This window comes from Sanguibacteroides sp. AM78-02pH3A (assembly GCF_027666085.1).
Classification (GTDB): domain Bacteria; phylum Bacteroidota; class Bacteroidia; order Bacteroidales; family Marinifilaceae; genus Gabonibacter; species Gabonibacter massiliensis.
This window is the reverse complement of the sequence record NZ_JAQEHX010000010.1, coordinates 1-105,138: the sequence shown is the minus strand read 5'-3', so window position 1 is coordinate 105,138 and position 105,138 is coordinate 1. Positions and strand designations below refer to the sequence as shown.

82 protein-coding genes and 1 rRNA gene are annotated in these 105,138 nt (G+C 43.4%); 50 read left to right on the top strand and 33 right to left on the bottom strand.

Annotated elements, in window-relative coordinates:
- Nucleotides 1-116: 116 nt before the first annotated feature.
- The 6 genes from rrf to PGR74_RS12605 all read left to right on the top strand — a co-directional run bounded on the left by rrf (nt 117) and on the right by PGR74_RS12605 (nt 4,991).
- A 5S ribosomal RNA gene (gene rrf, locus PGR74_RS12630) occupies nt 117-227 on the top strand.
- 295 nt (nt 228-522) lie between these two features.
- Nucleotides 523-1,026: a hypothetical protein gene (locus PGR74_RS12625; protein ID WP_041504602.1), complete on the top strand. Its 504-nt coding sequence runs from the start codon at nt 523-525 to the stop codon at nt 1,024-1,026.
- Nucleotides 1,027-1,029: 3 nt separating this feature from the next.
- On the top strand, nt 1,030-2,466 hold the full coding sequence (locus PGR74_RS12620) for a glycosyltransferase family 39 protein (RefSeq protein ID WP_041504601.1): 1,437 nt from the start codon (nt 1,030-1,032) through the stop codon (nt 2,464-2,466).
- Nucleotide 2,467: 1 nt separating this feature from the next.
- Complete coding sequence (locus tag PGR74_RS12615) at nt 2,468-3,379, top strand: glycosyltransferase family 2 protein (RefSeq protein WP_200889864.1); 912 nt, start codon at nt 2,468-2,470, stop codon at nt 3,377-3,379.
- 63 nt (nt 3,380-3,442) lie between these two features.
- On the top strand, nt 3,443-4,393 hold the full coding sequence (gene ftsY, locus PGR74_RS12610; RefSeq protein WP_041504600.1) for a signal recognition particle-docking protein FtsY: 951 nt from the start codon (nt 3,443-3,445) through the stop codon (nt 4,391-4,393).
- A gap of 130 nt (nt 4,394-4,523) precedes the next feature.
- Nucleotides 4,524-4,991 (top strand): low molecular weight protein-tyrosine-phosphatase, encoded by a 468-nt coding sequence (locus tag PGR74_RS12605; RefSeq protein ID WP_041504599.1) that lies wholly within the window; start codon nt 4,524-4,526, stop codon nt 4,989-4,991.
- Between the two features lie 223 nt (nt 4,992-5,214).
- Here the strand turns inward: PGR74_RS12605 and PGR74_RS12600 are convergent, their stop codons facing one another.
- Both PGR74_RS12600 and PGR74_RS12595 read right to left on the bottom strand, forming a co-directional pair.
- Complete coding sequence (locus tag PGR74_RS12600; protein WP_041504598.1) at nt 5,215-6,165, bottom strand: phosphoribosylaminoimidazolesuccinocarboxamide synthase; 951 nt, start codon at nt 6,163-6,165, stop codon at nt 5,215-5,217.
- Between the two features lie 21 nt (nt 6,166-6,186).
- Nucleotides 6,187-7,131, bottom strand: coding sequence for a PhoH family protein (locus tag PGR74_RS12595; RefSeq protein WP_041504597.1), 945 nt, complete (start codon nt 7,129-7,131; stop codon nt 6,187-6,189).
- Nucleotides 7,132-7,290: 159 nt separating this feature from the next.
- Here PGR74_RS12595 and mazG point away from each other — a divergent pair, with 159 nt between their 5' ends.
- From mazG to menA, 5 genes are all read left to right on the top strand, one after another.
- Nucleotides 7,291-8,088: a nucleoside triphosphate pyrophosphohydrolase gene (mazG, locus tag PGR74_RS12590; protein ID WP_041504596.1), complete on the top strand. Its 798-nt coding sequence runs from the start codon at nt 7,291-7,293 to the stop codon at nt 8,086-8,088.
- Between the two features lie 16 nt (nt 8,089-8,104).
- Complete coding sequence (locus tag PGR74_RS12585) at nt 8,105-8,461, top strand: hypothetical protein (protein WP_235375116.1); 357 nt, start codon at nt 8,105-8,107, stop codon at nt 8,459-8,461.
- 163 nt (nt 8,462-8,624) lie between these two features.
- Nucleotides 8,625-11,855, top strand: coding sequence for an FAD-dependent oxidoreductase (locus tag PGR74_RS12580; RefSeq protein WP_041504595.1), 3,231 nt, complete (start codon nt 8,625-8,627; stop codon nt 11,853-11,855).
- Nucleotides 11,856-12,014: 159 nt separating this feature from the next.
- Nucleotides 12,015-12,857, top strand: a complete 843-nt coding sequence (locus PGR74_RS12575) for a CvfB family protein (RefSeq protein WP_041504594.1) — start codon at nt 12,015-12,017, stop codon at nt 12,855-12,857.
- A gap of 25 nt (nt 12,858-12,882) precedes the next feature.
- Entirely contained in the window at nt 12,883-13,788 is a 906-nt protein-coding gene (gene menA, locus PGR74_RS12570; protein WP_041504593.1) for a 1,4-dihydroxy-2-naphthoate octaprenyltransferase, read from the top strand.
- Nucleotides 13,789-13,931: 143 nt separating this feature from the next.
- Here menA and PGR74_RS12565 read toward each other — a convergent pair whose 3' ends face one another.
- From PGR74_RS12565 to PGR74_RS12550, 4 genes are all read right to left on the bottom strand, one after another.
- On the bottom strand, nt 13,932-14,309 hold the full coding sequence (locus PGR74_RS12565) for a DUF3127 domain-containing protein (RefSeq protein WP_041504619.1): 378 nt from the start codon (nt 14,307-14,309) through the stop codon (nt 13,932-13,934).
- 70 nt (nt 14,310-14,379) lie between these two features.
- Nucleotides 14,380-15,084, bottom strand: a complete 705-nt coding sequence (locus PGR74_RS12560) for an FKBP-type peptidyl-prolyl cis-trans isomerase (RefSeq protein ID WP_041504592.1) — start codon at nt 15,082-15,084, stop codon at nt 14,380-14,382.
- Between the two features lie 17 nt (nt 15,085-15,101).
- Nucleotides 15,102-15,704: an FKBP-type peptidyl-prolyl cis-trans isomerase gene (locus PGR74_RS12555; RefSeq protein WP_041504591.1), complete on the bottom strand. Its 603-nt coding sequence runs from the start codon at nt 15,702-15,704 to the stop codon at nt 15,102-15,104.
- 118 nt (nt 15,705-15,822) lie between these two features.
- Nucleotides 15,823-16,479: an ABC transporter ATP-binding protein gene (locus PGR74_RS12550; protein ID WP_041504590.1), complete on the bottom strand. Its 657-nt coding sequence runs from the start codon at nt 16,477-16,479 to the stop codon at nt 15,823-15,825.
- A gap of 81 nt (nt 16,480-16,560) precedes the next feature.
- On the opposite strand from PGR74_RS12550, the gene PGR74_RS12545 reads away from it, so the two are divergent.
- Complete coding sequence (locus PGR74_RS12545; protein WP_041504618.1) at nt 16,561-18,693, top strand: Tex family protein; 2,133 nt, start codon at nt 16,561-16,563, stop codon at nt 18,691-18,693.
- Nucleotides 18,694-18,713: 20 nt separating this feature from the next.
- Here PGR74_RS12545 and PGR74_RS12540 read toward each other — a convergent pair whose 3' ends face one another.
- From PGR74_RS12540 to PGR74_RS12525, 4 genes are read right to left on the bottom strand one after another with little or no spacing between them, the layout of a single operon-like run.
- Nucleotides 18,714-21,059, bottom strand: coding sequence for an ABC transporter permease (locus PGR74_RS12540; RefSeq protein WP_041504589.1), 2,346 nt, complete (start codon nt 21,057-21,059; stop codon nt 18,714-18,716).
- A 16-nt stretch (nt 21,060-21,075) separates the two neighbouring features.
- The gene (locus PGR74_RS12535; protein ID WP_041504588.1) at nt 21,076-23,451 is read right to left on the bottom strand and encodes an ABC transporter permease; all 2,376 of its coding nucleotides are present in this window, start codon (nt 23,449-23,451) and stop codon (nt 21,076-21,078) included.
- A gap of 56 nt (nt 23,452-23,507) precedes the next feature.
- Entirely contained in the window at nt 23,508-24,758 is a 1,251-nt protein-coding gene (locus PGR74_RS12530) for an efflux RND transporter periplasmic adaptor subunit (RefSeq protein WP_041504587.1), read from the bottom strand.
- Nucleotides 24,759-24,775: 17 nt separating this feature from the next.
- Nucleotides 24,776-26,158, bottom strand: a complete 1,383-nt coding sequence (locus PGR74_RS12525; RefSeq protein ID WP_041504586.1) for a TolC family protein — start codon at nt 26,156-26,158, stop codon at nt 24,776-24,778.
- Between the two features lie 243 nt (nt 26,159-26,401).
- On the opposite strand from PGR74_RS12525, the gene PGR74_RS12520 reads away from it, so the two are divergent.
- Genes PGR74_RS12520 through PGR74_RS12510 form a run of 3 tightly spaced genes read left to right on the top strand, consistent with a single transcriptional unit; the run spans nt 26,402 to nt 29,815 of the window.
- Nucleotides 26,402-27,097 carry an ABC transporter ATP-binding protein gene (locus PGR74_RS12520; protein ID WP_041504585.1) on the top strand — a complete coding sequence of 232 codons (696 nt, stop codon included), beginning with the start codon at nt 26,402-26,404 and terminating at the stop codon, nt 27,095-27,097.
- A gap of 20 nt (nt 27,098-27,117) precedes the next feature.
- Nucleotides 27,118-28,482, top strand: coding sequence for a sigma-54-dependent transcriptional regulator (locus tag PGR74_RS12515; protein WP_041504617.1), 1,365 nt, complete (start codon nt 27,118-27,120; stop codon nt 28,480-28,482).
- 4 nt (nt 28,483-28,486) lie between these two features.
- Nucleotides 28,487-29,815, top strand: coding sequence for a sensor histidine kinase (locus PGR74_RS12510; RefSeq protein WP_270517284.1), 1,329 nt, complete (start codon nt 28,487-28,489; stop codon nt 29,813-29,815).
- Between the two features lie 125 nt (nt 29,816-29,940).
- On the opposite strand, the gene PGR74_RS12505 is transcribed toward PGR74_RS12510, so the two are convergent.
- The 3 genes from PGR74_RS12505 to PGR74_RS12495 form a co-directional block, all read right to left on the bottom strand.
- Nucleotides 29,941-31,068: a mechanosensitive ion channel family protein gene (locus tag PGR74_RS12505; protein ID WP_235375115.1), complete on the bottom strand. Its 1,128-nt coding sequence runs from the start codon at nt 31,066-31,068 to the stop codon at nt 29,941-29,943.
- 234 nt (nt 31,069-31,302) lie between these two features.
- Entirely contained in the window at nt 31,303-33,174 is a 1,872-nt protein-coding gene (locus tag PGR74_RS12500; RefSeq protein ID WP_041504582.1) for an ABC-F family ATP-binding cassette domain-containing protein, read from the bottom strand.
- A gap of 53 nt (nt 33,175-33,227) precedes the next feature.
- Nucleotides 33,228-33,941 (bottom strand): DNA alkylation repair protein, encoded by a 714-nt coding sequence (locus PGR74_RS12495; RefSeq protein WP_052634896.1) that lies wholly within the window; start codon nt 33,939-33,941, stop codon nt 33,228-33,230.
- 141 nt (nt 33,942-34,082) lie between these two features.
- On the opposite strand from PGR74_RS12495, the gene PGR74_RS12490 reads away from it, so the two are divergent.
- The 4 genes from PGR74_RS12490 (at nt 34,083) to PGR74_RS12475 (ending at nt 38,105) form a co-directional block, all read left to right on the top strand.
- Nucleotides 34,083-34,853: a ParA family protein gene (locus PGR74_RS12490; RefSeq protein ID WP_041504581.1), complete on the top strand. Its 771-nt coding sequence runs from the start codon at nt 34,083-34,085 to the stop codon at nt 34,851-34,853.
- 62 nt (nt 34,854-34,915) lie between these two features.
- The gene (locus tag PGR74_RS12485) at nt 34,916-35,812 is read left to right on the top strand and encodes a ParB/RepB/Spo0J family partition protein (protein WP_041504580.1); all 897 of its coding nucleotides are present in this window, start codon (nt 34,916-34,918) and stop codon (nt 35,810-35,812) included.
- Nucleotides 35,813-35,821: 9 nt separating this feature from the next.
- Complete coding sequence (locus tag PGR74_RS12480; protein WP_052634894.1) at nt 35,822-36,535, top strand: DUF5683 domain-containing protein; 714 nt, start codon at nt 35,822-35,824, stop codon at nt 36,533-36,535.
- A gap of 4 nt (nt 36,536-36,539) precedes the next feature.
- A complete protein-coding gene (locus tag PGR74_RS12475) occupies nt 36,540-38,105 on the top strand; it encodes a lytic transglycosylase domain-containing protein (RefSeq protein WP_041504579.1) in 1,566 nt (521 codons plus the stop codon).
- 85 nt (nt 38,106-38,190) lie between these two features.
- Here the strand turns inward: PGR74_RS12475 and PGR74_RS12470 are convergent, their stop codons facing one another.
- Nucleotides 38,191-38,979 carry a C40 family peptidase gene (locus PGR74_RS12470; protein WP_041504578.1) on the bottom strand — a complete coding sequence of 263 codons (789 nt, stop codon included), beginning with the start codon at nt 38,977-38,979 and terminating at the stop codon, nt 38,191-38,193.
- A 142-nt stretch (nt 38,980-39,121) separates the two neighbouring features.
- On the opposite strand from PGR74_RS12470, the gene PGR74_RS12465 reads away from it, so the two are divergent.
- Together PGR74_RS12465 and rlmD are read left to right on the top strand one after the other, a co-directional pair.
- On the top strand, nt 39,122-39,805 hold the full coding sequence (locus tag PGR74_RS12465; RefSeq protein WP_041505611.1) for an SIR2 family NAD-dependent protein deacylase: 684 nt from the start codon (nt 39,122-39,124) through the stop codon (nt 39,803-39,805).
- A 107-nt stretch (nt 39,806-39,912) separates the two neighbouring features.
- Nucleotides 39,913-41,316 carry a 23S rRNA (uracil(1939)-C(5))-methyltransferase RlmD gene (gene rlmD / locus PGR74_RS12460; protein WP_041504577.1) on the top strand — a complete coding sequence of 468 codons (1,404 nt, stop codon included), beginning with the start codon at nt 39,913-39,915 and terminating at the stop codon, nt 41,314-41,316.
- Between the two features lie 64 nt (nt 41,317-41,380).
- Here rlmD and PGR74_RS12455 read toward each other — a convergent pair whose 3' ends face one another.
- Nucleotides 41,381-41,998 carry a WbqC family protein gene (locus tag PGR74_RS12455; RefSeq protein ID WP_041504576.1) on the bottom strand — a complete coding sequence of 206 codons (618 nt, stop codon included), beginning with the start codon at nt 41,996-41,998 and terminating at the stop codon, nt 41,381-41,383.
- 390 nt (nt 41,999-42,388) lie between these two features.
- Here PGR74_RS12455 and PGR74_RS12450 point away from each other — a divergent pair, with 390 nt between their 5' ends.
- The 5 genes from PGR74_RS12450 to glgP all read left to right on the top strand — a co-directional run bounded on the left by PGR74_RS12450 (nt 42,389) and on the right by glgP (nt 53,513).
- Nucleotides 42,389-44,371: an alpha amylase C-terminal domain-containing protein gene (locus tag PGR74_RS12450; protein WP_041504575.1), complete on the top strand. Its 1,983-nt coding sequence runs from the start codon at nt 42,389-42,391 to the stop codon at nt 44,369-44,371.
- Between the two features lie 45 nt (nt 44,372-44,416).
- Nucleotides 44,417-46,372, top strand: a complete 1,956-nt coding sequence (locus PGR74_RS12445; RefSeq protein WP_041504574.1) for an amylo-alpha-1,6-glucosidase — start codon at nt 44,417-44,419, stop codon at nt 46,370-46,372.
- 50 nt (nt 46,373-46,422) lie between these two features.
- Nucleotides 46,423-47,727 (top strand): glycosyltransferase family 4 protein, encoded by a 1,305-nt coding sequence (locus tag PGR74_RS12440; protein ID WP_041504573.1) that lies wholly within the window; start codon nt 46,423-46,425, stop codon nt 47,725-47,727.
- A gap of 58 nt (nt 47,728-47,785) precedes the next feature.
- Nucleotides 47,786-49,189 (top strand): glycoside hydrolase family 57 protein, encoded by a 1,404-nt coding sequence (locus PGR74_RS12435; RefSeq protein WP_041504572.1) that lies wholly within the window; start codon nt 47,786-47,788, stop codon nt 49,187-49,189.
- 79 nt (nt 49,190-49,268) lie between these two features.
- Nucleotides 49,269-53,513 carry an alpha-glucan family phosphorylase gene (gene glgP, locus PGR74_RS12430; RefSeq protein ID WP_041504571.1) on the top strand — a complete coding sequence of 1,415 codons (4,245 nt, stop codon included), beginning with the start codon at nt 49,269-49,271 and terminating at the stop codon, nt 53,511-53,513.
- Nucleotides 53,514-53,549: 36 nt separating this feature from the next.
- Here glgP and PGR74_RS12425 read toward each other — a convergent pair whose 3' ends face one another.
- Nucleotides 53,550-53,888 carry a translation initiation factor gene (locus PGR74_RS12425; protein WP_041504567.1) on the bottom strand — a complete coding sequence of 113 codons (339 nt, stop codon included), beginning with the start codon at nt 53,886-53,888 and terminating at the stop codon, nt 53,550-53,552.
- Nucleotides 53,889-54,045: 157 nt separating this feature from the next.
- On the opposite strand from PGR74_RS12425, the gene PGR74_RS12420 reads away from it, so the two are divergent.
- Both PGR74_RS12420 and gltA read left to right on the top strand, forming a co-directional pair.
- Nucleotides 54,046-54,864: a sulfide/dihydroorotate dehydrogenase-like FAD/NAD-binding protein gene (locus tag PGR74_RS12420; protein WP_270517283.1), complete on the top strand. Its 819-nt coding sequence runs from the start codon at nt 54,046-54,048 to the stop codon at nt 54,862-54,864.
- A 4-nt stretch (nt 54,865-54,868) separates the two neighbouring features.
- Nucleotides 54,869-56,338, top strand: coding sequence for an NADPH-dependent glutamate synthase (gene gltA / locus PGR74_RS12415; protein ID WP_270517282.1), 1,470 nt, complete (start codon nt 54,869-54,871; stop codon nt 56,336-56,338).
- A gap of 140 nt (nt 56,339-56,478) precedes the next feature.
- Here gltA and ybaK read toward each other — a convergent pair whose 3' ends face one another.
- Nucleotides 56,479-56,967, bottom strand: a complete 489-nt coding sequence (gene ybaK, locus PGR74_RS12410; RefSeq protein WP_041504565.1) for a Cys-tRNA(Pro) deacylase — start codon at nt 56,965-56,967, stop codon at nt 56,479-56,481.
- 175 nt (nt 56,968-57,142) lie between these two features.
- Here ybaK and PGR74_RS12405 point away from each other — a divergent pair, with 175 nt between their 5' ends.
- The 8 genes from PGR74_RS12405 (at nt 57,143) to PGR74_RS12370 (ending at nt 64,627) form a co-directional block, all read left to right on the top strand.
- Nucleotides 57,143-57,940, top strand: a complete 798-nt coding sequence (locus PGR74_RS12405; protein ID WP_041504564.1) for a metallophosphoesterase family protein — start codon at nt 57,143-57,145, stop codon at nt 57,938-57,940.
- Nucleotides 57,921-58,619 (top strand): hypothetical protein, encoded by a 699-nt coding sequence (locus tag PGR74_RS12400; RefSeq protein WP_041505608.1) that lies wholly within the window; start codon nt 57,921-57,923, stop codon nt 58,617-58,619. The genes PGR74_RS12405 and PGR74_RS12400 overlap by 20 nt, the downstream gene beginning before the upstream one ends.
- Before the next feature lie 27 nt (nt 58,620-58,646).
- Nucleotides 58,647-60,038, top strand: coding sequence for an alpha/beta hydrolase family protein (locus tag PGR74_RS12395; protein WP_270517281.1), 1,392 nt, complete (start codon nt 58,647-58,649; stop codon nt 60,036-60,038).
- Between the two features lie 19 nt (nt 60,039-60,057).
- Complete coding sequence (locus PGR74_RS12390) at nt 60,058-62,250, top strand: patatin-like phospholipase family protein (RefSeq protein WP_041504562.1); 2,193 nt, start codon at nt 60,058-60,060, stop codon at nt 62,248-62,250.
- Nucleotides 62,251-62,458: 208 nt separating this feature from the next.
- Nucleotides 62,459-62,620, top strand: a complete 162-nt coding sequence (locus tag PGR74_RS12385; protein ID WP_160289163.1) for a hypothetical protein — start codon at nt 62,459-62,461, stop codon at nt 62,618-62,620.
- 12 nt (nt 62,621-62,632) lie between these two features.
- Nucleotides 62,633-62,815, top strand: a complete 183-nt coding sequence (locus PGR74_RS12380; RefSeq protein WP_041504561.1) for a hypothetical protein — start codon at nt 62,633-62,635, stop codon at nt 62,813-62,815.
- A 65-nt stretch (nt 62,816-62,880) separates the two neighbouring features.
- On the top strand, nt 62,881-63,210 hold the full coding sequence (locus PGR74_RS12375; RefSeq protein WP_052634890.1) for a M57 family metalloprotease: 330 nt from the start codon (nt 62,881-62,883) through the stop codon (nt 63,208-63,210).
- Between the two features lie 118 nt (nt 63,211-63,328).
- Nucleotides 63,329-64,627, top strand: coding sequence for a hypothetical protein (locus PGR74_RS12370; RefSeq protein WP_270517280.1), 1,299 nt, complete (start codon nt 63,329-63,331; stop codon nt 64,625-64,627).
- A gap of 84 nt (nt 64,628-64,711) precedes the next feature.
- Here PGR74_RS12370 and PGR74_RS12365 read toward each other — a convergent pair whose 3' ends face one another.
- The 14 genes from PGR74_RS12365 to PGR74_RS12300 all read right to left on the bottom strand — a co-directional run bounded on the left by PGR74_RS12365 (nt 64,712) and on the right by PGR74_RS12300 (nt 81,058).
- Nucleotides 64,712-66,130: an NADH-quinone oxidoreductase subunit N gene (locus tag PGR74_RS12365; RefSeq protein WP_270517279.1), complete on the bottom strand. Its 1,419-nt coding sequence runs from the start codon at nt 66,128-66,130 to the stop codon at nt 64,712-64,714.
- 23 nt (nt 66,131-66,153) lie between these two features.
- Nucleotides 66,154-67,647, bottom strand: a complete 1,494-nt coding sequence (locus tag PGR74_RS12360; protein ID WP_041504558.1) for a complex I subunit 4 family protein — start codon at nt 67,645-67,647, stop codon at nt 66,154-66,156.
- Nucleotides 67,648-67,664: 17 nt separating this feature from the next.
- The gene (nuoL, locus tag PGR74_RS12355; protein ID WP_041504557.1) at nt 67,665-69,566 is read right to left on the bottom strand and encodes an NADH-quinone oxidoreductase subunit L; all 1,902 of its coding nucleotides are present in this window, start codon (nt 69,564-69,566) and stop codon (nt 67,665-67,667) included.
- 50 nt (nt 69,567-69,616) lie between these two features.
- A complete protein-coding gene (nuoK, locus tag PGR74_RS12350; protein WP_041504607.1) occupies nt 69,617-69,916 on the bottom strand; it encodes an NADH-quinone oxidoreductase subunit NuoK in 300 nt (99 codons plus the stop codon).
- A gap of 56 nt (nt 69,917-69,972) precedes the next feature.
- A complete protein-coding gene (locus PGR74_RS12345; protein WP_041504556.1) occupies nt 69,973-70,482 on the bottom strand; it encodes an NADH-quinone oxidoreductase subunit J family protein in 510 nt (169 codons plus the stop codon).
- A 46-nt stretch (nt 70,483-70,528) separates the two neighbouring features.
- The gene (locus tag PGR74_RS12340) at nt 70,529-71,017 is read right to left on the bottom strand and encodes a 4Fe-4S binding protein (protein WP_041504555.1); all 489 of its coding nucleotides are present in this window, start codon (nt 71,015-71,017) and stop codon (nt 70,529-70,531) included.
- A 10-nt stretch (nt 71,018-71,027) separates the two neighbouring features.
- A complete protein-coding gene (gene nuoH, locus PGR74_RS12335; protein ID WP_041504554.1) occupies nt 71,028-72,104 on the bottom strand; it encodes an NADH-quinone oxidoreductase subunit NuoH in 1,077 nt (358 codons plus the stop codon).
- An 87-nt stretch (nt 72,105-72,191) separates the two neighbouring features.
- A complete protein-coding gene (locus PGR74_RS12330) occupies nt 72,192-73,814 on the bottom strand; it encodes an NADH-quinone oxidoreductase subunit C (protein ID WP_041504606.1) in 1,623 nt (540 codons plus the stop codon).
- A gap of 11 nt (nt 73,815-73,825) precedes the next feature.
- The gene (locus PGR74_RS12325; RefSeq protein ID WP_082027585.1) at nt 73,826-74,383 is read right to left on the bottom strand and encodes an NADH-quinone oxidoreductase subunit B; all 558 of its coding nucleotides are present in this window, start codon (nt 74,381-74,383) and stop codon (nt 73,826-73,828) included.
- Nucleotides 74,374-74,724: an NADH-quinone oxidoreductase subunit A gene (locus tag PGR74_RS12320; protein WP_041504553.1), complete on the bottom strand. Its 351-nt coding sequence runs from the start codon at nt 74,722-74,724 to the stop codon at nt 74,374-74,376. Before PGR74_RS12320 ends, PGR74_RS12325 begins: the two co-directional genes overlap by 10 nt.
- Nucleotides 74,725-74,825: 101 nt before the next feature.
- Nucleotides 74,826-75,197, bottom strand: a complete 372-nt coding sequence (locus PGR74_RS12315; protein ID WP_146216447.1) for a hypothetical protein — start codon at nt 75,195-75,197, stop codon at nt 74,826-74,828.
- A 103-nt stretch (nt 75,198-75,300) separates the two neighbouring features.
- Nucleotides 75,301-77,928, bottom strand: coding sequence for a hypothetical protein (locus PGR74_RS12310; RefSeq protein ID WP_041504551.1), 2,628 nt, complete (start codon nt 77,926-77,928; stop codon nt 75,301-75,303).
- A 7-nt stretch (nt 77,929-77,935) separates the two neighbouring features.
- Nucleotides 77,936-80,542, bottom strand: coding sequence for a hypothetical protein (locus PGR74_RS12305; RefSeq protein ID WP_041504550.1), 2,607 nt, complete (start codon nt 80,540-80,542; stop codon nt 77,936-77,938).
- 105 nt (nt 80,543-80,647) lie between these two features.
- Nucleotides 80,648-81,058, bottom strand: a complete 411-nt coding sequence (locus PGR74_RS12300) for a DUF1573 domain-containing protein (RefSeq protein ID WP_041504549.1) — start codon at nt 81,056-81,058, stop codon at nt 80,648-80,650.
- A 187-nt stretch (nt 81,059-81,245) separates the two neighbouring features.
- Here PGR74_RS12300 and PGR74_RS12295 point away from each other — a divergent pair, with 187 nt between their 5' ends.
- Nucleotides 81,246-83,132, top strand: coding sequence for a hypothetical protein (locus PGR74_RS12295; protein ID WP_041504548.1), 1,887 nt, complete (start codon nt 81,246-81,248; stop codon nt 83,130-83,132).
- 488 nt (nt 83,133-83,620) lie between these two features.
- Here PGR74_RS12295 and smpB read toward each other — a convergent pair whose 3' ends face one another.
- The gene (gene smpB, locus PGR74_RS12290) at nt 83,621-84,067 is read right to left on the bottom strand and encodes an SsrA-binding protein SmpB (RefSeq protein ID WP_041504546.1); all 447 of its coding nucleotides are present in this window, start codon (nt 84,065-84,067) and stop codon (nt 83,621-83,623) included.
- Between the two features lie 10 nt (nt 84,068-84,077).
- Complete coding sequence (locus PGR74_RS12285) at nt 84,078-84,656, bottom strand: YIP1 family protein (RefSeq protein ID WP_041504545.1); 579 nt, start codon at nt 84,654-84,656, stop codon at nt 84,078-84,080.
- A gap of 239 nt (nt 84,657-84,895) precedes the next feature.
- Here PGR74_RS12285 and PGR74_RS12280 point away from each other — a divergent pair, with 239 nt between their 5' ends.
- The 13 genes from PGR74_RS12280 to PGR74_RS12220 all read left to right on the top strand — a co-directional run.
- On the top strand, nt 84,896-86,395 hold the full coding sequence (locus PGR74_RS12280; RefSeq protein WP_041504605.1) for an L-lactate permease: 1,500 nt from the start codon (nt 84,896-84,898) through the stop codon (nt 86,393-86,395).
- Nucleotides 86,396-86,492: 97 nt separating this feature from the next.
- Nucleotides 86,493-87,230: a (Fe-S)-binding protein gene (locus PGR74_RS12275; RefSeq protein ID WP_041505587.1), complete on the top strand. Its 738-nt coding sequence runs from the start codon at nt 86,493-86,495 to the stop codon at nt 87,228-87,230.
- Complete coding sequence (locus tag PGR74_RS12270; RefSeq protein ID WP_110688821.1) at nt 87,227-88,597, top strand: lactate utilization protein B; 1,371 nt, start codon at nt 87,227-87,229, stop codon at nt 88,595-88,597. Before PGR74_RS12275 ends, PGR74_RS12270 begins: the two co-directional genes overlap by 4 nt.
- Nucleotides 88,590-89,171: a LutC/YkgG family protein gene (locus PGR74_RS12265; RefSeq protein WP_041504542.1), complete on the top strand. Its 582-nt coding sequence runs from the start codon at nt 88,590-88,592 to the stop codon at nt 89,169-89,171. Before PGR74_RS12270 ends, PGR74_RS12265 begins: the two co-directional genes overlap by 8 nt.
- Before the next feature lie 581 nt (nt 89,172-89,752).
- On the top strand, nt 89,753-90,334 hold the full coding sequence (locus tag PGR74_RS12260) for an RNA polymerase sigma-70 factor (RefSeq protein ID WP_052649443.1): 582 nt from the start codon (nt 89,753-89,755) through the stop codon (nt 90,332-90,334).
- Nucleotides 90,335-90,421: 87 nt separating this feature from the next.
- Complete coding sequence (locus PGR74_RS12255; RefSeq protein WP_270517278.1) at nt 90,422-91,618, top strand: FecR family protein; 1,197 nt, start codon at nt 90,422-90,424, stop codon at nt 91,616-91,618.
- A 66-nt stretch (nt 91,619-91,684) separates the two neighbouring features.
- Nucleotides 91,685-95,101 carry a SusC/RagA family TonB-linked outer membrane protein gene (locus PGR74_RS12250; RefSeq protein WP_052634885.1) on the top strand — a complete coding sequence of 1,139 codons (3,417 nt, stop codon included), beginning with the start codon at nt 91,685-91,687 and terminating at the stop codon, nt 95,099-95,101.
- Between the two features lie 17 nt (nt 95,102-95,118).
- Nucleotides 95,119-96,684 carry a RagB/SusD family nutrient uptake outer membrane protein gene (locus tag PGR74_RS12245; protein WP_041504540.1) on the top strand — a complete coding sequence of 522 codons (1,566 nt, stop codon included), beginning with the start codon at nt 95,119-95,121 and terminating at the stop codon, nt 96,682-96,684.
- Nucleotides 96,685-96,707: 23 nt separating this feature from the next.
- Nucleotides 96,708-97,457, top strand: a complete 750-nt coding sequence (locus PGR74_RS12240) for a DUF4843 domain-containing protein (protein WP_041504539.1) — start codon at nt 96,708-96,710, stop codon at nt 97,455-97,457.
- Nucleotides 97,458-97,474: 17 nt separating this feature from the next.
- Nucleotides 97,475-99,067 carry a PKD-like family lipoprotein gene (locus tag PGR74_RS12235; protein ID WP_041504538.1) on the top strand — a complete coding sequence of 531 codons (1,593 nt, stop codon included), beginning with the start codon at nt 97,475-97,477 and terminating at the stop codon, nt 99,065-99,067.
- A 169-nt stretch (nt 99,068-99,236) separates the two neighbouring features.
- Nucleotides 99,237-101,891 carry a zinc-dependent metalloprotease gene (locus PGR74_RS12230; RefSeq protein WP_041504537.1) on the top strand — a complete coding sequence of 885 codons (2,655 nt, stop codon included), beginning with the start codon at nt 99,237-99,239 and terminating at the stop codon, nt 101,889-101,891.
- A 15-nt stretch (nt 101,892-101,906) separates the two neighbouring features.
- On the top strand, nt 101,907-104,504 hold the full coding sequence (locus tag PGR74_RS12225) for a zinc-dependent metalloprotease (protein WP_160289161.1): 2,598 nt from the start codon (nt 101,907-101,909) through the stop codon (nt 104,502-104,504).
- 74 nt (nt 104,505-104,578) lie between these two features.
- The coding region (locus PGR74_RS12220) for an ABC transporter ATP-binding protein (RefSeq protein WP_270517277.1) at nt 104,579-105,138 on the top strand (560 nt) is incomplete at its 3' end.

The following is a 105,138-nucleotide window of genomic DNA, read 5'->3' as shown; positions in this document are numbered from 1 at the left end:
GGTACTAATAACCCGATAAACTCTGTCGGTTGTTTCATTTCCACGTTCGATGTCCCTCTCCATTCAACTAGCTTAAGGTTTGACGTTGAAGACGTTGAATTTTTTTAAAGGTATTAAAAGGTATCTACAGCGACGGTGATCCACCTCTTCCCATGCCGAACAGAGAAGTTAAGCCCGTTAGCGCCGATGGTACTGCCGCGAGGTGGGAGAGTAGGTCGATGCCGAATTTAGGGAGAAGCCACGAGAGATCGTGGCTTTTTTTATTGTAAATTAAAATGATTAAGTGATTAAATGATTTGGTGATCGAGTGATTGGCTGATTCGAATTTAGTCCCGCGATCGTCCTTTTTTTAATTTTAGATTGTAAATTGAATCCCGTTTTTAATTTACAATCTACAATCTAAAATTTACAATCGTCAATCCTTTAATCTCTCAATCTCTTATCATTTTGTCTCCAATCGTTAATCTATAATTCTCAATTGTCAATTTTTTTTAATATTTTTGTCAAAAATAGGACGATATAATGAATAATACGACTTCTTTTATAGTTAAAAATATAGCGGCTTTGTTTTTGATGGTTTTTGTCGTACAGACTGCGATTCGCGATAACGGCGGGTATAATTGGGTTTTTTCTATGCTGGAGGGAAATCTGGAGATGATAAAACGCTACCCCCGGATGAGTACAGAGCAGAAGAACGAGATTAAACATGGAGCGAATTTTAATTATTTACATTTTCTAAAGACCAATACTCCGCCGGATGCGGTTATTCTGTTTCCTCCGAAGGATACGCTCTTGCATGTTAAGCTTTTTAAAGATAAGCCCTCCAATAGTGCTTCTTTGAGAAATAGAATATGGGCGTCTTATTTTGTATATCCTCGTAAGATTATATATGCCGATAGTTTGAAAGGGTGTCCGGCAGAAGTGACTCATATTGCCGTTATCGACAAACATGGGTACGAATATGTAAAAGATAGCGTCGATTTGGCTACCGCTCCTGCTTTTTCGGTTATACCCATAAAAAGATAATTTATGATAGCTTTATTTTCAATCGTATCGGTGTACTTGATAGGGATGATTGTTTTGAGATTGATCAGCCGGGAATGGTCGTTATCGGAAACATTAGGTTTCGGTTTTCCTATCGGTATGGGATGTGTGACGGTATGGATGTTTCTTATGGATGTTTTGGGGATCTCTTTGATACGCGGGACTGTTTTGTCTGGTACTTTTTTATTGGTGGCGTTTTTATATTTTCTTTTGTATTATTTCAAAAAAGATCAGGATATTTTTGCACCTATAAAACGGTACGTCCGTAAGGGAGAGATCAGTAGACTTTTACACAAACAAAATGCCGGAGTTTTATTTTTGTCGGGAGTATTGATCTATTTGATTTATCTGGTAACGGTAAAGGCTTTATACTGGCCTGCTATTCATTACGATACGATTGCCGGGTATGATTTTTTAGCCCGGGCGATTGCCCACGAGGGAACGCTCCATAATTCTCTTTTCGATCCGGCCCATCGTTTGGTTTCTTACCGTAGTATTTATCCTCCTCTTTTTCCTTTAAGTTTTGCCTACGCATATATTTGCGGGGAAATGTCGGTAAAGATTATTCCCATCTTGTATTATGTCTCGATTGCCTTTTCTTTTTATGGTTTATTACGTCGTTATGTGAATCCGTTATCATCGATGTTGATGGTATTGATTTTGTTGGCAACACCTGAATTTGCGGCACAATCGACCTTCTTAATGACGAATATGCCGCAAACTATTTATACTTTGATCGGAGTGATCGGTTTTATTTGTTGGTTTAATCATAAAGGAGAGCGTTATTTTGCCCTCAGTATTATTACCTTGACCTTGGGTGTCTGGGGACGAACGGAAGGGGTTGTATTCTTTATTCCCTGTTGTTTTGCTTTGGCTTATCGACTGATACGGGAATGTCGGGAGCGGTCGTTGTTTTCCCGGGAAAATGTAAAGAGGTGTTTATGGTTTGGTATACCTTCTTGTGTCGCTTACGGAACATGGGAAATCTATCTGAAATACGTTCTGAAAGCCTCTGATTTGCAACAACCTTTTAAGCTGGGAATTATAGAGTTGAAAGGTAAGTTCGACTTTATGATGCGTATCGTTGAAGAGATCAGTTTTTCTTCTCAATTATACGGTTGGGTTATTTATTTGGGGATCACGGCTTTCGTGTTGAATCTGATTTACCTGATGTATAAACGGGAGTGGTTGTTTTTCAATGGAATAACCTTGTCGTTGATCGTTGCGGCATGGTGTATTTATTTGTGGGTCTATTATCAGATCGATGTACCTTCTCTTGATATCTTTGAAGGTTATATCAGTTATGGCTATAAGCGAGGACTTTTTAATTTCTTGCCTTTACTTCTCTTCTATTTTGCCACTTCGAAAGTGGTACAAAATTTCTCGAACATGTTGTATATGGAGTATCCTCAAAAAAAGTAATATGATGAAAACCTGTTTGCTTATTCCTTGTTATAATGAAGGATTGACGATTCGTAAAGTAGTGGATGATTTTAAAAGAGAGGTGCCTGATTTAGAGGTGTATGTATATGATAACAATTCTACGGACAATACCGTGGAAGAGGCTTTATCGGCGGGAGCTATCGTACGTAAAGAGCGTCGGCAGGGAAAGGGGAATGTCGTAAGAAGCATGTTTCGGGATATCGATGCCGATATCTATATTATGGTGGATGGGGACGATACTTATCCGGCCAAGGCGGTTAAGTCGCTGTTGGAACCCGTTGAAAAGGGAGAGGCAGATATTGCGATCGGAGATCGTTTGAGCAACGGTACTTATTTTAAAGAAAACAAGAGGTCTTTCCATGGTTTCGGTAATAATTTGGTTAAGTTTTTTATTAACTACTTTTTTCGTACGGATTTGAAAGACATTATGACAGGATACCGGGTTTTCAGTCGGAATTTCGTGAAGACTTTTCCTGTAATTAGCGAAGGGTTCCAGTTGGAAACGGAAATGACCATATTTGCCTTGAGTAAATATTTCAGAATCGTAGAGGTACCGATAGACTTTTCTGAGAGACCGGAAGGGAGTTTTTCCAAACTGAATACTTTTTCTGACGGTTTTCGGGTTATCATGTGTATTTTCAATATGTATCGGCATTATAAACCTTTACGTTTCTTTACCGTTATCGCCTTATTTTGTATGATACTGTCTTTTATTTTCGGTATCCCGGTAATCATGGAGTATATAGATTACCAATATATATATAAGGTCCCTTCGGCTATATTGGCCGGGTCATTGTTTGTTATTGCAACTTTGACTTATACCTGCGGTTTGATTTTGGATGCGTTGGCTTATAAAGATCAGGCCTTTTTTGAGCAGATATTGAAGAAATGATCGATGAGCGTAAGGAATAGGTTTTAATTTTATATATTCGTGGTTTGAAACAAGATTTAGGAAATGGCATTATTCGGTTTATTTAATAAAAAGAAAAAAGAGAGCCTTGATAAAGGTTTAGAGAAGACAAAAGAGAGCGTTTTTAAAAAGCTTTCTCGGGCAATAGTCGGAAAATCGAAAGTAGACGATGAAGTTCTCGATAATTTGGAAGAGGTTTTGATTACTTCGGATGTAGGAGTGGAGACTACTGTCAGAATTATTCGCAGGATAGAAGATCGGGTCGAACGAGATAAATACGTCGGTGTAGAAGAGTTGAATCGGATCTTGAAAGAAGAGATCGTGGATCTCTTGAAGGAGAATAACGTATCGGATTATAATTCATTCGATTTACCGCCGGGAGACGAACCTTACGTGATAATGGTTGTTGGAGTGAACGGGGTCGGAAAGACAACCACGATAGGTAAGCTCGCCAATAAGTTCAAAGAAGCCGGAAAATCCGTGGTATTGGGTGCTGCCGACACCTTTAGAGCTGCTGCCGTTGATCAGTTGGTCATCTGGGCCGAGCGGGTCGGAGTACCTATTGTAAAACAGGCTATGGGAGCAGATCCGGCGTCTGTTGCTTACGATACGTTGAGCAAGGCGAAAGCCGATCATGCGGATGTGGTCATAATCGATACGGCAGGACGTTTACACAATAAAGTCAACTTGATGAACGAGTTGACAAAGATTAAAAAGGTAATGCAGAAGGTAATACCGAATGCTCCTCATGAGATTTTATTAGTGCTGGATGGCTCCACCGGACAAAATGCTTACGAGCAGGCAAAACAATTTACGTTAGCGACAGAAGTAAATGCATTAGCCATAACCAAATTGGATGGAACAGCTAAAGGGGGGGTCGTGATCGGTATTTCGGATCAATTTAAGATACCGGTGAAATATATCGGTATAGGAGAAAAAATGGAAGATCTGCAAGTGTTTAACCGGGAAGAGTTTGTCGATTCTCTGTTTAGTTAAGCCGAATGATTTAATTGTAAGTTGTAAGGAATACCGTGATTCAATGATTTTGTGATTGAGAGATTGAATTCATATCTGCTGATTTCTGAATTTTAATTTACTATTGTCTACTTAAATTCTTGCATTTCAATTGAAAAAGATTCTTTTTGTTTGTTTGGGTAATATCTGTCGTTCTCCGAGTGCGGAGGCGGTAATGAAGTATTATGTGAAAGAGAGAGGATGGGAGGATCGATTTTTTATCGACTCCGCCGGATTGAGCGGATGGCATTCCGGAGAACCGGCAGATGAGCGGATGCGACAGCATGCTGAAAACAGAGGTTACGAGTTGACCAGTCGTTCCCGTAAATTTTATCCTCCGGCCGATTTTAAAGAATTTGATATGATCATCGGTATGGACGATCAAAATATCCGGGATTTACGGGCTTTGGCCGATACGGAGGAGGAGTTGGGGAAAATACATAAAATGACTGATTTCTGTCGGCATTTTTCCTGTCGAACGGCAATACCGGATCCTTATTATGGTGGGGAGGCCGGTTTCGAGTTGGTGTTGGACCTTTTGGAAGACGGGGTTGAAGGATTGCTCGATGCATTGAAATAACCCATTGAAACGGGTACCATATGCTATTTTAAAATGGTAAATTAAAAGATGCTGAGATATAATGATTATAGGATTTGGTGATTGGAAGATTCAGTGATTGAAGAAGAGTTGACGCTTGAAAGAGGGTAAGAGCACTATTCAATCGTAAATCATGAAGCAAAAAGAATTAAACCCCGAAAGTTTCGATATCTGACTTTCGGGGTTTGTATTATTTGAATATTTTTTATTTCGACAGTTTATCGAGGTACTCGTTCACGTTTTTCTCGATACGTTCCAGTATGTTTGTATTTTCGGCCTTAATGAATTCGGTTCCCGTTATATTTTCATAAAGTTCGATATACCGGTCGGTAATGTTTTTCACCACCGCTGGAGTCATTTCAGGTACTTGTTGCCCCTCTTTTCCTTGGAAGCCGTTTGCCATCAGCCATTCGCGAACGAATTCTTTGGAAAGCTGGCGTTGTTTTTCTCCTTTTGCTAATCTTTCTTCATATCCGTCAGCATAGAAATAACGGGAGGAATCCGGTGTGTGGATTTCATCTATTAAGAAGATCTGTCCGTTTTTCTTTCCGAACTCGTATTTCGTATCCACGAGGATAAGTCCCATTTTAGCCGCCATTTCCGAGCCTCTTTGAAAAAGTGCATACGTGTATTTTTCGAGCATTTCGTAGTCTTCTTTGCTGACCAAACCGCTGGAGATGATCTCTTCTTTGGATATGTTTTCATCATGGCCTTCCATGGCTTTGGTCGTCGGCGTGATAATGGGGGAGGGGAATTTCTGGTTTTCAACCATTCCTTCGGGGAGTTTTATCCCGCAAAGCGTTCTGTTCCCCGCTTTGTATTCTCTCCATGCACTGCCTGCCAGGTAACCGCGGATAACCATCTCCACCTTGAACGGTTCGCACATGTGGCCGATTGTTACCATCGGGTCCGGAGTGGCGATTTTCCAGTTGGGAACAATGTCGGAAGTGGCATCAAGAAATTTCGCCGCAATCTGGTTCAATACTTGTCCTTTGCAAGGAATCCCTTTGGGCAGGACCACGTCAAAAGCAGAAATTCTGTCGGAGACGAGCATGACCAGGTATTCGTCATTGATGTTGTACACATCCCGAACTTTTCCGACATATAGATTTTTTTGTTTCGGAAATTTGAAATTTGTTTTTACAATCGCTTCCATGTTATTCGCTTTAATGATCTGTTATATGGATTTTTTTTCATTGTTGTAAGCTTTCACGATCTCTTTTACGAGACGGTGGCGAACGATATCGTTCGTGTCGAATTCTACAAAGGCGATGCCCTTGATGTCCTTTAGTATCTTGAAAGCATGAATCAGACCAGAATCGTTTTGTTTCGGAAGATCGATTTGGCTCATGTCTCCCGTGATGACAAATTTAGCACTGATTCCCATTCGCGTAAGGAACATTTTCAATTGATTGCGGGTCGTATTCTGAGCCTCGTCCAAAATAACAAAGGCATCGTTTAAAGTGCGTCCGCGCATGTAGGCCAAAGGTGCGATTTGAATGACTTCGGATTCTAAATATTCGGTTAGCTTCCGAGCCGGGATCATATCGGACAAAGCGTCGTACAAGGGTTGTAGATAGGGATCTACTTTTTCTTTCATATCTCCCGGCAAAAATCCTAAACTTTCTCCTGCTTCAACAGCCGGTCGGCTGAGTATAATCCGTTTTATTTCTTTATTGCGTAATGCCTTTACGGCTAAGGCTATAGCTGTGTATGTTTTCCCTGATCCAGCGGGTCCGGTAGCAAAGAGCAGGTCGTTGGTTTTGGAGAGGTCTACTAATTTGCGTTGATTGACTGTTCTTGCCCTGATAATTTTTCCCCCGTTTCCGAAAACGATTATAGATGCCGGATCTTCCGGATCTTCAATAACGTCGTCTTCCAGGATGATCCGTTTCAGGTTGGCGACCGTCAGCATATTGTATTTGTTATAGTGTTCCAGTAAGGCGTTTACCTTAGCGTTTAAGATTTCGATATCTTTTTCTTCTCCTTGAACGATGATTTCGTCACCTCTGGCTGTGATTTTTAATTTTGGGAAAAACTCCTTGAGTGTAATGAATTTTGCGTTATTAATGCCGTAAAAGTCAATGGGATCAATGTTTCCGATACTTATTCTTCTCTCCATCGTGAAATTAAAATAAATAACTTATTTTTGCAGGTGCAAAGTAGTTAAAACAATCGAGAATTGAAAATAAAAATAGGGTTTATCCATTGAGGATTCACGGCCTTGTCCGAGAAAATTTCGAGGTTTTGACGATACCGTTATTAATAATTTTAAATTGCAATGAGTCAAGATATTGAAAAGAGAAAAGAGGCTTTTGCCGATTTATTGGATATCATCGCAACCCTACGGGTGAAGTGTCCCTGGGATAAAAAACAGACGTTGGAAAGTTTACGAAATTTGACGGTGGAAGAGGTGTATGAATTGGGGGATGCAATTCTGAAAAAGGATATGCAGGAGATAAAGAAGGAGTTGGGAGATCTGATCATGCACATTGTTTTTTATGCTCGTATCGGTGAGGAGCAACAGCAATTTGATATAGAGGATGTGTTGGTAGAGATTTGTGAGAAATTGCGTTACCGGCATCCTCATATATACGGGGAGGTACAGGTGGAGAATGAGGATGATGTGTTGCGGAATTGGGAGCAGTTGAAATTGAAGGAAAAAGGTCGGCACCATAAGGTATTGGAAGGAGTCCCGTCTGCTCTTCCGGCAATGATTAAGGCTTTTCGGGTGCAGGATAAGGTAAGGGGAGTTGGATTCGATTGGAAACAAAAGCAAGATGTATGGAAAAAAGTAAGAGAAGAGCTGGATGAGTTACAGGCGGAGATGCAACGGGAAGATACGGAAAAAATGGAAGAGGAATTCGGTGATTTTATGTTTGCCTTGGTCAACGCCGCCCGTTTATACGGTATTAATCCGGAAGATGCATTGGAGAAGACGAATCGGAAGTTTATTCGTCGTTTTTCTTACGTGGAGAGTAAGGCAAACGAAGCGGGAGTAAAACTTGCCGATATGTCTTTGGAGGAGATGGATGGGTATTGGAATGAAGCCAAGAGACGGGAGAAAACAGATAAATAAAAAAAGTCCAGATCGTATGGTTATGATAGATTTAACGGGTAAATGGAAATATAGGGAAAATTACGGTTACGGCATTACGGAAGGGGAGTTGTTTTTGAAACAGGAAGGAAGTGAACTCTCGGGCCGGATCATATTTACGGATAAACCGAAGGAAGAAGAACCTTATATGCTGCAAGAATTTTTAAAAGGGCGTATCGAGGAACATAAGGTGAAGTTGGATGCGGTGGAGGTAGATATTATTCATTCGGAACATGAAATTTATTACGAATTGGACAGTTGGTTCGGGGTGCTGGTTGATGATGTCACCATTATGGGAGTAAGTGTCGATGCTCAGGGAGTGGAAGGAAATTTCAGTTTTGAGAAAGTAACGTGAGGATCTTTATATTTGGATATAGAGGGGATAAGTTTTTTATAAAACAGGCGGAAGAAATTTAGCGCGTATTTTAAAAAGTTGACGAAAGTCAGCTTTTTTTTGTTTGTAATAGAATACATTGCCAAGGAAATAATGAAAAATAACCTACTAAAACCTATATCTTATGTCAAAAATTAATCATCATCCGATTTTAGATGTTCCCAAACGTGATAAAGTAATTTTTACTTTTAACGGGAAAAAAATAGAGGGGGAGTGTGGAGGAACGATTGCGGCAGCTCTTCATCAAGCCGGTTATCCGGTACATAGTCATAGTTTGGATGGGCGTAAACGTTCGTTGGCCTGCGGCATTGGAAAATGCGGTGCTTGTGAGATGTTGGTAGACGGAAAAGTAAAACGGATTTGCGTGACGAAGGTAGATGGGGTGAAAGAGGTACGGGAGATTGCCTCCGGAGAGATGGCTAAAATAAAGGAGACAGCTCCCGAGATATCCCGGAAAATATTACGTACGACGGTAGTGATTGTCGGTGCCGGGCCAGCTGGCTTAGCTGTTAGAGAGGAGTTTGAAAAACGGGGAGTTGATAATATCGTTATCGATAATAATGACAAGATCGGCGGACAGTTTAATATGCAAACGCATCAATTTTTCTTTTTCGAAAAGGAGAAACGGTTTGGAGGGATGCGGGGATTCGATATCGCGAAGACTCTGGCCGGAGAGAATATGGATGGCATTTACCTGAACTCTACCGTGTGGGATATTTTGGAAGGGAAACGGGTAGCTGTGAAAAATTTAGAGACAGACACGGTTTTCTTTGTCGATGCGGATTATTTAGTTGTGGCCACGGGTGCCGTTCCTTTTATGCCTGCTTTTGAGAATGACGATTTGCCGGGTGTTTATACGGCAGCCGTGGTTCAGAAAATGATGAACAATGAATTTACGTTGTTAGGAAAAAACGTGTTGACCGTGGGAGCCGGGAATATCGGTTATCTTACCTCCTACCAACTGATGCAGGCAGGAGCCCACGTGAAAGCCATCATAGAAGCTATGCCGAAGGAGGGCGGGTTTCCCGTGCAGGCGAATCGGGTACGTCGGTTGGCGATTCCCATCATGACGTCTCATATGTTATTAAAAGCTATTCCCAATGCCGATTATACCGGTGTCACCGGAGCTGTCATCGCCGAATGTGAAAATTTCAAACCGGTGCCGGGTACGGAAAAGATATTGGACGGAATAGATGTCATTAATATCTGTACCGGATTGATACCGGATAATCAATTATTGACAAAGGGTAAAGCTGTATTCGGCGCTAATTGTTATGCTGCCGGGGATGCGGTAAGAATTGGGGAGGGAACGAGTGCCGTGCTTCGCGGTAAACAGGCAGCGGTAGAAATCATGATCGATTTGGGCGTCCGGGTCAATTACGATGATTATTTGGTGTTATCCAAAGAGTATATCGATTCGCAGCAGCATCCGGTACGAGTATTGGAGGAACCACGTTTGCCGGATCTTACGAGAATGAAGCAAAGAGGATTCGTGCAGATGGATTGTTTGTATGGTTTTGCATGCAATCCGTGTTCTTTTGCTTGTCCTCACGGAGCGATAACAAAAGATGCTACTTTTACAGTTCCTTATGTCGATTATGACAAATGTATCGGTTGTATGGAATGTGTGTATCAATGTCCCGGATTAGCCATATTCGGGTATGATATGCGTAAGGATACCCTTTTCTTACCTATCGAATATGAGGTGGCGGAAAAGGAAGAGGTATATTTAGTTAACAATTACGGGGAAAAGTTAGGATCGGGAATCATCGAGAAAGTGTTGCATAAACCGAATAAAACCAATATAGTCAGGGTAAGATCATTGGATATTCACGGGGAAGATTTGGTAAAAGTTCGAGGCTTCGTCGTAAAGAATCGTTACCCCGAGAATTTGAAGATGGAGCCTTTGTTGAAGGATAAGAAAGAGGCTACTTTTATTTGTCATTGTGACGATGTGACTTTGGACGACGTTTTGCAGATAGTCGGCGATCGTACTTTTATCTCTATCGACGAGATAAAGCATTCTACCCATCTGGCCATGGGACCTTGTCGGGGAAAACGCTGTATCCCGCGCTTGAGGACGGCATTAAGGGCCAAAGGAATTGAAATTGTCGGGGATGCCACACCGCGGGCACCGTTATCCAATCCGTTGACTTTAGGTGAAATCTATCCTTCTAAAGCCGGGGATGTTTATTTGGTGGCCAATCGGGAAGGTTTTAAAAAAGTTGAAGTAGGGGCATTGATAGCGGGAGGAGGTATCGCCGGAAGTGCTTTGTTCCGTTATATGGCGGAAGCGGGAATGAATCCTGTTCTGGTAAATGCGGATCGGGGATCTTCCTGGCGAAACATCGGGGGGGGGCGTACGGCATTCTCTTTACCGGAATTAGCAGAAATCGCTGAACGTAATCATCAGTTATTTAAGGATCTGCAAAGAATATCCAATATCGATTATAAGGCTACTTGTTACGTGAATCTTGCTCACGATGAAGCTACTTATAACGCATTGGAAGCCAGTAAGGCATGGTCCGATGCTTATATGGTCGATCCGAAAGATTTCAAAAAAGAGATTTCTCCGGCATTTAGCACGAAATCCAAACGTTATATAGGAGCTTTGATCACGAATAATTGTTGGCAAGCGACCCCGGGGAAGGTGGTTGAGTTGATACGCAATATTGGGATAGCTGCCGGAGGCCGGGTCATAGAAGATTGTAAGGTGATCGAGGTGGCTCGCGAAGGTTCTACCTATTCTGTCTTGGTATTGACTCACGATAAAAAATACGTGGAATTCCGGACCGAGAATTTCGTAAATGCCTTGGGAGCCGGGGCCGGAAAGATTTGTGAGAGCTTGGGTATTCAGGCGGGACTTTATCCCGTACGGCATCAAGCTTTTATAACCCGTCGATTACCGATGTTAGGAAAAAACGGGAATAGTTTGGATATGCTGATCGATCGACAAGAGTACAAAGGTTTCTCGGCCGTCTACGGTCAACAGATTGCTTATACGGGACAGATTATCGGTTGTGCTTCTCCGCGGGTGGATGCTTTGCGAACGGATAAGGACTTGATGTTGAATACGAAAGAATTTTTGGAGATTATCGGGGAATTTTTTGTGGATTGGATTCCTGATTTGGCCGGGGTCGGGATTCAGGCTACCTGGTCTGGTTATTACACGGAACCCCGTTATATCGTCGATCCCGAGTTGGGGTTGTTTGTCGGCATGCGCGGGCACGGGTTTATGTTGTCGCAATATATCGCCAAGATGTACGTGGATAAATTGATGGGCCGCCCTGTTCCGGAGTATTTCGATAAGCTCAAACTAAACGGACCGGGATTAGCGGAGAGGGCATTTAAGTGATTCAGTGATTCAGTGATTCAGTGATTGTCGATGGGGGCATTAAGCGATTGACTATTATTGATTTTAGATTGTAAATCGGGTGCTGAATTTTTAATTTACAATCTAAAATCTACAATTTATAATTAATTCCTATCTTTGTGCCCAAATAAATAACAAGAGATGATAAAGTTAGGAGAGTATAATATATTGAAGGTCGTTAAAGAGGTCGATTTCGGGTTGTACTTGGATGGAGGGGAGTATTGGGGCGAGATTTTGTTGCCGCGGGGTGAGAATGCTCCTAAAGAGGTCAGAGAGGGGGATGAGTTGGAAGTTTTTATCTATTTCGATTCGGAGGACCGGATTATCGCAACCATGAATAAACCCAAAGCTATCGTGGGTGATTTTGCTTTGTTGAAGGTAGTAGGAACGAGTAAGGTAGGTGCTTTTTTAGATTGGGGATTGCGTAAAGATTTATTGGTGCCGTTTCGGGAACAACGAGAAAATATGATTGTGGGGAGGGAGTATTTGGTTTATGTTTACGTAGATCAGGTGACCGACCGCATCGTGGCCTCTTCGAAATGGCATAAGTTTTTAAATCAAGAGCCGGCGGATTACAAGGAAGGAGAGGAGGTAGAGCTTTTGATTGCCCGGCGGACCGATTTGGGATATAGTGTCGTCGTAAACGGCGAACACGAGGCCGTGATCTATCGGAACGAAATTTTTCAACCTTTGACGGTGGGTGAACGGGTTACGGGATATATAAAGAATTTGCGGGGAGACGGGAAAATCGATTGTATCCTGCAAAAGAATGACGGTCACCAGCAAGTGGATCGGTTGTCTCAATTGATCTTGACCAAGTTGGAAGAGAACGGCGGGGTTTTAGTCGTCTCCGATAAGAGTGCGCCGGAAGATATTTATCGTTTGTTCGGTTGCAGTAAGAAAAACTACAAAAAGGCAGTAGGCGGATTGTTTAAGCAACGCCGGGTGGAGATCGGAGAACATGAATTGAAATTAATTCGATGATAGGTCTTTGAATACGGAGGAGAAAATGTCTAAGAGTAAAGCCTATATTACAAGTCTTCGATTAAGAACATTGCCTTTATCCGTATCAGGGGTTTTATTGGGAGCTATGTTGGCCGCGAGTGACGGTTATTTTAAGCCGTGGGCTTTTGCGTGGGCGATCGTGACGACAATGGCGTTACAAATACTCTCCAATTTGGCTAACGAGGTAGGCGACCTGGAGAAGGGAACCGATAACGAAAGACGGTTAGGGCCTATCCGAAGCGCACAGAGCGGAGCGTTGAGTAAACGGGAGATGATCCGGGCCATGTCGTTTTTCGGAGGTATGGGGGTCGTTACCGGAAGTTTGTTGGTATACGATGCTTTTGGGGATCTGTTGGATCTGAAAAGTATTATTTTGTTCGTTGCCGGGGGAGCCTCTATTGTGGCTGCCGTGAAATATACGGTGGGGGATCATGCGTACGGTTACCGTGGCCTGGGTGATTTGTTCGTTTTTATCTTTTTCGGGATAGTAAGTGTTTTGGGTAGTTATTTTGCCATGGCGGGCCGTTTGCCGTGGATTGCCCTTTTTCCGGCAGTCTCGATCGGGCTTCTCTCCACCGGGGTATTGAATATGAATAACATCCGGGATATGGAAAATGACGAAACTTGCGGAAAACGAACGATTCCCGTCATGTTGGGAATAAGAGGAGCAAAAATATACCATTTTATCATGATCGTAATGGCTCTCGTTTGTATGGGGCTGTATACTATTTTGCATTCTAACGGCTGGTTCGGGTATCTTTTTACATTAACTTTACCCCTGTTCGGAATTCATTTGGCGAAGGTGTATTATGGAAAAGGGAGAGCCCTCGATCCTCAATTAAGATTTCTTTCTTTAAGTACGTTGCTTTTGACGTTATTGGTTGTGATAGGACAAATGATGTACAATTGACAATTGTAGATTAAAAAATTCTGTGATTGAGTGATATAATGATTCTGTGATTGGAATTAAGATTTCGATATTCTGTAATTTAAAAAATAAACTGACGGGATTTCCCGTCAGTTTATTTATAATTTAAAATCTACAATCTACAATTAAAAGGGTAGATCGTCGGCCTCCGGCATAGGAGGGATATCTTCCACCCGGTATTGGGGAGCGGGGGTACCGGCCATTTGCGGCTCTGCCTGGATTTTTTCGATTCTCCACCCTTCGAGATTGGTGAAATAGGAGATTTGTCCGTTGTTTTCCCATTTTCTTCCTCTCAGATTGAAATAGACTTTGATGTCTTCGTTCAGGTGTATGTTTTCAAGCAGATCACATCTATCCTGTATCAATTGGATTTTCACGAAATCGTTCCATTGGGAATTTTTCTCGTTTTCCACCTCAATGACAAATTCCCGTTTTTGGAAACGATCGCTAATCTTTTGGGTATCTTCTTTATAAATTAATTTTCCAATAACTTCGTAGTTCATATCTTTATAATTAAAACAAGCCCAATTCATTTGGGCTTGTTACTTATTTTCATACAGCGTGATAAATTATTTACTTTGCGGCAGGGGAAACGATCTCGAGTAATTCAACCTCGAAGACCAATGCTTCATTCGGACCGATGGGGCCGCCGTTCGTTCCTCTCGGGCCGTAAGCCAATTTGGAAGGGAGGTAAAGCGTCCATTTGGAACCTACGGGCATCATCTTCAATGCTTCAGTCCATCCGCGAATGACTCCGTTTACCGGGAACTCCGCGGGTTTGTTGTGTTTGTATGAAGAATCGAATTCTTCTCCGTTAATAAAGGTTCCTTTATAGTGAACTTTCACGATGCTTGTGTCGGACGGAATCGCACCTGTACCCTCTTTTTCGATCTTGTATTGCAAGCCGCTTTCGGTTGTTTTTACACCCTCTTTTTTGGCGTTTTCAGTCAGGAAAGCTTCTCCTTTTTTCAAAGTCTCTTCAGCTTTTGCAGTCATAACTTTTTGAATGTAGTTACCGAGGAATTGTTGCATTTCCATTAAATCTGCCGGAGCTTTTTTCTTCTGTAAAGCGGTATTCATACCGGCAATAATAGCCTCTACGTTTGGTTTGTCCAAACCGTTTCTGGTTAACATGGTACCGTTCATGTAACCGATATAATAACATGCCGTGTCAGCTTCTGTTTTTAGAGTAGCGGTAGTTTTTGTCGCGTTGTTACAACAGCTGGTAAAACCGAGAACAACAACAGATAACATTAAGATCAAATTCTTAGTATTCATAGTTTTATTAATTAAAATTATACGATATCCAGTAATTCTATATCAAAAATCAAAGTCTCGTTGGGACCGATGGCTTGTCCTGCTCCGTGTGCCCCGTAAGCCAGTTCTGACGGGATAAATAGTTGCCATTTGGAACCCACGGGCATCAATTGTAAAGCTTCCACCCAACCGGGGATTACCCCGTTTACGGGAAACTCTGCCGGTTCTCCGCGGCGGTAAGAGGAATCAAATACGGTACCGTTGATCAAACGTCCTTCATAGTGGCATCTAACCGTGTCTCCCGCTTTGGGGATTGCTCCGTTTCCGGTGGAGATCACTTTATATTGCAGGCCGCTATTCAGGGTAATGACGTCCTCTTTTGTTTTATTCTCTTTCAGAAAGGAAGCTCCGGCTTCTTTTGCCGCATTTCCTCTTTCGTTCTGTAATTTTTCAAAATAAGTCTGTAAAATCTGATTGGCTTCTTCCGGGGTGATTTCAGGCATCTGGCCAGCGTATACAGTACGTAAAGCATCTACAAACGCTTCCGTATTTATTTGATTAACACCGGATGAAAGGAGGTTACTTGCGATACTTAGTCCGAAACAATAACTCACTTTGTCTAACTCTTCAGTATACTTCATTTAAAGGTTGATTAATGAATAAATATTTTATTTTCTAATTGACAAATGTAAAAACAATGCGTGAAATCACAAACAGGTTTGAGCCATTTTTTGCAGTATGTGAAATAAACGGAAAGATTTAATCCGAAGTGATTCTCCCGTCGCGTAATTTTATTTGTCGATCCGACATGGCTGCCAATTCCGAATCGTGGGTGACGATCACGAATGTCTGTCCTAATTTTTCCCGTAAAGAGAAAAAGAGCTGGTGCAATTCGTTTTTGGTTTGGGTGTCCAGGTTACCGGAGGGTTCGTCTGCCAATACCACTTTGGGGCGGTTGATCAGGGCTCTGGCCACGGAAACCCGTTGTTGCTCGCCTCCGGAAAGCTGATTAGGTTTATGATGGATTCTGTCGGACAGCCCTAAAAGTGTTAAGAGTTTCAGTGCTTGTTTTTCCGTTTCTTTTTTTCCTTCTCCCTTGATCCATGCCGGTATACACACGTTTTCCAGGGCTGTAAATTCAGGTAGCAGATGATGAAATTGGAACACGAAACCTATGTTTTGGTTGCGGAAGATGGAAAGTTTGTTGGAAGAGAGTTTCGCCACGTTAATGCCGTCGTAATAGAGTTCCCCCCGATCCGGCGTATCTAACGTACCGAGAATGTGTAATAACGTGCTTTTTCCTGCTCCGCTGGCTCCCACGATAGTGACAATTTCTTTCTCCTTAATCGTCAGGTCGATACCTTTTAATACTTCTAACTCTCCGTAGTTTTTAGTTATATTTTTGATTTCAATCATACGATGATTCGCTATTTTTTCGGTTTAAAGATAGTGATAAATGTGGAGAAGCCGTATATTAGCGGATTAAAATATGAATTTATGGAATATTATATAGATCCTGTTGTGTTTGTAGCGGAAAAGAGTGGCTTCGGCAGTCAATACGTGAAAAATTTGTTGAATCTGCTGGATGAAGGAGCGACGATTCCGTTTATTTCCCGTTACCGGAAAGAGATGACCGGAAGTATGGATGAAGTGGGGGTCGGAAAAGTACAGGAGATTTACGGGCAGTTTAAAGAATTGGAGAAGCGTAAAAAGACGGTGCTCGATAGTATCGAACAGCAGGAAAAGCTGACATCTGAACTGAGGAAGACGATTGAGAGTTGCCGGGAACTTCGGGAATTGGAAGATATTTATCTTCCTTATAAACCTAAAAAACAAACCAGGGCTTCCAAAGCAAAAGCTAAAGGTCTGGAGCCTTTGGCCGTCATGTTGATGAAACAGGAGGGGGGAGAGGTATGGACGAAAGCTACCCGTTTCGTGAAAGGAGAGGTGGCGAATGAGGAGGAGGCGTTGCAGGGGGCGAGGGATATTATAGCCGAATGGGTCAGTGAAAGTGAGCGGGCTCGGAATACGACCCGGCGTTTTTTTGACCGGGAAGCGACGATTACCTCTAAAGTGATAAAAGGAAAAGAGGAGGGGGGAGAAAAATATAAGGATTATTTCGATTATACGGAGAGTTTACGTCGTTGTCCGTCTCACCGGATGTTGGCTATCCGGAGGGGAGAAAGCGAGGGTATTTTGAAGGTAAGCATAGGTGTGCCCGACCAAGAAGCCGTAGAGGCCTTGGAAAAGCAATTCGTAAGAGCCGGTAACGAGAGTGCGGAGCAGGTGAGGGAGGCCGTACGGGATGGTTATAAACGCTTACTCGTCTCTTCCATAGAATCTGAATACAGCGTGGCAGGCAAGCAAAAAGCCGATGAAGAGGCTATTAACGTTTTTGCCGAAAATTTGCGCCAATTGTTATTAGCTCCCCCGTTGGGCAGCAAGCGGGTATTGGGTATTGATCCGGGATTCCGTACCGGTTGTAAGGTGGTTTGCTTGGACGGGACGGGAAACCTCGTGCATAACGAAACCATCTATCCGCATCCGCCTCAAAACGAAGTACGACAGGCGGCTAATAAGGTCACTCAATTGGTGAGTGCTTATAAAATAGAGGCTATCGCTATAGGGAACGGTACGGCAGGACGGGAAACGGAGCGTTTTATACAAAATCTGCGTTATGACCGTAAGATTCAGGTCTTCGTGGTGAGTGAAAGCGGGGCATCCGTCTATTCGGCCTCTAAAATAGCCCGGGACGAGTTTCCCCAGTATGATGTAACCGTTCGCGGAGCCGTGTCGATCGGGCGTAGGTTGATGGATCCTTTGGCTGAATTGGTAAAGATAGATCCGAAGTCGATAGGCGTGGGACAATATCAGCATGATGTCGACCAGGTGAAGTTGAAGGAGAGTTTAGACCGGGTGGTGGAGTCTTGCGTAAATCGGGTAGGTGTAAATGTGAATACGGCCAGTAAGTACCTTTTGACACATGTCTCCGGTTTGGGACCTGCTTTGGCGGAAAATATCATAGAATACATAAAAGAGAACGGTCCGTTCAGAAGCCGCAAAGAGATAAGGAAGGTGAAACGAATGGGGGAGAAGGCATTCGAGCAATGTGCCGGATTTCTGCGTATAGCCGATGCGGAATATCCGTTGGATAACTCTTCTGTCCATCCCGAATCCTATGCTGTGGTAGAACGGATGGCAAAAGATTTGGGACTTCCCCTGAAGTCTTTGATCGGAAATGAGGAGGTATGCGGTAAAATCGATTTGAATCGCTACGTGGACGAACGGATCGGTTTGCCTACCCTAAAAGATATTATCGAGGAGTTGAAAAAACCGGGACGGGATCCCCGGTCTGTGGCAAAGGTGTTTAGTTTTGACGAGCGGATTCATTCCATCGATGATCTTCAGGAAGGAATGGTCGTACCGGGTATCGTGACTAACCTGACTAATTTCGGAGCTTTTGTGGATATCGGTGTAAAACAGGACGGTCTGGTCCATATTTCGGAGATTGCCGATCAATTTATCTCGAATCCCACGGAGATCCTCTCCTTGCATCAACATGTGAGCGTCAAAGTAATTCAGGTGGATAAAGTCAGAAAACGGATCGGGCTTTCCATAAAACAGGCATAAATTATATTAGACGAGAGCTTTTACTCGTTCCCCTTTAGGACATTTACCGGATTTTCCCGTGCGGCGTTGACGGTTTGCCAAATTACCGTTAACAGGCCGATTGCCAAGGCGGAGATCCCGGCCATGATAAAGGCTCCTGGCGAGAGGGAAGATTTATAAATAAATCGGGTGAGCCATTGCTCTGAAAAGTAGTAACCGATGGGGATAGCGATTGCGTAAGCGATCAGAATCCATTTTATGAATTTCCGGCATAGTAATATAACGATCTGATTTTCGGTAGCTCCGTTGATTTTTCTTAATCCGATCTCCTTTTGTCGGCTCTCCACGGAGAACCACGCCAGTCCGAAGAGACCGAGGGCACTCAGTAGGATGCTTAGCCAAGAGAAAACCGTAAGGGTTTCCATGATCCGGACTTCTTCCTGATGAAACTCCAGGTACATCTCTTTCATGCTCTGCGTGAGGAGTGGAGGGAAAGCCGGGTAGTTGCTTTGCCATAATTCCCGAAGTTTGGTTTCGGTTACTTCCCGGGAACCTTTTTTTATCCGGATGGTAAGGCGGCCGGAACCGTCGGGTGAATAGCGGATCAGCATGGGTTTGATGCCTTCGGTGAATTTATTCGTGGCATAGTCGGCAATGACCCCGATAATTGTATACCTTTCATTGTAATCATAGGTGAAAGTTTTCCCGATGGGAGTCGGCCATCCCATTTTCCGGACAAAAGATTCGTTCACGATGGCCTCGTGGTAGGCTTGGGGGCCCGGGGAAAATCCTTTTCCTTCCGCGAGTGGAATATCATAGCATTCGAAAAATGAATCGTCGGCGTCGGTTATGTTGATGATGGTATCTTTTCGAGAATAGGTAAAATTCTGATGCATGGCCGAACCTGTAATATTCAGGATTTCCGGTAGGGCATGGAGTTGTTCCTTGAAGTTCCGGAATTCTCCTTTTTCCAGAAAAAAAACTCCCCCGTATAACGCTATAATCTCTTCCGAATGGGGGCGGCTGTGAACGATATAGTTCATTTGGTTTCGGATATTAAACATTAGAATAAACAGAATAATGGAGAGGGAGAACTGTACGATAACAATGTCCCGGGTCAGTCGGTTCCGTCGTGAGAGTTTTCGTTTTAAAATAGGACTTAACAGGCTGTTCTTCAGTTTAAAACCGATGTAAATGACGGGGATGAATATAATCACCGTTAGCAGAAAAAGCAATATCAACGGGGTTTGTCCGGATAGGAAGTCCAATATTTGCATATCGCTTTGGACAAAACTGTCGAAGATGGGGAGTAACCTGTAAATAAGCATCAGGGCGATACCCGAAGAGAGAAGGGTGAGCATGGCAGATTCTCCGATCAATTGCTTGTAAATGCCGTTTTTCGATTCCCCGAGTACCAGTTGGATACTGGTATTTTGTAATTGTTTGAACGTGCGGGTCATATAGATGTTGATATAGTTGAAGCAGGATACGATCAGGATAAGAAGGGCGACACTCAGGCTCGTGTAGATGAATGTCGGATCCCGTTTATCGATCAGCTCATTATAGTAGAGATAAGATTTTTCCGAGAAGTAGAGTTGATTGCTCGGTTTTAATACGACCTTACCCCTGTTGGCATTTAAATTTTGAATCAGGGTATCCTGACTGATTTTTTGCTGAAAGGTTTGCGGGTTGACCGATTCGTTTAGTTTAACGAAAGCGTAGAATTGACTCGATCCCTGAGCTTCGTTGATTTTATTTTCGGCAATGCCCCATAATATCCCGAAGGAGAGGAATGTCTTTTGACGGTCGTCGATGACCGCGGTGATACGGAATTCCTCTTCTACCGGAATATAAGTTATTTTGCCTTCTATATTTTTAATCGTATAGCGGGTAAGTCGTAGCGTTTTCCCGACGGGATTTTCTTTTTCGAGGTACTTCCGGGCGAAAGAGCGGGTAACGGCTATTTCATTTTCATGGGCGAGAGTGGATTTCAGGTCTCCGGACAACATTCTAAAATGAAAAAAATCTACGGTCTCGGGTATCACGGAGTAAGCCTGTTCGTAAGGAATCTCTGTTTTTCCCGGAAAGAGGTTGACGGGTTCGTTTCGAAAAACAGCATGGGATTTGATCTCCGGATAACTTCTTTGCAGGTAATCGGCGATCTCTCCCGAAAAAAGAGTGTTATAGGATATTTCTTCTTTTGTTTGGATGAGGTAACATTTTTCACTTGCCGGGATAGCTTGGGCAATCCGGTATTCATGCATGACAAATCCTGCAAGCAGCATACTTGCCGTCAATCCGACGATAAGGCTGACGATGGATATGAACGTGTATATTTTGTTTTGTTTCCATCCTCTGAGTATAATCTTGATGCTTGTTTTTCGCATGGCTGTACAGTTTAGGTTATTCGTTTTTTAATACCTCTACCGGATTGGTCCGGGCGGCCTTCCTGATTTGCCAGGTAGTCACTCCGAGTACGATCAAGGCAACGATTCCCGGAACAAAGATAAAGATCCATCCGGAAATTTCCGTTTTGTAGGCGAAACCCTCCAACCACTTGTTCGACAGGATATAGGCGATCGGTATGCTTAAGGTGCAAGCCGTCAGTGTTTTTTTCATGAAATTCCGGTTTAATTCTCGGGTGATACGGGATTCGGAAGCCCCGTTTATTTTTCTCAGAGCGATCTCTTTTCTTTTTGTTTTAGCCACAAATGTCGAAAAGGAGAAAATTCCCATACCTCCGATTAGGATAGCGATGATCGTGAAAATCGTAATTATTTTGACGGTCGCTATGTCTTTGTCATAAAAATCGGAATCCGCGTATTCATGGTAACTGAAAAGAGTGCCGGGATAGATCCGGGTATATACTTGTTTTATATAATCAATGACTTCCTGACGTTTACCGGGTTGGTAACGGACAATCAGATTCATACTTCGCATGTACAGGCCGTTATATATAACAACGGGTTGAATGGGTTGGTACAAGGGATTAAAGTGGAAATTTTCCGTTATTCCGACTATCTTGACACGTGTATCGTACAGATTTATGATAGCATCTTGCGGGGAATGCAGGTTCAGTGTTTGTACCAAAGCTTTGTTCACGATAACTTCCCCGTAATAAGAATTGGGATTGTCGGGGTCGTATTCGGTAGAGAGTTCCTGAGGCATACGTCCCTCGCTTAGCTTGATTCGGTAAATAGAAAGATAGTCTTTATCCCCGATAAGGGTTTGTATTTTTATTTGATGATCGGGTTTATTTTCGGGATAAAGGTCTATGTAGAACGAAGGGGATATGGGTAGGGATTCTCCGTTGCTGACGGTTACGATATCCGGGTTCCGCAAAAGTTCTTCCTTACATAAACCGATGCGATTGGGTATCAGGAAATGGAGCGTATTTTGAGTGCTATACCCTAAATTTTTATTTTTAATGTAGTCCATTTGACTGTAAATGACAGTAGAGGAGAACAATAGGGCACAGAATATAGCCATTTGGGTTATCGTCAGTACCTGTTTTAAGCTCGAATGCGGTGGAGCGGACCGGAGGGAACGGTAGAGTCCGTTCCTTTCCAGTCTGTTCCTGATGTAAAAGAATAAAAATGACCCGATCATCCCGGCTGCAATTGCAATTATGAGAAGAAACAAAATCGTTTCTTTTCCGGTGAACGTGAAAGCGTAGGGATGATGGGGCGATAATATACGGTTAATAACAGGATGAAGCAGGTTGCCAGCCCCGATAGCGATCCCGAAAGCAATAAGAATTTGTAGCCCGATTTCTACGGACAATTGCCTCTTAAACGTGTTGGAACCGGCTCCGAAACACTTCTGTAAAGCGAATCCGGCGATCTCCTTTTGTTGGAATTGTGCTGTTTTGATCATGATATAATTGGAGGCGGCTAAAAACAGAATCAATAGGGTAATGCCGCATAGTAGGAGAGTGAAAAGCCAAGAGCCTCTGAGCATATTATCGGGAACGATATGGCCGGAATGAAAATAGATCTCCCGGAACGGTTGAAGTTTAAACGCTTCGTTGCCGAGGGTTCCCGCGGGAAAATGTTTGGCAGTCAGCAGGGGAATCGCTTTTTCGATCTCCGCTGGATCAGCCTGATCGTCCAGTTGCAGAAAGAGATGAGTCCCGATGACACCCCATCTCTCAAATATATCTTTCTCGTGTACGGGGGATAGGATGATATCTGCTTGAATGGAGGAGGTAGGGGGAAGATTGTCCATTACGGCAATGATCTGGAACTCTTTACCCGAATCTTCCCGGTAAGTATATTTGGCTCGAATGATTCTTCCGATCGGGTTTTGTGTCCCGAAATATTGTTCTGCTTTTCGGGAGGAGAGTATCGCCCAGTTGGAGACATCGGGGATATGAGCATCTCCCGTCAAAATAGGAAAATGGAATAGATCGAAAAGCGAAAGATCGGCGTACATGCAAGCTGATTCAAGGAATATCTCCGTGTCTCCTTCCGGTTGAATACCGAGGGATTGAGGAAAGAAACACCGTACGTAGTTTTCTATCCCCGGAATCTCCTTTTTAGCATAGGGACCGATGATACCATAGGTCCGGCCGGACCATTGAGGGGAATTTTGATCGTTATGGGTTACGCGATAAATCTTTTTCGTACCGGGGTAAAAACGGTCGCTTTCCCATTCCCTGCTGATGTGTTTGAAGATCAATAGGGCGGCTGTAAAGGCAATGGCCAATCCCGACAAATTAATTAAGGTGTAGCTTTTGTTGCGGAGTAGTTTTCGAAATATGAATTTGAGCTGATTCATGGGAAACGGATTTCTTTTTACGGTTTATTTGAATGCAATGTATAAAAAGATTTTTTTTATTTAAAGATCAGTCTTTCGTTATCCCCGTACATTTCGTAGCCGGACGTGATCACTTTTTCACCGGGCTGAATTCCTTCCAGAACCTGATAATACCTGGGATTTTGTTTCCCTATTTTGATTTTCCGTCGGTAGGCCTCTTTACCATCGGGCGTAAGCACGTATATCCATTGTCCGCCGGTACTTTGGTAAAAGCTTCCCCGGGGAATCAATATCGATTCGTCGGAAGCTCCTAATTGTAAATTGATATGATATGTCTGTCCTGTCCGGATGTTATCCGGGATCTCTTCCGTGAATTCCAAGTCGGTTTTGAATTGCCCCTCTTTTACGTCGGGGTATACTTTTATTACCTTCATGTTGAAATCTTTCCCCTGTCGTTCCAGGGTAGCTTCCAAATTTTTGCGTACCCGGTCGATGTAATGTTCGTCGATCAGAGCGGTTACCTTATATTTGCCTAAAACGTTTATTTTTCCGATTTGCGTACCGGAGCTGATGTATTGTCCGATTTCGATACTCAGTTCTCCGAGTTGCCCGTCGATAGGGGCACATACTTCCAATTGGGCATACCGTTCCCGGGTCAATATCAGATTACGTTTTCTGTTTTCCAGTTTGTTTTGCATGATAATGGCCTGCCTGTGGCGTCGGATGGAGTCCTTGGCTTGTTTTTCCGAAATCAATTGCTGACTTTTAATAGCAAATTCATAATCTTCTTTGGCGATGAGGTATTCCTCTTTGGCAATCAGGTCTTCTTTGTAAAGCTGTTCGTTTTGTAAATATTTTCTTTTTTTCCGTTCGGTATCCAATTCCGTGTTCAGGCGTTCCTGTTGTAGGTTGAGGGTTTCTTTTTCCAAATCCAAAAGGGCATTTTGGGTATTGTTCTGTTCTTCCACGAATCCGGCCTCGTTATTCAGTATTTCGGTTTCGAGGCTTTGGTTCTCTAAGCGGAGAATGATCTCCCCGGCTTTTACCATCTCTCCGGCTTCTTTAAACTGCTCTTTCACTCTTCCGCCTTCAATGGCTGTGAGTTGTGAAAAGTTAAGGGGTTCCACGTTTCCCATAATACGGATATAATCGTTGAATACTCCGCGCGTAACCTCCTCAACGGTGGCTTTGTCCTTATCCACTCTCAGACTGGATTGGTGGTTCCCGAATATGGACCAACCGATAAATAGCAGTATAAAAACGACTCCGGCCAGGTAAGGTATATGTTTTTTCTTTAAACCTTTTTTTTGTTCAATGGGTCTGTCCATGATGTATTTGTTTCCTATTATTTGTAATTGCGAAAATTAAAATTATCGGGGGAGGTCACTTGGGTTTGTAATGGAATCCCCCGGTAAAAATCGATCATCTTTTTTTGCATGATATAATTGAATTTACTCTTCTGTACTTCCGATCTGGCTTCTAATTGATTGTTGGAAGTGTTGTTAAGATCGATGATCGTGATCAGGCCTTGTTCGTATCGTTTTTGAGCGGCACTTTGCGAAAGGGTTGAAAACTTTTCCCGTTGGAGGGATATCCGGTAGCGCTGAGCACAAGATTCCAATTCCTGCAACGCTTTTTGGATCTCGTTGTACAATTCTCTTTGGGTTTGAAGAAACTGAATTTCCGTAGCCGTTAACGAATTCTTGGCTTTTCTTAGTCCGGAACGTTTGCTTAAGCCAGAATAGAAAGGAATGCTCATACTGATACTAAAACCTTTTCCTATTCTGTTCCGGTCGAAGATCTGATTCCAGAAAGATTCACTTACATGATCTGAATAGCTCCCGAAAGAGATGCTTCCCCCCATGCTTATGGAGGGATAGAGGTTAGCTTGTGCCGTCATCAGATTTAATTTAGCTGTACGGACAGAATATTTAGCGATGGTGATTTCCGGAAGTTCCTCCATGGCTTTGTGATAGATATCATCGATATCAAAACGGTGTTGTTCGAGGGAAAAATCTTCAAATGAAAGAGTGTCTACCATAAACTCATCCTCTTCTTCATAATTCATCAGATATTTCAGGTTAACCAGTGCATTTTGAAGGTTATTCTGGGAAGATTCCAGTAAAAACTCCATAGAAGCTTGTTGTGCCTGCATCTCGTAAAGATCGCTTTTCGGTTTTTTGCCTAAATCGCATTCCCGTTCTATTTTTTTCAATCGCATCCGGTAGTTTTCGACTTGTTCTTCCGTGATATGCACCTCTTCTTTCATGTAGAGGTAGTTGAAAAAAGCATGCATGATCTGGATCGCGATTTGATTGGCTTGGTTCTCTGTCTCTTTCAGTCCCATCAGACGGCTTATTTTAGCGATTTTTATCCGATTAATACCGCTAAATCCTGCAAAAACCGTTATTCCGGTTCCGAATCCGAAACCGCCGAACGACATGTAACGGGTATTTACGTAAGTGTTGGTTTCGGGATCAATACCTCTTCCGAAGCTATAACTTAATCCCGGGGATATGCCGCTTACGGAGGGGAGCAGGTTTAAAACGGCATCCCTTACTTCCAGACGATTGTTATCGTTTTGTAGTTTTTTTTGTTGCATCGTTAGACTGTGTTCCACTCCGTAATTAATGCATTCCTGAAGATTCCATTTTACGGTTTGAGCTTCCATTCTGTAAGTTTTTAACAGAAAGCAGAGGAATAACAAGAGGTATAATTTCAGAATCATATTTTTTTGTTTTATTTTGTCCTCCCTGATGCTAAACTTATGCCATAGATGTAACGTATTTATAATCAGAAGTATATATTTTCATGGGAGATGTCGTCCTGTAAAAAAATAGGACAGTGCTGTCTATTTTTTTTACACTCGGGAGAATCACTCGTAAGTTAATGTATTGATAATAAGGTATATGTCTGTTTTGGCATGCTTATGGTAATCTTTCGAATATGTTTTATTCGTAAGTAAATGTATATGATAAAGATTGAGAATTTAAGTAAGGTTTTTCGTACCGAGGAGGTAGAGACGACCGCTTTAAATAAAGTTTCTCTTCATGTGAAAGAGGGAGAATTTGTTGCCATCATGGGTCCTTCCGGATGCGGTAAATCAACGTTATTGAATATTATCGGTTTGTTGGATAATCCTACGGAGGGAAATTATTATTTTAACGGCCAGGAGGTGGGACATTTTAAGGAAAAAGATAGAACCAAGGTACGTAAAGGAAATATCGGTTTTGTATTTCAAAGTTTTAACCTGATCGATGAATTGAATGTTTATGAAAATGTAGAACTGCCTTTGATCTATTTGAAAAAGAAAAGTTCGGAGAAAAAAGAGCTGGTAACGACTATTTTAAAGCGAATGAATATCAGCCATAGGGCCAAACATTTTCCCCAGCAGTTGTCGGGAGGACAACAACAGCGGGTAGCTATTGCCCGTGCCGTGGTTGCCGATCCGAAGTTGATTCTGGCCGATGAGCCTACCGGTAATCTGGATTCCAAAAACGGGGCGGAGGTTATGAATCTGCTAACCGAATTGAACCGGGAAGGAACGACTATTATTATGGTGACCCACTCCCAGCACGATGCATCCTACGCTCATCGGGTGGTAAATCTTTTCGACGGTCAGGTCGTCACCGAAACGGCAAATAGAATGGAGAATACGGAAGCGTAATGTGATGTAAAATTATGGATATGACCAAGCAGGGAACGATATTAGTTGTAGATGATAATAAAGGAGTTTTGACGGCAATCGAGATGTTGTTGGCGGGGGTGTTCCGAAAAGTAATTCCTACTAGTAACCCAAACCGGATTCTTTCTATATTAGAGAGTGAAAATGTGGATGTCGTTTTATTGGATATGAATTTTACTGCCGGAATAAATAGCGGAAACGAAGGCTTGTATTGGTTGACGGAGATTAAAAGACGACTTCCGGATTTGCCGGTGGTCTTATTCACCGCGTATGCGGATATTGAATTGGCCGTGAAGGCGGTGAAAGAAGGCGCTACTGATTTTGTGGTCAAGCCTTGGGATAACGCCAAGTTGGTGGCGACGTTATTGGCTGCCTATCGGTTGAACCAAACCCGGCAGGAGGTGAAACAACTTCGGGAGAAGGAGGGGGTATTGAAACGTCAGTTGGACGGAGACCAAGAGAGAGTATGGGGAGATTCTCCGGTCATGCGGCGGGTACACGATCTGATCGTGAAAGTTGCGGCCACGGATGCCAATGTATTGATTACCGGAGAGAACGGAACGGGTAAGGAGATGATCGCCAAGGAACTGCATGCTTTGTCGAATCGAAAAGAGGAGGTAATGATCTCCGTGGATATGGGAGCCGTCACGGAAACCTTGTTTGAAAGCGAGTTGTTTGGTCATGTAAAAGGTGCCTTCACGGATGCCTGCGAAGATCGTTCCGGTAAATTCGAGGCGGCGCATAAAGGGACGTTGTTTTTAGATGAGATCGGTAATCTCTCCTATGCCTTGCAATCGAAATTACTGGCGGCCATACAGGGCAGAAAGATCACCCGGGTGGGCTCCAATAAACCGATAGATGTCGATATCCGGTTGATTTGTGCCACAAATAGTAATTTGCAGGAGATGGTGGAAAAAGGGTTGTTTCGGGAAGATCTTTTATACCGGATCAACACGATTCATATCGTGGTTCCTCCTTTGCGGGAACGGGGGGAGGATATCCTTTTATTGTCCGATTTCTTTTTGCGGAAATACGAGGCCAAATACGGTAAACGGGGATTGTATCTGCTGGAAGAAACCAAGGCTCGTTTGTTGAATTATGCTTGGCCCGGAAACGTGAGAGAGTTACAACACGCTATTGAAAAAGCGGTAATTATGTGTGACGAAGAGGGATTACGTCCGGAAGATTTTTTGTTTAAACCTACGACGGATCAGCTCGAGAACACGGTTTCTACTTTGGAGGAGATGGAGAGAGAGATGATTCGTCGGGCAATCGAACGCAACGACGGTAATTTATCGACGGTAGCCGTACAGTTAGGGATTACCCGACAGACATTATACAATAAGATAAAAAAATTTAACTTGTAACGGAATGTCCCGGTATTACTCTTTTCGTCTGTTTTTTTATTTGCTGATAGCGTTGATCTCCAGCGTCGGGACGTATATTTTAATATCGGAAAAGAGTTATGTCGGGGCGGCATTTGTAACCGGATTGATGGTGTTGTGTGTCGTTTCGATATTTAATTCAATAAACCATGTTAATCGTAAGTTGACTTATTTTTTCGGTTCTTTGGAGAACGATGATTTTACCATTCATTTCCCGGAGAGAGAGGGCTTGCCTTCGGAGCGTATGTTGAATGTCATGTTGAACCGGATGAAGGATATTTTGCAAAATACCCGGTTGGAGGTACAACAACGTGAAAAGTTTTATGAGTTGATTATTAACAGTGTCAGTTCCGGGATCGTGGTGATGGATAAAGAGGGGTTTGTTACCGATTGCAATCGAGTGGCCTTAAAATTGATCGGTTTGGAGGTGTTTACCCATATCGATCAATTGCATAAGGTCTCTTGGGATTTGCAGGAACTTTTCCGGAATATTCAGCCGGGAGAGAGCCGGAGAGTAGCATATACTACGGAACGGGGGAGAATTCAGCTGTTGGTTCGTTCAAGCCGAATCGTATTGCGTGATAAACCGATCATGCTATTGGTTATAAATGATATAGAGAACGAGTTGGATGAGAAGGAGATCGATTCCTGGATCCGTTTGATCCGGGTACTTTCTCATGAAATCATGAACTCCATCGCACCGGTGACTTCCTTGAGCGATACCTTGTTATCTTTGTATCGGGAAGGAGAGATGCCGGACGAAGAGTTAAAACGCAATACCATGAACGGTTTGCAAGTGATTGGGGAGACCGGGAAAGGACTGATCTCTTTCGTGGAATCCTATCGTAAATTTACGCGGATCCCGAAACCGGAAAAAGAGTTGGTCGATTTGAACGAATTTATCCATCGCATGGTTATTTTATGTAGTATGGAGATTAATTTTTCAGCCGTTAGGCTGGAGGTTACGATTCAACCCGAAGGTTTGAGAATATATGCGGATCCGAATCTGTTGGGACAGGTGGTGTTAAATTTGCTGAAGAATGCCTTTTATGCTTTGAGGGAACGCTCCGACGGGCGTATTCTCGTGTCGGCGGGAAAAGGAGAAGAGGGATGTGCGTGGATTAAGATTAAGGATAACGGACCGGGAATAAAACCGGAAGTCATGAATGAAATCTTTGTCCCTTTTTTCACGACGAAAACGGAAGGCTCCGGTGTCGGTTTAAGTGTCGCCCGGCAAATCATGCGGGTTCACGGTGGAAATATAAAGGTTAATTCCATATACGGTAGAGAGACGACTTTTACCCTTACGCTTTAAATAATTTTATCCGTTTCACGTTATCGGCCGCGGGATTTTTCCCGTCCGATATCCGGTGTCGATTGTTCTCAATAAAACATATCGGTATCTCTCTGTTTATGTTTGTTTCCGGAAAAAATTCTGACTTAGTTTGCCGGGTAGTCTAATTTACCGGGGTACTGAAATACTTTCAGATTGAATAGCGGAAGTATGGCAAACAGGTGGTCGAAAAGATCCGATTGTACCCGTTCGTACTCCACCCAACTCTGTTTGGCGGAAAAACAGTAAATCTCGAGGGGGACTCCCGTCGGACCCGGTTGAAGTTGGCGTACCATATGCGTCATTTCTATGTTGATGTCCGGGTTGGCGTTGATCCATGACTCCATGTATTCCCGGAACGTGCCGATATTGGTCAGGCGTCTTTCGTCCAGAAGATTATGACGGTTGGCATTATGAACGGCAAGTTCGGCCTCTTTTTTCTCTATGTAGGATTTCAGTAACTGGGATTGTTTCAGGGTGTTTAACTCTTCTTTGCTCAAATAATGGATAGAGTAAATATCGATGTTCACGGAACGTTTGATTCTTCGTCCTTTGGATTCTTCCATGCCTCTCCAATTCGTAAAGGATTCCGAAACTAATTTATAAGTCGGGATGGTGGATATGGTTTTGTCCCAGTTCTGTACTTTTACCGTGGTCAGGTTAATCTCCAAGACTTCGCCGTCCGTATTATGGCTGGGCATAACGATCCAGTCTCCAATGCGAACCATCCGGTTGGCAATCAGCTGAACGCCGGCCACGAATCCGAGGATGGAATCTTTGAAGATCAGCATCAGTACGGCGGCAAAGGCGCTTAATCCCACGAGTAGAGCTTGTGGTGATTTATTTAGTAATATGCTGATAATAATGATGGTGGCCATGCTGTAGAAAAATATCTTGATGACCTGAATAAAGACTTTAATCGGACGGTTTCGAGCCATGGGATAACTTTCGTATATGCGATTGATCCCGTCCATGATAGAGGATAATACCAATAAAATGGAGATGACAACCCACACGTTTATCAGGCGGTTTATGATATCGGCATATTCCCATCCGATTTGAGTGGAAATCAACTGAATGACGACCGGAACGATTAATAATGCCAAGCGATTGAAAAAGTGTTGGTCCAGTAATAGGTCATCCCATTGAGTTGCCGTGCGATGTACGATCTTCAGGATGATTTTAGCCAGCCATTTTTTGGATATAATGTAGACGAACCATCCAATTAATCCCATAATAAAGGCTTGAATAAGAAATTGTATTAGTTTAGTGATACTTTCCGAGTAAATACCGAAATGTTGTAAAATCGTTGGGATGTATTCCATGACCTATTTCAATTAACGTGAGTTTTTGTTGCACAACGGACAAATGTAATATTTTTTTTCTAAAAATATTAAAAAGGAATTTTTGCACAACGAATCCTTTGAAATAGAGATGATGTCGGAAGCCCCTTGATGGGGAAAATCTTACTAATTGGGTATTTCGCTGAGTTCCAACCAGCGCATCTCTTTTTCGTCCAATAGGTTTATAATCTCCGAAATGCGTTGAGAGAATTTGATCAGTTCATCCGTGGTTAGTTTTCCGGTATTTAATGCTGTTTCCAGTTCTGCTTTTTCTGCATTCAGTTGGTCCATAGCGATCTCCAGTTGTTCCATCTCTTTCTTTTCGCTAAACGTGAGTTTACGTTTTTTCTCTTTTTCCCGGTCGACGGTTTTTGCATTAGGAACGCTCTTTTTCGCTTCCTGTTTCTGGAGCAGTTCTTCCTCCTCTTTTTTATTTTTGTATTGGGTGTAATTGCCGGGAAAGTCTTTAACTATACCGTTGCCTTCGAATGCAAATACCCGGTCTACTACTTTGTCGGTGAAAAAACGATCGTGTGAAACAATGATCAGGCATCCTTGAAAGGCTTTCAGGTATTCTTCCAAAACGTTTAAAGTTACGATATCCAAATCGTTTGTTGGTTCGTCGAGTATGAGAAAATTCGGATTACCCATCAATACGGTTAGCAAGTAGAGACGACGTTTTTCTCCTCCGCTTAATTTGTAGACCGGAGAGTACTGTAGTTTATCGGAAAATAGAAAATATTCCAGGAACTGGGAGGCCGTCATGATTCGGCCATTGCCCAAATCTATTTTTTCAGAGATGTTTTTGACGATATCGATCGGACGATCGTTTTCTTTGAAGGTGATTCCGGATTGTTTGTAATAGCCATAAACGACGGTTTCTCCGATTTCAATTTGTCCGGAGTCCGGTTTAGTCGTTTGTGTGATGATATTTAAAAATGTCGACTTGCCGATGCCGTTTTTTCCGATAATTCCGATTTTTTCTCCTCGAACGAATTTGTAAGAGAAATCTTTTAGAATGCAAAGATCCCCGTAGCTTTTGTCGACATGTTCCAATTCCAGGATTTTTTTACCCAGCCGTTTTCCTCGAATATCGAGTTCCAGTTGTTGTTGTTCGGTATGTTGATCGGCGACCTCTTTCAGCTTGTAAAAATTATCTATTCGGTATTGTGCTTTATGGCTTCGGGCCTGCGGCATCCTGCGCATCCATTCCTGCTCCGTTCGGAGCAAGTTTTTAGCTTTATCGATGGAAGCGTTTCGGGCATCGATACGTTCTTCTCTTTTTTCAAGATAATAGGAGTAATTGCCGTTGTACGCGTAAAGGCCGAAATCGTCGATTTCTATAATCAGGTCGCATACTCGATCCAGAAAGTAACGATCGTGGGTGACCATTAACAGGGTTACTTTCGATTTTTCCAGGTAGCTCTCCAACCATTCGGTCATCTCCACGTCTAAATGATTGGTAGGCTCGTCTAAGATTAGGAAATCGGGATTGCTGATCAGTATCTTCGCTAAGCCGACTCGTTTTTTCTGTCCGCCGGAGAGCTCTTTGATGCGTTGATTATACTTGTTTATCTTAAGTTCGGAAAGTATTTGTTTTACCTGTGTCTCGTAATCCCATGCGGCTAACGCATCCATTTGCGGGATTAGTTCCTCTATGGCTTCAGAATCGTTATTGGTTACGGCTTCTTCGTAATTTCTTATCGCTTTCAATAAAGGAGAGTCCGAATTGAAGACCTCCTCGAACACGTTGTTCTCGGGTTCCAGCTGGGGATCTTGTTCTAAATAACCGACCGTAATATCGTTGCGGAAGATAATCGTGCCGGCATCTGCGATCTCTTTCCCGGCAATGATTTTTAGCATAGTGGATTTACCCATGCCGTTTTTAGCGATTAAAGCAACTTTTTGGTTTTTGCCGATACCAAAAGAGAGGTTTTCGAATAGAGGTTGTTCGCCGAAACGTTTGCTTAAATTATTTACTTGTAAAAAACTAATCATGAGTAACTTCGAGTTTAAGATATAACGAGTTGTAAAAAAGAGTCAAATAAGTTTTAATTTCCCCGCTTTAAAAAAGCTTTCCGGCTCTCCTCCGGGTAGTGTTCGATCGCGTAACGCAGCATGGTTCTCGGCATTTGCCGATACCTCGGCGTGAGGTAATCGGTAAGGATTTGCCGGTTCTTTTTACCGACCTCTCTCAAAAGCCAGCCTACTGCCTTGTGGATCAGGTCGTGGGAGTGAAATTGCAGAATATCTGCGATCTCTAAGCACTCTTCGAATTTTCCTCTTTTCACGAAATACATACAAGAGACGATAGCGATACGTTGTTTCCACAGGTGGCCGGTTCGGGCCCATTCATAGAGTAATGTTTTCTCTTTGTCTTCGAGCCAGCGTCCCAGTAATTTATAGCAGCTTAAATCGACCAAATCCCAGTTGTTCAGGTGATCGACATGTTGAATATAGAAATCGACATATTCTTTTCTTTTCTGTTGATCTTTCTCTTTTTCAAAACGATGGACCAGAAGCAAGACGGCTGTCATCCTGTATTCGTGAATAGGCGAGAGTAACAACTCGTGTACTACGGGCAGGGGGGTGTGCTGGTATATTTTTACGATGTCTCGGACTTGCGGTATCGGGATTCCTATAAAAAGATCTCCTTCCCCGTATTCTCCTTTACCGGTTTTAAAAAAACGGGCAAGAGCGTGGGCTTTTTGTGTATTTTTTTGTCTATTAAGTGCTTCTGTTATCTCTTTTAAGGAATCTTTCATGATAAAGCGATTTTTTTTATGGGTTGTAAAGGTAATGATTGTTAATAAAAAAGTTCGGGTTGTTATTAAAAAATCCGTTAAAAATCGGTAGTGTATTTATTTTAATTGTATTTTTACCACACAATCGAAAATTATAGTCTTATGTCAAAAATAATAGCTATAGCGAATCAAAAGGGGGGGGTAGGAAAGACGACGACTTCTGTGAACTTGGCAGCGAGTTTGGCTGTTTTGGAGCAAAAGGTTTTGTTGGTGGATGCTGATCCGCAGGGAAACGCGACGACGGCCGTGGGATATGATTTAAAAGAGTTGAAGGCCACTATCTACGAATGTTTGGTGGAGGGGATAGAGCCGGAGAAGGCTATTCTAAATACGGAAATTGAGAATTTATATATATTGCCTTCTAACATCGACCTGGTCGGAGCCGAATTGGAGATGTTGAATTTTCAAGATAAAGAGAGTGTTATGGGAAGGGTATTGGCCGGTGTTCGGGAGAAGTACGATTACATACTGATCGATTGTTCGCCTTCACTGGGGTTGTTGACCGTGAACTCGCTGGCCGCTGCCGACTCGGTGATTATTCCCGTGCAATGTGAGTATTTGGCTTTGGAAGGATTGGGTAAGTTGTTGAATACGATAAAGATCATTCAAAAGCGTTTGAATACCTCCTTGGAGATCGAGGGATTTGTGTTAACCATGTACGATGCTCGTTTGAGGTTGTCTAATCAGGTGGCTTCCGAGGTAAAAAAACATTTCGAAGATATGGTTTTCGATACGATGATCCAGCGAAACACGAAGCTGGCGGAAGCTCCCAGTTACGGACAGCCGGTCGTACTGTACGATGCCGAATGTCGAGGGACGGTGAATTACCTGAGTTTGGCAAACGAATTGCTGGAGAAGAATAGAAGAGCTTAGCCGAAAAGGAATTCATGTGAAGTTTTAAATTGTTTGGACGTGTAATCATAAATAATAAGTTGATGGCAAAAAAAAATGCATTAGGAAAAGGATTAGGGGCTTTGCTTCAGGATGCGGCGGAAGAGATTAAGCCGAGGGGTGGAAGCGGGTCGTCTATGCAAGAGGAGTTAAAATTAAGTGATATCCGTCCTAATCCGCATCAACCGAGGACCTCTTTTGATGAGGAAGCATTAAATGAATTGGCAGCTTCTATAAAATCTATCGGGATTGTTCAACCTATTACCGTGCGAGAGATCGGCGACGGGAAGTACGAGATTATCGCCGGAGAGCGTCGTTACCGGGCATCCAAGATTGCCGGATTGGAGACCATTCCGGCTTATATTCGGAAAGCGGAGGAAGATACGGTATTGGAATTGGCTTTGATTGAAAATATACAGCGGGAGGATTTGAACGCCATCGAAATAGCGATCAGTTATCAACGCTTGCTGGAAGAGTGTAGGCTAACCCAAGACGCTTTGAGCGAACGGGTCGGCAAGAAGAGAACGACCATATCCAATTATTTGCGCCTGTTGAAATTACCTGCTCCGATACAATTGGCGATTAAAGAGAGAAAGATTAGTATGGGGCATGCCCGGGCTATTGTGAATATAGAGGATCCCGATACCCAATATATGGTGTTCGAACAGATTATGAAATATGATTTTTCTGTCAGAAAGGTTGAGGAGATAGTCCGGGAACTGATGAATCCCAAAAAAGAAGAAAAGGTCGATAAAAAAGAGTCGAAGGTAAAAACAATCGATGATTATAACGAATTGCAAAGTCATCTTTCTCGTTATTTCGAGACGAAGGTTGATTTAAAGAGAAACGAGAAAGGAAAAGGAAAAATTGTCATATCTTTTAAGTCGGATGGTGAGTTGGAACGCATTGTCGGTTTACTGGATAAACTGAGTGCGAAATAAGTTTATATCGTGAAGGCTGTTTTACAAAAAATATTTTTAATCGCGTGTGGGATTTTACTTCTTCTGGGTACGGATGCCCGGGGAGAGAGCGTATACCTGTTAACACAGGTAACCGATACTATTATCAGTGAGGATTCCGTACGTGTCGGAGGTGAGGAGGCATTTGTTTATAAGAAGAAAATGAAAAATTTAAAGCCTCATTCCCCGCATAAGGCGACGATTATGGCGATGGTTCTGCCGGGATCGGCTCAGATTTACAACGGACAATGGTGGAAGGTGCCCATTTTATACGGGGGTATCGGGGCGACGGTCTACGGACTCTCTTGGAATTCGAAATATTTCCGAAAGTATAAGACGGCTTTTTTGGATTACACGAATTATTTAGATAGAAAAAGCGAGGATCCCGAAACACCTTACCCTACAGACAATACCTGGGATAAATTGATGATTGCAGGAAATTCGGCGGCGGATTTTACTCCTTCTCAACAACAACGATTGAAAGATCAGTTGAAAAATAAGAAAGATTACTATAAACGAAATCGAGATTTGCTGTACATCGTTTCGGGAGCTATCTATATCATTCAGATTATCGATGCTACGGTTTTTGCTCATTTCTATGATTATGAAATCAATGACGATTTGTCTATGTCGATTCGTCCTACTACCGGTTTTTCGCCTGTAACCGGGGGAAATGTCGGAATATCATTAACATTTAATTTTTAAAAGCATGCGCTGGGTGTTTTTGTGGTTATGTATCTTATCGTGTGGTGTTCTTACCGTGAAGGGACACGATAGGGATTCCGTGAAGATTCAAACGGAAGCTCCTAAATTAATAAATCCTCCTTTGGTTTTACTTACAGATTCCATTCCGGGAACTTTTGTCCGGAGATTAGACGAATTATACCAGAAGTGGTATGTGAGTAAACCGGAATTGGGAGATACCTTGAACATGTTGGAGCAAAAGGAGGCTTTTTCTTCTTTGCCCGATTCCATTTACCTCAGTCGATTAGATTCCATGAATTCGGCTATACGGGTTTCGTTTAATGAAATAGTAAAGAACTATATCGAGTTATACACGCTAAAACGCCGGGCTCAGGTAGGTGCTATGTTGGGATTAAGCGAGTATTATTTCCCCATTTTTGAAGAGATTCTGGACCGGGAAGGCTTACCGCTCGAGTTGAAATACCTTCCGGTCATAGAAAGTGCACTGAACCCCAGGGCGTTCTCTCGTGCCGGTGCTTGCGGGTTATGGCAATTCATGCATGGGACGGGAAAGATGTATCGTTTGGAGATCAACTCTTTCGTGGACGAACGGAGAGACCCGGTAAAATCTACGGAAGCGGCAGTCAGTTTTCTGAAGGATCTGTACAGTGTTTACAAAGATTGGGTTTTGGTTATCGCGGCTTATAATTGCGGTCCCGGAAACGTGAATAAGGCTATTCGTCGTTCCGGGGCGAAGAAGAATTATTGGGATATTTATTATCGTCTGCCTCGGGAGACCAGGGGATACGTACCGGCATTTATAGCGGCGATGTACGTGTTTAACTATCATAAAGCGCATCAGATTTATCCTGTCGCTAACGAGTTGCCCGTGATGTGCGACAGCATTATGATAAACGAAGGATTGCATTTTGAACAGATTTCCAAACTTTTGGATATTTCGATCGAGCAGTTGCGGGATTTGAATCCTCAATATAGACGGGATGTTATCCCTGCAGGATACGGAAAATCTTACGCTTTAAGAATGCCTTATAATTATGTCGGAGAGTTTATCGATAAACAGGATACAATATTTGCTTATAATCGCTCTTATTATTTCGATGATAGCGACCGGACGGCTAACCCGAGAGATCGGATTAAACACTATGCCTATGCTCCTCCCAGTAATAAAGCGAAATTGATTTATGTGGTGAAGAGCGGGGATGTGCTGGGGGGGATTGCCAATACCTTTCATGTACGTTTGGCGGATTTGAAGTATTGGAACAATATGAGCAGAAATTTAATCCGGGTAGGTCAGAAATTGGTCGTCTATGTGCCTAAGGATAAGGTGAAAACTTACCAGAACAAGGCTGATGCGAAATACGCTGGAATGGCTTCCAACGCGGAGGTGGAGACGGAGCCCTTGATTGAAGGAGAATATGAAATCTACGTGATGAAGAAGGGAGATAACCTGTGGAATATAGCCAAGAAATATCCGGGGATCACGAATAAGGATATCATGAGGTGGAACGGGCTTACCGATAAAACCGTGAAAAATTTAAAACCCGGTCATAAGTTGAAGATAAAAATCTAATAATCGTCAATCTTTTTAATCGCTAAATCAAAGAATCATTCAATCGCCGAATCGCTTAATCCCTCAATTTTTTAGTTTGCAATTGTCAATTAATGTAGCGTTTGATCAGCTTTAGCGCGTGGGTGTAGCGTTTGGTTTCTTCGTTAAAAATACCATGGTGATCGATTTTGTCGACCCGTACCCGGCCGGAAGCATGGATGATACGACCCGGTTCCCATAAGATTCCCACGTGGGTAATGGCTCCTGCCTCGTCGCCGAAAAAGGCCAGATCCCCCGGTAAGGACTCTTCGATAAAAGAAAGAGTTTGTCCTTTCATGACCTGTTGTTCCGCCTTTCGGGGTAAATTCATACCGATCATTCGGTAGACGATCTGAGACAATCCGGCACAATCGATTCCGTACGGAGTACGCCCTCCCCATAGGTAGGGGGTATTGTAGTACATCAACGCGTATTGGATAAGTAGATCCCTCAAGTTGTCAATGCCTATCTCTTTCAATGTACCGATCAACGCGTATTCGTCTTCTTCCAATTTCATTTTCTTCGAGTAGGCGTCGTAAAAAGGCAATACGCTGCCCGCTACGATTAACTTATTGCCCCAATCCCCTTCTTTTAGTACCAAGTTGAATACTTCTTCCATAATCAATTGATCGGACGAACGATAAGACTCGACGTAGGATGGGCTTACCTCCTTATGCATTTTCCGATCGATCCAACCTTCACAATTATCATGCAATAATCGTATATACAGCCAGTTATCCTCCTTTTCCAAAACTTCGTAGATCTCCCCGAATAAAATTTGGGAGGTCATTTCGCTTCGTTCCGATTTTTCCCGCCTCACGGGCACTATACTCAAATCAGCTATACCAAACTCCATCGTAATAAAATTGAGAAACTGAAAAATGAACTTTTATTCCAGTTCGTATTAATTATCGCGAAAATAGAGAAAGTTTCGAGATAATGAAATGATTTTTTTAGTTAACTTGCATGACATTATGAATCGTAAAATTGATTTGATCATGAAGAAGTTAGTAGTTTTAACAGGGGCGGGAATGAGTGCGGAGAGCGGCATTCGGACTTTCAGGGATAGCGACGGTCTTTGGGAAGAGTATAATGTCATGGATGTGTGTACCCCGGAAGCTTGGGAGCGTGATCCCGAATTAGTCAATCGTTTTTATAACGAACGCAGGAAACAACTTTATGAGGCAAAACCCAATGCCGGCCATTACGGATTGGCTGAATTGGAAACGGAGTATGATGTTCAAATCATTACCCAGAATATAGACGATTTGCACGAGCGGGCCGGGAGTTCGAAAGTACTACATCTTCACGGTGAATTGAAAAAAGTCAGAAGTAGCAAAACCCCGACTCTTATTTATGATCTGGAAGGTTGGGAGTTGAAATTGGGAACAAAAGGAGAAGACGGATCCGTTCTTCGTCCGCATATCGTTTGGTTCGGGGAAGCCGTGCCGAATATCGAGCCGGCGATAGAATTAGTATCCCGGGCTGATATATTGGTTGTTATCGGGACCTCTCTTGCCGTATATCCTGCGGCGAGTTTATTGCATTACGCTCCGGCCGGATGTCGTATTTTGCTTATCGATCCTAAGATTCCGGAGAGCGTGAAAAACAGCAGAATCGAATTTATAGAGACAGGAGCGTCCGAAGGAGTTCGGATATTGAAAGAGAAACTAATGTCGTAACAGATCGGGCTATTTTGCCTTTCCGGTCTTCTGTTTCATTTTAATTTGTATATTTGCCCTTCAAAATTTTGAGGGTATTAATCTGAAGTTTGAAGTGTTTTAAGTTTATGGGTAGAGGAAAGAAACCGTTACTGGAAAATATCGAAATTCAAAAAATTGCAGCGGAAGGTAAATCCATCGCATACGTGGATGAAAAAGTGTTATTTGTTCCCAATACCGTTCCCGGTGATGTTGTCGATGTTCAGGTAACCAGGAAACGAAAAAGTTTTTTGGAAGGTTTCGTGGTGAATGTGAAGAAATATGCCGATATCCGGACAGAGCCTTTCTGTTCTCATTTCGGAATATGCGGCGGTTGCAAGTGGCAGAATCTGCCTTACGAACGGCAATTGGATTTTAAGCAACAGGAGATCGTAGATAATCTGCAACGAATCGGAAAGGTTGAGCTCCGGAATGTATGTCCGATTATAGGTTCCTCGCGAACCCGGCATTACCGGAACAAATTAGAATTTACATTCTCGGACAAGCGTTTTTTGACTCGTGAAGAGATCGGTTGCGACCAGGAGATCGAACGCTCTCCGGCGGTAGGTTTTCATGTCCCGGGGCTTTTCGATAAGGTGGTGGACATTAAAACCTGTCATTTGCAGCAGGAACCGTCCAATGCCATTCGTAACTTTATACGGGATTATGCCGTTGCCCGAGGTTTGAGTTTTTATAATATACGGGAACAAAAAGGATTTTTGCGTACCTTAATTATTCGTACCTCCTCCACGGGCCAGATCATGGTTATTATTACTTTTGGACACGAAGAGCGGGAGGCAAGGGAGTGTTTACTTCAACATTTGGTCGGGGCTTTTCCGGAAATTACTTCTCTTATGTACGTGATAAACGAGAAGTTGAACGATACGATTACCGATCAGGAAGTGATTTGCTTTCATGGTGAGGATCATATATACGAACAAATGGAAGAGTTGAAGTTTAAGATCGGCCCGAAATCATTTTATCAGACCAATTCGGAACAGGCTTATAACCTGTACGCTCAAACCCGGAACTTGGCCGGGTTAACGGGTGATGAAACTGTCTACGATCTTTACACGGGAACGGGTACGATTGCTAATTTTATCGCTCGTCATGCCCATAAAGTGATCGGAATTGAATATGTTCCGGAAGCTATCGAAGATGCCAGAGTAAATTCTTCCATCAATGGGATTACCAACACGCTTTTCTACGCGGGAGACATGAAGGAGGTCTTAAACGAGGCTTTTATCGCCCGTCACGGCAAACCCGATGTGATTATTACCGACCCTCCGCGTGCCGGAATGCATCCGGATGTTGTAAATACCATATTGAATGCTGCGCCGGAGCGTATCGTTTATGTCAGCTGCAATTCGGCAACACAGGCACGCGACCTTCACCTGATGGATGCTGATTATAAAGTAATGGCAGTTCAACCGGTAGACATGTTTCCGCATACGCATCATGTGGAAAATATCGTATTATTGCATCGCAGGTAGAAGAGTCGCTGGGCCGGGTATTTTTGGTTCCCGAGTATATGGATTTTTTAACGTGGAGTTTTTGCTATAAATAGAGAGTGGCATCGGGACCTTCGTTAAAGAGAAGATCCATGACACTGAGATTTGGGGCGAACGGAAAACGCTCGGCAAAAGTTTGATGGTAGGGTTTGGCAACAAAAGGATCGTTAAATTTGCGCCTGGACGGTTTGGGGTGAATGACGTCCCTGAAATCGTCGCAATGGTCGGGAGTGTTGACGTAGTCTGTTGACAGGGCGATCGTGTTATTTAAAGACAGGATATCAAGAATTTCGTGTATTATCTTCATGTTCAGATCGAGCAGGTATTTCTCTTTTTTTGTAAAAAAAGAGGTGAAATGGTCCATGTAATAATCGTAATAAGGAGAATTTTTGTAAGCGGATTCAATACCTTTAAAATGAAGTTTTTGCCACGAGGTGGAGTAATCTATACAAGTTTCTTTGGTTAATATCTTTTTACTCGTTGCTTTTATTACCGGAATGGATAAGGTCATCACTCCGTTGGCGGTCATGATGTCACAGCGGTTTCTGTAACTTTGTTTTCCGTAATGTTCGTATTGTTCGATAATAACTCCTTCGTAATCTTTTATTTTAGATAAGTATTGTATTGGAGGGAAATAAGCCGTATTTAATAAGATTTTTTTCATTCCGTGCGATTTTGGGACAAAAATAAAAAAATAAAGATTGTAGCTTGAAGTTTGATGAAAAAATGATTGTAAATATATGTAAATGGATATATTAATCTTTTCTTAAAATATAATATGTTAAAATTGGTGTAATCTACTCTTGTTGGCTTAAATATTGTTATCTTGTAACCAATTTAGGTTATTTCAGAAAAAAACTCTTCAGGGAAATAAAGAAAGGAGTAAAATTAAAATTCCCGCGAAATAAAAAAGGTTTATATTACAACTAAATGACTCAATTCTTCGTAATTAAGTAATAAAAATGTAACAGAAGATACATCCCAACGTAATGCAAAAATGGTTTATTTGAAGCAGGGAAGTGATTATTCAAAAAAATTAAATTAGATCAATTATATGAAACCGGAACTCGTGAATCAAGATAAATTATTGGAGCCTTTTGCGAAGGTTATTCAGGAAAGACATGAACGGATACTTGCTTTGGAGAAGGAATTCACGAGTAGGGCAACGCGATTGGCCGACCTGTGTAATTCTTATTTATACTATGGTCTTCACAAAACGGACCGGGGATGGGTGTTCAGGGAATGGGCGCCGCATGCTACGGCTGTGTATTTGATCGGGGTATTTAACGATTGGCGGAAACATCCGGACTATGCCTTAAAAAAAATAAATAGTGAGGATTGGGAGATCGTATTGCCGGAGGGTGTTTTGTCTCATGAAATGCTTTATCGTTTGTTGGTGGAGTGGGATGGCGGAGCGGGAGAGCGTATCCCTACTCATGTCAGAAGAGCGGTTCAGGACGAGTATACCAAAATATTCAGTGCTCAGGTATGGGACCCGAAGAATCCGTATCGCATGAAACATAAATCTCCTCATCGTACTGTTCACCCTTTGATATACGAGGCGCACGTGGGTATGTCTACCGAACACAAGAGGGTTTCCACATTTACGGAGTTCCGTTTATTTGTGCTTCCCCGTATGGTGGATTTGGGATATAATACCTTGCAATTGATGGGAATTCAGGAGCATCCTTACTATGGTTCTTTCGGGTATCAGGTATCTAATTTTTTTGCCGTTAGTTCCAGATTCGGGACTCCGGAGGAGTTGAAAGCTTTGATTGATGCCGCTCACGGAATGGGTGTACGGGTTATTATGGACATTGTTCATTCGCATGCTGTCAATAATGAGATGGAGGGATTAAGTCGTTTTGACGGTTCGTACGACCAGTTCTTTTACCCCGGAGAACAGGGATATCATCCTTTATGGAACTCCCGTTGTTTTAATTACGGCAAGCATCAGGTGATTAATTTCCTGTTATCCAATTGCAAATATTGGTTGGATGAATTCCATTTTGACGGTTTTCGTTTCGACGGGATTACGAGTATGATATATTGGGATCATGGGATCAATAGGGACTTCACGGATTACCGGATGTATTATGACGGCGATCAGGATGAAAATGCTATTGTTTATTTGGGTTTGGCCAACCGGGTGATTCATCAGGTAAATCCGGAGGCGATTACGATAGCCGAAGATATGAGTGGAATGCCGGGTATGGCTTTCCCGGTAGAAGAAGGAGGATTGGGGTTCGATTTTCGTATGAGTATGGGGGTGCCGGATTACTGGATAAAGTTGTTGAAGGATAGGAAAGATGAAGAATGGCACGTGGGGGATCTTTTTTACGAACTGACCAATAAACGGAAAGAGGAACATACGATTAGCTATGCCGAAAGTCACGACCAGGCTTTGGTCGGTGATAAAACAATTTTTTTTCGGTTGGTCGATAAGGCTATATACTCTTCGATGAGTGTTTTTAATAAAAATATACACATTGACCGGGGTATTGCTTTACATAAGATGATTCGTTTGGTGACAATAGGAACGGCAGGAGACGGTTATCTTTCTTTTATGGGGAATGAGTGGGGGCATCCGGAGTGGATTGATTTCCCGCGAGAGGGGAATAATTGGAGTTACGATCATGCCCGGAGATTATGGAGCTTGGTCGATGATGAGCAGTTGCGTTTTCGTTTTTTGAATGCTTTTGATCGGGCTATGATTCATTTCGTTGAAGATAATCAGCTATTTGTGGGATATCCTTCTCCTTTGGTGAGGGATAACGAGAGGCAGATTTTGATTTTTACCCGGGGAGATTTTTTGTTCGTCTTTAATTTTAATCCTGAGGTTTCTTTTATGGATTATCAATTCGATGCTCCTCCGGGAAAGTATATGACGGTACTGAATACGGATAGTGCGTTGTTTGACGGTTTCGGAAGGATTGACGAGAACGTGGAACATTTTACGCGTTATATCGCTCCCGGTAGAAGCCAACTGAGTTTGTATCTTCCCGCCCGGAGTGCATTTGTTATGCATCGTTCGTGATAAGAAGGTAATAATAATTGATTTTGATATATTAAATGGCAGATTATGGGATATTTAAAATTCAATAAAGAAGAGTTAGTCAACTTAGAGTATGCTCTGCACCGGGAGGTTTTAGCGACCAATCGGGCGGGGGGATATGCGTCAACAACTATTGTTTGTTGTAATACGAGAAAGTATCATGGTCTACTGATACTTCCGATCGAAGAATTCGGCGGTATGAACCATGTGTTGCTCTCTTCGTTGGATGAGACTATCGTACAGCATGGTCAATCGTTTAATTTGGGTATTCATAAATACCCCGGCGTGTATGACCCCCGGGGACATAAGTATATTGTCGATTGTGAGTATGAGCCTGTTTGGACGTTACTCTATCGGGTAGGAGGAGTGGTTCTGAAGAAAGAGTTGATCATGGTGCATAACGAGGCACAAGTAATGATCCGCTATACATTGGTAGATGCTCATTCGGAAACGTTGTTGCGTTTAAAACCTTTTTTGGCGTATCGGAATGTGCATGATTTGAGTAAGGCCAATATGATGGCCAATACGAAATACGAATCGGTTACTAACGGGATAAGGTCGAGGTTATATGTTGGGTTTCCCTCATTGAATATGCAATTGAGTAAACCGAATGAGTTCGTGGCAGTGCCGGATTGGTATTACAATATCGAATATCTGGAAGAGAAAGCAAGGGGGTATGACTATCGGGAGGATTTATTTGTCCCCGGTTATTTTGAAGTTCCGATCAAAAAAGGGGAGAGTATCGTTTTCTCGGCTTCTGTGGAGGAGGTCAATCCGAACGTCCTGAAGCGTAAGTTTCAACGGTTGGTGGATCTGCGTATGCCGAGGGATAATTTCGAGAATTGTCTGAAATACTCGGCTTCTCAATTTATTGTTCATGACGGTAAGGATACGGAAGTGGTAGCTGGTTATCCTTGGTTCGGGCGTTGGGGGCGAGATTCTTTTATCGCTTTACCCGGAATCACTTTGGCTGCCGAACAGGATATAAAAAGTTGTAAGGAGGTGATCGATACGATGGTCCGTCAATTGCATAATGGATTGTTCCCGAATATCGGAAAGCGTCAGGATGCGGCGTACAATTCGGTAGATGCTCCGATGTGGTTTTTTTGGACGCTTCAGCAATTGGACGATGCGATGAAAAAGAAGGGATTTATCTGGAAAAATTACGGGAGTAAGATGAAAGCCATATTGAAGGCTTTCCGGTATGGTACGAATCCTTGGGTGAAGATGGAGGAGAACGGTTTAATTTGGGCGGAACAACCCGGTAAAGCCCTGACTTGGATGGACGCTATCGTGAAAGGAATACCGGTAACTCCTCGGGGTGGTTATGCCGTAGAAATCAATGCTTTGTGGTATAATGCCGTGTGTTACAGTTTGCGCTTGGCAGAGGAAGCTGCCGATCGCCGCTTCGTGGAAGAATGGAAAGAAATGCCGGAAAAGATTCGGGAGAGCTTCAATAAATTATTCTGGTATGAAGAGGGAAAATACCTTGCCGATTATGTAGATCATACCGGTCAGAATACCTTGGTTCGTCCGAATCAGGTTATAGCTTGTTCTTTGGAGTACTCCCCGATTAGCGATGATATGAAAGAGAGGGTGTTGCATGTGGTACGCCGCGAGTTGTTAACACCCAAGGGATTACGTACGTTGTCGCCTAAAAGTGCGTCATATAAGGGACGTTACGAGGGAGATCAGAATGAACGGGATTCGGCTTATCACCAGGGAACGGTTTGGCCGTGGTTGATCGGTCCTTACATCGAGGCCAGTCTGAAACTGAGGGGGAAGCAGGCTTTGCCTGCGGTGAAAGAGCTACTGGCCGGATTCGAGGAAGATATGACCACTTACGGAGTTTGTTCTATCGCGGAAGTGTATGACGGAGACCCCATTCACAGGCCTGGTGGATGTATCTCTCAGGCATGGAGTGTCGGAGAGGTGTTAAGAAGTTTAGCGTTAATCAAAAAGTTTGAGAGGAAACGGAAATAAGAACGGAAGTTTCGTGTCTGGATTCTCAAATTTTGAAATCGAGTTATGATATGAGTACAAGAGTATTGATGTTTGGTTGGGAGTTTCCTCCTCATATTTCGGGAGGATTGGGAACTGCCTCTTTCGGTTTAACGAAAGGATTGGCCGAATACGGGGTCGAAATAATGTTTGTGATGCCGAAAGCCGGGGGTGATGAGGATCAAAGTGCCGTGAGAATTATTAATGCGAGTGATGTTGAGGTCGTGAATACGTGTTCCGATCTGGAAGAGTATTGGAAGAATATTCATTTTATGGAGATCGATTCCAATCTGGTTCCTTATCTCGATCCGGAGGCATTTGAAAGAAGTGTTCATCAAACGTTGAAGGTCGGGGAAAAAGAGGAGAAAATATCTTTTCGAAATAAATTTCAGTTTTCCGGCAAATATGGAGCTAATTTGATGGAAGAGGTGGCCCGTTACGCGATGGTTGCCGGGACGGTTGCCGCCAAAGAGCAGTTCGATGTGATCCATGCCCATGATTGGTTGACCTATACCGCCGGGATCGTGGCCAAAAAGATATCGGGCAAGCCTTTGGTGATCCATGTACATGCGACGGAATTTGACCGTAGCGGTGAACGGGTGAACCAGCAGGTGTACGATATTGAACGCAAGGGTATGGAGGAAGCTGACCGGGTGATTACCGTGAGCAATCTGACCCGGAATATAGTCATTAATCGGTACGGGATAAATCCGGAGAAGGTGGTGACCGTTCATAATGCGGTAGATTTTCAGTCTCGTGAAGAGGTCGAGGTGGAACGCGGCGTGAAAGAGAAAATCGTTACTTTTTTAGGCCGGATCACCTACCAAAAAGGACCGGAATATTTTATAGAGGCGGCTTATAAAGTTTTGCAACGTTATCCGAACGTACGTTTCGTTATGGCCGGAAGCGGGGATATGTTGAATCGTTCGATTCGCCGGGTGGCACAATTGAAGATGGCTACTCATTTCCATTTCACCGGCTTCCTGTATGGTGAGGAGGTTCCGAAGATGTTTGCTTATAGTGATGTATACGTGATGCCTTCCGTATCTGAACCGTTCGGTATTACGCCGTTGGAGGCGATGCGTTCCGGAGTGCCGACCATCATATCCAAACAATCGGGTGTGGCAGAGGTATTAAAACATTCGATAAAGGTGGATTATTGGGATGTGGATGCTATGGCCGATGCCATATACGGCCTGCTGGCTTATCCGGCATTGTCCGTGTTAGCAGGCCGTGAGGGATTGGATGAAGTAAATCAATTGAAATGGAGAAATGCGGCTTTAAAAATTAAATTCATTTATGAAGAGCTTGTTAATGAGTTTAACGCGGGACGTTGAGGACGGAAAGGGATGAAAAAAGGTTGTAAGTAAATAAAAATAAATAAAATATAAGGTTATGAGAAAGACATTATGTTTCTATTTCCAGATACATCAGCCGGTTCGGCTAAGAAAATACCGTTTCTTTGATATTGGGAAACGCAGTGATTATTTTGATAATTATATCAATCGTTCCACGATACGCCGAGTCTCGGAGAATTGTTATTTACCGATGAATGCGTTGATGTTAGAGTTGATCCAACGTTACGGGGGTAATTTTAAAATAAGCTTTTCTATTTCGGGTTCTGCTATGGAGCAATTCGAATTACATGCTCCGGAGGTGATCGAGAGTTTTAAGCAATTGGCGGCGACGGGATGCGTTGAATTTCTGGCGGAAACTTACGCCCATTCCTTGGCCTCGTTGTCCTCTACCGATGAATTCGAAGCCCAGGTGAAACAGCATGCACGCAAGGTAAAAGAGTTGTTCGGACAACGTCCGGTAACCTTGCGTAACTCCTCTTTGATCTATTCGGATCAGATTGGCGAGCGAGTGGCGGCAATGGGGTATGAAGCCATGTTGACGGATGGGGCAAAACACGTGTTGGGATGGAAGAGTCCGAATTTTCTATATACCAATTCGATCAATCCCAAATTAAAATTGTTATTGAAAAACTCCAGGTTGAGTGATGATATTACCATGCGTTTTTCGGATCGGAGCTGGAGCGAATGGCCTCTGACAGCGGAAAAGTATGCCGGTTGGTTAAAAGAGAGTGTCCGGGAGAGTGAAATCGTCAATTTGTTTATGAATTATGAAACTTTTGGAGAGTATCAATCACAAGAGAGCGGTATTTTTGATTTTATGCGGCATTTACCTGAGGCTGTGTTTGCTTCGACTGATTTTGAATTCTTGACTCCTAAAGAGGTTGTTAAGAAACATCAGCCGGTAGCTCCTTTGCATGTACCTTTCCCGATATCCTGGGCAGATGAAGAACGGGATATCACCGGATGGTTGGGTAATGAGTTGCAGGCCGAGGCTTTTGAAGAGTTGTATAAGATTCAGAAGAGAGTGAAGCGTATCAATGATCCCGTATTGAATGAGGATTATAAACGTCTGCAAGCAAGCGATCATTTTTATTATATGGGGACCAAGCTTTTTTCCGATGGAGATTTCCGTCGTCATAGTTCGCCATACGAATCGCCTTATGAAGCCTTTGTTAATTATATGAATGTATTGAGTGATTTTATCATAAGGGTTGATGATTTGGAAAAAAAGAGTAATATTGTATCGAAGAGAGAAATAATGCAGGAGGGTAAAACACCTCCCGAAAAGAAGGTTGCAAGATCTACCAAGCCTAAAGAGAAAACGTATGTCGTTTCTGCGGAAAAAGCTGGAAAGGAGGTAAAAGCTGGAAAGGAGTTAGAAGATAAGGGGAAAAAAGTAGAGAAGAAAACGAAGAATACGGTAACTAAAAAGAAAAAATAATCTTAAATAACCAAAAGCTACGATGTATGGGTTAGCGGTGTAATAATGCCGATCTGTATTTGTAATTTAAAACTAAAACATGAACAATATAAAATTGAAAAATCCCGCCTATTTGTTTGAGGTGAGTTGGGAGGTGTGTAATAAAGTTGGTGGTATACACACTGTTATTTCCACGAAAGCCTTAAGTATGGCCCGAGAGTTCAAAAATAATCATATCCTGATAGGGCCGGATGTATGGAGGTACAATGAACCGAATCCGGAGTTTACGGAGGATCCGCATTTGTTTAAATCGTGGAGGGCCAAAGTATCTCGTGAAGGGTTGCGAATAAAAGTCGGACGTTGGAATATCGCGGGAAATCCGGTGGTGATATTAGTTGATTTTACCACATTCATTGCCCAAAAAGATCAGATATTGACCTCTTTTTGGGAAAAATTCCGATTGGACTCCTTGACCGGACAGTGGGATTATATCGAACCTGTTCTGTTCGGTTACACGGCAGGAAAAGTCATAGAGAGTTTTGTACGCTACAATGCCTCTTCCCGCCAACATGTCATTGCTCAATTTCACGAGTGGATGACGGGTAGCGGTCTTCTTTATCTGAAAGATGTTCTCCCGCAGGTAGGATGCGTTTTTACTACTCATGCCACCGTGTTGGGACGGAGTATTGCGGGAAACGGTTTGCCTCTATACGATCACATACAACAGTATAATCCGGCTGAGGTCGCTCATCGTTTTCAGGTGGAAGCAAAACAGTCAATGGAGAGCAAGGCGGCCGAATTTGCGGATTGTTTTACAACGGTGAGTGAGATCACGGCTGTCGAGTGTGCCCATTTCCTCGGGAAAAAGGTGGATATGATTACCCCGAACGGATTTGAGAATAGTTTTACTCCTCCGGATGACATTTACTTAGAGAAGAGAGAAGCCGGAAGAAAGAAGTTATTGAAGGTAGCACAGGCATTAGCCGGAAGGGCCATTTCTGAGGATGCTTTTATCGTTGGAATTAGCGGGCGTTACGAATTTAAAAATAAAGGTATCGATGTATTTATCGAGGCTCTGGGACAACTGAATCGGGATCGGGAGAATACGAAAGAGATTGTAGCTTTTATTTTAGTACCGGCCGGACATCAAGGGGTGAATACGGAGTTAATAAATAATCTGGAGAAGCCTTATCAGGCTGTAGAGGTTGTACATCCTTATGTAACCCATATATTGACGGACCCGGAGCATGATCCGATATTGTTGAAGTTTGCCGAGGAACAACTGTTGAACCGGGAAGAGAATCGAGTAAAGGTGTTTTTCAGTCCCAGTTATTTGAACGGGAGCGATGGGGTATTCGACGTGCCTTATTATGATTTGTTAGTGGGTATGGATTTGACAGTGTTTCCATCCTATTACGAGCCTTGGGGGTATACTCCTTTAGAGAGTCTGGCGTTTAAGGTTCCTTCGATTACTACCACTTTAGCCGGCTTCGGGTTATGGGTGGAAACTCATTATTCCAAGGAGCATCCCGGAATAGATGTTATTTCTCGGGATGATCGAAACAACGAGGCCGTGGTGCATGAGATTGCAGATAAAATGAAATATATAGCTGCGTTGGCTCCGGATAAATACCTTAAGTACCAAGAGAATGCAAAAGAGGTGTCCCGGATTGCTTTATGGGAGCATCTGATTACTTATTACCATAAAGCCTACGAAATTGCTTTACAGAAGGTAGCTTTGAGAATCGAAGATATGCCGGTGAACGAGGCGGAAGAGGTAGCGTTTATCGACAAACAGATGATTAACACTACCCCGACCTGGGTGAGCGTGATTATTCACAGGTCTATTCCGGAGCGCTTGTGTGCTTTGGAACAGTTGGCCAATAACTTATGGTGGTGTTGGAATGAGGAGGCCGTGGATCTGTTTAAGAGTGTAGATCCGTTACAGTGGATGCTGACACGCCATAACCCGATCGCCCTTTTGGATAAGATCTCTTTGAATCGTTACAAAGAGCTGGAAAAGGACGGAGAGTTCGTGCAGCGTTTGGAGAGTGTTTATGCTAAATTTAAGGATTATATGGAGGGGAAAAAGAAGATGAACGATCCCTCTATCGCTTATTTTAGCATGGAATACGGGTTGCATGCTTCTTTGAAGATCTATTCCGGTGGACTCGGGGTATTGGCAGGAGACTATTTAAAGGAGGCAAGTGATAAACAAACCCGGATTACCGGTGTCGGTTTGTTATACCGGTACGGTTATTTTACACAAAAATTCTCGGCAGCAGGGAATCAGGAAGCGGAATACGAAGCGCAAGATTTTATGAAAATTCCGGTTAATCCCGTACGGGATAAAGAGGGGAATTGGTTGACGGTAAGCCTGGCTTTTCCGGGACGTAATGTATCGGCCCGGATTTGGCGGGTTGATGTGGGGAGAGTGGAGCTTTATTTGTTGGATACCGACTTCGAGGATAACCAGGAAGGTGATCGTTGTATTACACATTATTTATATGGCGGAGATTGGGAAAACCGTTTGAAGCAGGAGTTGTTATTGGGGTTGGGAGGTATTCAGGCTTTGCGTAAGTTGAATATTTCTGCTGATGTATACCATTGTAACGAGGGGCATGCTGCTTTTACCGGGTTGGAACGGTTGAGGGAGTACGTGGAGAATGAGAACCTTGCTTTCTCCGAGGCGATGGAGGTCGTTCGCGCATCATCGCTGTTTACGACGCATACGCCCGTGCCGGCAGGACACGATGCTTTCACGGAGAATTTGTTGAGGGGGTATCTTTCCTATTTTCCCGACCGGTTGAAAATAACTTGGGAACAGTTGTTGGCTTTAGGAAGAATCAATGCGGGAGATCCGAACGAAAAATTCTCCATGAGCTTTTTGGCGGCTAATTTGTCACAGGAAGTGAATGGGGTCAGTTGGTTGCACGGGAAGGTAACCAGGGAAATATTTAAAGGTTTGTGGCCGGGATATATGCCTGAAGAGCTGCATATCAGTTATGTGACGAATGGAGTCCATTACCCTACTTGGACAGCTCCCGAATGGAAAGCGATTCATCAGAAGGTTTTCGGGGAGAAGTTTAAAACCCATCATTACGACCGCTCCTGCTTTGAAGGGATATATCAGGTGGATAACGAACGGATCATGGGAGTACGGGGAGTATTGAGGAGCCGGTTGATACGTCATATTAAACGTCGTTTAGCCGATGGAGGAGATACGGCCTATTTTACCCCGAAAGAGTTGGTAGAGATTAAAGATAAGCTGCGGGATGATATTTTGACTATCGGTTTTGCCCGGCGTTTTGCCACTTACAAACGAGCCCATCTTCTGTTTAGCAATTTGGATCGTTTGAACGAGATTGTCAATAATCCGGATCGTCCGGTGCAGTTCATATTTGCCGGGAAAGCCCATCCGGCAGATCAGGCGGGGCAGGATTTGATCAAGCGAATCGTGGAGGTTTCCAAGTATCCGCAATTTTTAGGGAAGATCGTCTTTTTGCCTAATTACGATATGGATTTGGCCCGCCGGATGGTGCAGGGGGTGGACGTGTGGATGAATACCCCCACCCGCCCGCAGGAAGCTTCGGGTACGAGCGGGGAAAAAGCGGCTATGAACGGGGTTATGCATTTCAGCGTGTTGGACGGTTGGTGGGTGGAAGGTTATCAGAAAGGAGCAGGCTGGGCTTTACCCATGGAACGTACCTATGAGAATCAAGAGTTCCAGAATCAACTGGATGCAGAATTGATCTATAATATCATTGAGACTGAGATCGCTCCGGTTTTCTATGCCAAAGAAGAAAACGGCATATCGTCGGCCTGGGTAGAGTATATTAAGAATACGATAGCCAAGGTCGCTTCCAACTTTACTTCGAATCGAATGTTGACGGATTACGAGGAGAAATTTTACTTGCCGATGTCCCGTCGGTATCATAAATTGATAGCCGATAATGATGCTTTAGCTATAGAGATTGCGGAATGGAAGAAAAAAGTCGGACGCGAATGGGAGAATGTAACTGTTGATTCGCTGACTCTTCCGGATAAGTCGAAACAGATCATCTCTTTAGGTAAGTCGTACGTGGGGAAAGTTCTTTTGGATATAGGAGATCTTTCGATCGACGATGTGGGAGTCGAGTTGATCGTTACGGAACAGGTAAACGGAAAAATGGTCGTTCGTTCTACCTATGATTTTGCCCCGATTTCTTTTGAAAACGGCAAGGCCCTCTATTCGGTAGAGATCACTCCGGATGATCCGGGGCTGTTTACGTTAGGTCTACGTATTTATCCGAAGAATCCTTTGCTACCGCACAGGCAAGACTTTGCTTTAGTGAAATGGTTGTAGCACGTAATAAAAAAGCAGCTTTAATAAGCTGCTTTTTTATTTGGCTCGGTAGTTGTTGTCTTTTAGAATGGTGAGTATTTTTTCTTTGAGCTCACCCTGAATAATGATTTCGCCGTCCTTCACGGAGCCGCCGACCCCGCATTTGTTTTTAAGTAATTTGGCTAATTCTTTTAGATCGTTTTCCGTGCCGATAAAACCCTGCACGAGCGTGACGATTTTACCTTTGCGTTGTTTGGAATCGAGAGATACCCTGAGATTCTGTTTTTCCGGAGCCAGCGTTTCTGCTTCTGTTTCTTCGTCGTATTCGTATTGAAAATTGGGATCAGTAGAGTATACCACGTTTATTTTTTCCTTTTTTTCTTTCTTGTTGTTCATAGCGGATAATCGATTTATATTTATTGCAAATATAGTATTTTGATGTTGAAATGTTATATATGAAGGAGAGAAGGAGGTTACGGGTGTTTTTTGTTGATATTTTTTATTATCTTCACACCCTTCGAATGTGTGATATAATATTAGGAGAGTAACGAATATGAATAAGATACTGAGTAAAACCTATTTTTCGGAGCGGGTGGTGAAATTGGAAGTGGAGGCCCCTTTGATCGCCAAGGCGAGAAAACCCGGTAATTTTGTCATCGTGCGGGTGGGGGAGAAGGGAGAGCGAATGCCTTTGACGATAGCGGATGCCGATTTAAAACGGGGGAGTATTACATTAGTGGTGCAGGTGATGGGAGTTTCTTCCCGGAAATTATGTGCCTTGGAGGTAGGGGATTATATCACGGATTTAGTAGGACCATTGGGAAAACCGACTCACATAGAAAAAGTAGGAACGGTTTTGGCTTGCGGGGGCGGTGTCGGTGTCGCACCTTTGTTGCCTATTGTCAAAGGATTTAAGGAGGCCGGTAATCGGGTCCTATCGGTGATCGCCGGAAGGACGAAGGATTTGGTTATTTTGGAAGATGAGATACGGGCTTTGTCGGACGAAATGATTATTATGACGGATGACGGTTCTTACGGAAAGAAGGGATTGATTACGGAGGGAATGGAGGAGATTATAAAACGGGAGAAGATCGATTTGGCTGTGACTATCGGTCCGGCAATCATGATGAAGTTTTGTGAGAAATTGACACGGGAATATGACGTTCCCACGATAGCCAGCTTAAATGCTATCATGGTGGACGGTACTGGTATGTGTGGAGCTTGCCGGGTTACAGTGGGAGGAAAAACCCGGTTTACCTGTGTCGACGGACCGGAATTTGATGCGCATCAGATTGACTTTGACGAGATGTTGTCCCGCTTAAACGGGTATAAAGATACCGAGAGTGAAAAATTGCATGAATTTGAAAAATAAGAATATGAGTGGGGTAAGTGATCGGAATGCTGCCTGGAGACAGCAGTTACGTCGAGATATACCGGGTAAGGAACGGACATCCATAGAACGGGTTCGTATGCCGGAAGTAGATCCCGTGGAGAGGATTAAGAGCCAAAGGATAGAGGTGAATAAAGGGTTAACGCCGGAAATGGCCGTTCTGGAAGCGAAACGTTGTATGGATTGTATAAATCCCACGTGTATGGAAGGTTGTCCGGTGAAGATTGATATTCCCGGTTTCGTGAAGAATATCGAAAGGGGGGAGTTTTTACAAGCGGCCGTAATATTGAAGAATACGAGTGCTTTGCCGGCGGTTTGCGGCCGGGTATGCCCTCAGGAGAAACAGTGTGAATCCAAGTGTTTTTATATTCAAAAGTTAGATAAGCAACCGGTAGCTATCGGTTATTTAGAGCGGTTTGCGGCGGATTACGAGCGGGAATCCGGTCGTGTATCCGTTCCTGAGGTGGCTCCGGCTAACGGTATAAAAATGGCGGTGATCGGTTCCGGGCCGTCCGGGCTCTCGTGTGCCGGGGATTTGGCTAAAAAGGGATATGATGTGACCGTTTTTGAGGCTTTGCACGAGATCGGAGGGGTGCTGAAATATGGAATTCCCGAGTTCCGTTTGCCTAATCGGGTAGTGGATGCGGAGATTGACAGCCTGAAAAAGATGGGGGTGAAATTCGTTACCAATTTTATCGTGGGTATGACGGATTCGATGGAAGATTTGAAGTCGGAAGGTTTTAAAGGATTTTATGTAGCTTCGGGAGCGGGGTTGCCCCGTTTCATGAATATACCGGGAGAAAATTACAATGGCATACTCTCTTCCAACGAGTATTTGACCCGGGTGAATTTGATGGGTGCCGATAGTGAAGAGTCGGATACTCCCGTGTATCACGGAAAACGGGTGGTCGTAGTCGGCGGAGGAAATACCGCGATGGATTCTGTCCGGACGGCAAAACGTCTGGGTGCCGAACGGGCTACGATTGTTTATCGTAGAAGCGAGGAGGAGATGCCTGCCCGGATCGAAGAGGTGAAGCATGCCAAGGAAGAGGGATGCGAGTTTATGACCTTGACCAATCCGGTTGAATATATTGCCGATGAGAATCGCCGGGTTAAACAAGTAAAAGTACAGAAAATGGCTTTAGGAGAACCGGATGCCAGCGGACGTCGTAGTCCGGTGCCTGTTCCCGGTTCCGAATATTTGATAGATGCCGACGTGGTGGTCGTGGCCGTGGGAGTCTCTCCTAATCCGATAATTCCTCGTTCCGTGGAGGGACTGAATATCTCTTCCAAGGGAACGATTATCGTGGATGAAAAGACCATGGAGTCTAATATTCCTGGACTTTTCGCGGGCGGAGATATCGTACGCGGAGGAGCTACGGTTATTTTAGCAATGGGGGACGGACGCAGGGCTGCGGAGTATATGTCGGAACGATTGACAACGGAAAGAATTTAGGGATTAGGTGATTTAGGGATTTAACGATTCAATGATTGGTCGATTGAATCAACATCCGTTAATTGTAAATTGAGCTCCGAATTTTCTAATCTTTAATCACCTAATCTTTTAATCACCTAATCTTTTAATCTTTTAATCTCTTAATCTTTTCCCTCGATCCTTATCGTCTTGGCTTGGGTGATGCGGATTAGGTCGGAGGGGGAGATTTTGATTTGCAAGCCGCGAATTCCGGCGCTGATATAGATGTAATCGAAATGAAGACAAGAGGAGTGAATGTAGGTGGGAAATTCTTTTTTCATGCCAATAGGGGAACAACCTCCCCGGATATAGCCCGTTGTCGAGAGTAATTCCTTCACGGGAATAAGATCGGCTTTTTTATTTCCGGACACTTTGGCAGCTATTTTCAAGTCGACTTCTCGATCGCCTGGAATAACGCATACGAAAAAGCCGGTTTTATCTCCTTTCAGCACGAGGGTTTTAAAGACCTGCCCGATATTTTCCCCTAATTGTTCGGCAACGTGAACGGCAGCCAGGTTATTGTCGTCGACTTCGTAAGGAACAAGCTCGTAATCGATTTTTGCTTTGTCGAGTAGACGGGCTGCATTCGTTTTGTTTACTTTAGCCTTCATGATCTTTTTTTTCATTACAAAGATAGTGTATTGTGAGGAAAAACGGATGGGATTAGCGTTTCGGAAACGAGGAGCGGTTTAACTTTCTATTTTAATATTTATTATCTTAAAATATATTGTATTTGGTCTGTTTTTTGTATTTTATTTTTCCGTGTAGTGTAAAAATAAACTTGTGATGAGAGTAGGTGTAATGTTAATGGTCGCTTTGTTTGTATATGGTTGCGATCTGATAGAGTACCATCCTTATGATGTCCGATTGGGTGGGGAGAGGGGAATAAACGAGAAGAATATTGCCCGTATCGAGGAGGCTTGCAAAGGGAAAGATACAATCCGTTTCGTGTTGATGGGAGATAGTCAGCGTTGGTATGACGAGACTGAAAAGTTTGTCTCCCACTTGAATACCCGTGATGATGTGGATTTTGTTATTCATGGCGGGGATATTTCCGATTTTGGTTTAACCAAGGAGTTCGAGTGGGTGCGGGATATTATGTCGAAGTTGAAAGTGCCCTATGTTGCTTTGCTCGGTAATCATGATGTGTTGGGAAACGGGGTGGAGGTGTACAAGAAAATATACGGAGATATGAATTTTTCGTTTATTGCGGGTGATACGAAATTTATCTGCATGAACACTTGTGCCTTGGAATTTGATTATTCCCATCCGATCCCTGATTTTTCATTTATTTATAAAGAGTTGCAGGATAGTGTTTCCGGTTTTAAGCGCACGATCCCCGTGATGCATGTCCGACCGGGGGATGTTGAATTCAATAATAACGTGTCTCAGGTATTTCATGAGTTGTTGAGGCGTTTTCCCCGGATGGAATTTTGTTTGCATGCACACAATCATACTTTGATGGCGGAAGATCTGTTTGAAGACGGAGTCATGTATTACGGTTGCAGTTGTATGAAAGATAAAAATTATTTGTTGTTTACTTTAACCCCGAAAGGATATGGTTATGAAGTGGTCTATTATTAAATGGGGAGTCGGGTTATTTCTTTTTGTCACTTCACCTCTTTGTGCACAGCAGGATGCCGACAGCATTCGGATAAAAGAACGGGAAGCTCATCGTTTGGCCAGGCAAGAACGTTTACGGGCACGCTACGAGCGAAAATTGATGAATTACCAGACGACCTGGCAAAAATTGATTCCTAAATATCAAAAGCTGCAATTTGCCGGTTCCATAGGTTTGATTTCGTTAGGAATGGGATGGGATTACGGTAAAAAAGACCAATGGGAAACCGATTTCCTGATCGGATTCATACCCCGTTTTTCTTCCAATGAGGCAAAGATTACTCTTACATTAAAACAAAATTATATTCCCTGGACCAATGTTTATTTAGCCAAACGTTGGTCGTTCGATCCCTTGACGACGGGTATTTACGTGAATACGGTATTGGACGATGCTTTTTGGGTAAAGGAACCGGATCGTTATCCGAGTAACTATTATAAGTTTTCCACGCGGATTCGTTTCCATGCTTTTATCGGACAACGGCTTACTTTCGGGTTAGACCGGAGTGCCCCCTTTAAAAAAATGACGGTCTTTTACGAATTCAGTACCTGCGATTTATATTTTATCAGTGCTGTCGGAAACAGGTATATCGGTTTAGGAGATATTTTAAGTCTTTCTTTCGGGATCAAGTTACAAATTTTGTAGATTTGTAAAAGAATCAACACGAGACTGATGAGAAACTTCTTAATCGTTTGCATAGTATGTTTTATAGGGGGAGTCGGAACGGTTTCGGCTCAGCATGATACGGGGGCATGGAACGGAATGTTGCTTCTTCCGGGCGGGGTTTTAAAGCTCGTGTTGCATATCGAGAGAAACGAAGGCGGATATACCGCCTCTTTGGATAGCCCCGCTCAGGGGGCCCTCGGTATCCCTGTCGATACCGTTTGTTGGAGAGATGAACAATTGCGTTTCGTCATTCGGAAATTGGGTGTTGAATACACGGGAAAATTGAATGAAAAGGGGGAGATCGAAGGAACTTTTAAGCAGATGGGATACACCTCTTTTTTGCTTTTTGTCCCGGGAGACGGAAATGTACGCTATCAGGAACCCCGGGGACCCTATCCTTACCGGGTCGAGGAGGTGTTTTTCGAGAATAAAAGAGATTCCGTCAGATTAGGCGGAACCTTGACTTTGCCGGAAGGAAAGAAGAGCTTCCCTACGGTTGTGTTGATTAGCGGTAGCGGCCCGCAGAATAGAAATGAAGAGATGATGGGACATAAACCTTTTTGGGTTTTGGCCGATTATTTGACGCGACAAGGTATCGGCGTGTTGCGGGTGGATGATCGGGGGGTGGAAGCTTCCGAGGGAGATTTTAATTCCTCCTCTTTATGGGATTTTGCTTCGGATGCGGAAGCGGCGGTCAATTTTTTAAGGAGAGAAAAAAAGATCCGGCGAATCGGATTGATCGGTCATAGTGAAGGGGGATGTGTGGCTTCTGTTGCGGCAAGCAGAAACAAGCGTGTTGGTTTTATCGTTTTATTGGCAGGACCAGGTATTCGGGGGGATCGGCTTGTTTTATTGCAAAAGGAGTTGATCGGGAAAGCTTACGGAACGGATCCGAAGTTAGCAGAAAAAATCGGCGATTTGGACCGGACGATCTTTGATCGGATTATTGCTTCGGACGATCCTGAAAAAGAAAGAGACTCTATTACGGCTCTCGTTTCCCGTTTCGCACACGAACATCTTTTTTTGAAACCCGGAAATATGAGCGTCGAGAGATGGATTCAGGTGCAGGTGGACGGCTGTCTGGTGCCCTCGTATACGGCTTTGCTCAGGTATGATCCTTATCCGATACTGAAAAAGGTGAAGTGTCCGGTATTGGCGTTGAATGGAGAAAGAGATTTGCAGGTTCCTGCCGATGTGAACTTAGAGGCTATACGAAAAGCTTTGATGGAAGGGAAAAACAAACGGTTCGAAATAAAAAAATTACCCGGGTTAAATCATTTGTTTCAAGAATGTATAACGGGGACTCCCGGGGAATATGGAATCATAGAGCAAACTTTTTCTCCTGTGGCGTTGAAAGAGATCGGCGAATGGATATTGGATTTACACGGTAAAAAATGACGGAATAACAGTGCTTCCCATGAAAAGAGTCTGGTTGTCTTTTTTATTTTTCCTGTTGTTGTGCAGTACTGCGGACGCACAACGGAAAAAAGTCGGACTCGTGTTGAGCGGGGGAGGAGCCAAAGGTGTGGCTCATATCGGAGTATTGCAGGTATTGGAAAAGGCGGGGATACCTGTCGATATAATCGTGGGAACCAGTATGGGATCCATTGTTGGCGGGTTATATGCCATCGGTTATCGTGCGGATGTTCTCGACAGTTTGGTACGCCGTCAGAATTGGGAATTTTTATTGAGCGATAAGGTTTACCGCTATGACCTCTCTTTTTCCGAAAAAGAGCAGGATGAAAAGTACTTATTGTCCATACCTTTTGATAGAAGCAGAAAGCAGGGAAGATCTTTGGGATTTGTAAGCGGCCAGAATATTTATAATCTGTTTCAGGATTTGACGATCGGCTATCATGACTCCTTGGATTTTATGAAATTGCCTATTCCGTTTACCTGTATCGCGGCGGATATGATAACCCGGAAGGAGATCCGGCTCGATCGGGGCAACCTGGCGTTGGCGATGCGTGCCAGCATGGCCATTCCGGGAGCTTTTACGCCGGTTCGAATGGAGGATATGGTGTTGGTTGACGGGGGGGTATTGAATAATTTTCCGGTGGATGTGGCTAAGGCGTTGGGTGCGGAAGTGATTATCGGGGTGGATGTACAGGCCGATTTGTTGGGTGCGGATGAATTGAAATCCGTTTCCCAGGTGATACCCCAGATTATTAATTTGCTTTGTATGAATAAATACGAGGCAAACCTCAAACAGACGGATCTATTGATACGTCCTAATGTAAAGGGTTACACTGCGGCCAGTTTCAGTACGAAAGCGATCGATTCGTTATTGGCCCGGGGAAAAATCGCCGCTTTGTCGAAATGGGACGAATTGATGGCTTTCAAGGAGAAAATCGGAATCAAACCGGAAAAGGTGGAATCGAAAGTCGGGAAGAGTCGTTTTGTGTCTCCCGGGTATTTTAGGATACGGGATATCCGGGTTTTAGGAGTCTCCCCGAAAGATGAAAAATGGGTAAGGAGAAAATTGTATGTCCGAGAAAATAGTGAAATTTCTTTACGGGATTTGCACCGGACCATCGCCGTTTTGTACGGTACGAAAGCATTCAGTGCCGTTAATTACCGTTTGGTCGGGGATCCTCCCTATGATTTGGAACTGACCCTGAAAGAGCATCCGGTGAGTCGCGTAAACATAGGTTTTCGGTTTGACTCCGAGGAGATGGCGGCAATCCTCTTAAATACGACGTGGACGAATAGGGCTTTACGCGGTTCTCGATTTTCCGTAACGGGACGTTTGAGTGCCAATCCTTACGTGCGTTTGGAGTATACGTTGGAAAATACTTTTTTGCGCCGGTTCAATTTGGCCTATATGTTTCGTTTTAGCGACGTTAACGTGTATAAAGAAGGGCATAAGGATTACAATATGACGTTCCGTTATCATATGGGAGAGTTCGGGCTTTCCAATTTTTATTTCCGGAACTTCCAGTTTCAGGTAGGTTTGCGTTACGAATATTTCGATTACAATTCCTTTCTCTATTCTGCTGGGGGGGAGGTGATGGACGTGCGGCCGGAGGGCTTTTTCAGTTATTGCGGGTCGGCTCGTTTGGAGACCTACGACCGGCGTTACTATCCGACCCGGGGGGTCTCTTTCAGGGCCGATTATTCCCTGTATACCGATAATATGATTACCTATAAGGAGCATTCTCCTTTTTCTGTATTGGAGTCTCGTTTGGAGGGAGTGATACCGTTAACGAACCGTTTGAAGATATTGCCTTCTGTTTCGGGGCGGGTTTTGATCGGTCGCAGCCCGGCATATTCTTATCTGAATTGCATGGGAGGAGTGCATCCCGGCCGTTATCTGCCCCAACAGATAGCTTTTTTAGGGATCAATCATATGGAGATGGCCGAGCACTCGCTTATCGTGTGGCGGCTTCGATTGCGACAACGGATGGGAGGTCGGCATTATGCCTCGCTGATCGGTAATTATGCCCAACAAGACGACCGCTTTTTCGATATGTGGGGCCGACGGGGTATTTGGGGCGGAGGCGTTTCTTATTCGCGGGATTCCCGCTTGGGACCGATAGATATAGTGTTCAGCCTTTCCGACCGGGATAAAAAATTAAAATTCTATTTTGATCTGGGTTTTTACTTCTAACTGCTTTTCTGTTTGAATTACCTGATAAAAATGTATACGGATTGACATTTTTGAGTGATATTGTATCAATATAATATTGTTATTTTTTTATTATTATTCTTTATTTGATTATTTATATTTAATTTTGTGCTAATCGTAGATTGGGATATTTTGCAAGTATTCCAATAATCTACGCATAAAATATTCACGTCATCAAATTTAAACTATTATGAAAACCTTGTATTATTTTGTTGTTTTACTTTTGATGGCTATATTTTATAGTTGTAGTAAAACTGAAGAAATGAATGTTGATGAGTTACTTACGGAAAGTAATGTATCTCAAGAAAACATGGATAAACAAATTATTGCTTCGTTAGGACTTGATACGTAGACAATTCGTGATATGGGAAGTTATTATATTGTCGAAGAAGATATTGCTTTTGATAAGGACTCTCTTTTTTGTTATCAGCCTAAAGCTCGTCAGGCTCGTCATACAACCTTGATTCAGGTTCCGTATGAGAATTTTATATCGCTTAGTACTTGTAATATGCCGACATCCGGTCCGGATAATTGGCTCGATGCTTAATCGGAGGCCATACGAGTGTTCGTATTATATATATAAGCGGAGGACCTTCTAATGTCGTGGTTCGAATGGATCATTTACCTTCTGGTACAGCTGCTGCATCAAATCTACCAAGAAATGGGGCTCCGGGAGAGATGATAAGAATAAACTATTGGAATCGTTATGGGAGAGAACTTAGTCATGAGAAAAAAGTATTTGTTTTAGTTCATGCAATTGGACATATTATAGGTCTTAAACATACGAATTATTTAAGTTTAGGTGAAACGGGAATCCTTATTCCGGGGACTCCTCAAACCGATAGTTATTCTGTCATGAACGGAGGAACAGCTGGTATACCTTGGGAGAGGTTTAGTGAGTATGATATAATTGCTGTTCGGAGAATTTATCCGCAATGGTAATAAATAGAAACTGTGAATAAATAAAAGTATTTTGACGTGAATATTTTTTATGACGCTTAAAAGCTTGGATAAAACGGCTTATATAGATAATTAAGTACTTATATATTTATTGTAAAAAATGAAAAAACAACTATTTTGTGGTATAATGATGATTCTAATGGTCTCTTTTACGAGTTGCGATAAAGACGAGTTTGGTTGGAAGAGATATAAAAAGGGTCATATCGGTATTACGGATGTTCAAATGCCTGACTTATCGACTGCTTTTCCTGCCAATAGCTTGGTGATGATCCGGGCTAAGGGTTTTACGGTAAAAGACGAAATCGTTTTGGAGTCGGTGGCTTATTCCCGTTCGGAGACGATTGGACTTAGTACGGCTTCTAATATAAAACCGTTGGAATGTACGGAGGATTATATCACTTTTTTTGTTCCCCGGTATAGGGCAGGGAGATTCCGGGTTATTGTTAGCCGGAATAAGGTGGGACAGGATATAGTAGAGTTGAATATCGGTAAAGAGGATTGTGGTTTATATGCCTGGGGACGAGAGCGGGGTGGATATGAGGGATATGGAATTAGAAAGATGGGCAGCTTTCCTTGGTGTATGTTTGATCCCCGGTGTTTGTTGCCTGAAATACTCCCTTTGAAAAGTTTGATCAAGATTTCCGGGGTTAAGCCCGTGTTCGGCCTGTTAAAGGATCAGGATAAGATTACAGTAGTCTCTTTTGATCCGGAGATGTATGACTCGTTGAAGATGGTAGGATACAAGGAGTTAACGGGCGTGCGTGATTTGATCTCCTGGGGTAAAATCGGGAATGATCTCTGTGTTTTGCGCGCAGACAAGGAGGCTAAAGAGCGAACGGTATTGCAATTGTTAAAAATAGATCATGAAACCGGCGATCAGACGGAGGTCGGGACTTGGGTGAAAGGAGAGAATCTACAACCGTTCGTGGGAAAAGAGAATACGTTTGTATATGATCCCGTGAGCGAAAATCTTATTTTTATTACCGGAATTTCCCCGAACTCGGAAGACAGTTCGGAAAAGGAGTGCATGATCTCCCTGAATACCAAATCGGGTAGTATGAAAGAGAGAATATTAGATGGAAAACGAAATGAGCTATTCCGTATGAATAAAGAGATTGGTTTATTAAGGGTTCACGAGAAGGATGGGGAAGATAGAACTTATATAGGAATTTTAAATCCGGCAACTTTAGAGATAAAGCAAGAAATGACGGAATTGCGAGGGCTTTGGCATTCTCCCGTTTATCGAAAATGTTCCGAACTTTTTTATGTCGTTTCCGATTTTAAAGAGATAGGAAGCAATAGCAATTTATTAGGCGTGTATAACCCGGAGCGACAAACTTTCCACTCTTTTATTTTCGGGCTCTATTTTTACGGGGAGGGTATTGTTCAAATAAATTAATATTTATTGCGATCGTTATATCGGGAAGATAAATCCCCTTTAATCTCTTCCGAAGAATAAAGGGGATCCGTATATGGAGGAAAATTAGAATCTGCTGAATGTGTCGATGTATTCGTAAACACTGCTGATGAGGCCTAATAAAAGAATACCCGCACTGCAAATCACTAAACTTAACCGGGTGTAATTATCGGAACGGAAAGCCGTCACGGCTTCTTCGTTTTTGTTGATAAACATGGCTTTTACGATTCTCAGGTAGTAGTAAAGCGAGACGATCGTGTTCAGCAGGGCGATGAAAACCAAAACGTAGTATCCCTCTTTGGCGGCAGCGGCAAAAATAAAAAATTTGCTGAAGAATCCGGCAAAAGGAGGAATCCCTGCCAAGGAAAACAGGGCGATCATCATAACGATACTTAATTTGGGATTTGTCGAGTATAAGCCGTTATATTCGTCGATATTCAATTTTCCGGAACGGGTTTCGACGATGGCGATAACCCCGAACGCGGCTAAGTTCGAAAGCGTGTAGATCAGAATATAATATACCAATCCGGTCATGCCTATGGCCGATCCGCTGATTACCCCCAGCATGATATATCCGGCCTGGGAGATGGAGGAGTAGGCGAAGAATCGTTTTATATTCTGTTGGCGCAGGGCGAAGAGGTTGGCTAAGGTGATCGTGGCGATAATCACGCCATAAAGGATGGCTTGCCACTCGTGGATCAGGTTTCCGAATACTTTACATAAAACGGTCATCAACACGAAAGCGGCCGATCCTTTGGATATAACGGAAAGATAGGCGGTTACGTTAGTCGGGGCTCCCTCGTAAACGTCGGGCGTCCACTGGTGGTAGGGAACTAAGGATAGTTTGAATCCTAAACCCGTAAAGAAGAATACAAAGGCCATGATTTGGATCGGGCTGCCGTTGATACCCGCGGGAATATCTTCGAAATAGAGGGTTCCCACCGTACCGTATATCAACGATATGCCGTAAAGAGCCAGCCCGGAAGCAAAGACGGCCGAAAGAATGTATTTGGCTCCGGCTTCCGCTGAAAGATGCTGGTATTTATTGTAAGCGGCCAAAGTGGCCATCGGGATGGATACGGTTTCCATGCCGATAAAGAACATCAGGAAGTTTCCGGCAGAGATCATAAAATACATGCCTAACAATGTCGAGAGGGTGATCATGTAAAATTCGCCCCTTCGAATGACGGTCTCTTCGCTTTTCAGCCAATTGTTTGCCTGCATGAAAATAAGCAGTGTACCTATATTCAGAATTGTTTTTACGATTCCTCCCATCGGTTCGTAATGGTACATGCCCCCGAATGCGGAAACAGCTTCGCCGGGAAACAGATTCAACAGGGTATGTATTCCCATCAGGATACAGGCTGTCGGCTGAAAATATTTCAGGCTTTTGGGAGAACCGAATATATCGTATAGCAAAAGGATGACTATCAGGGCGACTAAGGATAGTTCTTCTTTTAATGGCATTAGATTCGTGTAATACATTTTATTTTGAGGTTTAATGATTACTAATAGTTCAACACGTTAACGACCGGCAATAAACTTTCGCGGATCATGTCGGATATCCACAAGGGAGCCAGACCGATACCGGCTATCGCCAGTATCAATACGATGACGGACAGGCGTTCGTACCAGTTGGCATCCGTGAGGGCCAGATGGTGGTCGTTAACGACTTGTCCGTACAGAAGTTTGCCGACAACCCGAAGGATATAGACCGCCGTAATGACGATTGAGGTACAGGCGATGATCGTGAAGACCCGATGGAAGGTATCCGTGTGTTGGAACGCCCCGACAAATACCGTCATCTCGGCCACGAATCCGCTTAATCCCGGTAAACCTAAAGAGGCTAAACCGGCAATAACGTAACAGCAGCCCAAGAAGGGAATAATTTTCATCAATCCGCCCATTTCCCGGATATCCCGCGTGTGCGTGCGTCCGTATATCATGCCGATGAGGGCGAAAAAGAGAGCCGTCATCAAACCGTGGGAGAGCATCTGGAGTACAGCTCCGGTCATGGCAGTCTGGTTCAGCATCAGAATGGCGAACAATACTAATCCGCAATGGCTTACGGAAGAGTAGGCATTGATGTATTTCAAATCGGTTTGTACGATGGCCGAATAGGCTCCGTATACCACACTGATACCCGTCAGGATGATAAATATCCAGGATAGTTCCTTGGCGGCTTCGGGCATCAGGTAGATGGCTACCCGGAAGCAACCGTAGCCTCCTAACTTCATCAATACTCCCGCGTGTAGCATGGAGACGGCCGTCGGGGCGGATGCGTGTCCGTCGGGAGACCAGGTATGAAACGGAAACAAGGCCCCCAAAACACCGAAACCGACGAATGTCAAGGGGAAGAACCAATGTTGGGCTTCTACCGGGATATGGGTTCGGGCGATCTGGAGCAGGTTCATGGTCAACTGTCCCCCGTCGGTTGCCGAATGGAAATAGATACCCAAGATTCCTACCAATAATAAGGCCGAGCCTCCCATCAGCATGAGGGTTAATTTCATGGCCGCGTACTCTTTCTTTCCGCTACCCCATACCCCGATCAACAGATACATGGGAATCAGGGCGATCTCGTAAAACATAAACATGGTGAACAGATCTACGGAGATAAAGAAACCGAATACGCCGACGGCGAGCAAACAGAACCACATGAAGTATTCTTTTTGCAGGAACTCCATTTTCCAGGAGGCAAATATTCCCGTGAAAACAATGACGGAAGAGAGCAGTAACATGGCGACGGAGATTCCGTCGACCCCTACGGAGTAGTGAATGTTAAGCGGAGCGTACCATACGCAATCTGCCGTAAAAAGCATTTCCGCCGTGTTTCCGGCGTTTCGTTCTCCGATGTAGGCGAATACCGATCCGATGGCCAAAGCCAGCAATAGAGATCCTCCCGCGGCAACAACGGCTCGTATCTGTTTCAGGTTCGCTGAAAAGAGCAATCCGCACATCATCAGGATCGGAATAAGAACGAATAAGGATAAAAAATTCATATCTTTTGTATTTTAGATTACACGAATAAAACCAAAAAGGCGATGAATAAGGTACCCAACAGGATAATATAAGCATACTGTTGTATTTGTCCGGATTGGAATCCCCGGATCGCGTATGCGGTTCGTTGGGACAATTGAGCTATACCGTTCATCGTTCCGTCGATGATGTGGCGGTCGAACCAGGCGATCGGACGGGATATTCCGTTGAATATGATCCGTTTGGTAATAAACAGATAAAACTCATCGATATAGAACCGTTTGGATGCTGCCTTGTATAAGGTAGGGAAAGTATTGGCCATTTGAGCCGGGACGGAGCTCTCTTTTTTATACAGGCGGGTTGCGATAGCGATCGCTATACAAGCGATAAGTACGCTACTGGCGGCTACGACCCAATCCAAATGAATCGCGTATTCGGCTCCGTTACTGCTGACAAATTTCCCGAAGGGAATAAAACCGGCAAACAGGGTGACTATGGCCAGAAATACCAACGGTAAGGTCATGGACCGAGGAGCTTCGTGGGGCGTGTGTTCGTGCGGACTCTCTTTTCCCCAGAAAATATTGTAATACAGCCGGAACATATAGAATGCGGTTAAAGCGGCGATAAAACTCATGACACCTCCCAATATAGGACTGAAATTGAAGGTTGCGGCTAATATTTCGTCTTTACTGAAAAAACCGGAGAAAGGGGGAATCCCCGAAATGGCAAGACAAGCGACCAAAAAGGTAATATGCGTAACCGGAAGATACTTTCTCAATCCTCCCATATGGCTCATCTCGTTGCTGTGTACGGCATGAATGATGGCTCCTGCGCCGAGGAACAACAAGGCTTTAAACATGGCATGAGTGAAGAGGTGGAACATGGAGGCCATGTAGCCCAATCCGGCATGTCCCTCCATGCCGGAGACACCTAAAGCTACCATCATGAACCCGATTTGGGAGATGGTAGAGAAGGCCAATACCCGTTTGATATCGGTTTGTACGCATGCGACGACAGCCGCGTATAAAGAGGTAAAAGCCCCCACGATAGCGATGACGACTAAAACGTCGGGCGCCTCCAAGTAATAGACGGGAAATAATCGGGCTACCAGATATACTCCTGCCACGACCATGGTGGCGGCGTGAATCAACGCGGAAACCGGAGTCGGACCTTCCATGGCGTCCGGTAACCAGATATGTAAAGGAAACATGGCCGATTTTCCTGCTCCCCCGATAAAGATAAGGGCCAATGCCCAGCTGATAACAGAGCAGCCCATAAATGTCATTCCGGATGCGTCGGTAAACAGGGATCGGTCGCCGGAAGTCAGCAATTCGAAACTGAATGTCTTTGTGAAATAGGATAATAGCAGGATTCCGATCAAAAAACCGAGGTCGGCAAACCGGGTGACGATAAATGCTTTTTTAGAGGCGGATACAGCTTCCGGTTTGGTATAATAGAAACCGATCAGCAGGTAGGAGGAGACCCCGACTAACTCCCAGAATATATACATCTGGAAAATGTTGGTTGCCACGACTAACCCTAACATGGAAAAGCTGAATAGGGAGAGAAAAGCGTAATAACGCTGAAATCCCCGTTCTCCTTTCATGTATCCGAGACTGTATATATGCACCATCAGCGAGACCGTGGTAATGACCACCAGCATCATGACCGAGATCGGGTCTAATAAAAGCCCTAAATCGATATGCAAACGATCCGTGAATTGAAGCCACGTGAAATTCACGGGGATTAATTTTTCATATATGCCGTTTACCTGTGCCGTTGAGAAATATTGTCCTGCCGCGATATAGGCTAAGATGGCCGAGAGGGCGAGAGAGGCGGTTCCTATGCAACCGGCTGTCAGCGGTTTAAGCTTCGTTCCCAGTAACCCGATGGCCAAGAAGGTAAATAGCGGCAGGATCAGAATGAGTAAAACGTATTCCATGATTTATAATTTTATATTTTCAAATTCCCGATTTTGTAATTCGTCGGATTTTAATGTTTCATCTTATTCAAGTTCTTTACCTGGATATTCCTGATGTTCCGGTATATGTTTATAATGATGGCGATGGCCACGGCCGTTTCGCAGGCTGATATTCCGATTGCAAACAAGGTGAAGAAAAAACCTTCCAATTGATCGGGAAAAAGGTAACGGTTGAATACCGCGAAATTGATATCAACCGAGTTCAGGATCAGCTCGATCGAGATCAAGATGGCCAATAAATTTCTGCGGGTGATGAATCCGTATATTCCTGCAAAAAGCATGACGGTGCTGATTACCAGATAATATTCCATGTGTATTTCCATGTGCTTATGTTTAGATTTTGCAATGTTTTTCTTTCGTTTTGTTTTTATCGTTTCCGGGCGATGACAATACCTCCGATCATACAAGCCAACAGCAAGACGCTAATGGCTTCAAAAGGCAGCAGGTATTGGTATTTCTCCATGCCCATTAAGGCCGTTCCGATGGTTTTCATATGAATTTCTCCATCCGCAGGCCGACTGGGGCCGAACGAATGTGTTAAAGTGATAAAAACACATAGGACCGTACCTGCCAAAGCTGTCAGTAAACCCGCGGCCATTTTGCTGTTTTTTAGTTTTTCCGCTTTATCTCCATCCGGACTGGTCAACAAAATGGAGAATACGTAAAGTATGATAATGCCTCCCGCGTAGATGGTTATTTGAACGGCACCTAAAAAGGAGTAATTAAGCTGAAAATAGATACCTGCCGTGGCAAAAAGCACGAATAACAAGTAGGTCGCAGATCGTAGAATCCTTTTTGTCGTTACCGTCAGAATGGAACAAACTACGATGACTGTTGCCAAAATAAAGAAAACGGCATCTTGTAAAGCAATATTCATAATTCAATCTATTAATATAGAGACGGGGTTGTAACAAAAGTTCCTGTTATCCCTCTCTCTTTTCGTTGTTTTGTTTTTTTTCCACTTTAGATCCTTCGCGGTTCAGTATCCTGACCAATTTTGAACGCGTGAAAACAGCGTGTTCAAACGTGGGAATAAATGTAATAGCCTGTTGGGGGCAATTTTTTACGCATAGTTGGCAAAACAGGCAACTACCTAAATCGTATTGGTATTTTACCAATACCTTTTTCTTTTTTCCCTCCTCGTCCGTCAGGAATTCCGAAGTGATTTTGATGGTTCCGTTAGGACAATTCATCTCGCAAATTCCGCAAGCAATGCACTTATGTTCGTTTTTTTCGTTATGCGGCATGGTCAATTCTCCACGGAACCGATCGAACATTTTTAGTGTGGCCCTGTTTTCAGGGTATTGTTCCGTTGTTTTCCGGGTGAAAAATTCGTTTAACGTTACCCGCATTCCGACAAGCAGCGAGTGTAATCCGCTGAAAAAGGAACTGATATATTCTTTCACGTTCATAATTCAAAGTTTAAAAGTGTAGTTTAAAAACCACGATGACGACCATTAAAAAAAGATTGAACAGGTTAATGGGCAGAAGATATCTCCATTCCAATTTAAGCAATTGGTCTATTCTTAATCGCGGAAAGGTCCATTTGAACCACATAATAATAAATATGATGACTGCCACTTTCCCGAAAAACCAGACGATGGTCGGAATGTAGTCCATGATCTGATTGAAACTTTCCCATCCCGGAATATGCAGCGGCATCCATCCTCCCCAAAACAGGGTAGTGGCAACAGCGGCCACGATAAACATGTTCAGGTATTCCGCCAAATAGAAAAATCCGAACTGCATCCCGGAATATTCCGTGTGGTATCCGGCCGTCAGCTCCGAATCGGCTTCCGGCAGGTCGAAAGGACCTCTGTTGGTTTCTGCCGTTCCGGCTATCAGATATACTACGAATGAGATAAGAGCCGGAATATGACCTCTGAAAATAAACCATCCGTTGGCTTGTTCTTCTACGATCGTGGAGAGTTGCATACTTCCCGCAAATACAACTATCGTCAAGATAGAGAGTCCGATGGAGAGTTCGTAGCTGATCATTTGGGCTCCGCTTCGCATGGCCCCGATGAGGGAGTATTTGTTATTACTGGCCCATCCGGCAAGCAGAATCCCGACGATACCGATGGAAGAGACGGCAATCAGGAAAAAAATACCCACGTGAAAATCGATAACATGCAGTCCTTTGGCAAACGGAATGCACCCGAATGCCAATACGGAGGCGACGATCACCACGAAGGGGGCTAAGTTGAATAGGAAACGGTCTACCTGATTGATTTCGATCAACTCTTTCGTGAGCATTTTAATCATATCGGCGATGCTTTGTATGATGCCGTAAGGTCCTACGCGATTAGGGCCGATCCGGCACTGGAAAAAGGCGCACACTTTTCGTTCGGCATAAATCAATACTAAGGCAATGAGTGCGTAGCCCACCAACAGGCATAACCCGATGATGACGAACTCGATCAAAGTTGCCGCGGTATGGGGCAGGAAACTTCGGAGTAAGTTGTCTATCCATTCTGTTATTGTCGAAAAATCAAACATATATGCTATTTTAGATTTATGATTTTAGATTTATAATTCCAACACTATTTGTATTCCTTACTAAACCTAAGTATCTTTTATTTTTATTTATCTGTCGAGATCCGGGACCACGTAATCTAAGGTACCTCCAATGGCGATCAGGTCGGCGATCTTGTTGTTTTGTGCCAATTGATCGACAACGGAGACCAATGTCAGACAAGGGGAACGGAACTTCATCCGGTAGGGTGTTTTTTCACCCCGGCTTTCGATGTATACTCCGAATTCTCCTCTGCTGGCCTCTACACTCTTGAAATATTGGCCTTCCGGGAGTTTAATCACCGGTTTCGTTTTTACTGCAAAATCCCCGGCCGGTATATTGTCGACCAATTGCTCCAGAATATGGAGGGATTCGAGCATCTCTTCCATCCGGACCATGTATCTGCTGAACGAGTCTCCTTCGTTATAGATGATCTCTTTGAAATCTACTTTATCATAGACTCCGTACGGCATTCGCTTGCGAACGTCGCATGCCCACCCGGAAGCTCTTCCGGAAGGTCCGGTAACGCCATAAGAGATTGCGTTCTCTTTGGATAAGATACCGATGTTTTTCAGGCGTTGCTGTGCAATGATATTTCCGGTAAATACCTCATGATACTCTTTGATCATGGGAGGTAGATAGGTGATAAACTCTTTGATCCGGCGGGTTAGGTTGGGATGAATATCTGCCATGACTCCGCCGATTACATTGTAATTCTGAATCAGACGTCCTCCGGTCGTTTCTTCCAGCATATTCAATACTTTCTCCCGGTCACGGAAACCGTAAAAGAAAGCCGTAAGAGCTCCCAAGTCCATGCATAGAGCCGACCAAAACAAGAGATGAGAAGAGAGTCTGTTCAGTTCGTCCATAAGAGTCCGGATGTATTTCACCCGTTCCGGTATTTCGATTTGCAAAGCCTCTTCGATACACATGCATAACGCGTGACGGTTTTGTTGTGCGGCTAAATAGTCCAGTCGATCCGTCAGGGCTAATGTTTGGGGATAGGTGAGGGTTTCGCACAGTTTTTCGATGCCCCGGTGGATGTAACCGCAGTTGACATCTACTTTTTTTACGATTTCACCTTCCAAGGATACTCTAAAACGAAGAACTCCGTGGGTAGCCGGATGTTGAGGACCGATGTTCACCACGTATTCGTTTTCTTTGAATACGATATTCTCTTTTTCCTGTATCTCTCCGCTTCTATTCTCCTTGTAAGTGGGGGCGGTATCCAATGTCTCATCGCTTTCTATACGGACGGGATTGATGACTTCGCTTGCGTCGTAGTCTTTTCGTAACGGGTAGCCTACCCAGTCGTTGCGTAAGAAAAGACGACGCATATCCGGATGATTGATGAAACGTATACCGAAAAAGTCGAACACTTCCCGTTCGTTTAGGTTGGCTGTTTCCCAAATATCGCTTATCGAGGGAAGTTCCGGGTTCTCCCGGTCGGTAGTGCTTGTTTTTAGGAAGATACGATGCCCGTGTATCGTGGATTCAAGTAGGTTGATGACACCCATGGAATCTCCCCAGTCCATGCCGGTCATGCATACCAAGTAATCAAAAGAGAGTTGGGGATCGTTTTTGAAAAACAAGGCTATATTTCGATATTCGGAAACCGGGACGATAACGGTGGGTATACCGTTTTCCTCTATGACGATATCCGGGTTGATATGTTTGATTTTATCTGTTAGCATAAATAGATCATTTATTTCTTCTCTTCTTTTCGATTGACTCCCCCGATGAATTTTTCAACCTTTAGTTTCCGTTGGAGTTGCATGATACCGTATAACAATGCTTCCGGCCGGGGAGGACAACCGGGTACGTAGACGTCAACCGGGATAATGGAATCAACTCCCTTAACGACATGGTATGAATTTTTGAAAGGGCCACCGGAAATAGCGCATCCGCCCATGGCGATAACATATTTCGGCTCTGCCATCTGGTCGTAAAGGCGTCTTAGTACCGGAGCCATTTTATGGACGATCGTTCCCGCTACGACAATAAAGTCGGCTTGCCGCGGACTGGCTCGGGTTACTTCGAAGCCGAAACGGGCAAAATCATAACGGGCTGCTCCGACTGCCATGTATTCGATACCGCAGCAGCTGGTCGCAAAGGTAAGAGGCCAAAGGGAGTTCGAACGTCCCCAGTTGATAACCTCGTCAAGGCATCCCATGAACACGTTTGTGCCGGATGCCCGAAGTTGTTCAAGATACTCGTTGTCATTGAACTCTTCATATTTCATGGATTTGATATTTACTTCCATTCCAACGCTCCTTTCTTCCAGGCATATGCTAATCCTAAGATTAGAATCAACATGAAAAACAATATATTTAGTAATCCGTATATGCCGGAACTTTGAACCGTGACAGCCCAGGGAAACAGAAATACGGTTTCCACGTCAAACATCAGAAACAGGATGGCAAACAGGTAATATCCTACTTTAAATTGCATCCAGGATTTTCCTCGCGTCGGGATACCGCACTCGTAGGCTTCCCCCTTTTGTTGATTGTAAGAACGGGGAGAGATCAACCGGGCTATTCCCATGGCCATGACGACAAGTGCGATGGCCGTAAGTAGCACTACTACAAATAAGGTCAGATTCATAAAATAAAATGTTAAAATGTAGATATAAAATAGATAAATCAGATGACTAATTTATACTAAAGGATAGAAAAGGAAAAAGGGATACTCTCTCTTTCAATAAACTAAATAATGATTTTGCGTAAGGCAAAAACGTAGTATTTTGTTTTGTTAAGAGTCGAATAAGGATGAAAATACCTGTTCAGATTAAAAGGTGCTAAAGACTGTGTAATGTTCTTTGCATACTTGGCATGAAACAGGTGATGGATGTAAGATTTTAGATCCGAGGTAATATGCGTGTTACCTAACGGGGCTTCTCCGAAGTAGGAAGAGATTGCTTCCAGTAAGTGGAGAATTTCATTAGAGGCTTGGCGTAAGGTTGTTTGAGCGGCATAACTCTCTCTTAACACTTCCGGTTGGGCGGAAATGGCTTGAGAAGATCCGTTCATTAAGAGAATGGATAGTGTTAATAGACTGTATTTTAGTAAATTACGCATTTGTCTCTTTTTTAAAAGGTCCACAAAGATAACTTAATTTTAAATCATAGTTCCCAAATTTGGTTGTAAAGTATGTTAATTAACAACTATTACATGCAAACGATCAGTTTACCTTGATCTTTTTCATTTTTCTTATAATAGCTCCCGTTCGAGTGACTCCTTCTATAATAATGGTGTAACTTCCTCGTTTATCCCCGGTATAGAACGAAAATTTAACGGATTTACCCGGTTCAAGCCGAATCAACGGCTGCCAGTAAAGCGTTGTTCTTTCGTCTTTGGTTGTGCTGAGCCGTACGGAGTCGATCTCGTATTTGGGTACATAAAATTCATCGGGTATTTGAATGCCTTGGGGGCTGATACGGTTTATGTTGAAATGAGTCGATGGTTTTTCAAAATGGTAATCCGGTCGGGTCGTTATCAATAGAACGGTATCCTTACAGGACGATGTATCAAAAGGGTCCGTAATATTTCTGGCGACCGGGCCGGTTAAAAGACTTATTCCCAATAAAAATCTTTTGGGTATCATGCGAACAAACGTGGAGTTACGTTCTAAAAAACCGTTTACCGTCATTGGAATTTTACGTTTCGGCGGGTATGGACCCAAAGGGTATACTTCGTCGTTGTATCTCATAAGCCCCGGAAATTTGAGAACGATCAGTTTTACGATGTCTTCTTCCGGCTCGTTGGCGATCTGAGCGGAGTCTAACCGGTAGAGATCGTCTACCCAGTTATCGTATGTCGTATATTTTTTGGGGGGTATTTTGCGAACGACCTTTACCTCGTTCAATAAGTAGATTTTTTCTCCGTTTTCGTAATAGTAGTTTTCGTAAGCGTTATTATAGAAATCGTCTTCTTCCCGGCGGATTTTTTCGTTATACGGGAAAAAGTTGGAAACGGGCAGAAACTTTTCTTTGTCAAACTCGATTTCTACCCGGTGTTTTCCTTTCTGATTTGTTGCTCTGACAACAAACTTGGTCCCGTCGATGAAAAATAAATTGTTGCAAAAACGCCCGGAAGAATCGGCTTCGGTCATCGTGATATCTCCCTTGTCGGAGAGAAAAAGTAATCTGGCTTTTCGGGCCGCTTTTCCCCAGACGTCTTTTACTTTGCCGGCAATGGATTGCCCTCGTTCTAAGTAAAATTCACACTCTTCCGTTTTCGCTTTTGCGATATCGGCGATATTGAAACGGGTCCAGCCGTGGGTGAGCATAAGGAGATCCGTGTGTCGGGCGATCGTTTCGGTCGTATCGCTGAAATAGTATCCCGGTTCTTCAATGTACCCCTTTAAATCGGAGGTCAGCAACAGGTTGGACTGAATGTCGTCGATATAATGCGACGTATCGCGGTCGGAATCGGGAACAACGGCCATGGAGAATGATCCTCTGTCGGCAATCGAGTCGAGGAGTAGTTTTACGGTGACGCTTTCGCGCGAGACGAACTCTTCTTTATCGGTAGCAATGTCCAGTTTTGCGAGATGCCCGGGACGAATAAAGAAGATTCGTTGACTGTATATTCTGTACGCGGTGTCTACGAGGACGGCATGAATGATGCCTTCCGGCAGGGTGTTGCGAAGTATTTTGCCTTCGAAATGGTGTTCGTCCGCGGGGACAAGATTAATGAGTCGTCCCCTGCATTGTAATAATAGGGTCATGCCGGGAGGAAACGATGCTTTCTCTCCTTGCATGATTTTATATTCTATAATGGAATCACGGGCTGTTAATTGAATACCGAAACCGTGGTCGACCGGAGAAGGAAGTTCGAAACGTTTGGTGATACCCTTGCTATTGGTCAGTTCGGCATAGTAACGCCTGTTGTTGTATACGGGTAATTTAAAACTACCCATTCCCTCGTGTTCGCTTTTTATTTTGGCGATGATTGTGCTGTCCGTATAGATGTGCCCTTCCACTTCGGTAGCAAGACCGTTGGTATCGATAGCCTTGAATGCGACAACCTGGTAATTGTTTGTTATTAGATTGCCTCCTTCCGGAAAGAATTGAACATCGAAGTCTGTGGATTCCATCGGAATATACAGGTAGCGATCCAGATCGACGGATGATTTGTCTTTGGTCGAGAGGTGTATGGAGTAGTCGTCAGGTTCCAGTTCGATTCGGAGAATTCCTTTATCGTCGGTACGTCTGTTCTGTGTTTTACCAGTTGCGTTGCGTTTGTTCACTTGATATTGAAAAGATTCTCTGACATAGGGAGTATTCCTGGCGTTAGTGAACGTGATTTCGGCTCTGAGGGTATTGTCTGTCGCCCGGATGTATCTGATATCGGTGTTTACTCGGGCTTCGGAAGGATTGAGAATACGGATGTTTTTTTTGAAAAAATAGTCCGTTCCTTCGTTTTGCATCCAGTAGGTGAAAGCCCGGATACAATAATTGCCTTGAACCATTTTTTCGGGTAGCCTGATGTTACCTGAAAAGGCGGAGTCCCATTCCATGAATTTGAGACGTTGAAGAACGGAGTCCTGTTTATCGGTTAATTCGACATAGAGGATTCTACTGATGACATGAGGAATATGGGTGGCGGCATCGACTTGGTGAGCTCTGAACCAAATGTCTTCACCGGCATAATAGATCTCTTTATCCGTGTGTAGGTAGATTTTTTCTTTGGGTGTTTTTTGGAAAAGATTGTAAAATTTTTCAGCTAACTCTTGTTTGAAAGGAGGAATTTCCCGAAAAGCATATAAAACGGATACCAAACAGGTTAGTAATGCAATGCGTTTCATGATGTTGTTATTTGAGTTTTATCTTTTTTGTTTTTCTTACCGTTTTCCCGTCTGAGGTTATCCCTTCGACAATGATGGAATAAGTTCCCGGTTTATCGTTCGTGTAACATGAAAGTGCTGTCGTTTTTCCGGGGTCTAACGTGATGACCGGATCCCAGAATAGGGTTACTCTTTTATCTTTTTCAGGGGCGTTGCGTATGGAGTCGATTTCGTATTTCGGAACGTAAAACTCATCCGGGATTCGAATTCCCATCGGACGTATCCGGTTTATGTTGATCTGATTGGATGGTTTTTCAAAATGATAATCGGGTTGTGTCGTAATTAAAAGAACGGAATCTTCTCCGAAAGAGTTTTTGGCAATAGAACCTGTTAATAAAGTAACTCCCAAGAAATATCTTTTGGGAATCATGTTGATAAAGGTATAACTCCTTTCCATGAATCCGTTTAATGCAACCGGAATTGTGCGAGGCGGGAACGGGCCTATGGCACATACTTGTTCGTTGTAAACCATGAGCCCGGGTATTTTCCTGGCAATAAGTTTGACGATATTCTCTTCCGGATCATTTGCGATCCGGGCGGAATCCAACCGGTAAAGATCATCGGCCCAGCTGTCGTATTTAGAGTATTTTTTGAGAGGAGCCTTGCGATTGACCTTCACTTCATTCAACAGGTACACTTTTTCCCCGTTCTCGTAATAATAATTTTGATTGAATTTGTCGTAAAACTCTTCCGCTTCTCTCATGATTTTTTCGTTGTAAGGAAAAAAGTTCGATACGGTTAAAAACGAATCCTTATCGAAATGAATCTCTACCCGTTTTTTGCCTTTTTGGTTAGTGGCTCTGACGACAAAATTAGTGCCATCGGTAAAAAACAATTGATTGTTACTGAAATATCCGGTAGAATCCGTGGTAGTCATGGTGATGCTTCCCTTGTCGGAAATAAAAAGCAAATTGGCCTTTTCAGAAGCTTTTCCCCAGACATTTTTCACTTTCCCGGTAATGGCTTGTCCTAATTCCAGATAGAAATTCATTCTGGGAGATTGATTTTTTTCCAGGTCGGCCACGTTAAACCGTGTCCAGCCGTGTGTTAACATGACCAAATCCAAGTGTCGGTTGATCTCCTCGGTCGTGTCGCTGAAGTAGTACCCGGGCTCCTCGATGTATCCTTTCAGGTCGGAGGTCATCAGCAGGTTGGAGTGGATGTTGTCGTTATAAGAGGTGGTGTCTAACCCGGAATCTTTCACCACGGCCATGGAGAACGATCCCCGGGAGGCGTTGGAGTCTAAAAGCAGACGAAGGTTTATCTTTTCCCGCGGGCCGAATGTTTCCTTATCTGTACGGATATCTACATTTGTTTGTTTCCCGGGGCGGATGAAAAACAGACGTTCGCTGTATACTTTGAAAGAGGAATCCACTAAAACGGCCTGTATTATTCCTTCCGGCAGGGAGGAGATGGTGATTTTTCCCTTTTTGTGCCGTGCATTGATAGGAATTAAGTTAAGAAGTTGTCCCCTGCATTGTATCAACAGGGAAAGTCCATCGGGGAAACGAGAGTTGTTTGCGGTAATAATCGTATAATATATACAGGAATCCTTGGAGGCCAATTGAATGCCTATCCCTTCGCTGACGACGGGTGGTAGAGCGAAACGTTTGGTGATGCCGTCCTTGTTCGTAATTTCGGCGTAGTAGTGTTTGTTCGTGTAGGCAGGGAGTTTAAAACTTCCCATTCCCTTGTGCTCGCTTTTGATTAGGACGGTAGGCATACTGTCTAAATATACGGTTCCCTCGATTTCTGTTGAAAGCCCGTTGGAATCGATGGCTTTAAAGGCAACTCGTTGGTAATTGTTGCTAAGTAAATTTCCTCCTTCCGGGAAAAATTGTACGTCGAAGTCTGTTACCTCCTTGGGTATATAGAGGTAACGGTCACATTCGATGGAGGAGTCGTCTTTCGTGCTCAAGTATATGATACGGTCATCCGGCTGGAGTTGAACGCGTAAAATACCGTTATCGTCGGTGCGGGCGGAGCGGATTTTACCTGTTTGGTTTTGTTTATTTACCTGATATATAAACATTTGCTTGTTGTGGACGATGTTCATGGCGTTCGATAACCTGATCTCTGCCGTTAACCTGCCGTTCTCTTGCCTGATGTATTTCACTTCGGTATTGATTCTGGCTTCATGCGGGTTCACTACCCGGATGTTTTTTTTGAAAAAGTAGTCGGTTCCCTCGTTTTGCATCCAATACGTGAAGGCCCGTATGCAATAATCTCCTTGCTTTATATCTTCCGGCAGATTGATGTTGCCGTAAAAAGTGGAGTCCCATTCCCTGAATTTGAGGCGCTGAATGACGGAATCCCTCTTGTCCGATAGTTCCACGTATATGAGTCTGCTGAGAAGTATCGGAATATTCGTAAAAGCATTTACCATGTAACTTCTGAACCAAACGGTATCTCCTGCGATATATATATCTTTGTCGGTATGTAGGTAGAGTTTTTCTTTAGGATATTTTTGGAAAAGGTTATAGAATAGATCGGATATTTCTTCCTCAAATGGAGGATGCTCCTGAAAGGCATATAGTGAAACTATTATACTAAATAGCAATGATATTCGTTTCATGATGGGTTAGATTTGGTTCATTTCTCTAAGCGATGTTTTTCCAAGTTAATGTTTTTATTTTGAATACACCGAAGCGGATTGATTTTTGTGTGAAATTAAGTATTATTATTCTTTTACAAATCCGCTTAGTCTTAACGTGTAAGTTTGAGAGGAGATATTGCAAAATATTCGGATGGTTTTGGAGAAATGTCCCAGGGAGTTGGGTGTAAAGGTAATTTGAATCTTTTCTGTTTTCCCGGGCAATAGAGGTTTTTTATTCCATGTCACATCGGTACATCCGCATGATGTTTCTATTTTTTTTATGATCAATGGGAAATGACCTGTATTTTTAATTTCAAATATGGTTTTTTTCGACTCGCTGTACCGGAAGGTATCTAAATAGACCGAATCCCGGTTTACTTCGATTGCAGTCTGTTGTTGCTTTGGCTTGTCGAAAGTAGCATCCTCTGAAAAAAGAAAAAAGAGAACAACGATAGAGCTAACGGCGATGATGATAAACCAGTATTTTTTTTTCATTTTTTTCTGTATTATGTGGTATAAAGATAAAGGTTATCGGAAAAAAAATCGATATATTCTGAAATAAAATCTGAAAAAATAAAAAAATAAAATGATTTAGTCTGTTCGAAACGGTCAAAGCTTTTTGATTTTATTAATTTTGTATCGCTTTCGGAATCTATTCATTGGAAGGTAAATATAATTATTTATGAGTGATGTCATTAATCATGAATGTGGGATTGCATTCATTCGGTTATTAAAGCCCTTGGAATATTATCGGGAAAAATACGGGTCATACCTATACGGTTTGAATCGTTTGTATATTTTGATGGAAAAACAGCGAAATCGTGGGCAGGACGGTGCTGGAGTCGTGGGAGTAAAGTTGGATATGGCTCCGGGATTTAAATACATGGACCGAGTACGTTCGTGTGATGCCAATCCGATTCAAGAGGTGTTTGACAAGATCCACGAATCTATTCACGCGGAGGAGGTAAAAGAGAAAGATGCGGTTTGGAGTAAACAGAATCTCCCGTTTGTTTCGGAGATTTATCTGGGACATTTGCGTTATGCTACTTTCGGAAAAAATAATATTGATTATGTACATCCGTTGAAGCGGGCGAGTAACTGGCGTTCCCGTAATCTGGCATTGGCGGCTAATTTTAACCTGACAAACGTGGATGAGTTGTTTGAAAGCCTGATTCAGGCGGGTCAACATCCCCGGAACTATTCCGATACGGTAACTTTATTGGAAAAAGTCGGTTATTACTTAGATAATGAGATTCAGGATCGGTATCGGGATTACCGGGATCAGGGATATGCGAAACAGGATATTTCGTCCTTAATAGAGGAGCATTTGGACTTGGTCGGTGTTTTGTCCAGGAGTAGTGCCGACTGGGATGGCGGATACGCGGTTGCGGGAGTGGTAGGGCACGGAGATGCTTTTGTAATGCGTGATCCTTGGGGTATTCGTCCGGCTTATTATTATAAAGACGAAGAAGTGGTCGTCGTGGCTTCAGAAGGGGCTGTCATTCAAACGGCATTCCGTGTAGACGATGCGAATATACGGGAAATTCGTCCGGGATATGCCTTGATTGTAAAAAAGGATGGTTCTGTTCGGGAAGAGTTGGTACGGGAACCGCGGCAAAAAAGCAGTTGTTCTTTTGAAAGGATTTATTTTTCACGGGGGAACGACCGAAGTATTTATCGGGAGCGGAAAAGGTTAGGGGAGTTATTGACGCCTCAGCTGTTGAAAACGATAGAGGGTGACCTGGATAATACCGTTTTCTCTTTTATTCCGAACACGGCTGAAACTTCTTTTTACGGAATGGTAAAAGGGATACAACAGTATATGGTCGAAGATAAAAAAAGATTGATCCGGGAGGGGAAAGCGAATTGGTGCGAAGAGACGTTGGATGCAATTATCTGTAAAGAACCTCGTGTTGAAAAGATTGTCATCAAGGATGCTAAATTGCGTACTTTTATCACTGGGGACGAAGGACGTGACGATATGGTCGGACATGTATATGATGTAACCTACGGAGCTGTAAAGGATACGGATAATTTAGTGGTAATCGACGACTCCATTGTTCGCGGAACGACTTTAAAAAGGAGTATTTTACGGATATTGGACAGTTTGCACCCTAAACGAATTATTGTTGTCTCTTCGGCTCCCCAGATACGGTATCCGGATTGTTACGGGATAGATATGAACCGGATGGGAGAATTTATTGCCTTTAACGCGGCCATAGAGTTACTGAAAGAACGGAATATGATTCGTTTAATTGATGAGGTTTATCAAAAATGCAAACGACAGGAGAAACTTCCTAAAGAGCAGATAAGAAATTACGTGAAAGAGATTTACGCCCCTTTCAGTAATGAAGAAATTTCCGATAAAATAGCCCAGATGGTAAAAAGTGATGCCATAAAAGCCGAAATAAAAGTAGTTTTCCAAACCGTTGAAAATCTTCACGAAGCATGTCCTGGCAATACCGGGGATTGGTATTTTACCGGAAACTATCCGACACCCGGGGGAAATAAGGTCGTCAATACGGCTTATATCAATTGGATGGAAGGACGTAATGAACGTTCTTATTGATTTGATTTTTTTATTCAGAACAAGCGAATAAAAAATTCCGGGGAGGAATAAGGGGTCCTCGCCCGGAATTGGGATATATTCCCTTTTGGTTATTAATCATTATAAATCTATTGCTTTAGACCTGTATTATTTACGTTATCATAGTAAAAATAGATTCACTAAATTTGTAAATTATTCCATATAAATAAAACCCTGTTTTTTGTGACAAAATAAAATATTTTTCTTCATATATAAAATACGCCGACCTTTATTAGGTACTACTCTTTTTAAAAATTTAACATTTGGATGTTGTTTTTTTTTGATTTTTTCTATTGAAAATGTTTTTTTTAAAAGAGAATAGAACGATAAATACAGGTAAGGTAAAAGGCTCCTGTTTTCCAATAATCGTTGCGGAGCAAAGCACTTACGTGCGGGTGTTTATTGATGTTGATCGGTAAAAGAGACTTGAATACGATGAGAAAATCCTGAATTCCGGCTTTGAATTTTATTTATTTTTTCATAAAACGATCCATTTCCCTTTTGGCATCTTTCTCTTTTAAAGATTCTCGTTTGTCGAACTCTTTTTTACCGCGGGCCAGTGCAATTCGGAGTTTGGCAAAGCCTTTTTCAGTTAAAAAGAGCCGGATCGGGACGATCGTCAGGCCGGATTCTTTTGTTTTACGTTCCAGTTTGACCAACTCTTTTTTCTGAAGTAACAGTTTACGTTCGCGTCGTTCGATATGATTGTAATAGGTGCCTAACTTGTATTCGGCCACATACATTCCTTTTACCCACAGTTCCCCATTATGGAAATAGCAATAGGCATCCACCAGGCTGGCTTTGCCGGCGCGAATGGATTTGATTTCGGTTCCTGTCAATACAATGCCGGCCGTGTATTCTTCTATAAATTCGTAATCGAAAGAGGCTCGTTTGTTTCTTATATTGATGTTTTCCATAATTTTTTCTTTACGCGTTAATAGCCGGGATTCTAAAAATAATTGTCAAGAGTCTCGTAATGATAATGGGGGTGCAAATAATCAGTAATCCGATAATAATAACGGCACTTTTTTTGTATCGTGTATTTAATCCCGATATCGTATTTAATCCGATGTATAATATTCTAAGCGAGAGAAGACTGAGAATAGCCATCACGTCTCCGATAAAATTTTGCGTAAAACCGACGGCAAGGCTATGAAATAGAATGAATACAGCCGAACTGTAGACGGATAGTTGCAAGGCTGTCTTGCCCGGGTTTATCGTTTTGTTAGAAAGATATTCCCGCGTAAGACGGAAGCAGACGTAACATCCCGCGGTACAGGCAATGAAATTAATGATTCCCCATCCCAAAGCGACCATGGCATCATTGCTCGCAAGCCTGAGCAAAAAGACCAGGATGGAAAATAGAAGCGTCGGCAAGACGATGTAGTTTCTGAAAAGTTCGATCCTTCCCGTCTCGTCCGTTCTAATTGTATCCCATTCTGCTTCCGGGTTCGTCAGCAAATGTTTCAATCGAATTGCTATGTATTTTAAATGTACGTTACTCATTTGACTTGCAAAAATATGATTTTTTATTCAATTAAGTTCCCGGATTCTTATTTTGTTTTAGCATGATCGGGAATGGGATGGTTTCCGTTTTGGTTAAAATAGTCGGCTCGTAAATAAATTTAAAAATCAGCCACGGGAAGTAACATTTTTTTTGTTTTATACGTTTATTCCTCGTATCTAAGTGAATGGAAAAGGTTTTTCGTTATCTTTTTATTTTCGTTGATTTAATGATAGAAGTTATGGAAATCTTTTATGCGGCATTGCCTATTCTTTTATTGATTATCCTGATGGGATTCTTTAAAATGTCGGGGGATGCAAGCAGTGCGATTACTTTGATCGTAACGGCATTTTTGGCTATGTTTGCTTTTCATAGTTCGCTACGGGATACGGCACTTTCTTTTGTGTACGGTATGTTAAAGGCGCTGGTTCCTATCCTTTTTATTATCCTGATGGCTATATATAGTTATAACGTATTGTTACGTACGAAAAAAATAGAGGTGTTGAAGCAACAATTTTCCTCTATTTCCACGGATAAAAGCATACAAGTACTTTTGATTACCTGGGGATTTGGCGGGTTGTTGGAGGGGATGGCAGGATTTGGTACCGCTGTTGCCATCCCGGCAGCCATATTGATTAGCCTGGGGTTCCGGCCGCTTTTTTCTGCTGTCGTGAGTTTGATTGCCAATAGTGTTCCGACGGCTTTTGGCGCCGTGGGGGTGCCTGTGATTGTTTTGGCTCAGGAAACGGGTTTGCCGGTAAGTCCTTTGAGTACGGCTGTGGTGCTTCAATTATCCGTGTTGATGTTTTTAGTACCTTTCGTCCTTACGTTTTTAGCAGATCCAAAACTTAAATCTTTACCTAAAAATTTGGTATTAAGTATGTTGGTCGGAAGTTTTTCTTTAGCTGCCCAGTATTTGTCGGCTCGTTATATAGGAGCGGAAACTCCGGCCATTATCGGTAGTATTGTTGCGGCGGTCGTTATTGTTTTTTTCGGAAAGTTGATTCGTAAAGAGGGGGAGAAAAGAGTAGAATCTCCGTATCGGGGAAAAGAGATCGTGTCGGCATGGATGGTTTATGTTTTGATTATGTTTTTCGTGTTGGTAACGAGTCCGATATTTCCGACGATAAAAAACTCTTTACAATCCGTTGGGGTATCAACCGTTTCTTTTACCATTCGCGGAGAGGAAAACCGGTATGTTATTCAGTGGTTGACCCAAGGGGGAGTCCTTTTGTTTTTAGGTTCCTTTATCGGGGGATTGATTCAAGGAGCTTCAGCCGGAGTGCTGTCGCGTTTACTTTGGAAAACGTTCATTCAATTGAGAAAAACGGTCGTTACGGTGATTTGTTTGGTCGGCCTCTCTTCCGTCATGGAGACAGCCGGAATGATACAGGTTTTGGCAATGGCTTTATCTGCGGCGACCGGGGCTTTGTACCCGTTTTTTGCTCCGACGATCGGGGCTTTAGGTACTTTTTTAACCGGAAGCGATACGTCGGCTAATATCCTTTTTGGAAAGTTGCAAGCAGGGGTTGCGGAACATATTCAAGTGGATCCCAATTGGTTGTCTGCCGCCAATACTGCCGGAGCGACGGGAGGAAAAATTATCTCTCCGCAAAGTATTGCAATTGCAACGTCGGCGACTGATCAGCAGGGACAGGAGGGAGATATATTGAAGGCGGCTGTTCCTTACGCGTTAGCCTATGTTATAATTACAGGAGTTATTGTTTGTTTATTCGCGTGAAAGAAATTTAAACGCTAAAGATTGTATTTTTGGAAAGATGAATGTATTACAATGAAAAAATGGGATAGAATCCGTTTTTCAAATTAAAATATAACATATGAAGATAGGTTTATTTATTCCCTGTTATGTCAATGCGATATATCCGAAAGTAGGCGTGGCTTCTTACAGGTTGTTGAAGTCCTTGGGGATAGACGTGGATTATCCTTTGGAGCAGACTTGTTGCGGCCAGCCTATGGCGAACGGCGGTTTTGAACACGATTCGATCGGTTTGGCAAAGAAGATGGAGGAGTTATTCGAAAAATACGATTATGTAGTCGGACCTTCGGCCAGTTGTGTCGTTTTTGTCAAAGAGAATTATCCTCGGTTGTTGCGTAAAGAGGAACATGCTTGTATCGGTAGCCGGATATATGAGATCTGTGAATTCTTGCATGATGTGGTAAAAGTAGATAAGTTGGATGCCTGTTTCCCGCATAAGGTGAGTTTGCATAATAGTTGCCACGGGGAGCGCTTGCTACATCTCTCTTCCCCGAGCGAGTTGAATATTCCCCGGTTTTCCAAGTTGAGGGATTTACTTTCCCTGGTGAAAGGGGTGGAGGTATTGGAACCGAAGCGGGTAGACGAATGTTGCGGTTTCGGAGGCATGTTTGCCGTGGAGGAGGCGGCAACCTCCGTGTGCATGGGGGAAGATAAGGTAAGGGATCATATGTCGACCGGGGCGGAGTTTATTACCGGTGCTGATAGTTCCTGCCTGATGCATATGGAGGGAGTTATCAGACGTGAAAAATTACCGATCAAAACGATTCATATCATTGAAATTTTAACCTCGAGATTATGAGTACACATGCTAAAGCGGCCGAAAAATTTATAGCCGATAAGGAACGGACACGGTGGCACGACCAGGCCCTTTTTTTTGTCAGGGAGAAACGTGATAAAATGGCCTTCGGTGTGCCGGAATGGGAGAAATTGCGGGAGATGGCAAGTCGTATAAAACAACATACCATCAGCCATCTGGCTTACTATTTGGAAGAGTTCGAAAAACATGCCGTGGAAAACGGAATTCATGTGCATTGGGCTAAGGATGCGGAGGAACACAATCGAATAGTATATGAAATCATCAAAAAACATGACGGTAATAATTTGATAAAAAGTAAATCCATGTTGTCCGAAGAGTGCGGAATGACTCCATTTCTGGCCGAACAGGGTATTGATGTCGTGGAGTCGGATTTGGGAGAGCGGATCATGCAGTTGATGGGAATGCCGCCCAGTCATATTGTTTTACCGGCAATCCATGTAAAACGAGAAGAGGTGGGAAAGGTTTTTGAAAAATACTTGCATACGGAACCGGGAAATAGTGATCCTACCTATTTGACCCACGCGGCCCGGGCAAATTTGAGAGAGAAGTTTTTACATGCCGATATTGCCATGACGGGGATAAATTTTGCCGTTGCCTCATCGGGAGCTTTCGTGGTCTGTACCAACGAGGGGAATGCCGATATGGGAACCTCTTTCCCGAAGGTGCATATTGCCATCATGGGGATGGAAAAGGTAATTCCAGATTACGATGCATTAGCCGTTTATATTCGTTTGTTGGCCCGTTCCGCTACCGGCCAACCCTCTACGACTTATACTTCGCATTATAAAAAACCGGTGGAAGGACAAGAGATGCATATCGTGATCGTGGATAACGGAAGGAGCGATATATTGGGTAATCCTGACCATATAGGTATGTTAAAGTGTATTCGTTGCGGTTCCTGTATCAATACCTGTCCGGTTTATCGTCGTACGGGAGGATATTCCTATTCTTATTTTATTCCGGGCCCGATTGGAATTAATTTGGGGATGTTGAATTCTCCGCAAAAATATTCCGGTAATGTATCGGCCTGTTCTTTGTGCTATTCTTGTTCCAACGTATGTCCGGCTAAAATCGATCTGGCCGAACAGATCTATAAATGGAGACAGGAGATGGACCGATTGAACCTGGCCGATCCGATGAAAAAGTTTATGGTAAAGCGTATGAAATGGATAATGAATCATCCCGATTTATTTTATGCAACGGTAAAAGCAGGACGCGTAGCGGAGCATATGCCTCGTTTTGTATTGTATAACCGTTTGGATCCTTGGGGAAAAGGACGGGAATTACCCCGGATGGCTCCGGAAACTTTTCATTCCATATGGAAACATAATAAGATTGACCATGAATAGTAAAAATGACATATTGAACAGAATAAAAGCTCATCCGGTGCCGGAAGTCGAACGGCCTGCTATGGACTTTGAGCCGATGACCTTCGAAGATAAGATTCGACATTTTATGGAGGTAGCGCAATTGGTAGGGTGTGATGTATTCTTACTTGAAAAAGGCGAAGATATAAATGAAACGATTCGAAAGCAGTATCCGGATGCCAAAGTGATCGCTTCCGATTTGCCGGGTATCGCTTGTGCGACATTGAACCCCGATGCCTTAACGGATGCCCGGGAGTTAAACGGGACGGATGTGGGAGTTATCCGCGGGGAATTCGGTGTGATTGAGAACGGAGCTGTATGGATCAGGCAAAGTACAAGGTATAAGGCGCTCTATTTTATTTCGGAATCTTTGGTTATCGTGTTGGATCGACATCAGATCGTAAACAACATGCATGAAGCTTACCGCCATCCTTATTTTAACGATTTCGGATACGGATGTTTTATCGCGGGTCCCTCAAAGACAGCTGATATAGAGCAAGCTCTTGTCATCGGAGCACACGGGCCGAAAGCGGTGACGATCATATTAACCGATTAAAAGATCGGATGATCGGGTGATGATATGGTGAATCACCCGATCGTTTCATGACGCTACCGATTTGTTTTGTCCCGAAAAGACTCTTCAGTTTCGGTCATCCCTGTTTTCTTTCGGTTCGTCGTCGTGTTAATCGCGGTATCGTAGAATGAGGGGATAACCTAATCCGTCGATCGTCCCTGTAAAAATTTATGTTTGGTCACGTGTTAGCTTGAAAATTAAAAAAGAATTAACATTGCGGTTTTAGTGGAAAGAAAAAGGAGATGTAATTCGAGCTTTTTTTTCGTGTAAAAGATCATTATCGGATTATATTTATTTTTATGATATTTATTATAATTATTTAATAATATGTGCGTTATTCTTGGTTGGTGTGGTGTTGTTAATTCCTAAATTAAAATATTTCCATGCTTTATTGTCTTAATTGTGAAGAAGTGATATAATTGGATGCCTATTTGATAAATTCCTTGAAAAAATCGTAATTGACTAACGATTTTATGAAAAAAATACATTTGTTTTTATTATAGCCTTGCGAATGAGATGAAATTTGACGTATCTTTGTTTGTAAGATTTAATACAGTTGTTTGGTGTCTGCTAATTTACTACAAGAGTTGAAAACGGGTGATGAACAAGCGTACAAACGTTTGTTTCGGGTTTATTACGCCAATTTAGTCGTTTACGCGAGTACCATATTGAAGGATCGGGAAGTAGCGGAAGATATCGTTCAGGAGCTATTTATTAATTTTTGGTACGAGAAAAAATACGAGAATATAAGTTCCGAATTGGAACGGTATTTGTTTCGGTCCACTCGTAATAATTGTATCAATTATATACGGAACGAGAGAAGACATAACGATAAGTTGGTTCGTATGATCGTGAATGAAAAGGAGGAGTGTAAGGTCGATTTGGAGGAGATGGAAGAGCGTGAAGAATTGTATCGGGCTATGAATCGTTTGCCGGAACAATGCCGGCGTATTTTTAATCTGTGTTGTGTAGAGGGTATGAAATATCAGGAAGTTGCCAATCTGTTGGGAATTTCTATAAATACCGTGCGGACACAGATGGCGAGAGCTTTCAAATCATTACGAGTTTCTTTAAATGGAAAATCGTTTACTGCTTTATTGTATTTTATTTTCTTAAGGTATTCACAATCAGCGAAAACCAAATAAAATAAATTTTTTTCTAAAAAAAACGAAATCCTTGTCACATTAAATGTAGATTTTGGGGTCTTTTGACAAAATGCAATGTTAAAAGATATGCAAAATTCTATTTGGGAAATAATTGCGGCCAAAATTAACGGTGAGGTGTTGACGTTAGAGGAGCAATCGATTTTAAAAGAATGGTTAGAATCTGAGGTCGAGAATCAAGTCGTGCTGGAGAAATTAGAGAAGTATTACTTTGATTGTAAACAGGAAAAGTATATCGATGTTGATGTCGCTTATCAGATATGTATAAAGAAACTTCAAGAAAAGCGTAAGACCAGGTATTTAAGAAATATTAAGAAATGGGCTTATGCGGCTTCTGTTTTACTGTTGTTTTCTTTCTCTTTTTATTATTTTTTCCGTGATAAACCTGTCCGGGTGAAGTCGATGGAATCGTTGAGCATTCAGGGGGGAGAGACAAAAGCTGTGCTGACTTTGGCTTCAGGAGAGACTATTGCTTTGAGCTTAGATAAAACGTTCACGTTTGTGGAGAAGGGACAGGTGATCAGCAACAAGGAGGACGGATTGATTTGTTCTGTGACGGGGGACCCCCTCGTTTCGAGTGAAGAGAATCTGAAATATCGTATTTTGGAAGTACCTCGAGGGGGAGAATATCCTTTGGAGTTGGAAGACGGTACGAGGATATGGGTAAATTCGGAATCCCGATTGAGATTTCCGTTGGCATGGGGGACCAAGGAGCGACGTGTGTATATCGACGGAGAGGCGTTTTTTGAGGTGAAGAGAGATTCGTCGAGGCCTTTTATCGTGACGAGCAAAGGAATCGATATTCGGGTGTTGGGAACGAAGTTTAATGTTGCGTCTTACGAGGGTACTTCAGAGATATTTACAACCTTGGTCGAAGGAGCCGTGGCGATTCAAAGCGACGAGAAGTCTTTGGGCGTTTTAAAACCGGGAGATCAGGCCGTATTTGATTCGTTGACGGGACAAATGAATGTGCGTCAGGTCGACGTGGCGCTGTATATCTCTTGGAAGGACGGGTATTATAAGTTTGAAGGAACTACCTTGGAAGAGATCATGAATACGTTGGCCCGGTGGTATAATATAGAAATTCATTATGCAAGTGAAGAGTTGAAAGGAATCAGATTTTCAGGTAGGATAAAGCGTTACGGCGATATTCGTGAATTCTTGGAGATTTTAAAGGGAACCTATGATGTTGATTTCCAAATTGAAAATAGAAGTATAACTGTGAATAAAACTGAAAATGCTTCCAACATTCTCAGTTTTAGATAACGTGTCCCTTTGTCAAATGCGCGTAGACGCGGGATACAATGTTTAATGACTAAACGCTACAAATTTATGAAAAAGAAATGGATTTTTGCCATGTCACGTGGAAAAACGTGGTTGCAGGAAATTTTATTTACGATGGGAAGGATTACTTTTTTTATTCTTGCGGGGACAATGCTTCTCTCTGCAAAAGGTTTTCCCCAAAACGAGACCGTCAGCATTAAGATGAAGAATGCGACGTTAATCAAGGTTTTTAAAGAAATCACAGAACAAAGCGGGTATGATTTTCTTTATAATTATGATCTGATAAAGGGGGAGAGTCGTGTGAACGTGGAGGCGTTGAATGTAGAGGTAAAAGAGTTGTTACAAGAGATTTTAACACCTCGCGGTTTTGCCTATGAATTTAAAGAAAATTTGATCGTTATCCGATTGGCTCCTAAAGTGGCAGCTCAAGATAGTACGAAAAAGGAACCTATCTTGATCAAGGGAGTCGTCGTGGATGAAAAGGGGGTCTTCTTACCCGGAGTTACCGTTCTCGTAAAAGGTACGACCTTGGGAGTTGCCACGGACGATAAGGGGGCATTTCGCATTCCTATACCCCGGGATACGGCGACTTTAATCTTTACTTTTATCGGAATGCAGACTCAAAACGTAAAGATCAATGCCTTAAAGGAAGGAGAGGTTAGAAAAGATTTGAAAATCGTCATGAAGGAGGATAAGGTTGCGTTGGAAGATGTCGTTGTAACGGGATATTCCAATATCCGAAAAGAGAGTTTTACGGGAAATGTAACCACGGTAAACCGGGAACAGCTATTGAGAACCAATAGTAAGAATATGCTTGCGGCTGTTCAGACTTTCGATCCCTCTTTCCGAATCCGGCAGAGTGCGTGGGGATCCGACCCGAATAGTTTGCCTGAAATCAATATCCGGGGAGAGTCCAGTATCGGTATGAATAAAAGCCTGGAATCGGAATATATGAAACAGACACAACGTACCAACCTGAAAGATAACCCTAATTTGCCCGTGTTTATTTTGGACGGATTTGAGGTGGATGTTCAAAAGATATACGATATGGATATGAACCGGGTGGAAAGTATCACTATCTTGAAAGATGCCGCAGCAACGGCTATGTACGGTTCCCGTGCCGCCAATGGCGTAATGGTTATCACTACCGTAGCTCCGCAACCGGGAGAAATGCGGGTTACTTATAATTTTACGGGAGGTTTGGAATTGCCGGATCTTTCCGATTACAATCTCTGTAATGCCGCCGAGAAGTTGGAAGTAGAGCGGTTAGCCGGTGTTTATACGGCTTCTTCTCCGAGCAGTCAGCCGAACAGCGATCAAGATTATTACAACAAATTGAATCAGGTATTGAAAGGGGTTGATACCGATTGGTTGGCTCAGCCCTTACACAACGTATTCAATCACAAGCATACGATTTATATAGAAGGTGGTGTGGAAAGCATACGGTACGGGGTTGATTTCTTCTATGATAAAAACGGTGGAGCGATGAAAGGTTCCTATCGCGACCGTGTCGGAGCAGGTATGTCTTTGGATTATCGTTACAAAAAATTGCAAATTCGAAATTACATCTCTTACGCGGGAACGCGTTCTGAAAACTCTCCTTACGGTTTGTTCAGTACGTATGCCTCCCAGCAACCTTATTTGGAAATATACGATGAAGACGGCGAATACCTGAAGTACCTCAAAGATGGTATCGGTACGAAAGCCAATCCTTTATTCGATGTCACTTTAGGTGGATTTGACGGTCGTACCCGTTACCATGAATTTCAGGACAACCTGAACGTGAATTTATTTATTTTGGAAGGGTTGCAATTCAAGGGACAGTTGAGTATAACCAAAACGACTCAAAAACAGGAGTCTTTTATAGATCCTAAATCTGTATACGCATATAGGAATTCTGGTAGTTACAATGAAAATGAAAGAGGAGAGTTGACCCAGAGTTATTCGGATAGTTATAGTTGGAACCTGAATGCCATGTTCTATTATAATAGGGCAATTGAAAAACATTTTATAAATGCGACGCTTGGAATAAATATCAAAGAGGATAATTCCAATTCACATACGAGTGTGTTTAAAGGATTCCAGATGGAGGGAATGTATAACCCTTCTTATGCCAAATCTCAACCGGATAAGACATCCGTAGATGAATCAACCAACCGTTTGATCGGTTTCTTGGCTTCAATAAACTACTCGTATAACGATGTCTATCTTTTTGACGGATCTATACGTTTGGACGGTTCTTCACAATTCGGTTCGGATAAGAGATATGCTCCCTTCTGGTCCGTTGGTGCTGGTATCAATATCCATAATTACAGTTGGTTGAGGGATAATTGGTTGTTAAGCAGGTTAAGACTTCGGGCTTCTTACGGTAGTACCGGTAAGGTGAATTTCCCGGCATACACGGCTGTTTCTACTTATGAAGTGGATTCGGAGCATTGGTATTATACCGGTCCTGCTACTTCCTTAAAATACCTGGGTAATCCGAAATTGAAATGGGAAACTACCAAAACGACGGATGTCGGTTTCGAATTGGGATTCCTTAATGACCGTATCCTGTTGTCTGCCAATTATTATATCAAGAAGACGGTGGATTTGATCGACCAGATTTCAATTCGTCCCTCTTCCGGTTTCAGCGAATACCGGGACAATTCGGGTTCTGTCGAGAATAAGGGTTTTGAAATAGACTTATCCGCTACTCTTTACCGGGATAAGGATTGGATCGTTAGCTTTATGGGTAATATGGGAGGAAACAAGAATAAGATAACGAAATTGGGAGCTGCGGCAGAAGCTTATAACGAGGCAATTAACGAGGCTTATCAAAACGGTTCGTCTTATTACACGCAGTATGCTCCGTTTACGAGATATTATAAAGGTGCATCGACAACGGCTATTTATGCCGTACGTTCGGCAGGAATCGATCCGGCAAACGGTAAGGAAAAATATATAAAAAGAGACGGTTCGAGTACCTATACTTGGGATTCCAATGACCAGGTGGTTGTCGGAGATGAATTACCCGACGTACAGGGGTCTTTCGGACTCAATGTTAATTTCCGCGGTATTTATATGAATGCCACTTTCAGCTACCAATGGGGTGGACAGGTTTACAACACGACGTTGATGAATCGGGTTGAGAATCCTAATATTCAGAGTGTGAATGTCGACAAACGGTTACTTACCGAAAGGTGGAAAAAACCGGGAGATATAACGCCTTATCGTAATCTTCAGAATAGTGCGAGTACGCAACCGACCAGTCGATTCGTGCAAGATGAGAATGTTTTGGAATTTACCAGTTTATCTGTCGGTTATGACTTTAAGAAAGAGTTGATAAGCAAATGGAGGTTAACGGCCTTAGGCTTGCGTTTCAACGTGAACGAGCTTGCCCGTTGGTCAACGGTAAAAGTAGAAAGGGGAACCAATTACCCGTATGCGTGGAATTATAGTTTTACCTTGAATGTAAGTTTCTAACCTAAAAAGTAATAGAAATGAAAGATTATATAAAAACAGTGGTATTATTGATATCGTTTTCGTTTGCCGCTTGCGAAAGCTGGTTGGACGTGCAACCGGAAACGCAAATTACCGAAGAGTCTTTGTTAACCACGGGAGATGGTTACAGATCCGTCCTGAATGGTTTATATAAAACCATGGGAGAGACAGCTTTGTACGGAAAAGAGTTGACTTGGGGTATGTTGGATTGTATATCTCAACAATATAAGCTGGGAGAAGATAATTTTTATGCGGGGAAGATTTGGAGGGATTTTGCAAAACTCGACTACACGACCACTTATTCCGTCAGTTATTTGAAAAATGTGTGGACGGATGCTTATAATATCATCGCCAATGCTAACAATTTGATACAGAATCTAAAAAATGCAAGTCCCGATCTTTTTTCTCAAGGAGAGATGGAAAAGAACCTTATTTTGGGAGAGGCATACGCTTGCCGGGCTTTTATGCATTTCGATATGTTGCGGTTGTTTGCTCCGGCTCCGGTCAATGACGATGGAAAAGCTTATGTTCCCTATGTAGAAGCTTATCCCAGCCTCTATTCTCAAAAATTGGGCGTACAGTCTTGTATCGATAAAATAATAACCGATTTGGAACAGGCTCGTCCGCTTGTTGTTGTCTGGGATACTTCTCTCGTGGGAAGAGGAACTTTAATCAGAGGAGAGAGTAGATTCCATAATACGTTCGTGTTCGGAACGGAAATTTACGGTAATCAGACCCTGAATGTGGAGAGCTTCTTCAAAGGACGCGGATATCGCATGCACTATTTTGCTGTAACGGCTTTGTTGGCAAGAGCCTATCAATATGCCGGAAGGTATCAGGAGGCCTATGAATGTGCAAAAGAGGTGTTGGAATTTAAGGTGAAGAGTAATTACGGTAACGAGTTAGCATTCGATAAGGATGATTTTTCCGGAGTCAGTTCTACCAATTGGAATAATAAAAAAGATCTGAAAACGATCAGTAACCTGATTTTCGGTGTGTATAATGAAAATGCTTATGAAGATTTCGGGTTGTCTTACAGTTATGCGCCGGAATATACGGGAAGTGCGGGATGGTTCGTGCTTAATCTCGATGGACAGAAAGTTTTCCAGAATTATGCGGGAGTGGACGAATCCGACCGCGATTATCGTTATTTGCGTTTGACCTATCTTGCCGGAGGAGAGTATCCTATTTCAGGAAAGTATTATTGTAGTACGGATGAGACGACCCGGGATTATAATGCCACGGTTATCCCGTTGATTCGCGCGACAGAGATGAAATACATTATGGCGGAGTACTACGCTCGTCAAAATAATTTCCCTGAAGCTAAAAAAATATTGGAAGATATTCGTAAGGCGAGAGGATGCGTTGAGTCCCTTAGTATTTCCAGTTGGGCGGATTTTGTAAGCGAATTGATCCGGGATGCCCGCAGAGAGTGGATCGGTGAAGGACAATTATTCTATTTATACAAGCGTTTGAATGCCAGTGTGGATTTCGGTAATGGAACGGTTCGTCCTTTTACTCGTAGTGAATATTTGTTGCCGATACCGACGAATGAAGGATTATGATAAATTTTAAATGATTTATAGATATGAAAAAGAGTATATATTTAAGTTTCCTTCTTTGTTTATTCTGGGCCTGTGAAGAAGAGAAAATTTTTACGTTTGCGGATCGTCCCGAAGTTTTTTTCGATAAATTTTATATGGATGCTATCTATCCCGGTACGGAAGGGGCCGATTCGACCGAGGTTTCTTTCTTCCATTATCCTGATGGAACCAAGGATATAGAAGTTCCGCTTGTAGTCTGTCTTTCCGGAAATCTTTTGACGGAAGACCTTACGTTCGGGTTAAAAGCCGTTACGGAAGGAAGCACGGGAGAGGAAGGAAAGGAGTTTACCCTGGATCCCTCTTATACGTTTAAGTCGACAACTGTGGGAGAAGATGCCGTGGACATAAGAGATACCATCTACTTGAAAATACACCGGACAGCTAAAATGGATGTAGCTCCCGTGCGGATTATCGTGGAATTGGTTCCCGGCGAAAAACTTGCTTTAGGACAATGGGAGAGGAGAAGGGCGATTATCGTCGTTTCGACGCAAGTATCACCGCCTGATTGGTGGAATGGCGAGGTAACGAGTTATCTGTTAGGAAAATATTCGGAGAAGAAGTTCAAATTATTCATGAGCGAAATCGATAAGAAGGGAGAGATGAGTAAAGAGCTGATCGCGGAATCTCCCGACAGGGCTAAACAACTTGTTTTACAGTTTAAAGAGTGGTTGCTGGAACAAAATCCTCGGATATACGACGATGAAAATAACGAGTACATGCAAGTGATGTTGTAATTTAAAATGAAGTTATTATGATGAAAAACAAAATATTGTTAGGATGTTTATTCCTCGCCGCCTTATTGATAGGTTGTTTCGATGACGAGGGAACATATGACTACAAGGAGATCAACGGTCCGGTATGGGATTATAATTACTCCTCTTCTCCGGTTTATATTCGTGCTTACGAGGGGGATTCCACGAAGGCGACGGTTCCGATGCATTTCGAAGGAGATTCTTCTAATTTTAGATTCGAATGGAGAACTTACGACGGGAAGCTTTTCTGTGAGGAAAGAGTGTTGGCGATATCTACGGATACCTTGTTTTCGAGATTGGGGATTACCTCTTATACGGAGATTCCTCAAACCGGAACCTTCACCGCCGTTGACCAGTCGACCGGAATGAAGTTCGTTGCAAGACTTTGGTTTTATACCTATGGAAGATACAGAAGAGGCAACGTCTTGATTTTGTCCGAGAACGGCAGTAATGCCAAATTGTCGTGTTATTCGCAAAAAACAGAAACCGTTAACGGGGTGAGTAAAGTGGTTTATAGTTTGCAGGATAATGTTTTTGAAGTAGCAAATGCCGATATGAAATTGGAGGGAACACCTCGCGGATTGTATGCGAATCATGACAACGCGATCTCTTCTTCCATGGCGGCGACGACGGTATTGACGAGTAAGGGTATATACGTGGTCAATAACGAGAATATGAAATTCGCCGGGGAGTTGAAGGATGAATTTATGAGCGGAGCTCCTGCTAATTTTGATGTCGTGAGTGCGTTCCATCGCAGTCGGCTTTCTTTGTTGGCAACGGCAGACGGAAAGTTATACCAGAGAGTTAAAACGGCCAGTTGGTTGGGAGGAAAATTCCAGTCGGAACCTTATATTGTAGATGAAAAAGGATATCAAGTGACGGGCTTCGGTTTAGGACGTACTCCCTCGGGGGGATATATTTCACCTTGTTGGGACGAGAAAAACCGGAGAATATTGATGATTAAGATGAATTCTGAGCCCTTTAATATTTTCCCTTTGACTTACGTGGAGGGTGCCGAGTATCCGGATCCGGTCTGGGCTATGCCGGAAGGAACAGAGGTGCTGCACCTGTTTGCGGGAGAGTATTACAATTATTTGGGAAATGTGTATAAATATTCGATCATTTACAATGATAAGGATGGAAAAACTTGGTTGACCGATTTTATTGTCAATCGGGCTACCGGTTTGGTCGTTCAACATGAAGAGGCCGGTAAACAAGCATTCCCGGGAGGAAATTTGCCCAAAGGAACGAAGTTTTTGACTTCGGCCGCCAATTACGGTGCTCCGATATCCAATAACTATATTTTCTATTCCAAAGGAAAAGAGATTCATTACGTGAACCGGGAAAATAATACGACCGGAAGCTTAATGAGCAGTCCGTTTGTTGCCAATGTTGTGGCGTTTATTTATAATGCGTCTAATATAGATTACAACAAATTGTATGTCGCTTTGGAAAACGGAGACTTTTTTGCAATTGACATATCTAATATCATTACTCCTAAGATCATAGAAGAGACGAGATTTAACGTGGGTGGAAAGATTGTTGACCTTTTGGAGTTGGCCTATAATAGTTATACCGATTTTTATAAATGATGATTTGTAAAAAGATTTTGGTAGATGACTAATGGAAGGTATTCCAAAAGTATCTTTTGGAATACCTTCTTTCCTGAATATTTAATTGATTTATAGAACCATAACGGTTTGGTAACTGTTGTGGAATGGGAATGTTATATTGTATTTGTAAAATTGAAAAGAATTGGTAATGAAAAAAAGAGTTGTGATTTTCTTTATCGTGTTTGCTTTATTCGGAAGCGGACAGCTTGCCTTTGCAAAGCAAAAGAAAAAGGACAAGCTTCAGCCGAAGAGCGAAACTGCTTACGATAAATTGTTTAAAGGGAAAGCCTGTGAAACGGCAAGAGGTCTTTTCACCATACACAAGATGGATGGTAAGGTTTATTTCGAGATCCCGTTGACTTTATTGGACCGTGAAATGCTGCTGGGTTCAACCATATCGGAGACGACGAGCAACTGGTTCGGTAGCGTGGGAGAGAAACCGACGGACCCCTTGCACGTTGTATTCACGAGAAGAGATTCTCTCGTGAGCTTATGTAAAGTGAACACGATGTACACCACGGAAGTGGAAAACTTGAAAGAACGCGTTAAGGCAAGCACACGACCTGCCACGTTATACAACACCGGGATCCTCGCTTACACTCCTGACAGCACGGCGGTGGTAATCGACGTGACCGATTTCTTTATCAGCGATAACGAGGAGTTGACCCCGTTTTCTCCATACGCACCGATCCTCGGAAACGGTCGTTGGATCGTCAAAGAGTTTAAAAAGGATAAATCCCAGCTGGGGAAAGTGAAGTCTTTCTCTGATAATGCGAGCGTGCAGTCCTCTTTAAGTTACGAGGTAAATGTTCGCGACGGTCGGTATTACTACATTTACAAGTTACCTTTCACGTCGGTATTGACCCGCAGTTTTATCCTTTTACCTGACGATCCGATGCGTCCCCGCCTGGCTGATCCCCGTATCGGTATTTTTTACCAGGGAGTATCCTCTTTCAGTCACGACAATAAAGGAGTCGAGGCCCTTTATTATGCGACTCGCTGGCGTCTGGAACCTTCGGACGAATCGGCCTATCGTTCGGGGCAGCTGGTAGAGCCTAAAAAACCTATCGTCTGGTATGTTGATAACGCCTTTCCCGAGAGTTGGAAAAAATACATCAAAGCCGGAGTGGAGGAGTGGCAGGCTGCCTTCGAGAAGATAGGCTTTAAAAACGCCATAATCGCGAGGGACTTCCCGACGGACGATCCGGAGTTCGATCCCGATAACCTGAAGTATTCTTGCGTGAGGTACTCCCCTTCCTGGATCGCTAATGCCATGGGCCCCTCTTGGACGGACCCTCGCACGGGAGAGATATTGAACGCTTCCGTTTACCTTTACCATAACATGGTAGAGTTGGTCACGAACTGGCGTTTCCTGCAAACGGCGCCGGCAGATCCGGACGTGCGTAAGGTCGCTTTTGACGAGGAGACCCTTGGTAATTGTATCCGTTACGTGGTGGCGCACGAGGTGGGGCACTGCCTGGCCTTGATGCACAATATGGCGGGTTCTTCCTCGATCCCGACGGATTCGTTGCGTTCACCCTCTTTCACCCAAAAACATGGAACTACGTACTCGATCATGGATTACGCCCGTAACAACTACGTGGCCCAACCTGGCGATAAAGAGAGAGGGGTAAAATTGACTCCCCCCAACCTGGGCTTGTACGACTTGTACGCTATCGCCTGGTTATACACTCCTCTATTGGATGTCAAGAGCGCTCGAGATGAAGTTCCGACGTTGAACCGGTGGATCAGCGAGAAATCTGGCGATCCCGTTTATCGTTACGGCAAACAACAGATATATTCACGTTTTGACCCGAGCTCAATCGAGGAAGATTTGGGAGACGACGCTATAAAGTCGGCGACCTACGGCGTGAAAAACTTGAAACACGTGCTCTCGAACATGAGTGCCTGGGTAGGAAAAGACGATCCCGACCTGGCGTTCCGGGAGAACATGTACAACGAGATTATTTACCAGTACGTTCGGTACGTGAACCACGTTTTATTGAATATCGGCGGTATTTACTTGAACGAGCGTTATGACGGAGATTCCCGCCCCAGTTATTCCGTGGTTCCGAGAGAGAAACAACGCCGTGCGTTTCACTTTTTGTTGAGCCAGATCGGTGATCTTGATTGGCTTGACGCTAAAGAGTTGCAATCTAAATGGCCGTTGCGGAGCGAAATCTCGTCCGAGCTGGAAGACAAAATCTTCGGAGCGGTAATGAGCCGGTTGGGGAGTGTCACTTTAACGGCGGTGAAAGATGAAAATAAGGATACTTACACCCCCCGGGAATTTTTAAATGACGTTCAAGAGTTCGTTTTCAAACCGACGAGACAGGGTAAAACCCTTTCGGTGTCGGAGAAGAAACTCCAGATGAAATTGCTTGCCAATATCATGTTGTTCTCGGACGTGGCGAAGAAAGGAATCTCGGGTGACCCGTTCTCGATCGTTTCCGGTAGCGGGCTCGTGGATGTCCCGGAAGTGGTGAAGACGTTTCACCGTGAAAAATACGGAATGTTATCTACGGAGTGGATGGGCATGTATTCGGACTTTCCGCGTGTCGAGGCTTGCAAGGAGGTGCCTGCGCTTGAACGGGGCACGAGCTTGGAACATTTAGAGCGTCAGGGTTTCGGTTACTGGGTGAATGTCAATTCGAATACGGTAGTTGAGCCTCTTGATCACCTCTATTTCGACATGTTGAAAAAGATACAGTCCCTGGTTAAATCGAAATCCAATACCGGTTCTGCCGATACCCGTCAACATTACCGTTTACTACTTTATAAACTGGAACAGGCGTTGAAATAATTCATGATGTCACGTATGAAAGGAATACTATATATATTGATCACTTCTTTTTTGCTGGGATTTTTTTGCCAGGAATCTTGGGCGCGGAAAAAGAAGAGAGTGGAGAGGGGAGAAACGTTGACCCCTTACCGGCAACTTTTTCAAGGTAAAAAAGTGCAAACTTCCCGGGGGGTGATGACGATCCACAAGGTGGGTGACAAAGTCCTCGTCGAGTATCCGCTGAATCTGCTGGGAAAAGAGATGTTACTGGTCTCTTCTATCGAAGATATCAGCGATAACGGAGAGGGAGTCGTCGGTCAATTCGGGGGGTACTCGCTTCCCTTCCGTTTCGTTCTTTTGGACTCGACGTTACAGGCGCGGATTTCTCTCCTGGATAAGCCCTTGAACCGTGGCGGAGACCAGAACTTGGACGAGGCGATAGAGCGGTCCAATGCGGGTGGCGTTTACGCTTCTTTCAAAGTTGCGGCTTACACGCCGGATAGTAGCGCTATCGTGGTTGACATGACCCCTCTTTTCATGGAATACTCTCCTTACACGACCCCTTTTGCCGCTTACTCGGCTAACTCTTTTTACGGTTATATCGCCCGTGTTCACGAGTACAAGAAAGAGACCTCTTTCTTGAAAGAGGTCAGGTCTTATAAAGATAATATCTCGGTAACTTGCGAGTTGGGTTTTATCGAAAACATGTACTTGTTCGGTGCATTCAAGATGTTACCGGCCGATGTTAAGGTTTCCGTTACGACTAACAAGATGTTGTTATTGTTACCGGAGGAGCCGATGAAACCCCGCTTGGCGGATCCCCGCTTGGGAGTTTCTTTCACAAGCGTGTCCCAGTTTCCGGATGGTCGAAAGCCCCTTGAAAGAACGTATTTCACGAAACGCTGGCGTTTAGAGCCGAGCGATAGCGTGGCTTACCAGCGAGGAGAATTGGTCGAACCTCTGAAACCGATCGTTTTTTACATGGACACGTTGATGCCCCCGGCCTGGAAGAAACCCGTGAAAGAGGGTATCGAGGCTTGGAATGCGGCTTTTGAGAAGATAGGATTCAAAAATGCGATACGCGTGGTCGATTTCCCGAGGAACGATCCGGATTTTAATGCCAACAACATCGGTTATTCGACGGTTCGTTACGCCCCGCTATGGATGGACATGCAAAGTTCCATGACGATCGACCCTCGTACGGGAGAGATCTTGCAGGCGTCTCTTTACCTTTATGACGGGTTGGCCTCCGGTTTACAATTTGATCGCAAGGTGACGACGATGGCTTCCGACCCGGGAGTGAGACGGAAACAGCTTTCCGACGAACAGATCGGGGAGCTTATCCGGGCGAATGTCACGCGTGAAACGGGTATTAACTTGGGTTTAGTCTACAACGCTGGGGCCTCGAGTGCTTATCCGGTAGACTCTTTGCGTTCCCCTTCATTCACGCGGGAACACGGTTTGAGTCCCTCGATCATGGATGATGTGCCTTGTAATTACATCGCCCAACCGGGAGACGTGGAGAAAGGCGTTCGTATGACTCCGAAAGGTTTGGGCGATTACGACTATTACGTGATCAATTGGTTGTACCGTCCTATCGCTAACGCTTCCCGTCCGGAGGATGAATTTGAAACCTTAGACCGTTGGATCAAGGAAGGCCGGGACAACCCCAATTGTCGTTTCGGTAAAATGCCTTATTACTATTACGACCCGACGACGTTCGCCGGGGATTTGGGAGACGATCATTTAAAGGCCCTCGAATACGCCGTTAATAATTTGAAACTCTCCGTTCGTCATTTTTATGAATGGTACGCTGAAGGAGACGTTGATCAACGCCAGCGCGCGATCTTGTATAACATGTTATACGGGCAATTACAAAAACGGGTAAACGACCTTTCGATAAACCTTGGCGGTTTTTATCAACGCGAGGCGTTTGACGATGAAGATCTGACGAGTTACACCGCGGTTCCGAAAACCACGCAGAAAGCTACTTTGAAAGCGATGGTCGACCTGGCGAAAGATCTTTCCTGGTTGGAGAACGAGGCCGTCCTGCGACAACTCGAGATCGGCAACTCTTATATCGACCGTATCCGTGGTTTTATTTTCGGTACGTTGACCTTCCGTTTGAAGTACGTGGCGTTGGGAGCCGAAAAAGGTAGCGGTTATCCCGTGGAGGAGTATGTCGACGATATCTATAAAGCGGTTTGGGAAGGCACGATAAAAAACCGTCCGTTAGAGAAGCACGAGATGGCCTTGCAACGGGAGTTCTTGGGAAGCGTTGTCGCCTCCTCGACGGTAGCGACCAATGCCGGGAATTTCGTTCCCAAAAAAGGTTTGGTGGATTCATATAAAGCGGTATTCCCCGTTATAGACATGAAAACGGCAAACCGATTAATGGACGAGTACCGCAATCAGGTGCGTGTCGACGGAAAGGCCGTTGAGGAACAAAGCGGTTTTTACCCGAACATGAACGTGGTTATGCCGAGTGATTATATCCCGGTGGATCATTATTTCAACATGTTGTTTAAAGTTCAGGATTTGTTGAAAACTGCCGTTCAGAAAAGTTCCGGTGATACGAAATTGCATTACGAGTACATGTTGTACAAGATACGGAAGATGTTGGATAAGAAATAATAATTGACGTATTAAAGTGTTGATTTATAAAAGATAATAAAATATTAATCACTAATATAAAGTAAATCTATTGTATGGAAGAATCGATCGTAAAAATTGAAAATCTATCTCATCGTTACACGATCCAGTGGGCGATCCGGGATATCAATTTCGAGATTACCCGGAACGGAATTTACGGTTTGCTCGGCTCCAACGGGGCGGGCAAGTCGACCACGATGAATATCATGTGTGGCGTGTTGAGACCGACGGAAGGAGATGTTTACATCAAGGGCGTGAGTATCCGGGAGAACCCTGTAGAGGCGAAACGGCATATCGGCTTTTTGCCCCAGACGCCGCCCTTGCACCCGGATTTGACGGTGACGGAGTACCTGGAGTATTGCGCTGGCTTGCGTCACGTCCCGGACAGCGAGATATCGACGGCCGTGAAGGCGGTTATGGGCAAGTGCGGTATCAGTCATTTCAGCAAGCGTTTGATCCGTAACCTCTCTGGCGGTTATCAACAGCGGGTGGGTATAGCGCAGGCGATCATCCACAACCCCGAGTTCGTTGTTTTGGACGAGCCGACGAACGGTTTGGACCCGAACCAGATCGTGGAGATCCGTCACCTGATCAAGGAGATCGCGGAGGATCGCAC

What these genes read in the sequence shown, in the direction of transcription:
- PGR74_RS12625 (WP_041504602.1), top strand. Translation starts at nt 523, where the DNA reads ATGAATAATACGACTTCTTTTATAGTTAAAAATATAGCGGCTTTGTTT.
- PGR74_RS12620 (WP_041504601.1), top strand. Translation starts at nt 1,030, where the DNA reads ATGATAGCTTTATTTTCAATCGTATCGGTGTACTTGATAGGGATGATT.
- PGR74_RS12615 (WP_200889864.1), top strand. Translation starts at nt 2,468, where the DNA reads ATGATGAAAACCTGTTTGCTTATTCCTTGTTATAATGAAGGATTGACG.
- ftsY (WP_041504600.1), top strand. Translation starts at nt 3,443, where the DNA reads ATGGCATTATTCGGTTTATTTAATAAAAAGAAAAAAGAGAGCCTTGAT.
- PGR74_RS12600 (WP_041504598.1), bottom strand. Translation starts at nt 6,165, where the DNA reads ATGGAAGCGATTGTAAAAACAAATTTCAAATTTCCGAAACAAAAAAAT.
- PGR74_RS12595 (WP_041504597.1), bottom strand. Translation starts at nt 7,131, where the DNA reads ATGGAGAGAAGAATAAGTATCGGAAACATTGATCCCATTGACTTTTAC.
- mazG (WP_041504596.1), top strand. Translation starts at nt 7,291, where the DNA reads ATGAGTCAAGATATTGAAAAGAGAAAAGAGGCTTTTGCCGATTTATTG.
- PGR74_RS12585 (WP_235375116.1), top strand. Translation starts at nt 8,105, where the DNA reads ATGGTTATGATAGATTTAACGGGTAAATGGAAATATAGGGAAAATTAC.
- PGR74_RS12580 (WP_041504595.1), top strand. Translation starts at nt 8,625, where the DNA reads ATGTCAAAAATTAATCATCATCCGATTTTAGATGTTCCCAAACGTGAT.
- PGR74_RS12575 (WP_041504594.1), top strand. Translation starts at nt 12,015, where the DNA reads ATGATAAAGTTAGGAGAGTATAATATATTGAAGGTCGTTAAAGAGGTC.
- menA (WP_041504593.1), top strand. Translation starts at nt 12,883, where the DNA reads ATGTCTAAGAGTAAAGCCTATATTACAAGTCTTCGATTAAGAACATTG.
- PGR74_RS12565 (WP_041504619.1), bottom strand. Translation starts at nt 14,309, where the DNA reads ATGAACTACGAAGTTATTGGAAAATTAATTTATAAAGAAGATACCCAA.
- PGR74_RS12560 (WP_041504592.1), bottom strand. Translation starts at nt 15,084, where the DNA reads ATGAATACTAAGAATTTGATCTTAATGTTATCTGTTGTTGTTCTCGGT.
- PGR74_RS12555 (WP_041504591.1), bottom strand. Translation starts at nt 15,704, where the DNA reads ATGAAGTATACTGAAGAGTTAGACAAAGTGAGTTATTGTTTCGGACTA.
- PGR74_RS12550 (WP_041504590.1), bottom strand. Translation starts at nt 16,479, where the DNA reads ATGATTGAAATCAAAAATATAACTAAAAACTACGGAGAGTTAGAAGTA.
- PGR74_RS12545 (WP_041504618.1), top strand. Translation starts at nt 16,561, where the DNA reads ATGGAATATTATATAGATCCTGTTGTGTTTGTAGCGGAAAAGAGTGGC.
- PGR74_RS12540 (WP_041504589.1), bottom strand. Translation starts at nt 21,059, where the DNA reads ATGCGAAAAACAAGCATCAAGATTATACTCAGAGGATGGAAACAAAAC.
- PGR74_RS12535 (WP_041504588.1), bottom strand. Translation starts at nt 23,451, where the DNA reads ATGAATCAGCTCAAATTCATATTTCGAAAACTACTCCGCAACAAAAGC.
- PGR74_RS12530 (WP_041504587.1), bottom strand. Translation starts at nt 24,758, where the DNA reads ATGGACAGACCCATTGAACAAAAAAAAGGTTTAAAGAAAAAACATATA.
- PGR74_RS12525 (WP_041504586.1), bottom strand. Translation starts at nt 26,158, where the DNA reads ATGATTCTGAAATTATACCTCTTGTTATTCCTCTGCTTTCTGTTAAAA.
- PGR74_RS12520 (WP_041504585.1), top strand. Translation starts at nt 26,402, where the DNA reads ATGATAAAGATTGAGAATTTAAGTAAGGTTTTTCGTACCGAGGAGGTA.
- PGR74_RS12515 (WP_041504617.1), top strand. Translation starts at nt 27,118, where the DNA reads ATGACCAAGCAGGGAACGATATTAGTTGTAGATGATAATAAAGGAGTT.
- PGR74_RS12510 (WP_270517284.1), top strand. Translation starts at nt 28,487, where the DNA reads ATGTCCCGGTATTACTCTTTTCGTCTGTTTTTTTATTTGCTGATAGCG.
- PGR74_RS12505 (WP_235375115.1), bottom strand. Translation starts at nt 31,068, where the DNA reads ATGGGATTAATTGGATGGTTCGTCTACATTATATCCAAAAAATGGCTG.
- PGR74_RS12500 (WP_041504582.1), bottom strand. Translation starts at nt 33,174, where the DNA reads ATGATTAGTTTTTTACAAGTAAATAATTTAAGCAAACGTTTCGGCGAA.
- PGR74_RS12495 (WP_052634896.1), bottom strand. Translation starts at nt 33,941, where the DNA reads ATGAAAGATTCCTTAAAAGAGATAACAGAAGCACTTAATAGACAAAAA.
- PGR74_RS12490 (WP_041504581.1), top strand. Translation starts at nt 34,083, where the DNA reads ATGTCAAAAATAATAGCTATAGCGAATCAAAAGGGGGGGGTAGGAAAG.
- PGR74_RS12485 (WP_041504580.1), top strand. Translation starts at nt 34,916, where the DNA reads ATGGCAAAAAAAAATGCATTAGGAAAAGGATTAGGGGCTTTGCTTCAG.
- PGR74_RS12475 (WP_041504579.1), top strand. Translation starts at nt 36,540, where the DNA reads ATGCGCTGGGTGTTTTTGTGGTTATGTATCTTATCGTGTGGTGTTCTT.
- PGR74_RS12470 (WP_041504578.1), bottom strand. Translation starts at nt 38,979, where the DNA reads ATGGAGTTTGGTATAGCTGATTTGAGTATAGTGCCCGTGAGGCGGGAA.
- PGR74_RS12465 (WP_041505611.1), top strand. Translation starts at nt 39,122, where the DNA reads ATGAAGAAGTTAGTAGTTTTAACAGGGGCGGGAATGAGTGCGGAGAGC.
- rlmD (WP_041504577.1), top strand. Translation starts at nt 39,913, where the DNA reads ATGGGTAGAGGAAAGAAACCGTTACTGGAAAATATCGAAATTCAAAAA.
- PGR74_RS12455 (WP_041504576.1), bottom strand. Translation starts at nt 41,998, where the DNA reads ATGAAAAAAATCTTATTAAATACGGCTTATTTCCCTCCAATACAATAC.
- PGR74_RS12450 (WP_041504575.1), top strand. Translation starts at nt 42,389, where the DNA reads ATGAAACCGGAACTCGTGAATCAAGATAAATTATTGGAGCCTTTTGCG.
- PGR74_RS12445 (WP_041504574.1), top strand. Translation starts at nt 44,417, where the DNA reads ATGGGATATTTAAAATTCAATAAAGAAGAGTTAGTCAACTTAGAGTAT.
- PGR74_RS12440 (WP_041504573.1), top strand. Translation starts at nt 46,423, where the DNA reads ATGAGTACAAGAGTATTGATGTTTGGTTGGGAGTTTCCTCCTCATATT.
- PGR74_RS12435 (WP_041504572.1), top strand. Translation starts at nt 47,786, where the DNA reads ATGAGAAAGACATTATGTTTCTATTTCCAGATACATCAGCCGGTTCGG.
- glgP (WP_041504571.1), top strand. Translation starts at nt 49,269, where the DNA reads ATGAACAATATAAAATTGAAAAATCCCGCCTATTTGTTTGAGGTGAGT.
- PGR74_RS12425 (WP_041504567.1), bottom strand. Translation starts at nt 53,888, where the DNA reads ATGAACAACAAGAAAGAAAAAAAGGAAAAAATAAACGTGGTATACTCT.
- PGR74_RS12420 (WP_270517283.1), top strand. Translation starts at nt 54,046, where the DNA reads ATGAATAAGATACTGAGTAAAACCTATTTTTCGGAGCGGGTGGTGAAA.
- gltA (WP_270517282.1), top strand. Translation starts at nt 54,869, where the DNA reads ATGAGTGGGGTAAGTGATCGGAATGCTGCCTGGAGACAGCAGTTACGT.
- ybaK (WP_041504565.1), bottom strand. Translation starts at nt 56,967, where the DNA reads ATGAAGGCTAAAGTAAACAAAACGAATGCAGCCCGTCTACTCGACAAA.
- PGR74_RS12405 (WP_041504564.1), top strand. Translation starts at nt 57,143, where the DNA reads ATGAGAGTAGGTGTAATGTTAATGGTCGCTTTGTTTGTATATGGTTGC.
- PGR74_RS12400 (WP_041505608.1), top strand. Translation starts at nt 57,921, where the DNA reads ATGAAGTGGTCTATTATTAAATGGGGAGTCGGGTTATTTCTTTTTGTC.
- PGR74_RS12395 (WP_270517281.1), top strand. Translation starts at nt 58,647, where the DNA reads ATGAGAAACTTCTTAATCGTTTGCATAGTATGTTTTATAGGGGGAGTC.
- PGR74_RS12390 (WP_041504562.1), top strand. Translation starts at nt 60,058, where the DNA reads ATGAAAAGAGTCTGGTTGTCTTTTTTATTTTTCCTGTTGTTGTGCAGT.
- PGR74_RS12385 (WP_160289163.1), top strand. Translation starts at nt 62,459, where the DNA reads ATGAAAACCTTGTATTATTTTGTTGTTTTACTTTTGATGGCTATATTT.
- PGR74_RS12380 (WP_041504561.1), top strand. Translation starts at nt 62,633, where the DNA reads ATGGGAAGTTATTATATTGTCGAAGAAGATATTGCTTTTGATAAGGAC.
- PGR74_RS12375 (WP_052634890.1), top strand. Translation starts at nt 62,881, where the DNA reads ATGGATCATTTACCTTCTGGTACAGCTGCTGCATCAAATCTACCAAGA.
- PGR74_RS12370 (WP_270517280.1), top strand. Translation starts at nt 63,329, where the DNA reads ATGAAAAAACAACTATTTTGTGGTATAATGATGATTCTAATGGTCTCT.
- PGR74_RS12365 (WP_270517279.1), bottom strand. Translation starts at nt 66,130, where the DNA reads ATGTATTACACGAATCTAATGCCATTAAAAGAAGAACTATCCTTAGTC.
- PGR74_RS12360 (WP_041504558.1), bottom strand. Translation starts at nt 67,647, where the DNA reads ATGAATTTTTTATCCTTATTCGTTCTTATTCCGATCCTGATGATGTGC.
- nuoL (WP_041504557.1), bottom strand. Translation starts at nt 69,566, where the DNA reads ATGGAATACGTTTTACTCATTCTGATCCTGCCGCTATTTACCTTCTTG.
- nuoK (WP_041504607.1), bottom strand. Translation starts at nt 69,916, where the DNA reads ATGGAATATTATCTGGTAATCAGCACCGTCATGCTTTTTGCAGGAATA.
- PGR74_RS12345 (WP_041504556.1), bottom strand. Translation starts at nt 70,482, where the DNA reads ATGAATATTGCTTTACAAGATGCCGTTTTCTTTATTTTGGCAACAGTC.
- PGR74_RS12340 (WP_041504555.1), bottom strand. Translation starts at nt 71,017, where the DNA reads ATGAACGTGAAAGAATATATCAGTTCCTTTTTCAGCGGATTACACTCG.
- nuoH (WP_041504554.1), bottom strand. Translation starts at nt 72,104, where the DNA reads ATGTTTGATTTTTCGACAATAACAGAATGGATAGACAACTTACTCCGA.
- PGR74_RS12330 (WP_041504606.1), bottom strand. Translation starts at nt 73,814, where the DNA reads ATGCTAACAGATAAAATCAAACATATCAACCCGGATATCGTCATAGAG.
- PGR74_RS12325 (WP_082027585.1), bottom strand. Translation starts at nt 74,383, where the DNA reads ATGGAAGTAAATATCAAATCCATGAAATATGAAGAGTTCAATGACAAC.
- PGR74_RS12320 (WP_041504553.1), bottom strand. Translation starts at nt 74,724, where the DNA reads ATGAATCTGACCTTATTTGTAGTAGTGCTACTTACGGCCATCGCACTT.
- PGR74_RS12315 (WP_146216447.1), bottom strand. Translation starts at nt 75,197, where the DNA reads ATGCGTAATTTACTAAAATACAGTCTATTAACACTATCCATTCTCTTA.
- PGR74_RS12310 (WP_041504551.1), bottom strand. Translation starts at nt 77,928, where the DNA reads ATGAAACGCATTGCATTACTAACCTGTTTGGTATCCGTTTTATATGCT.
- PGR74_RS12305 (WP_041504550.1), bottom strand. Translation starts at nt 80,542, where the DNA reads ATGAAACGAATATCATTGCTATTTAGTATAATAGTTTCACTATATGCC.
- PGR74_RS12300 (WP_041504549.1), bottom strand. Translation starts at nt 81,058, where the DNA reads ATGAAAAAAAAATACTGGTTTATCATCATCGCCGTTAGCTCTATCGTT.
- PGR74_RS12295 (WP_041504548.1), top strand. Translation starts at nt 81,246, where the DNA reads ATGAGTGATGTCATTAATCATGAATGTGGGATTGCATTCATTCGGTTA.
- smpB (WP_041504546.1), bottom strand. Translation starts at nt 84,067, where the DNA reads ATGGAAAACATCAATATAAGAAACAAACGAGCCTCTTTCGATTACGAA.
- PGR74_RS12285 (WP_041504545.1), bottom strand. Translation starts at nt 84,656, where the DNA reads ATGAGTAACGTACATTTAAAATACATAGCAATTCGATTGAAACATTTG.
- PGR74_RS12280 (WP_041504605.1), top strand. Translation starts at nt 84,896, where the DNA reads ATGGAAATCTTTTATGCGGCATTGCCTATTCTTTTATTGATTATCCTG.
- PGR74_RS12275 (WP_041505587.1), top strand. Translation starts at nt 86,493, where the DNA reads ATGAAGATAGGTTTATTTATTCCCTGTTATGTCAATGCGATATATCCG.
- PGR74_RS12270 (WP_110688821.1), top strand. Translation starts at nt 87,227, where the DNA reads ATGAGTACACATGCTAAAGCGGCCGAAAAATTTATAGCCGATAAGGAA.
- PGR74_RS12265 (WP_041504542.1), top strand. Translation starts at nt 88,590, where the DNA reads ATGAATAGTAAAAATGACATATTGAACAGAATAAAAGCTCATCCGGTG.
- PGR74_RS12255 (WP_270517278.1), top strand. Translation starts at nt 90,422, where the DNA reads ATGCAAAATTCTATTTGGGAAATAATTGCGGCCAAAATTAACGGTGAG.
- PGR74_RS12250 (WP_052634885.1), top strand. Translation starts at nt 91,685, where the DNA reads ATGAAAAAGAAATGGATTTTTGCCATGTCACGTGGAAAAACGTGGTTG.
- PGR74_RS12245 (WP_041504540.1), top strand. Translation starts at nt 95,119, where the DNA reads ATGAAAGATTATATAAAAACAGTGGTATTATTGATATCGTTTTCGTTT.
- PGR74_RS12240 (WP_041504539.1), top strand. Translation starts at nt 96,708, where the DNA reads ATGAAAAAGAGTATATATTTAAGTTTCCTTCTTTGTTTATTCTGGGCC.
- PGR74_RS12235 (WP_041504538.1), top strand. Translation starts at nt 97,475, where the DNA reads ATGATGAAAAACAAAATATTGTTAGGATGTTTATTCCTCGCCGCCTTA.
- PGR74_RS12230 (WP_041504537.1), top strand. Translation starts at nt 99,237, where the DNA reads ATGAAAAAAAGAGTTGTGATTTTCTTTATCGTGTTTGCTTTATTCGGA.
- PGR74_RS12225 (WP_160289161.1), top strand. Translation starts at nt 101,907, where the DNA reads ATGAAAGGAATACTATATATATTGATCACTTCTTTTTTGCTGGGATTT.